The sequence below is a fragment of the Azospirillum largimobile genome, assembly GCF_977007025.2.
Window position 1 is genome coordinate 568186 of sequence record NZ_CDRMUA020000001.1, and the last position, 112384, is coordinate 680569.

At 67.5% G+C, this 112384-nt stretch carries 108 protein-coding genes (2 of these 108 running past the window's edge); 48 read left to right on the plus strand and 60 right to left on the minus strand.

The window, feature by feature from the left end:
- The 5 genes from ACWPKK_RS02690 to ACWPKK_RS02710 all read left to right on the plus strand — a co-directional run.
- Positions 1-305, plus strand: the 3' portion of a protein-coding gene (locus tag ACWPKK_RS02690; protein WP_452000878.1) for a formate dehydrogenase subunit alpha. Its footprint begins 2596 nt before the window's first position; only the last 305 of its 2901 coding nucleotides appear in the window; its start codon lies off the left edge, out of view; it ends in the stop codon at positions 303-305.
- An 18-nt stretch (positions 306-323) separates the two neighbouring features.
- Complete coding sequence (gene fdh3B, locus ACWPKK_RS02695; protein WP_452000879.1) at positions 324-1001, plus strand: formate dehydrogenase FDH3 subunit beta; 678 nt, start codon at positions 324-326, stop codon at positions 999-1001.
- A 2-nt stretch (positions 1002-1003) separates the two neighbouring features.
- On the plus strand, positions 1004-1198 hold the full coding sequence (locus tag ACWPKK_RS02700) for a hypothetical protein (protein ID WP_452000881.1): 195 nt from the start codon (positions 1004-1006) through the stop codon (positions 1196-1198).
- Between the two features lie 25 nt (positions 1199-1223).
- A complete protein-coding gene (locus ACWPKK_RS02705; protein WP_452000883.1) occupies positions 1224-2279 on the plus strand; it encodes a formate dehydrogenase subunit gamma in 1056 nt (351 codons plus the stop codon).
- 219 nt (positions 2280-2498) lie between these two features.
- Complete coding sequence (locus ACWPKK_RS02710) at positions 2499-3188, plus strand: class II aldolase/adducin family protein (RefSeq protein ID WP_452000884.1); 690 nt, start codon at positions 2499-2501, stop codon at positions 3186-3188.
- Positions 3189-3197: 9 nt separating this feature from the next.
- Here ACWPKK_RS02710 and ACWPKK_RS02715 read toward each other — a convergent pair whose 3' ends face one another.
- From ACWPKK_RS02715 to ACWPKK_RS02760, 10 genes are all read right to left on the minus strand, one after another.
- Positions 3198-5201 (minus strand): sensor histidine kinase, encoded by a 2004-nt coding sequence (locus tag ACWPKK_RS02715; RefSeq protein WP_452000886.1) that lies wholly within the window; start codon positions 5199-5201, stop codon positions 3198-3200.
- A 191-nt stretch (positions 5202-5392) separates the two neighbouring features.
- Positions 5393-6202, minus strand: a complete 810-nt coding sequence (locus ACWPKK_RS02720) for a DODA-type extradiol aromatic ring-opening family dioxygenase (protein WP_452000888.1) — start codon at positions 6200-6202, stop codon at positions 5393-5395.
- A gap of 176 nt (positions 6203-6378) precedes the next feature.
- Positions 6379-6858, minus strand: coding sequence for a F0F1 ATP synthase subunit B family protein (locus ACWPKK_RS02725; RefSeq protein WP_149223115.1), 480 nt, complete (start codon positions 6856-6858; stop codon positions 6379-6381).
- Positions 6855-7505, minus strand: coding sequence for a F0F1 ATP synthase subunit B family protein (locus ACWPKK_RS02730; RefSeq protein ID WP_149223116.1), 651 nt, complete (start codon positions 7503-7505; stop codon positions 6855-6857). Before ACWPKK_RS02730 ends, ACWPKK_RS02725 begins: the two co-directional genes overlap by 4 nt.
- Positions 7506-7599: 94 nt before the next feature.
- Positions 7600-7824, minus strand: a complete 225-nt coding sequence (locus ACWPKK_RS02735; protein ID WP_012973363.1) for an ATP synthase subunit C family protein — start codon at positions 7822-7824, stop codon at positions 7600-7602.
- An 80-nt stretch (positions 7825-7904) separates the two neighbouring features.
- Complete coding sequence (locus ACWPKK_RS02740) at positions 7905-8648, minus strand: F0F1 ATP synthase subunit A (RefSeq protein ID WP_149223117.1); 744 nt, start codon at positions 8646-8648, stop codon at positions 7905-7907.
- Between the two features lie 12 nt (positions 8649-8660).
- Positions 8661-9029 carry an AtpZ/AtpI family protein gene (locus ACWPKK_RS02745; RefSeq protein WP_324869563.1) on the minus strand — a complete coding sequence of 123 codons (369 nt, stop codon included), beginning with the start codon at positions 9027-9029 and terminating at the stop codon, positions 8661-8663.
- A 251-nt stretch (positions 9030-9280) separates the two neighbouring features.
- Positions 9281-9895: an SCO family protein gene (locus ACWPKK_RS02750; RefSeq protein WP_452000889.1), complete on the minus strand. Its 615-nt coding sequence runs from the start codon at positions 9893-9895 to the stop codon at positions 9281-9283.
- 75 nt (positions 9896-9970) lie between these two features.
- Positions 9971-12181 carry a bacteriohemerythrin gene (locus tag ACWPKK_RS02755; protein ID WP_452000891.1) on the minus strand — a complete coding sequence of 737 codons (2211 nt, stop codon included), beginning with the start codon at positions 12179-12181 and terminating at the stop codon, positions 9971-9973.
- Between the two features lie 216 nt (positions 12182-12397).
- Complete coding sequence (locus tag ACWPKK_RS02760) at positions 12398-13153, minus strand: PhoH family protein (protein WP_452000893.1); 756 nt, start codon at positions 13151-13153, stop codon at positions 12398-12400.
- 795 nt (positions 13154-13948) lie between these two features.
- Between ACWPKK_RS02760 and minC the strand changes: the two genes are divergently transcribed.
- From minC to dgcA, 8 genes are all read left to right on the plus strand, one after another.
- A complete protein-coding gene (gene minC / locus ACWPKK_RS02765) occupies positions 13949-14716 on the plus strand; it encodes a septum site-determining protein MinC (RefSeq protein ID WP_246024252.1) in 768 nt (255 codons plus the stop codon).
- Between the two features lie 94 nt (positions 14717-14810).
- Positions 14811-15626, plus strand: coding sequence for a septum site-determining protein MinD (gene minD, locus ACWPKK_RS02770; RefSeq protein ID WP_149223123.1), 816 nt, complete (start codon positions 14811-14813; stop codon positions 15624-15626).
- Entirely contained in the window at positions 15623-15982 is a 360-nt protein-coding gene (minE, locus tag ACWPKK_RS02775; RefSeq protein WP_149223124.1) for a cell division topological specificity factor MinE, read from the plus strand. The genes minD and minE overlap by 4 nt, the downstream gene beginning before the upstream one ends.
- Before the next feature lie 281 nt (positions 15983-16263).
- On the plus strand, positions 16264-17685 hold the full coding sequence (locus ACWPKK_RS02780; RefSeq protein ID WP_452000895.1) for a CRTAC1 family protein: 1422 nt from the start codon (positions 16264-16266) through the stop codon (positions 17683-17685).
- Between the two features lie 254 nt (positions 17686-17939).
- Entirely contained in the window at positions 17940-18464 is a 525-nt protein-coding gene (locus tag ACWPKK_RS02785) for a PAS domain-containing protein (protein WP_324869568.1), read from the plus strand.
- Positions 18439-19767 carry a methyl-accepting chemotaxis protein gene (locus ACWPKK_RS02790; protein WP_452000897.1) on the plus strand — a complete coding sequence of 443 codons (1329 nt, stop codon included), beginning with the start codon at positions 18439-18441 and terminating at the stop codon, positions 19765-19767. The genes ACWPKK_RS02785 and ACWPKK_RS02790 overlap by 26 nt, the downstream gene beginning before the upstream one ends.
- Positions 19768-20145: 378 nt before the next feature.
- Positions 20146-21192: a methyl-accepting chemotaxis protein gene (locus ACWPKK_RS02795; RefSeq protein ID WP_324869570.1), complete on the plus strand. Its 1047-nt coding sequence runs from the start codon at positions 20146-20148 to the stop codon at positions 21190-21192.
- A gap of 105 nt (positions 21193-21297) precedes the next feature.
- The gene (gene dgcA, locus ACWPKK_RS02800; RefSeq protein ID WP_452000899.1) at positions 21298-22290 is read left to right on the plus strand and encodes an N-acetyl-D-Glu racemase DgcA; all 993 of its coding nucleotides are present in this window, start codon (positions 21298-21300) and stop codon (positions 22288-22290) included.
- A 221-nt stretch (positions 22291-22511) separates the two neighbouring features.
- Here the strand turns inward: dgcA and ACWPKK_RS02805 are convergent, their stop codons facing one another.
- Positions 22512-22922 carry a 4a-hydroxytetrahydrobiopterin dehydratase gene (locus tag ACWPKK_RS02805; protein WP_452000901.1) on the minus strand — a complete coding sequence of 137 codons (411 nt, stop codon included), beginning with the start codon at positions 22920-22922 and terminating at the stop codon, positions 22512-22514.
- A 154-nt stretch (positions 22923-23076) separates the two neighbouring features.
- Here ACWPKK_RS02805 and ACWPKK_RS02810 point away from each other — a divergent pair, with 154 nt between their 5' ends.
- Positions 23077-23682, plus strand: a complete 606-nt coding sequence (locus tag ACWPKK_RS02810; protein WP_452000903.1) for a uracil-DNA glycosylase — start codon at positions 23077-23079, stop codon at positions 23680-23682.
- Positions 23683-23729: 47 nt separating this feature from the next.
- Here the strand turns inward: ACWPKK_RS02810 and ACWPKK_RS02815 are convergent, their stop codons facing one another.
- Complete coding sequence (locus ACWPKK_RS02815; protein ID WP_452000904.1) at positions 23730-24389, minus strand: class I SAM-dependent methyltransferase; 660 nt, start codon at positions 24387-24389, stop codon at positions 23730-23732.
- A 142-nt stretch (positions 24390-24531) separates the two neighbouring features.
- Here ACWPKK_RS02815 and ACWPKK_RS02820 point away from each other — a divergent pair, with 142 nt between their 5' ends.
- Complete coding sequence (locus ACWPKK_RS02820) at positions 24532-25371, plus strand: CHAP domain-containing protein (protein WP_452000906.1); 840 nt, start codon at positions 24532-24534, stop codon at positions 25369-25371.
- A 230-nt stretch (positions 25372-25601) separates the two neighbouring features.
- Here the strand turns inward: ACWPKK_RS02820 and ubiA are convergent, their stop codons facing one another.
- Positions 25602-26549 (minus strand): 4-hydroxybenzoate octaprenyltransferase, encoded by a 948-nt coding sequence (ubiA, locus tag ACWPKK_RS02825; RefSeq protein ID WP_452000908.1) that lies wholly within the window; start codon positions 26547-26549, stop codon positions 25602-25604.
- Positions 26550-26781: 232 nt separating this feature from the next.
- On the opposite strand from ubiA, the gene ACWPKK_RS02830 reads away from it, so the two are divergent.
- The 3 genes from ACWPKK_RS02830 (at position 26782) to ACWPKK_RS02840 (ending at position 29527) form a co-directional block, all read left to right on the plus strand.
- On the plus strand, positions 26782-27165 hold the full coding sequence (locus ACWPKK_RS02830; protein ID WP_324869577.1) for a response regulator: 384 nt from the start codon (positions 26782-26784) through the stop codon (positions 27163-27165).
- A 169-nt stretch (positions 27166-27334) separates the two neighbouring features.
- Entirely contained in the window at positions 27335-28114 is a 780-nt protein-coding gene (locus tag ACWPKK_RS02835) for a 16S rRNA (uracil(1498)-N(3))-methyltransferase (protein WP_452000910.1), read from the plus strand.
- Between the two features lie 48 nt (positions 28115-28162).
- Entirely contained in the window at positions 28163-29527 is a 1365-nt protein-coding gene (locus ACWPKK_RS02840; protein ID WP_452000912.1) for a glutamate--cysteine ligase, read from the plus strand.
- 193 nt (positions 29528-29720) lie between these two features.
- Here ACWPKK_RS02840 and fdxB read toward each other — a convergent pair whose 3' ends face one another.
- The 10 genes from fdxB to ACWPKK_RS02890 form a co-directional block, all read right to left on the minus strand.
- Positions 29721-30014 carry a ferredoxin III, nif-specific gene (gene fdxB / locus ACWPKK_RS02845; RefSeq protein WP_063634021.1) on the minus strand — a complete coding sequence of 98 codons (294 nt, stop codon included), beginning with the start codon at positions 30012-30014 and terminating at the stop codon, positions 29721-29723.
- Positions 30015-30069: 55 nt separating this feature from the next.
- The gene (locus ACWPKK_RS02850) at positions 30070-30270 is read right to left on the minus strand and encodes a CCE_0567 family metalloprotein (RefSeq protein ID WP_452000914.1); all 201 of its coding nucleotides are present in this window, start codon (positions 30268-30270) and stop codon (positions 30070-30072) included.
- Between the two features lie 31 nt (positions 30271-30301).
- A complete protein-coding gene (locus tag ACWPKK_RS02855) occupies positions 30302-30757 on the minus strand; it encodes a NifX-associated nitrogen fixation protein (RefSeq protein ID WP_324869581.1) in 456 nt (151 codons plus the stop codon).
- Positions 30758-30759: 2 nt separating this feature from the next.
- A complete protein-coding gene (gene nifX, locus ACWPKK_RS02860; RefSeq protein WP_324869582.1) occupies positions 30760-31158 on the minus strand; it encodes a nitrogen fixation protein NifX in 399 nt (132 codons plus the stop codon).
- A gap of 38 nt (positions 31159-31196) precedes the next feature.
- Complete coding sequence (gene nifN, locus ACWPKK_RS02865) at positions 31197-32582, minus strand: nitrogenase iron-molybdenum cofactor biosynthesis protein NifN (RefSeq protein ID WP_452000916.1); 1386 nt, start codon at positions 32580-32582, stop codon at positions 31197-31199.
- Between the two features lie 5 nt (positions 32583-32587).
- Entirely contained in the window at positions 32588-33994 is a 1407-nt protein-coding gene (gene nifE / locus ACWPKK_RS02870) for a nitrogenase iron-molybdenum cofactor biosynthesis protein NifE (RefSeq protein WP_452000918.1), read from the minus strand.
- A gap of 404 nt (positions 33995-34398) precedes the next feature.
- Positions 34399-35958 carry a nitrogenase molybdenum-iron protein subunit beta gene (gene nifK, locus ACWPKK_RS02875; RefSeq protein WP_452000920.1) on the minus strand — a complete coding sequence of 520 codons (1560 nt, stop codon included), beginning with the start codon at positions 35956-35958 and terminating at the stop codon, positions 34399-34401.
- 31 nt (positions 35959-35989) lie between these two features.
- Positions 35990-37429 (minus strand): nitrogenase molybdenum-iron protein alpha chain, encoded by a 1440-nt coding sequence (gene nifD, locus ACWPKK_RS02880; protein WP_111065782.1) that lies wholly within the window; start codon positions 37427-37429, stop codon positions 35990-35992.
- Between the two features lie 201 nt (positions 37430-37630).
- Complete coding sequence (nifH, locus tag ACWPKK_RS02885) at positions 37631-38527, minus strand: nitrogenase iron protein (protein ID WP_098740339.1); 897 nt, start codon at positions 38525-38527, stop codon at positions 37631-37633.
- Positions 38528-38964: 437 nt separating this feature from the next.
- On the minus strand, positions 38965-40278 hold the full coding sequence (locus tag ACWPKK_RS02890; RefSeq protein WP_452000922.1) for a hypothetical protein: 1314 nt from the start codon (positions 40276-40278) through the stop codon (positions 38965-38967).
- A 185-nt stretch (positions 40279-40463) separates the two neighbouring features.
- On the opposite strand from ACWPKK_RS02890, the gene ACWPKK_RS02895 reads away from it, so the two are divergent.
- From ACWPKK_RS02895 to ACWPKK_RS02915, 5 genes are all read left to right on the plus strand, one after another.
- A complete protein-coding gene (locus tag ACWPKK_RS02895) occupies positions 40464-41354 on the plus strand; it encodes an NAD(+)--dinitrogen-reductase ADP-D-ribosyltransferase (RefSeq protein ID WP_452004703.1) in 891 nt (296 codons plus the stop codon).
- Positions 41355-41430: 76 nt separating this feature from the next.
- Positions 41431-42354, plus strand: coding sequence for an ADP-ribosyl-[dinitrogen reductase] hydrolase (gene draG / locus ACWPKK_RS02900; protein ID WP_452000924.1), 924 nt, complete (start codon positions 41431-41433; stop codon positions 42352-42354).
- A 3-nt stretch (positions 42355-42357) separates the two neighbouring features.
- Positions 42358-42777, plus strand: coding sequence for an ArsC/Spx/MgsR family protein (locus ACWPKK_RS02905; protein ID WP_452000925.1), 420 nt, complete (start codon positions 42358-42360; stop codon positions 42775-42777).
- A gap of 115 nt (positions 42778-42892) precedes the next feature.
- Complete coding sequence (locus tag ACWPKK_RS02910) at positions 42893-43663, plus strand: class II glutamine amidotransferase (protein ID WP_452000927.1); 771 nt, start codon at positions 42893-42895, stop codon at positions 43661-43663.
- 146 nt (positions 43664-43809) lie between these two features.
- Positions 43810-44433, plus strand: a complete 624-nt coding sequence (locus tag ACWPKK_RS02915; RefSeq protein ID WP_452000928.1) for an FMN-dependent NADH-azoreductase — start codon at positions 43810-43812, stop codon at positions 44431-44433.
- Between the two features lie 186 nt (positions 44434-44619).
- Here ACWPKK_RS02915 and ACWPKK_RS02920 read toward each other — a convergent pair whose 3' ends face one another.
- The 8 genes from ACWPKK_RS02920 to ACWPKK_RS02955 form a co-directional block, all read right to left on the minus strand.
- Positions 44620-46128 carry an AMP nucleosidase gene (locus ACWPKK_RS02920; RefSeq protein WP_452000930.1) on the minus strand — a complete coding sequence of 503 codons (1509 nt, stop codon included), beginning with the start codon at positions 46126-46128 and terminating at the stop codon, positions 44620-44622.
- A gap of 98 nt (positions 46129-46226) precedes the next feature.
- Entirely contained in the window at positions 46227-47555 is a 1329-nt protein-coding gene (gene ftsY / locus ACWPKK_RS02925) for a signal recognition particle-docking protein FtsY (protein WP_452000931.1), read from the minus strand.
- 22 nt (positions 47556-47577) lie between these two features.
- Complete coding sequence (gene mtaB, locus ACWPKK_RS02930) at positions 47578-48849, minus strand: tRNA (N(6)-L-threonylcarbamoyladenosine(37)-C(2))-methylthiotransferase MtaB (protein ID WP_452000933.1); 1272 nt, start codon at positions 48847-48849, stop codon at positions 47578-47580.
- Complete coding sequence (gene dapF, locus ACWPKK_RS02935) at positions 48846-49682, minus strand: diaminopimelate epimerase (protein WP_452000934.1); 837 nt, start codon at positions 49680-49682, stop codon at positions 48846-48848. The genes mtaB and dapF overlap by 4 nt, the downstream gene beginning before the upstream one ends.
- A gap of 91 nt (positions 49683-49773) precedes the next feature.
- Complete coding sequence (locus ACWPKK_RS02940) at positions 49774-50205, minus strand: GtrA family protein (protein WP_452000936.1); 432 nt, start codon at positions 50203-50205, stop codon at positions 49774-49776.
- Entirely contained in the window at positions 50202-51248 is a 1047-nt protein-coding gene (locus ACWPKK_RS02945) for a glycosyltransferase family 2 protein (protein WP_452000938.1), read from the minus strand. The genes ACWPKK_RS02940 and ACWPKK_RS02945 overlap by 4 nt, the downstream gene beginning before the upstream one ends.
- A gap of 91 nt (positions 51249-51339) precedes the next feature.
- Positions 51340-52947, minus strand: coding sequence for a hypothetical protein (locus ACWPKK_RS02950; RefSeq protein ID WP_452000940.1), 1608 nt, complete (start codon positions 52945-52947; stop codon positions 51340-51342).
- 125 nt (positions 52948-53072) lie between these two features.
- Positions 53073-53993, minus strand: a complete 921-nt coding sequence (locus ACWPKK_RS02955; protein ID WP_452000942.1) for a LysR substrate-binding domain-containing protein — start codon at positions 53991-53993, stop codon at positions 53073-53075.
- A gap of 106 nt (positions 53994-54099) precedes the next feature.
- Between ACWPKK_RS02955 and ACWPKK_RS02960 the strand changes: the two genes are divergently transcribed.
- The 3 genes from ACWPKK_RS02960 (at position 54100) to leuB (ending at position 57286) form a co-directional block, all read left to right on the plus strand.
- Positions 54100-55308 (plus strand): MFS transporter, encoded by a 1209-nt coding sequence (locus ACWPKK_RS02960; RefSeq protein WP_452000943.1) that lies wholly within the window; start codon positions 54100-54102, stop codon positions 55306-55308.
- A gap of 182 nt (positions 55309-55490) precedes the next feature.
- Positions 55491-56102: a 3-isopropylmalate dehydratase small subunit gene (gene leuD, locus ACWPKK_RS02965; RefSeq protein ID WP_109087170.1), complete on the plus strand. Its 612-nt coding sequence runs from the start codon at positions 55491-55493 to the stop codon at positions 56100-56102.
- Between the two features lie 68 nt (positions 56103-56170).
- Complete coding sequence (gene leuB, locus ACWPKK_RS02970; RefSeq protein ID WP_310114545.1) at positions 56171-57286, plus strand: 3-isopropylmalate dehydrogenase; 1116 nt, start codon at positions 56171-56173, stop codon at positions 57284-57286.
- Between the two features lie 80 nt (positions 57287-57366).
- On the opposite strand, the gene ACWPKK_RS02975 is transcribed toward leuB, so the two are convergent.
- Entirely contained in the window at positions 57367-57657 is a 291-nt protein-coding gene (locus tag ACWPKK_RS02975) for a con-10 family general stress protein (protein WP_085088553.1), read from the minus strand.
- A gap of 250 nt (positions 57658-57907) precedes the next feature.
- The gene (locus ACWPKK_RS02980; protein ID WP_452000945.1) at positions 57908-58780 is read right to left on the minus strand and encodes an HpcH/HpaI aldolase/citrate lyase family protein; all 873 of its coding nucleotides are present in this window, start codon (positions 58778-58780) and stop codon (positions 57908-57910) included.
- Positions 58781-58970: 190 nt separating this feature from the next.
- Here ACWPKK_RS02980 and pdxY point away from each other — a divergent pair, with 190 nt between their 5' ends.
- The gene (pdxY, locus tag ACWPKK_RS02985) at positions 58971-59831 is read left to right on the plus strand and encodes a pyridoxal kinase PdxY (protein WP_452000947.1); all 861 of its coding nucleotides are present in this window, start codon (positions 58971-58973) and stop codon (positions 59829-59831) included.
- A gap of 23 nt (positions 59832-59854) precedes the next feature.
- Here pdxY and ACWPKK_RS02990 read toward each other — a convergent pair whose 3' ends face one another.
- On the minus strand, positions 59855-62158 hold the full coding sequence (locus tag ACWPKK_RS02990) for an ATP-binding protein (protein WP_452000949.1): 2304 nt from the start codon (positions 62156-62158) through the stop codon (positions 59855-59857).
- Positions 62159-62434: 276 nt separating this feature from the next.
- On the opposite strand from ACWPKK_RS02990, the gene zapE reads away from it, so the two are divergent.
- Both zapE and ACWPKK_RS03000 read left to right on the plus strand, forming a co-directional pair.
- Complete coding sequence (gene zapE, locus ACWPKK_RS02995; protein ID WP_452000950.1) at positions 62435-63607, plus strand: cell division protein ZapE; 1173 nt, start codon at positions 62435-62437, stop codon at positions 63605-63607.
- Positions 63608-63781: 174 nt separating this feature from the next.
- The gene (locus ACWPKK_RS03000; protein ID WP_452000952.1) at positions 63782-64237 is read left to right on the plus strand and encodes a hypothetical protein; all 456 of its coding nucleotides are present in this window, start codon (positions 63782-63784) and stop codon (positions 64235-64237) included.
- 44 nt (positions 64238-64281) lie between these two features.
- Here ACWPKK_RS03000 and lipA read toward each other — a convergent pair whose 3' ends face one another.
- The 9 genes from lipA to ACWPKK_RS03045 all read right to left on the minus strand — a co-directional run bounded on the left by lipA (position 64282) and on the right by ACWPKK_RS03045 (position 73557).
- Positions 64282-65205 (minus strand): lipoyl synthase, encoded by a 924-nt coding sequence (gene lipA, locus ACWPKK_RS03005; protein ID WP_452000953.1) that lies wholly within the window; start codon positions 65203-65205, stop codon positions 64282-64284.
- Positions 65205-66320, minus strand: coding sequence for a 2,3-butanediol dehydrogenase (locus ACWPKK_RS03010; RefSeq protein WP_452000955.1), 1116 nt, complete (start codon positions 66318-66320; stop codon positions 65205-65207). The genes lipA and ACWPKK_RS03010 overlap by 1 nt, the downstream gene beginning before the upstream one ends.
- A gap of 48 nt (positions 66321-66368) precedes the next feature.
- Complete coding sequence (locus ACWPKK_RS03015; RefSeq protein WP_452000956.1) at positions 66369-67154, minus strand: glucose 1-dehydrogenase; 786 nt, start codon at positions 67152-67154, stop codon at positions 66369-66371.
- Positions 67155-67235: 81 nt separating this feature from the next.
- Positions 67236-68360, minus strand: a complete 1125-nt coding sequence (locus tag ACWPKK_RS03020) for an acetoin dehydrogenase dihydrolipoyllysine-residue acetyltransferase subunit (protein ID WP_452000957.1) — start codon at positions 68358-68360, stop codon at positions 67236-67238.
- 170 nt (positions 68361-68530) lie between these two features.
- The gene (locus tag ACWPKK_RS03025; protein ID WP_452000958.1) at positions 68531-69562 is read right to left on the minus strand and encodes an alpha-ketoacid dehydrogenase subunit beta; all 1032 of its coding nucleotides are present in this window, start codon (positions 69560-69562) and stop codon (positions 68531-68533) included.
- 38 nt (positions 69563-69600) lie between these two features.
- Positions 69601-70584: a thiamine pyrophosphate-dependent dehydrogenase E1 component subunit alpha gene (locus ACWPKK_RS03030; protein WP_452000959.1), complete on the minus strand. Its 984-nt coding sequence runs from the start codon at positions 70582-70584 to the stop codon at positions 69601-69603.
- 45 nt (positions 70585-70629) lie between these two features.
- Complete coding sequence (locus ACWPKK_RS03035) at positions 70630-71697, minus strand: ATP-NAD kinase family protein (RefSeq protein WP_452000960.1); 1068 nt, start codon at positions 71695-71697, stop codon at positions 70630-70632.
- A gap of 192 nt (positions 71698-71889) precedes the next feature.
- A complete protein-coding gene (locus ACWPKK_RS03040) occupies positions 71890-72213 on the minus strand; it encodes a hypothetical protein (RefSeq protein WP_452000962.1) in 324 nt (107 codons plus the stop codon).
- A gap of 315 nt (positions 72214-72528) precedes the next feature.
- Entirely contained in the window at positions 72529-73557 is a 1029-nt protein-coding gene (locus tag ACWPKK_RS03045; protein WP_452000963.1) for an IS110 family RNA-guided transposase, read from the minus strand.
- Between the two features lie 224 nt (positions 73558-73781).
- Here ACWPKK_RS03045 and ACWPKK_RS03050 point away from each other — a divergent pair, with 224 nt between their 5' ends.
- Positions 73782-75185, plus strand: a complete 1404-nt coding sequence (locus ACWPKK_RS03050) for an FAD-linked oxidase C-terminal domain-containing protein (RefSeq protein ID WP_452000965.1) — start codon at positions 73782-73784, stop codon at positions 75183-75185.
- Between the two features lie 131 nt (positions 75186-75316).
- On the opposite strand, the gene ACWPKK_RS03055 is transcribed toward ACWPKK_RS03050, so the two are convergent.
- Positions 75317-75796: a YaiI/YqxD family protein gene (locus ACWPKK_RS03055; RefSeq protein WP_452000966.1), complete on the minus strand. Its 480-nt coding sequence runs from the start codon at positions 75794-75796 to the stop codon at positions 75317-75319.
- Positions 75797-75958: 162 nt separating this feature from the next.
- Here ACWPKK_RS03055 and ettA point away from each other — a divergent pair, with 162 nt between their 5' ends.
- Complete coding sequence (gene ettA / locus ACWPKK_RS03060) at positions 75959-77635, plus strand: energy-dependent translational throttle protein EttA (RefSeq protein ID WP_452000968.1); 1677 nt, start codon at positions 75959-75961, stop codon at positions 77633-77635.
- A gap of 78 nt (positions 77636-77713) precedes the next feature.
- Here the strand turns inward: ettA and ACWPKK_RS03065 are convergent, their stop codons facing one another.
- The 7 genes from ACWPKK_RS03065 to ACWPKK_RS03095 all read right to left on the minus strand — a co-directional run bounded on the left by ACWPKK_RS03065 (position 77714) and on the right by ACWPKK_RS03095 (position 83581).
- On the minus strand, positions 77714-78199 hold the full coding sequence (locus ACWPKK_RS03065; RefSeq protein WP_452000970.1) for a cupin domain-containing protein: 486 nt from the start codon (positions 78197-78199) through the stop codon (positions 77714-77716).
- Positions 78200-78371: 172 nt separating this feature from the next.
- Entirely contained in the window at positions 78372-79529 is a 1158-nt protein-coding gene (locus ACWPKK_RS03070) for a YsnF/AvaK domain-containing protein (RefSeq protein ID WP_452000971.1), read from the minus strand.
- A gap of 5 nt (positions 79530-79534) precedes the next feature.
- Positions 79535-79993, minus strand: coding sequence for a YsnF/AvaK domain-containing protein (locus ACWPKK_RS03075; protein ID WP_452000973.1), 459 nt, complete (start codon positions 79991-79993; stop codon positions 79535-79537).
- Between the two features lie 18 nt (positions 79994-80011).
- Complete coding sequence (locus ACWPKK_RS03080) at positions 80012-80149, minus strand: hypothetical protein (protein ID WP_174757320.1); 138 nt, start codon at positions 80147-80149, stop codon at positions 80012-80014.
- Between the two features lie 157 nt (positions 80150-80306).
- On the minus strand, positions 80307-81803 hold the full coding sequence (locus ACWPKK_RS03085) for a pentapeptide repeat-containing protein (protein WP_452000975.1): 1497 nt from the start codon (positions 81801-81803) through the stop codon (positions 80307-80309).
- A 197-nt stretch (positions 81804-82000) separates the two neighbouring features.
- Positions 82001-82585 carry an MlaC/ttg2D family ABC transporter substrate-binding protein gene (locus ACWPKK_RS03090; RefSeq protein ID WP_452000977.1) on the minus strand — a complete coding sequence of 195 codons (585 nt, stop codon included), beginning with the start codon at positions 82583-82585 and terminating at the stop codon, positions 82001-82003.
- A 210-nt stretch (positions 82586-82795) separates the two neighbouring features.
- The gene (locus tag ACWPKK_RS03095; protein WP_324865495.1) at positions 82796-83581 is read right to left on the minus strand and encodes an MlaA family lipoprotein; all 786 of its coding nucleotides are present in this window, start codon (positions 83579-83581) and stop codon (positions 82796-82798) included.
- A gap of 455 nt (positions 83582-84036) precedes the next feature.
- Between ACWPKK_RS03095 and ACWPKK_RS03100 the strand changes: the two genes are divergently transcribed.
- The 10 genes from ACWPKK_RS03100 to ACWPKK_RS03145 all read left to right on the plus strand — a co-directional run bounded on the left by ACWPKK_RS03100 (position 84037) and on the right by ACWPKK_RS03145 (position 93483).
- Positions 84037-85023, plus strand: coding sequence for an ArsR/SmtB family transcription factor (locus ACWPKK_RS03100; protein WP_452000979.1), 987 nt, complete (start codon positions 84037-84039; stop codon positions 85021-85023).
- Positions 85020-85925 carry a methylenetetrahydrofolate reductase [NAD(P)H] gene (metF, locus tag ACWPKK_RS03105; RefSeq protein WP_452000981.1) on the plus strand — a complete coding sequence of 302 codons (906 nt, stop codon included), beginning with the start codon at positions 85020-85022 and terminating at the stop codon, positions 85923-85925. The genes ACWPKK_RS03100 and metF overlap by 4 nt, the downstream gene beginning before the upstream one ends.
- A 74-nt stretch (positions 85926-85999) precedes the next feature.
- On the plus strand, positions 86000-86473 hold the full coding sequence (locus tag ACWPKK_RS03110; RefSeq protein ID WP_452000982.1) for a DUF29 domain-containing protein: 474 nt from the start codon (positions 86000-86002) through the stop codon (positions 86471-86473).
- 4 nt (positions 86474-86477) lie between these two features.
- Positions 86478-86951 (plus strand): DUF29 domain-containing protein, encoded by a 474-nt coding sequence (locus ACWPKK_RS03115; protein ID WP_452000983.1) that lies wholly within the window; start codon positions 86478-86480, stop codon positions 86949-86951.
- A gap of 50 nt (positions 86952-87001) precedes the next feature.
- A complete protein-coding gene (metH, locus tag ACWPKK_RS03120; protein ID WP_452000984.1) occupies positions 87002-90493 on the plus strand; it encodes a methionine synthase in 3492 nt (1163 codons plus the stop codon).
- 72 nt (positions 90494-90565) lie between these two features.
- Positions 90566-90892: a nucleotidyltransferase domain-containing protein gene (locus ACWPKK_RS03125; RefSeq protein WP_324865506.1), complete on the plus strand. Its 327-nt coding sequence runs from the start codon at positions 90566-90568 to the stop codon at positions 90890-90892.
- A complete protein-coding gene (locus tag ACWPKK_RS03130; protein WP_452000986.1) occupies positions 90882-91298 on the plus strand; it encodes a HEPN domain-containing protein in 417 nt (138 codons plus the stop codon). The genes ACWPKK_RS03125 and ACWPKK_RS03130 overlap by 11 nt, the downstream gene beginning before the upstream one ends.
- On the plus strand, positions 91295-91798 hold the full coding sequence (locus tag ACWPKK_RS03135) for a thioesterase family protein (protein WP_452000987.1): 504 nt from the start codon (positions 91295-91297) through the stop codon (positions 91796-91798). The genes ACWPKK_RS03130 and ACWPKK_RS03135 overlap by 4 nt, the downstream gene beginning before the upstream one ends.
- A gap of 31 nt (positions 91799-91829) precedes the next feature.
- Positions 91830-92354: a pentapeptide repeat-containing protein gene (locus tag ACWPKK_RS03140; protein WP_452000989.1), complete on the plus strand. Its 525-nt coding sequence runs from the start codon at positions 91830-91832 to the stop codon at positions 92352-92354.
- Positions 92355-92454: 100 nt separating this feature from the next.
- On the plus strand, positions 92455-93483 hold the full coding sequence (locus tag ACWPKK_RS03145) for a GGDEF domain-containing protein (protein WP_452000990.1): 1029 nt from the start codon (positions 92455-92457) through the stop codon (positions 93481-93483).
- A gap of 31 nt (positions 93484-93514) precedes the next feature.
- Here the strand turns inward: ACWPKK_RS03145 and ACWPKK_RS03150 are convergent, their stop codons facing one another.
- Together ACWPKK_RS03150 and ACWPKK_RS03155 are read right to left on the minus strand one after the other, a co-directional pair.
- Positions 93515-94606 carry an NAD(P)H-dependent flavin oxidoreductase gene (locus ACWPKK_RS03150; RefSeq protein WP_452000991.1) on the minus strand — a complete coding sequence of 364 codons (1092 nt, stop codon included), beginning with the start codon at positions 94604-94606 and terminating at the stop codon, positions 93515-93517.
- A 121-nt stretch (positions 94607-94727) separates the two neighbouring features.
- A complete protein-coding gene (locus ACWPKK_RS03155) occupies positions 94728-95615 on the minus strand; it encodes a LysR family transcriptional regulator (protein ID WP_452000993.1) in 888 nt (295 codons plus the stop codon).
- 118 nt (positions 95616-95733) lie between these two features.
- On the opposite strand from ACWPKK_RS03155, the gene ACWPKK_RS03160 reads away from it, so the two are divergent.
- Positions 95734-96969, plus strand: coding sequence for an MFS transporter (locus ACWPKK_RS03160; protein ID WP_324865520.1), 1236 nt, complete (start codon positions 95734-95736; stop codon positions 96967-96969).
- A gap of 74 nt (positions 96970-97043) precedes the next feature.
- Here the strand turns inward: ACWPKK_RS03160 and cysC are convergent, their stop codons facing one another.
- From cysC to ACWPKK_RS03175, 3 genes are read right to left on the minus strand one after another with little or no spacing between them, the layout of a single operon-like run.
- Entirely contained in the window at positions 97044-98912 is a 1869-nt protein-coding gene (gene cysC, locus ACWPKK_RS03165; protein WP_452000994.1) for an adenylyl-sulfate kinase, read from the minus strand.
- A gap of 1 nt (position 98913) precedes the next feature.
- Entirely contained in the window at positions 98914-99711 is a 798-nt protein-coding gene (cysD, locus tag ACWPKK_RS03170) for a sulfate adenylyltransferase subunit CysD (RefSeq protein WP_310114473.1), read from the minus strand.
- Positions 99708-100415 (minus strand): phosphoadenylyl-sulfate reductase, encoded by a 708-nt coding sequence (locus tag ACWPKK_RS03175; RefSeq protein ID WP_452000995.1) that lies wholly within the window; start codon positions 100413-100415, stop codon positions 99708-99710. The genes cysD and ACWPKK_RS03175 overlap by 4 nt, the downstream gene beginning before the upstream one ends.
- A 432-nt stretch (positions 100416-100847) precedes the next feature.
- On the opposite strand from ACWPKK_RS03175, the gene ACWPKK_RS03180 reads away from it, so the two are divergent.
- The 5 genes from ACWPKK_RS03180 to ACWPKK_RS03200 all read left to right on the plus strand — a co-directional run bounded on the left by ACWPKK_RS03180 (position 100848) and on the right by ACWPKK_RS03200 (position 106818).
- Positions 100848-101405, plus strand: coding sequence for a precorrin-2 dehydrogenase/sirohydrochlorin ferrochelatase family protein (locus ACWPKK_RS03180; RefSeq protein ID WP_452000997.1), 558 nt, complete (start codon positions 100848-100850; stop codon positions 101403-101405).
- Positions 101406-101547: 142 nt separating this feature from the next.
- Positions 101548-101835 carry a DUF2849 domain-containing protein gene (locus tag ACWPKK_RS03185; protein ID WP_324865531.1) on the plus strand — a complete coding sequence of 96 codons (288 nt, stop codon included), beginning with the start codon at positions 101548-101550 and terminating at the stop codon, positions 101833-101835.
- A gap of 247 nt (positions 101836-102082) precedes the next feature.
- Complete coding sequence (locus ACWPKK_RS03190; RefSeq protein WP_452004706.1) at positions 102083-103585, plus strand: nitrite/sulfite reductase; 1503 nt, start codon at positions 102083-102085, stop codon at positions 103583-103585.
- A complete protein-coding gene (locus ACWPKK_RS03195) occupies positions 103572-104072 on the plus strand; it encodes a DUF934 domain-containing protein (protein WP_452000999.1) in 501 nt (166 codons plus the stop codon). The genes ACWPKK_RS03190 and ACWPKK_RS03195 overlap by 14 nt, the downstream gene beginning before the upstream one ends.
- Before the next feature lie 280 nt (positions 104073-104352).
- Complete coding sequence (locus ACWPKK_RS03200; RefSeq protein ID WP_452001000.1) at positions 104353-106818, plus strand: hypothetical protein; 2466 nt, start codon at positions 104353-104355, stop codon at positions 106816-106818.
- A 70-nt stretch (positions 106819-106888) separates the two neighbouring features.
- On the opposite strand, the gene ACWPKK_RS03205 is transcribed toward ACWPKK_RS03200, so the two are convergent.
- The gene (locus ACWPKK_RS03205) at positions 106889-107524 is read right to left on the minus strand and encodes a DUF882 domain-containing protein (protein WP_452001002.1); all 636 of its coding nucleotides are present in this window, start codon (positions 107522-107524) and stop codon (positions 106889-106891) included.
- A 559-nt stretch (positions 107525-108083) separates the two neighbouring features.
- Between ACWPKK_RS03205 and ACWPKK_RS03210 the strand changes: the two genes are divergently transcribed.
- Entirely contained in the window at positions 108084-109400 is a 1317-nt protein-coding gene (locus ACWPKK_RS03210) for a pentapeptide repeat-containing protein (RefSeq protein WP_452001003.1), read from the plus strand.
- 65 nt (positions 109401-109465) lie between these two features.
- Here the strand turns inward: ACWPKK_RS03210 and ACWPKK_RS03215 are convergent, their stop codons facing one another.
- From ACWPKK_RS03215 to ACWPKK_RS03225, 3 genes are all read right to left on the minus strand, one after another.
- A complete protein-coding gene (locus tag ACWPKK_RS03215; protein ID WP_452001005.1) occupies positions 109466-111172 on the minus strand; it encodes a sensor histidine kinase in 1707 nt (568 codons plus the stop codon).
- A gap of 124 nt (positions 111173-111296) precedes the next feature.
- Positions 111297-111893, minus strand: coding sequence for a response regulator transcription factor (locus ACWPKK_RS03220; RefSeq protein ID WP_324865546.1), 597 nt, complete (start codon positions 111891-111893; stop codon positions 111297-111299).
- Positions 111890-112384, minus strand: partial view of a PAS domain S-box protein gene (locus ACWPKK_RS03225; protein WP_452001007.1) — the end only. It continues 1623 nt past the right edge of the window; only the last 495 of its 2118 coding nucleotides appear in the window; the start codon falls outside the window, past its right edge; its stop codon occupies positions 111890-111892. Before ACWPKK_RS03225 ends, ACWPKK_RS03220 begins: the two co-directional genes overlap by 4 nt.

Genomic DNA, 112384 nt, shown 5'->3' on the forward strand with positions numbered 1-112384 from the left:
TCAACCCGTTCGACGCCAACAACGCCGGCATCAAGGACGGCCAGATGGTGTGGGTTGAAGGCCCGGAGAAGGGCAAGGTGAAGGTCAAGGCCATGGTGACCGAGCGTGTCGGCCGCGGCGTCGCCTTCATGCCCTTCCATTTCGGCGGCGTGTACCAGGGGCAGGATCTGCGCTCCAAGTACCCGGCCGGGGCCGACCCGATCGTCCTGGGCGAGGCCGCCAACACGGCGACCACCTACGGCTACGATTCGGTGACCCAGATGCAGGAAACCAAGACCACCCTTTGCCGCATCCAGGCGGCCTGACGCGCGGGAGTTTGAACCATGGCCCGGATGAAATTCCTGTGCGACGCCGAGCGCTGCATCGAGTGCAACGCCTGCGTCACCGCCTGCAAGAACGAGAACGAGGTCCCCTGGGGCATCAACCGCCGCCGCGTCGTGACCATCAACGACGGCAAGCCGGGGGAGCGGACGATCTCGGTCGCCTGCATGCATTGCTCCGACGCGCCCTGCATGGCGGTCTGCCCGGTCGACTGCTTCTACCAGACCGCCGAAGGCGTGGTCCTGCACAACAAGGACCTGTGCATCGGCTGCGGCTACTGCTTCTACGCCTGCCCGTTCGGCGCGCCGCAGTATCCGCAGGCCGGCAACTTCGGCACCCGCGGCAAGATGGACAAGTGCACCTTCTGCTCGGGCGGTCCGGAGGCCGACAATTCGGAGGCCGAGTTCAAGAAGTACGGCCGCAACCGTCTGGCCGAAGGCAAGCTGCCGCTCTGCGCCGAGATGTGCTCGACCAAGGCGCTGCTGGCCGGTGACGCCGACAAGGTGTCGGACATCTACCGCGAGCGCGTGACTGCCCGCGGCTTCGGGTCCGGCGCCTGGGGCTGGGGCACCGCCTACCAGACCAAGTCCGGTCAGGAACGCGGCCAGCCCGGCGGCTCGCTGTTCCAGGGCACCGGCGGTGCGGCCGGCGGGCTTCCTGTGCAGAAGCAGGGGCTGTGACGGTGACGATGGTGAAGGCGCGCACTGTGCTGATGGCGTTCGGCGCAACGCTCCTCCTGGCCGGGTGCCAGGAGGACGCGACCCCGCGCCCGATCCATCTGGACAAGGGCGTCTACCGGGGCGCGGCCGACACGCCGCGCACCGCGGACGAGGTGCGCGCGCTGCAACAGCGCGCCGCCTATCAGGGTGTGCGATAGGGAGCGTCCGATGGAAGGTCATCGCATGAAGACGGCTATCGCCGCCCTGCTGCTCGGGATCGGCCTTGCCGCCGGCGCGGCACTGCCGGCCGCCGCCCAGTCCAGCGTCCGCGTCGGCGGTCCGGCCGATCTGCAGGCGGATACCCGGCAGATCGACCGCGAAGCGCCGCCGGTGCCCACCCAGGTTCCCGGGAAGAGCGTCGCCGAGGGCTGGCACGGCATCCGCCTGGGCGAGCAGGGCACCGTCTCCATCCCCAACAAGCAGGCCGGCGTCCTGATCCAGTCGGAAGGCGAGGCCTGGCGCGCGGTGCGCAACGGGCCGCTCAGCCAGTACGGCACCTGGGTGCTCGCCGGCATCATGGCCCTGCTGGTGCTGTTCTTCCTGGTCCGCGGGCGCATCCGCATCGACGGCGAGAAGACCGGCCGCACCATCCAGCGCTTCAACGCCTTCGAGCGCGGCGTGCACTGGCTGACCGCCGGCAGCTTCGTCGTGCTCGCGATCTCCGGTTTGAACGTGCTGTACGGCCGCTACACGCTGCTGCCGCTGATCGGGCCGGAGCACTTCGCCGCTTTCACCCATTACGGCAAGCTGGCGCACAACTTCCTTGGCTTCGCCTTCATCCTGGGCGTGGCGCTGATCTTCGTCCTGTGGGCCCGGCACAACATCCCGTCCCGCCATGACCTGACCTGGTTCCTGAAGGCGGGCGGCCTGTTCTCCAAGGGCGTCCACCCGCCGGCGCACAAGTTCAACGGCGGCCAGAAGATCATCTTCTGGTCCACCGTGGTCGGCGGTGCCGCGCTGGGCTTCACCGGCGTGCAGCTGATCTTCCCCTTCAGCTTCGCGACGCTGGAGGAACTGCAGCTCTACCAACTGCTCCACGCCGCCATCGCGATCATCATGATCGCCATCATCCTGGCGCACATCTACATCGGCTCCGTCGGCATGGAAGGCGCCTTCGACGCCATGGGCGACGGTCAGGTCGAACTGCAATGGGCGCGCGAGCACCATTCGCTGTGGGTCGAGGAAGTGACCGGCGAGAAGGTGCGCCACGGCCATCATCACGGGACGCCGGCGGAGTAGGGCCAGCTGGTATGTCTGTCGGCGTTAGACCCCCACCCTAACCCTCCGCCGCTGGGCGGGGGAGGGGACAAGCGCTTGTGGGGGCGGGGGCGGCAGTCCCTCCCCCGCCCAGCGGGGGAGGATAGGTGGGGGTCTAACGCCGACGGCAGCCGACACCCCTTGACCCTCACCACACTCCATGGCCCCCTTGGCGCTCACACCACCCCGGATGCGCCCGCCATGACCACCCATCTCGCCGAACGCCAGGCCGTGATCGACGGCTGCCTCGCCATGAACCGGCTGGGCATCAACCAGGGCATGTCGGGAAACCTGTCGCACCGGGTGGAGGGTGGATTCCTGGTCACGCCGACCAGCATGCCCTATGACGCGATGACCCCGGAAGACATCGTCGAGATGGGTTTCGACGGCACCTATCTGGGCAACCGCCGGCCCTCGTCGGAATGGCGGATCCATCGCGACATCCTGCGAGCCCGGACGGACGTGACGGTCGTGCTGCACGCCCATCCGACCTTCGCCACAGCGTTGGCTGTGCATGGCCGCGGCATTCCGTCCTTCCATTACATGGTGGCGCTGGCCGGCGGCGATTCAATCCGCTGCGCCCCTTACGCCACTTTCGGCACACAGGAGCTGTCCGACCATGCTCTGACCGCACTGGACGGGCGGTTGGCCTGTCTGCTGGCGAACCACGGCATGATCGTGTTGGGGACGAGCATGGCGAGCGCCCTGTCCCTGGCCGTGGAGGTCGAGACGTTGGCCCGGCAGTATCTCCATGCCCAGCAGTTCGGCGAACCGGTGATCCTGCCGCCCGACGAGATCGCGCGGGTGGCGGAGAAGATGCGGCGGATGAAATACGGACAGCCGGTCGACGACAACGATGCGCCGGAAGACACCGCGCGTCCGCGCTCCTGATCCCCCGGCTTACGGCCCGATCTGCGTCATCGACGTGCTGCCGGCGAGATGACCGGCCGGCTTCAGCGTGGCAACCCGCAGCAGCGGCTTGGCATTCCCAACCGCCTCCACCTGCAGCGCACGTTCTTCCGCCGGTGCTTCATAGACGGCGGGAAGGGCGATGGTGATGCGGGTGCCCTGGCCGGGTTCGCTCGCCACCTCGATGTCGCCGCCCAGCATCGCGGTGTAATGTCCGACCAATGTCAGGCCCAGCCCGGCGCCGCGCGGCTTGCCCTGCCCACGCGTCGCCACGGTACCGTTGCCGGCCCCCTGGACGAAGGGCTGGAACAGCCGGCCGGTCTGCGCGCTGGGGAAACCGCGGCCGCTGTCGGTCACGGTGAAGCGGTACCAGCGGGAGCCGTTGCGCTCCACCCGCTCCGCCGACAGGGTGACCGTGCCCTCCTGCGTGAACTTGCAGGCGTTGTCGAGCAGGTTCAGCAGGGTCTGCCGCACCTTGGTGAAGTCGGAATGCATCTGCCCGAGCCCGGTGGGGGCGGTCAGCTCCAGCGCATTGCCGTAGAGGTCGGCGGCGGGCATCGACCGTTCGCGCACCTCGGTCAGCAGCCGGTTGATGTCGAAATCCTGCAGGCAGACGTCCATCGCCCCGGCTTCGATCTTCGCATAGTCCATCAGGGCATCGACCAGGGTGGTCAGCTGCTCGCCGGTCCACTGGATATGCTCGACGTCGGTCGCGAGTTCGTCGACGCCCAGCCGGTGCAGGTCGGTCATCAGCGACTGGCTGGCATTGACGATCTCGGTCAGTGGGCCGTGCAGTTCCTGGCCCATATTGACGAGGAAGTCGCTCTTGGCCCGGCTTGCGGCCTCGGCCATCGCCTTTTCCCGCAGCAGGCGGGTGTGTTCCACCTCCGCCTCGCGGCGTTCGCGTTCGGTGTCTTCAGTGGTGCTGCGCAGGGTTTCCACCGCACGCGCCATGGCGGCGATCTCGTCCTCCCCGGTCAGCGCCGGCAGTATCACGTCGGTGCGGCCGGCGGCCAGAGCCGTCACGGCGGTCGCCATGGTCTTCATCGGCGCCGCCACGCTGCGCTGGACCAGCCAAAGCGCCAGCAGCCCGGCCAGCAGAACGGCACCGCCGATCCACAGGGCCACCGTGGTGTAGCCCGACAGCCCGTTCGCCAGCGTGCCGCGCAAGGCCTGGGTCCCGGCCTCCGCCCGGCGGCGGATCTCGCCGAGATTGGCGGCGATCCCGGCGGCGTTGGCGGCCATCGCCTCCGCGCGCAGGGTGTCCTCTTCCGCGACGGCCGATTCAATGGCGGTCAGCACGCCGCCGGCCTTGGACAGCAGGGCCGATACCTCGTCGATCGACTGCTTGGTGCCGGGGACCCACAGGTAGCGGTTCATTTCCGCCAGCCGGTCGCGGGCGACCTCGAGCTGGGCGCGCATCGCCTCTGCATCTTGGGGATCGCGGCGGTCGATGAAGCGAGTCAGATGGTCTTGCATCAGCAGCACGGCGATGGCCGCGTCACTGGCCAGAGCGGTCGAATCGACGCCGCCGGCACTCTTGAGATGGTCCAGCCTCTGGCGGGTCTGGGCGACCATCGGCTCCAGCACGCCGGTGATCTGGCCGTTGCGGTCGCTGCGCAGGGCGATGACCTTCTGCACCGCGGCCCAATAGTCGTCGAGCGCCGACTTGGCCTTGTCGACGCCCTGGCGATCCGCGATCTCCGCCGCGCCCCTGGACAGGGTGTCGAGCCGTTCGCGCAGCGTGTCATGCCGCCAGGAGGCGTCGAGCAGGCTCTGGTCGTCGCCGTAGGTCAGATGGTCGCGCACGGCGACCTCCAGGTCGCGCAGGCTGACGTCGGCGTCCGCCGCAGCCTGCGACAGGTCGGCGCGGCCGGAGAAGGCGCCGATGTCGCGCGACACCGCGTGGAACCAGCCGAGTCCGACCAGCGCCAGCAGGGCCACCAGCCCGAGCGCGATACCGAAGCCCGTGCTGACCCGGGCCGACACGGTCATGTCGCGGAATCGGGTCCGGCGGCCGCTCCGGGACAGAATGCCGTTCCGCTTCACACCGACTCCCGCTTGCGCTGTGCCTGACGAGTTGCATGGGTGGCCACAACCGTTGGCCGGCTCCCGCGCGGCGCGGATTGTAGCTCGGTGATCCCCTCAGGCAAACAGACAAGTGTGCGACGGAGTACCGCCAAAGGTCAGGAGCCGTCCCCGGAGGTGAAGGCATAGGCATGCATGCCCAGGCTGCCATGCTCGAATCCCGCATGCAGACGCTCGGTTCTCGGCTGCGGCCCGGCGGCGCCGAATGCCACCGGCAGCGGCAGGAAATGCTCGTCGCTGGGATGGGCGAGGCGGGCATCCGGGCTGGCGGTCAGCCACTCGCCAAGGGCTTGGGTGTCGCCGGCCTCCAGCGTCCGGTCCAGCCAGCCGGCGAAGCCAGTCGCCCAGGCCGCGGCGCTGGTCCCGCCGAACCGAAAATCCCGCAGATTGTGAACCGCGCCACCGCTGGCGAGGATCAGCACGCCGTCCCGCCGTAGCGACTCCAACCGCCGCCCCAACGCGATGTGGTCGGCGGCGCTGCGGTGTGGCATCACCGACAGCTGCGCCACCGGGATGTCGGCATCCGGATACATCAGCATCAGCGGCACCCAGGCGCCATGATCCAGGCCCTGCGCCGGGTCGATCGCCGCGCCGGTCAACTCCGCGACCCGGTCAGCCAATGCCGGGGCGCCGGGGGCAGGATAGCGCATGCGGTAAAGCACGTCGGGGAAGCCGTAGAAGTCGTGAATGGTCTCAGGCGCCGTTGCACCGCTGACCGCGGGGACGCGGGTCGTCCAGTGGGCGGATACCGCCAGGATGGCGCTCGGCCGGCCGAGCCTGTGGCCGAGCCCGGCCAGGAAATCGCGGCCGGTGCTGGTCTCCAGGATCAGCGTCGGGGCGCCGTGGGAGACGAAGACCGTCGGGAACGGGGCGGCGGACGCGGCGGACGGCTGGGCGAAGGAGGACATGGACGAACGGAACTCCGGCCGGGCTGTGGGGGGAGGGCGGCGACGGTTCCATTCGAGCAAAGAAAAACCCCGGCGCCTAGGCCGGGGTTTCTCGAAAGTCCGTTGCTCACGCCGCAACAATGGTCAGGGGACCCGTGCCGCTGCGGAACCCGGTCACTCCAACCGGTGGGGACCGATCAGTGCAGGTGCTTCGGCAGCTCGCCGATCGACTGCTCGATCAGCTTGTCGGCCTGCATCGGCGGCAGGCCGCCGGACAGGACGCGCTTGCTGGCGCCGATGGCGACGTCGACGGTCAGGTTGCGGACCTCGGCCAGCGCCGCGGCTTCCGCCTGGGCGATGCGGTCCATGGCCTGGGCCTCGCGGCGCTTCAGCGACGCTTCCAGGTCGGTTCCGGCCTGGGCCCGCAGACGGGCGGCTTCCTCGCGGGCATGGGCCAGGAAAGCCTCCGCATCCTTCTGGGCGTCGGCCAAACGGCGCTGGTAGCCGTTCAGCAGGGCCTGGGCGTCCTTGTGCAGACGCTCGGCCTCGTCCAGTTCGGAACGGATGCGCTCGGCGCGGCCGTCCAGCATGGTGCCGATGGCGGCCGACGCCTTCTTCCAGACCAGGGCCACGAAGATGACGAAGGCGACGAAGACCCAAAATTCAGGTGCGTTCATCCCCGGCGCTCCTCAAGCACGGCCGCGACGGCGGCATCCGCCTGGGCCTGATCGACCTCGACACCGGCCAGGCGGCCGGCGATGTCGCGGACGATCCCGGTCGATTCGGCGCGGATGTTGGCCAGGGCCTGATCCTTCGCCGCGGCGATGGACGCCTCGGCGCTGCGCAGACGCTCGGTGATATCGGCGTTCAGCTGGGCCTGGCGGGCCTGGTTGTTCGCCTCGATATCGGCGCTGGCCTGGGCGATGACGCCCTGGGCCTCGCTGCGGGCGCCGGCGAGGGACTTCTCGACCTGGGCCAGGATGGCCTCGGCCTCTTCCTTCAACTGGGCGGCCTTGGCGAGATCACGCGAGATGCGTTCCTGCCGCGCTTCCAGAACCTCGGCCACGCGCGGAAGCGCCTTCTTGGACATGAGGTAGTAGAGAACGCCGAAGGTCAGAGCCAGCCAGAAGATCTGGGTCGGGAAATTGGCGGGATTGAGCTGCGGCAGGCCGCCGGAAGCGTGCTCGCCGCCGTGCGCCGCGTCCGGAGCGTGCTCCGCCGCGGCCGCCAGGACGGTGCCGGCCATCGTGGTGAGGGTGACGAGCGAGGCGCCCGCCACTCCCGACCAGCGGGCCAGCCGGCCTTTGGCCAACAGGTTCGGCATGATCGGTCCCCCTAGGCAAAGGAGCGGCGCCGAAACTTCGCTTAAGAAGCCCGGCGCCGCGTCAGAGCTGTTTTTTTTAAAAGCCGCTCTGGCCTTAGGCGAACAGGATCAGGAAGGCGATCAGCAGGGCGAACAGCGCGACGGCTTCCGTCAGCGCGAAGCCCAGAATGCCGATCGGGAAGACCTTCGGCTGGACGGCCGGGTTACGGGCGATCGAGCCGATCAGGGTCGAGAAGATGTTGCCGATACCCAGGCCGACACCGGCGAGGGCGATGACAGCCAGACCGGCACCGATGAACTTGGCGGCTTGAGGATCCATTGTACTCTCTTCCTCTAGGTAAGGGTGAACTTGTTGGAACTTGAGGTGGACAGGAGGTCCGGCCTTTCGCCGGGAGCCGCTTAGTGCAGCTCCAGAGCGTCGCGGATGTACAGGCAGGTCAGGATCGAGAAGACGTAGGCTTGCAGGAAAGCCACCAGGAACTCGAAGCCGGTCAGGGCGACGTTGATCGCCAGCGGGACGAGGCCGGTGACGAAGCCCAGCGCGCCGAGACCGCTGATCATCATGACCGTGAAGCCGGCAAAGACCTTCAGCATCGTGTGACCGGCCATCATGTTGGCGAACAGTCGGATCGAGAGGCTGACGGGGCGCATCACGTAGGAGATCACCTCGATCGGGATGAGGATCGGGGCGAGCGCGATCGGAGCGCCATGCGGCATGAAGAAGGAGAAGAAGTGCAGGCCGTGCTTCAGCAGGGCCAGGATGGTCACGAACACGAACACCGTCGCCGCCAGCGCGAAGGTCACGATGATGTGGCTGGTGAAGGTGAAGGTGTAGGGGATCATGCCAATCATGTTGCCGATCAGCACGAACATGAAGATCGAGAACACGAACGGGAAGTAGGGCTTGGCGTCGTGGCCGGCGTTGTCGCGCACCAGGTTCGCGACGAACTCGTAGAACATCTCGGCCAGCGCCTGCAGACGGCCGGGAACCATCGACTTGTTCGCCATGCCCATGACCAGCAGGGCGTAGATCGCCGCCACGGCCACGACCATGAAGAAGGCCGAGTTCGTGAAGGACACGTCGTAGCCGCCGAGCACGATCTGGAACAACGGGTTGATTTGGAACTGGTGCAGCGGATCCAAGGTCGTCCTCGCTCAGTGTGCGTCGCCGTCTTGGCGCTCGTTGTCGTCCCCAGTGGGCCGGCGGTAGCCGGCGGCGATGCCGAAGCCGGTGACGGCCCGGTAGACGTTCAGGACTCCCGCCGCGGCCCCAAGGAAGAACATGACGATCAGTCCCCAGGGCGCGGTGCCGAGCCAGCGATCGAGCAGAAGCCCGCCGCCGACGCCGACGATCATGGCCGCAACAAGCTCCGTCCCGATGCGCCAGGCGGTGGCGAGGGCGCCCTGCGGCGGACGATGGTATTTGCTACCAGGTCCGCCAGACCAGCCGCGTTGTCCCTCACGCGCCTTCCGCAACCGGGCTTCGAGGTCACCCAAAGGATCGGGGGGCGTTTTGTTGTCCATTCCGCCTCTCAATCACCCTTGGCACTCGTTGGCTCGCAGCCATGCGAAAGCGGCGAGACCATACGGGTGGGGCGTTACCCTGTCAAGTCGCAAAACCTGCGGTGTAAACCATTGAAAATATTGAGAAAGACAGGAAATGTCGCGGATTTTGCCGCGGTGCGGCGCGTTGTCCCGCTCCAGCATGCGAAAAAACCCGGTGGTATGACCGCTTTTCCGGGTTTTTTGAGGGCTTTTCACCCCCTCTGCGCAGCTCAGCCGGCGATCCGTCCGGACAGATCCTGCACGATCTTGTCCGCCCCGGTGCCGCCGGGATACACGCCGACGAACTTTCCGTCCGGCCCCATCAAATAGATGAAGCTGGAATGGTCCATCAGGTAATCCTCGGGCTTTCCATCCTTCTGCGGCGCTTTGGCGTAATAGACGCGGTAGGCGCGGGCGGCATCGCGCACCTGCTCCGCCGTGCCGGTCAGCCCGACCAGCCGGGGGTGGAACAACGCCACATAATCGTTCATGTGCGCCACAGTGTCGCGGTCCGGATCGACCGTGATGAAGACGGGCTGCACCTGCTCCGCCTTCGGACCCAGCTTGTCCAGCGCCTGGGTCATCACCCCCAATTCGGTCGGGCAGACGTCCGGGCAGTAGGTATAGCCGAAATAGATCAGCATGTACTTGCCGCGGAAATCGGCGTCGGTGACGGTGCGTCCGCGGTTGTCGGTCAGCGCGAAGGGCCCGCCGATGGGTACGGCGGTCTTCGCGCCGGCTTCCACGGTCGTTGCGGCGTTGCGCACCTGCCACCAGGCGACGCCGGCGGACACGGCGATGGCGAGGACGGAGGCGGCGGCGATGCGGATGAGTCGTGCCTTCATGATGCGTCAGGAATGGGGCCGCCTGCCGCCCAGGTCAAGAGGCAGGGCGCGGTCAGTCCGTAGGCCATATGCCCGTCACGCCGCCCGTTTGGCCGTAGACGGCTCGATTGCACCGCCGGCCGTTTGGCGAATGGCGGCCAGATGCTCGCCGATCCGCTTGTCGGCGCGCTGGATGTGTTCGAACAGCCATTCGCGGGTCAGGGCCAGCAGTTCGTCCGCCACGGAGTCGCCGGCATCCAGCCGGCGGCGCAGGTCGCCGGCCTGGGTGCGCAAAGCCTCGTGCTGGGCCTTGTGGGCCTTGGCGTCGGGATAGCCGCATTGGTCCATCAGCCGCTCCTCCTGCTCGAAATGCAGGACCGTGTAGGCCATCAGCCGGCCGATCGCCTCACCGAGCGCCCGGCGGTCGCCGGTGTTGCCGCCGGAGGAGCCCTTCGCCTGCCGCGCCAACGAGGCAGCCTCGTTCATCAGCGCGATCAGGATCATATGGTCGGTGTCGATTCCCTCCTCCCCGACCGCCAGGCTGTCGGTCCAGGGCATGAAGGTCTCCGACCCGTCCGGCGGGACGTCGTGGAGCGCGGCGAGCGGTGCCGCATTGATCGCCTCGACATTGACCAGGAAGGCGTCGACCATCCCGCGCAGCCACTCCGCCTGCCGCGACAGCCCGCCGGCGGCGTCCAGCAGCGCGCCGGCCGACCGTTCGGTCTCCAGCGCCGCGTCGGACACGGCGTCGATGCTGGTGGAGACCTGCCGGGTTCCCTCCGCCGCCTCTCCGGCGCTGCGGGCGATCTCGCCGGTTGCCGCGCCCTGTTGCCGGACGGCGGCGGCGATGGAGGTGCCGATCTCGTCGCTGCGGGCGACGATGGTGCCGATCTCGCGGATGGCGGCGACGGCGGTCCGTGTGGCTTCCTGCACCTCGGCGATGTGGCGGGCGATCTCCTCCGTGGCCTTGGCGGTCTGGTTGGCGAGCGTCTTCACCTCGCCCGCCACCACGGCGAACCCCTTGCCCATCTCGCCGGCCCGTGCCGCCTCGATGGTGGCGTTCAGCGCCAGCAGGTTGGTCTGGCCGGCGATTCCGGCGATCAGGTCGGCCACTTCGCCGATCTTCTGGGCGGCTTGGCCCAGGCCGTCGATCCGCTCCCCCGCCTTGTGCGATGCCTCCACCGCCTGGGTGGAGATGGCCGACGAGGTCACCACCTGCTGCCCGATCGCCGCGATGGAGCCGGTCAACTGCTCCGCCGCCGAAGCGACGGTCTGCACGCTGCTCGACGCCTGCTGCGAGGCGCCGGCGACGGAGGTCGCCTCGCGCCGGTTGCGGTCGGCGGTGGCGGACAGGGCGCGGGCGGTGGTCTCCAGCGTGCCGACGGCGGTGCCGACGGTGCGGATGGTTTCCGCGATGGTGGCGTCGAAGCGGTCGGTCAGCCGTTTCAGCGCCTGGGCGCGCTGCTCGCCCACGCGATGCTCGATCTTCTGCCGCTCCCAATGGCCGGCAAGATCGATCTGCTGGACGCGGAAGACCTCCACGGTGCGGGCCATGGCGCCGATCTCGTCGCCGCGGCCGAGACCGGGCACGGCGACCGCGCTGTTGCCGCCGGCCAGATCCTGCATGACCCGGCCCAGCCCGCCGAGCGGCCGGACGATGGCCCGGCTGACCAGCAGCGCCAGAAGCCCGGCGGCCAGCGCGATCAGCAGCCCGGTGCCGGCCAGCCGCCACGCGGCGCGGCGGAAGGCGTCGTCGACGTCGTCGATGTAGATGCCCGATCCGACCAGCCAGCCCCACGGGGCGAATCCCTTGACGTAGGACAGCTTCGCCACCGGCTCCGCCGACGCGGGCTTCGGCCAGAGGTAATCGACGAATCCGGCGCCCTCGGCCTTCACCACGCGCACGAAATCCTGGAACAGCAGCTTGCCGTTGGGGTCGGCGTTGCGCGACACGTCGGTGCCATCCAGCTCCGGCTTGATCGGGTGCATGACCATGCGGGGGCTGAGGTCGGTGACGAAGAAATACTCTTCGCCGTCGTGACGCAACGCCTTCAGCGCAGCCTTCGCGCCGGCCTGCGCCTCGGTGCGGGAGAGGGCGCCGGCACGTTCGCGCGCCTCGAAATGGGTGATCAGGCTGTGGGCGATCTCCACCACGTTGCGGGTCTTGTCGCGACGGTCGGCCATCATCTCGGCACGCAGCCCCATCAGGCTGACCACGGCGATCAGGACGAGCCCAACACCCGCCGCCGCCAGGATCAATGCGATCTTGCCCCGGATGCTGATGCGTTCGAACACGGCAACGGTCACGGCTGCGGCCCCCTCGGCGATGTCCTTAAAATTTTGTGGACATTTGCCGGGGTTGGCTCGGCCGTCAAGCCTATTTGCTCGTATATCCTATGTTTCGCTCAACTGAATGTCATAGATGCAACCATAGCAGGGTGTGAGAGGCGAGGCCGCCGATATCGACGGGCGGGAGGCGCCGCATCGACGCCTCCCGTGCAACATTGCGGCGAATGGCCGCGGTCAGAGCACCGTCAGCATGCTGGCGACCAGCGGATGGCGGACGATGTCCTTCTCGGTCAGGCGGGCGACGGCGATGCCCTCCACCGCCTCCAGCCGCCGGGCGATGTCGGCCAACCCGGACAGGTTGTCCAGCAGGTCGGTCTGGTCGGGGTCGCCGGTCAGCACCATGGTGGAATGCCAGCCCAGCCGGGTCAGCAGCATCTTGATCTGCGCGTAGGTGCAGTTCTGCGCCTCGTCGATCACCACGAAGGCGTTGTTCAGGGTTCGGCCGCGCATGAAGCCCACCGGCGCGATCTCGATGGTGCCGTCGGCCATCATCATCCGCAGCCGCTTCGACCCCAGCCGGTCGGTCAGCGCGTCGTAGAGCGGGCGCAGGAAGGGCGCCATCTTCTCGTGCATGTCGCCGGGCAGGTAGCCGATGCTCTCGCCGGCCTCGAGCGCCGGGCGGGAAAGGACGATGCGATCGACGCTGCCCGATTCCAGGGCCTCCACCGCCGAGGAGATGGCGATGTAGGTCTTGCCGGTGCCGGCCGGTCCGAGCGCCACCACCAGATTGTGCGCCTTGATGGCGTCCATCAGAAGCTTCTGGTTGGGGTTCTGCGGCTTGACCTTGCGGACGTAGCTCTGGTCGCGGCGGTCGTCGCTCCCACCAAGCGGATCCCAGCCGGTGGCGGCGGGGCTGCTCATGCCGGGGAAAAGCGGGTGGACGGTGGAGTCGTCCGCCGCGGCGATGCCTTTGCTGGAACGCTTGGCCATGTCGCATCTCCTCGAATGGTGGGGGTGGCGCCGGAGTCAGGCACGCCGGCATCCGGGCACAAAAAAACCTCCCGCAGGGGGAGGCTCGATCGGGCGCATGGATGCTCGTTGATGAGTGCTTCGCCGGGCGTTGCTGCCGGGCGTCGTGCCGGATCCGGACATGCCGGTGCGGGCCGACGGGGGAGGTGCTCTATAAGCGAAACAAGGTGCAAGAGAACCTCGTCGTCGTTGGAAGCCACGCATCCTGACTGTACCGGTCTCAACGCACGGCGTCAGGCAAAATTGCGGCCGACGCGAAATATTCATACTAGATGTGGTGTGGGTGCCGCAGGAAACCCGAAGGGGCGGGGTTGGTAACCCTTTCCGCCGAGCCGCATCGGCCGCCGGATGGCCTTCCGGCTGATGCGGCCGAAAGGCTTTGCCGCTGCCGGACGCTTTGATTACACTGTGCGGCCACGGGGGAAATCGAACGATATGCTGCAACCCTGGCCTGTCCGCGCAGGTGGACGGCCGCGGCCCGAGGCCGTCGCTGTCGGCGATGGCCGGGCGGGGTGGGGATTTGTCCGTCGCCGGGCGATGGCCCGGCGTTCGGGCGCGGCATTCGATTGTCACCCATGGGGGCGGGGAAACTCTTGAATCCAACCGCTGCGGACGGCTAGAAGGCGCGGATTGGCTGGCTCGATGCCGGTGCCGGGCGCGATGGCGATCGGCTCCGGACCGGACGCAGGGCGGAACCAGACGCATGGCGGACCGGACGCACGGCACGGGACGGCAGGAACGAACGGGAAGGCTACGGTGAGCAGCGCCAGTCAGGTCGCCGAACGGGATGTGCCGTTCCAGTTGCGTGGCAACTCCTTCACCATGATGGTGCTGAAGGTCTTTGCTCCGACATCGCCGAATTTCTTCACCCAGCTGAACGTCAAGGTGCGCCAGGCGCCCAACTTCTTCCACAACGCGCCGGTCGTGCTGGATTTCGACGACCTGCCGGAGTCCATCGTCTTCGACCTGGGCGCCTTCGTGGCGCAGGTGCAGGCGTTGAACCTGCTGCCGGTCGGTTTCCAGGGCGGACCGCAGGCGGTGCGCGAGGCGGCGATGAATGTCGGCCTGACGCCGATGCCGTCGGGCCGCGCCGCCAAGCTGGAAGAGGTGGTGAAGGCCCCCGATCCCCGCCAACCGGATCAGCAGGCGCCGGTCGCCGCGCCGCAGGTGCTGATCGAGGTCGTCCACCGCCCGACCGTGGTGGTGACCGAACCGGTGCGCTCCGGCATGCGGGTCTATGCCGAGAAGACCGACCTGATCGTCACCAGCTCCGTTTCCCCGGGGGCGGAGTTGCTGGCCGACGGCAACATCCATGTCTATGGCGCATTGCGCGGCCGGGCGCTGGCCGGTTTCTCCGGCGACACCAACGCCCGCATCTTCTGCCACAGCCTGGAGGCGGAGGTGCTATCGGTCGCAGGCAATTATCGCATCAGCGAAGACATCGGCAGTGACTTTTACAAGAAAGCCGTGCAGGTTTTCCTGCGCGACGGCGTCCTCAGCATGGACCTTCTGAAGACGGGCTGAGACGCGGTAGGATAGGATCTTTTCCGAAGGGTGAAATCTTCGGAACGTCTATGGTATCGGTGACGGCAACTTTGGGATTATGGGAGAGGCTCCGTTGAGCAAGATCATCGTCATGACCTCCGGCAAGGGCGGTGTCGGCAAGACGACCTCGTCCGCGGCCTTCGCGACCGGACTGGCGCTTCGCGGCTTCAAGACGGTCGTCATCGACTTCGACGTCGGCCTGCGCAACCTGGATCTGGTGATGGGTTGCGAACGCCGGGTGGTCTTCGACTTCATCAACGTCATCAATGGCGAGGCGAAGCTCAACCAGGCGCTGATCAAGGACAAGCGGATCGAGAACCTCTACATCCTCCCGACCTCGCAGACGCGCGACAAGGACGCGCTGACCCGCGAGGGGGTGGAGAAGGTCCTGAACGAGCTGTCGAAGGAATTCGACTACATCCTGTGCGACAGCCCGGCCGGTATCGAGCGCGGCGCCCTGATGTCGCTCTATTTCGCCGACCACGCGATCATCGTCACCAACCCCGAAGTCTCGTCGGTGCGCGACAGCGACCGCATCCTGGGCGTACTGAACTCGCGCTCCCGCCGGGCGGAGCAGGGGCTGGAGCCTGTGACCCAGCAGCTTCTGCTGACCCGCTACGATCCGGAGCGGGTCGAGAAGGGCGAGATGCTGAAGGTCGACGACGTGCTGGAGATCCTGGCGATCCCGCTGCTCGGCGTCATCCCGGAAAGCCAGGCCGTGCTGCGCGCCTCCAACGTCGGCATGCCGGTGATCCTCGACGAGGTCTCCAACGCCGGCTTGGCCTATTCGGATGCGGTCGGCCGCTTCCTGGGCGAGGACATCGAGCATCGCTTCGTCACCCCCCAGAAGAAGGGCCTGTTCAGCCGGCTCCTGCGGAGGAGCGCATGAGCATCTTCAACTTCTTCCGCGCGGCACCGCGCGCGTCGGCCGTCCAGGCCAAGGAGCGTCTGCAGATCGTCATGGCGCACGAGCGCGCCGGGCGCAGCGGCCCCGACTATCTGCCGATGCTCCAGCAGGAACTGCTGGCGGTCATCGCCAAATACGTCAACATCGACGAGAACAAGGTCGAGGTGAAGCTCGACCGCGGCGGCGATTGTTCGACGCTGGAGGTCAACATCGAGTTGCCGGCCCGCGAGCAGGCCAAGGCCGCAGCCGCGGCCAAGGCGGCGGAGAAGCCGGCCGGCAACGACGATGCCGCGGCCAAGCGTGCGGCCGGCAACTCGGGCGCGAAGAAGCGGATCTGAGCCGGGGGCGGCACCCGTTGCGGCCTTCGCCTGAACCTCCGGGATCCCTCCGGTGCAGCCGCGCCGGGGGGATTTTGCGTTTGGGGCTTCCGCATCGCACATCTGCATCGGACATAGGCCGCCCCTGATCATCCGTCCGGGTTTACGGGCGGGCGGGGACGGGGTATCAACAGGGATACGCCGCACGAAAGGCCAATGGCTCCAAAGGCCTGCCCGATGACAGGTCCGGGGGCCGGACGGGACTGTTGGCGGCGGACCGACCACGGGACAAGAGGGTGCCGATGTTCCTCGATTGCTCGTCGCTGATCGCCGAGAACCCGCCGCGGCCATCGAACGGAATTGCGGTCACGGACATCGACGGCGACGGGGCCTTCGAACTGGTCGTGGCCGGCTACCGCACCGCCAACCTCGTCTTGAAATGGGTGGATGGCCGGCTGGTCGACGTCGCCGGTCCGCTGCTGGCCGATCCCGCCGGTCCCGCCTTGGGGCTTGCCGCCGCCGACATCGACGGTGACGGGCGGGAAGAGCTTTACGTCGTCAACTGCGACCGCGCTACCGGTTCCAAGGACATGGCCGACCGGCTGTTCGCCTGCTTCGGCAAGCATTGGATCGACCTGTTCGCCCAGGCGGAGAATGCCGGCGCCGCCAACCACACCGCCGCCGGCGCGGTCGCGGCGATGGACCGCTGGGGTCACGGCCGCTACGGCTTCCTGGTGGCGACGGACGGCGGACCCCTGCGCCTATACGAGCTGACCCGCCGCGGCCGGCTGGAGGATGGGGCGGAGGAGGCCGGGCTGGACTCGATCGGCGCGGCACGCGGCGTCACCGCCCTGTCGATCGTCTCGGATCACATGGATGTGGTGACGGTCAACGACGGCGGTCCCAACGAGCTGTTCCGCAACCTCGGCGACGGCAATTTCGAGGAGATCGCGGAAGAGCGCGGCATCGCCGATTCGCGTCCGTCCGGCCGTGCGGTGGTGGCGCTGGACGCCGACGGCGACGGGCTGTTCGACCTGGTGGTCGGCACCTGGGACGGGGCGCAGCGCTATTTCCAGCAGCGCATGGGCGGCGGCTTCGTCGAAGCGGCCGGTGCCGATTTTTCGATGCCCGGCCGCATCTTCACCGTCGTCGCCGCCGATTTCGACAATGACGGCTATGAAGAGCTGTTCTTCCATGCCCATGGCGAGCCTAACCGCCTGTTCGGCTGGCGCAACGACCTGTGGCAGGAATTGGAGCTTGGCGACGCCGCCGAGCCGAAGGGCCTCGGCACCGGTGCCGTCGCGGCCGACATCGATGGGGACGGGCGGCTGGAACTGATCCTGGCGCATGGCAGTTCTGGCAGTTCTCATGGCGGCCACGGCTCCCATGGCGGCGGCCACGGCGCAGAGGGCAGCGCGCAGCCGCTGTCGGTCTTTCGTCCGGAGGCGACCAACAATGGCTGGCTGCGCGTGCAGCCGCTGACTCCCTTCGGGGCGCCGGCCCGCGGTGCGGTGGTCAGCCTGACCGCCGGCGGACGACGCCAGCGCCGGGCGGTGTGCGCCGGCTCCGGCTATCTCTGCCAGGGCGAACCGGTCGCCCATTTCGGGTTGGGTCCGCTCCATGCGGTGGAGCAGGTGGAGGTGCGCTGGCCCGACGGCACCGTGGTGACGGTGGACGACCCGCCGGCCGACCGGCTGTTGATCGTTCCCTATCCGCCGGAGTAAGGCGGCTGATCCGTTCCATCGTCCGTACCCAAATATTTCAGCACCGCAATAGGTAGGGCCTTTCCTGCAAGCTTCCGTCACATTACAGTGCAAATCGTTGCGGCGCCCGCGGTGCGGGGCATCGCGCGGCATGCCGATCCGGACATAATCCGTCCCTGCCGCCGGTTTTCGCCGCGATGAAGGACCATGCCGGGGCCATCATGCTGGGCCGGCATGATCCGGGCGGGTCAGGGATGCGGGAGACCGGAAGGCACATGGCACGACGCGACGTTCCCCTGACGGGGGTGGAACGCTTCTTCGACCCGGATGAAGTCATCGTTTCCAAGACGGACCTGAAGGGGCGGATCACCTATGCGAACCGGGTGTTCCAGCAGGTCGCCGGCTACAGCGAATCGGAGCTGATGGGCGCCCCCCATTCCATCGTGCGCCATCCCGACATGCCGCGCTGCGTCTTCAAGCTGTTGTGGGTCACGCTGGAGGCGGGGCAGGAGATCTTCGCCTATGTCGTCAACCGCGCCCGCAACGGTGACCATTATTGGGTCTTCGCCCATGTCACGCCAAGTTTCGACGTGGACGGGCGGGTGATCGGCTACCACTCCTCCCGCCGGGTGCCGGAGCGGTCGGCGCTGGACAAGGTCATCCCGCTCTACCGTCAGCTCCTCGAAATCGAGGACAGCCACGCCGACCGCAAGCAGGGGATGGAGGCCGGATTCGCCGCCGTCCTCGCCCTGCTGGCCGAAAAGGGAATCGGGTATGACGAATTCGTCTTCTCCCTCTAACGCGTCGTCCCTGACCCGGGCCGGTTGGCTGGTCGCGCTTGGCCTCGTCGCGCTGGCGGTCCTGCTGGTCGTGGAGCTGCTGAATGCCGGTGGCGTCGCTTTGCGCACCGGTCTGGCGCTGGCCGGGCTCGCCACGCTGGGCGGGGCCGGTCTGTACCTGCGCCGCGCCGGCGCGGTGGTGCGGCAGCTGACCGCGGTCAACCGTGCCGTCGCCGCCGGCGATTTCGAGGCGCGGGTGATCGGCATCCGCGAGGGCGGGGCGCTGGGCGAACTGATGCACGCCACCAACGATGCCATCGACCGCACCGACGCCTTCGTGCGCGAGGCGACGGCCTCCATGCATGCGGTGTCGGAGCACAAGTATTTCCGCCGGATCGTGCTGCGCGGCATGCAGGGCGGCTTCCTGCACGCCAGCCGCACCATCAATGCGGCGACCGAGAGCATTTCGCAGAAGGTCGCTGGTTTCGCCGGCGTCACCCAGCGCTTCGAGGGCCAGATCCAGAGCGTCTGCAGCGAGGTGGCCGACACCGCCCATCAGCTGGAGGTCTCCGCCCGCACCATGGAGACGGACGCGACCCAGGCGACCGGCAAGGCCTCTTCGGTCGCGGCCTCCGCGGCGCAGACCGGCAGCAATGTCGGCAGCGTCGCCGCCGCGACGGAAGAGCTGTCCGCCTCCATCGCCGAGATCGCCCGCCAGATCGGCGATGTCGCCCGCGTCGCCGAAACCGCGGCCGGCGAGGCCGAGCGGTCGAACGCGTTGGTCGCCACGCTGTCGGGGGCGGCGCGCACGGTCGGCGACGTCATCACCCTGATCAACGACATCGCCAGCCAGACCAACCTTCTGGCCCTGAACGCCACGATCGAGGCGGCACGGGCAGGGGAGGCCGGCAAGGGCTTCGCCGTCGTGGCGCAGGAGGTGAAGCGGCTGGCCGACCAGACCGCCAAGGCCACCGGCGACATCGCGGCCCAGATTGCCGGCATCCAGTCCTCCACCGACGAGGCGGTCGGCGCCATCGTCGGCATCGGCCGCACCATCACCTCGATCAACCAGATCGCGGCCGGCATCAGCGCCGGTATCGAGCAGCAGGGCTCCGCCGTGCGCGAGATCGTCGTCAACATGGAGCAGGCCGCCGCCGGCACCCGTGCCGTGTCCGACGACATCCGCGAGGTCACCGATGCCGCCGGCCGCACCAGCGGCACCGCGCACGAGGTGTTCGCCGCGTCCGAACGCATGGCGGCCGAAGCCGACCGGCTGACCCGCGAGGTCCAGCGTTTCCTTGACGAGATGCATCGCGTCGCCTGACGGCGCTTTCCCGGCGTGGTGACGCGCATCGCATCAACTGCCCGGCGAATGTGCACAGCATGTGCATGAGATCCCGCAATGCGGAATTGATCTGGCGTATTTCCACGCGGCGTGGACTTTTTATTACGAATTTAGCGAGAAATCGTGTTACCAGTCGGCAATATGGCTGGCGTATGACTGCCGACGCCACGACCCGTTGAGCAACCTCACGCCAGCCTGCCTTTAGTTTCAGCATCTTAACCGTACGACACTTCCGAAACATCCGGACCAAGGGTGTCGTCCGCGGCCAAGTGCCGCGGAAATCGGGAAGGGTGGGCGGCCCGCGGAGAACCGGCGACCGTTGGCACGGCTTTTGATGAAGGGGAAACAGGGACGGTCATGACGGGGGACAAGACGATGAGCATGGCGGGCACCGATCTGTTCGAGCTGTCGCGGGGCGTGCTGGATGTTGCCTCGAAGAAGGTGTCCTTGATCGAGGACATTACCCGGCGCACCAAGATGCTGGCGATGAACGCCCTGATCGAGGCGGCGCGGGCCGGCGACGCCGGGCGCGGCTTCGCCGTCGTCGCCAACGAGGTGTCGGAGATCTCGACGCAGGTCAACAGCATCACCAAGGAACTGCGGTCGGAGATCGTCGCCCGTGTCGATCACCTGACCACCACCGGCAGCGCCATGGTGCAGGAGATGCACGGCAAGCGGCTGGCCGACCTGTCGCTGAACATGATCGAGATCATCGATCGCAACCTGTACGAACGCTCCTGCGACGTGCGCTGGTGGGCGACCGACAGCGCGGTGGTCGATTGCGCCGCCGACCCGGGCGAAGAGGCGCGCCGCCATGCCTCGCGCCGGCTGGGCGTAATCCTGGAATCCTACACCGTCTATCTCGACCTCTGGATCGCCGACCGCAACGGCACCGTCATCGCCAACGGCCGGCCCGACCGCTATCCGGGCGCGCGCGGCGCCAACGTGTCGGACGAGCCCTGGTTCCGCCAGGCGCTGGCCACCCGCAACGGCAGCGAGTTCACGGTCGGCGACGTCGCCCGCAACCGCAGCCTGGACGACCGTGTCGTCGCCACCTATGCCACCGCCATCCGGCGCGACGGCGAGTCGGACGGCGACGCCATCGGCGTGCTCGGCATCTTCTTCGACTGGGAGCCGCAGGCTGCCGCCGTGGTCGAGGGCGTGCGGCTGGAGGCCGGGGAGCGCGAGAAGTCGCGTTGCCTGCTGCTCGACGCCCGTCATCGGGTGATCGCCTCGTCCGACGGGCGCGGCCTGCTGACGGAGACGGTGCCGCTGCGTCGCAATGCCGGCTCCATGGGCCACTACATCGACGACAGGAACCGCATCGTCGGCTATGCCCTGACCCCCGGCTACGAGACCTACAAGGGGCTGGGCTGGTACGGCGTGATCATTCAGGAACGCTGATACAGGAACGCTGATACGGCGGCCTCGACTGTCGCCTTCACTGTCGCGGAAAAGGGCAGGGCCGGGATACACTCCCGGCCCTGTTCCGTTTCGGGGTTCGCGATCATGTCCGCCCAGCAGTTGACCGTCCGCCGGGAGAGCTTCCCGATCCGCGGCTCCTTCCGCATCTCGCGCGGGGCCAAGACCGAAGCTGCCGTGGTGGTGGCGGAGGTGACCGACGGTCCGCACCGCGGCCGTGGCGAATGCGTGCCCTACGCCCGCTATGGCGAGAACGTGGACGGAGTCGTCGCTGCACTGGAGGCGATGGCAGGCGCGGTCGCCGGTGGGCTGGGCCGCGATGCGCTGTCCCGGCTGATGCCACCAGGGGCGGCCCGCAACGCGTTGGATTGCGCCCTGTGGGACCTGGAGGCCAAGCGCAGCGGCGTGCCCGCCTGGAAGCTCGCCGGGCTGGCCGAGCCGCCGGGGCCGCTGGTCACCTGCTATACGCTGAGCGTCGACGAGCCCGAGGCGATGGCCGCCGCGGCGCGGGAACGGGCGCCGCGCCATCCGCTGCTGAAGATGAAGCTGACGGGGGAGGGCGACCTCGACCGGGTCCGCGCCGTCCGCGCCGCCGCGCCCGCCGCCCGGCTGGTGGTGGACGCCAACGAGGGCTGGACGCTGGACCAGTTGCACCGCTTCGCTCCGGTGCTCGCCGGCCTGGGCGTCGAGATGATCGAGCAGCCGCTGCCCGCCGGCCAGGACGATGCCCTGCGCGGAGTCGCCTGCCCGGTGCCGCTGGGCGCCGACGAATCCTGCCACGGGCTGGAATCGCTTGATAAGCTGCGCGGGCTCTATCAGGTGGTGAACGTCAAGCTGGACAAGACCGGCGGCCTGACGGAGGCGCTGGCGATGACCCGCGCCGCCCATGCCATGGGGTTCGAGGTGATGGTCGGCTGCATGGTGGCGACCTCGCTGGCGATGGCGCCGGCGATCCTGGTCGGGCAGGGCGCGCGCTACGTCGACCTCGACGGTCCGCTGCTGCTCTCCCGCGACCGCGAGCCGGGGCTGCACTATGACGGCGCGGTGGTCCAGCCGCCGCTGGCGGAGTTGTGGGGGTAGGGAAGGTTAGGTGTTGGCTCCGATTGCCCCCACCCTGACCCTCCCCCGCTGGGCGGAGGAGGGAAATGGACCTTTGTCGGCGTTCAGCGGCAGTCCCTCCCCCGCCCAGCTCTCGCACAAAGCTCTGCTTTGTGCTGACGCGGCAGGCGGACCGTAGGTCCGCTGAGAGCGGGGGAGGTTAGGTGGGGGTCTAACTTCTTCAACTGGAGAAGGTCTAACCCTCACGCCCCCTGCACATAAGGCGGCGGCGGGGTGCCCACGGACGCCGGCACATAGGGCGCGTCGGCCATCCCGTTGACCTTCGCGGCCATGATGAAGTCGTTCTCGTGCAGGCCCTTGATCTTGTGGGTCCAGAACGCGACCCGGCAGTGGCCCCAGCCGAAATGGATGTCGGCGTGGTGGCCTTCGGCCTCGCACAGGTTGCCCACCTGATTGGCGAAGGCCTGGGCCTGGACGAAGTCGGGGAACTTGAAGTCGCGCTCGATGCGGTCGGGGTCTTCCTTCATGACCCAGCCCGGCACCTGCACCAGATAGGAGGCGGCCATCGCGCGGTCCATCGGCGGTATTCCGCCGCGGCAGGGCTCGCAGGTCTTGCCGGCCAGTTCCTGTGTCGCCGGTGTTTGCGGTGTCATCCCGGTCTCTCCCTTGTTTGCAGGTTGGGCTTGTTTGTAGGTTGGGCGGTCTGGGCTGGAACCTTACCGCCTACAAGCTTGGGTTCGGGCAGGCGCTTCGGCAAGCCCGGCGCCCCGACTGCGCCCATTTGGCAAGATTTCTGGAAGCGATCCGATGACCGACCTGCGCACCGACATGCCCTTCGCCGATTACCAATACCCGACCAAGCCGGTCGACGGGCCGCGGCTCGCCATCGTCGGCGAGGCGCCGGGGGCGGAGGAGGCCCGGCAGGGCACGCCTTTCGTCGGTCGCAGCGGCAAGCTGCTGGACGAATCGCTGGCCGCCGTGGGGATCGAGCGGGCGGAATGCCTGGTCGCCAACGTCTTCCGCTACCAGCCGCCCGGCAACAAGGTTGGGCATTTCTTCGCCTCGCGCGCCCGCGCCCGCAAGGAGGGGCGGGAGATCGACGAGAGCTGGGGCGCCTTCGGCACGTCCGATCGGCTGCTCGCCGAGTTCGCCGACGAGATCGAGCATCTGCGCGCCACGCTCGCCGACTACCGTCCGTCGGTGATCGTGGCGCTCGGCCGCACGCCGACCTGGGCGCTGACCGGCGAGAACGGCATCCTGCAGCTGCGCGGCAAGGTGCTGCCCTGCCGGCTGCTGGAGGGGGTGGAGGTGGTTCCGACCTTCCACCCCAGCTACCTGCTGCGCGGCCAGCTGGTGGAACAGCCGACATTCCTGGCCGACCTGCGGCTGGCCGTCTCGCGCCTCAGCCGTTAGATCGGATCACGTAAGATCGGAATCGATCTGAAGTGTGAATCCGATCGCTAAATCTGAGCCAGCAGGCGCCAGATCGTCGTTTCGCGCGCCTCCCTGTCCTCCAGCTCCAGCGAGGTCGGGACGGTGTAGCTCGCCACCTTCTCGACACCGCCGGCGGGGAAGTAGGCGCGGCCGGGATCGCCCAGCAGGACCAGCGTTCCGGTCGCCGCGATCTCGCGCAGCCACGCCGTCACCCGTTCGGCCATCGGCTTCTCGTAGCAGACGTCGCCGGCCAGCACGACATCGATGCCCGGCAGGGGCCGGCCGACCAGATCGGCGCTGACCGCCTTGAGCTCCACCCCGTTGGCCTCGGCATTCAGCGCAATGGCGGCGAGCGAGAAGCGGTCGATGTCGCAGCACTGGACCCGCGCCGCCCCCGCCATCATCGCGGCGATGCCGACCAGCCCGGTGCCTGCGGCAAAATCGAGCACCGACCTGCCGGCCACCAGCTCCGGCCGGTCGAGCAACAGCCGCGCCACGGCCTGTCCGCCCGGCCAAGCGAAAGCCCAGTATGGCGGTGGCAAATTCGTAGCGGCCAAGGTCTCCTCGGTGGCTTGCCAGAGGGGTGTGACCTCGGTGGCAAGATGAAGCTGGATTTCCGGCAACAGCGGCGTGGTCGTCAGCGCCGTGTTGTCGCGGACGAAATCTTGCGGAGATGCGTTGTTCATACGAGGCTTCCCGAGGGACTCCGCTGTTGGGGGTATGCTGGTCGATGGCTTTTGAATGTTACACATTTCAAACGGTGTAGACACAGCTGCGAACCCGTGTTACCCGTTCTCGCCAGGGGAAAACAGAGGGATTGGGGGAATCATGCGGCAGAGGGGAACCGCCATCGGCCTTTCGTTTGCGGCTTTGATCGCGCTCAGCCCCCTTACCGTGTCGACGGCTGCCGCACAAGACGGCGATTGCGTCCGCACCGTCCGCTCCATCTCCGATTTCACGATCCGCGGCGACGCCTGGACCTGGTGGGACCATGCCGCCGGCCAGTATGACCGCGACCAGCGCCCCGCCGTCGGTTCCGTCCTCGTCTTCAAGCGCACCGGCCATATGCGCCGTGGCCACGTCTCGCTGGTCAGCGCGGTGATCGACCGCCGCACCATCGAGGTGGACCACAGCTGGATCGATGGCGACGGGCTGCGCCGCGGCATGCGGGTGGTCGACGTTTCCCGCAACAACGACTGGTCCGCCGTCCGCGTCTGGCACGAGCCGACCGACCAGATGGGCCTGCGCGTCTACGCCGCCTACGGATTCATCATGCCGGAGGGGGAGGAGGCTTCCCCGCGCGGCGGCCGGATGCTGGATGCCGGCGACCGCGGCATGGACCAGGGCTTCAGCAGCAGCCCGCGCGGCCGTGCCAAGGCCAATGGCCCGCGGATGATGGAAGCGTCGCTGCACCCGCAGAAGGGCCACAGCGTCTCGGTTCCCGGCCGCAAGCCGCAGAGCCTGCCGGCCACCGCCGTCGCCTCCCACGCCAAGCCGCAGCGCACGGACGTCGCGGTGCTTCCGGTCCGCAAGCCGGGTGCCTCGCATGCCGCTCCGGTCACCGTCGCCGAAGCCGCCGCGCCCGGCAGCCGCCGCACCGTCGCCCCCGGACGCAAGCCCGGCTCGACCAGCTCCGTCGCCCAGCTGGCCGATACCAGCGAGCGCTGAGCGGGGCAGGCTTTGGGCGATCAGGATTTCAGGAAGGGCGGGGCTTTGCTCCGCCCTTTTTGTTTGTGCGGGTGTATGAGCGTCAGTAGACGATGCCCCCACCCCAACCCTCCCCCGCTTACGCGGGAGAGGGGGCCTTATGCGAGGCGGCGGCAGTCCCCTCTCCCTCAAAGAGGGGGAGGGTTAGGGAGGGGGCAATCGAAGCCAACCCCCTCCCCACCAACGCCTCCCTAAATCTTCCCGGCCAAAATGGCCGCCAGAACCAGCCAGCCGAACCAGCGGTTGGACTTGAACTTGTCCAGGCAGTCGCCCTGATCGTCCGGCCGCCATGTCGCGACCTGCCAGGCCAGTTGCAGCGCCGCCAACGACAGCACCGGCAGGAACAGGCCGCCCAGACCGGCGAGGCGGCCGGCAATGCCGATTCCGACATAGGTCAGGGTGTAGAAGCCGTAGATCCAGATCTTGCTCTGGTCGCCCAGGCGCAGCGCGGTGGACTTCACGCCGATCCGGGCGTCGTCTTCCTTGTCCTGGTGGGCGTAGATGGTGTCGTACCCCAGCGTCCAGGCGATGCCGGTGACATAGAGCGCCAGCGCCGGCCAACCGACATCGTTCTGCACCGCGGCCCAGCCCATCAGGGCGCCCCAGTTGAAGGTCAGGCCCAGGAAGGCCTGCGGCCACCAGGTGATGCGCTTCATCAGTGGGTAGGTGAAGACCAGCGCCAGCGACAGCACGCCCAGCCCGATGGCCGTCATCCCCAGCTGCAGCAGGACCAGCAGCGACACCAGCAGCTGAAGCACCAGGAACGCCAGCGCCTGACGCACCGACACCTGTCCCGACGGGATCGGGCGGGAGCGGGTGCGCTCCACCATCGCGTCGAACTTGCGGTCCAGGATGTCGTTGACGGTGCAGCCGGCGCCGCGCATCAGAACGGCGCCGATACCGAACAGCGCCATCAGCCAAAGCAGCGACGGCCAGTCGCGGAAGGGCTGCGGCATCGCCAGGGCCACGCTCCACCAGCAGGGGAACAGCAGCAGCCATGTCCCGATCGGACGGTCCAGCCGTGCCAGTGTGACATAGGGGCGCAAAGCTGCCGGCACGCGGCGGGCGAGCCACCCGTCCTGGCGGATGTCTGTAAAGCCTGAGTCGGGAAGAGTGGGACCGGTGGAGGCGGTGGGCATGACGGCGGCGTTCCCGCTGTGCTATTGAGATGTCTGAACAGGCAATCAGCGCGAAGGTATCGGGCTGCCGTCCAGGCGGCAAGCACGCTGCCATGGCCGGGTGCGAGGTGGGTGCGGCGTTAGGCCCGGGCTGTCGCTATGGAAAATAGCAGGTCGGGGGCTTGCACGCGCTAAAATCGCACCAATACTGTTTCTTCGTTGTAACCTCAGCGGTCTGCTATCTTAAATGGACATGAACGCAACACCGGACCGTTTCGCCATCGTCATCGACGACGAGTCGATCATATTGGCCGGGATGGAGATCATGCTGGACACCTGGGGCTACCGGGTACTGGCCGCCGAGGATGTGGAAACCGTCCTGGCGAAGCTGCCGGGCCATCCGGTTCCGGACGTGATCTTGTCCGATTACCGGCTGCGCGACGGCTGGTCGGGCATCACCGCCGTGCGTGCGGTGCGCGAGGCCTGCGGCGTTGCCGTTCCCGCCATCATCCTGACCGGCGACACCGGTGCCGAACTGATGGCCGCCGCCAAGGCCGAACAGGTGCGTATCCTGCACAAGCCCGTCCAGCCCAACGACTTGCGCCGTCAGATCGAGGCCGTGATCGCCCCGGTCTGATCGCCCCAGTTTGATCGCAGCGGTCCGGTCGTGAAAGCCTGATCCCCCGCGCTCCGGCCCGCCATCCATTTTCCGCGCACCGCCCCTGCGCGTCACCGTTGTCTCTGATGTGCTGACTTGCACGCCCGCAGCCGGCTATAGTCGGCGCCGCCCCGCGGAGACGACAGCCATGGCCGACCCGATCAAGACCCGCCTGTATGTGGACAGCCCGCTGGCCGAAGGCCAGTCGGTCGGGCTGGACCATGAGCGCGCCCATTTCCTGCGCCATGTCCTGCGGCTCGACCGCGGCGATCCGGTCGCCGTGTTCAACGGCCGCGACGGCGAATGGCGCGCGGTGATCGATGGCTTCGGCAAGGGCTGGTGCTCGCTGACCGTGGCGAACCAGCGGCGGGAACAGGACACGACTCCGGACCTCTGGCTTCTGTTCGCCCCGCTGAAGAAGGGCCGCATCGACTTCGTCGCCGAAAAGGCGACGGAGATGGGGATCTCCCGCCTCTGGCCGGTCTTCACCCGCCGCACCGATCCCAACCGCGTCAACATCGACCGCCTGCGCGCCAATGCGGTGGAGGCGGCCGAGCAGTGCGAGCGCCTGAGCGTGCCGGAGATGGGCGAGGCTCTGCCGCTGGACCGCGCGCTGGCCAACTGGCCGGCCGATCGCCGGCTCTATCTGTGCGCGGAGGCCGGCTCCGCCCGCCCCATCGCCGATGTGCTGCGCGACGCGCCCCCCGGTCCCGCGGCCTTGCTGGTCGGGCCGGAGGGCGGCTTCGACCAGTCGGAACTTGACGAACTTGCCAAACTCCCCTTTGTTGTTCCGGTGGGATTGGGTCCGCGCATCCTGCGGGCCGATACGGCGGTGGTGGCGGCGCTGGCTTGCTGGCAGTCCTTGGCCGGGGATTGGACTGCCGGGGGAAGCGACCGGCGTCCGCCTTTCCGCGCGCCGACCCCTTAACCGGCCGCCATCCGGCCGTTCCTCCGTCCACTTCCCGCGAGAGACTTCATGTCCGCACCCCCGACCACGCGCGGCGAACCCATCACCGACCGCCGCCAACTGGTGGCCTATCTCGAATCTGGCAGCAAGCCGGCGCCGGACTGGCGCATCGGGACCGAGCACGAGAAGTTCGCCTACCGCACCTCCGACCTGCGGCCGCTGCCCTATGACGGGCCGGACGGCATCCGCGAACTGCTGACCCGCATGACCCGCTTCGGCTGGCAGCCGGTGGAGGAGAAGGGCAACATCATCGCGTTGGTCCAGGACATGGCCAACATCACGCTGGAGCCGGGCGGGCAGGTCGAACTGTCGGGCGCGCCGCTGGAGACCCTGCACCAGACCTGTGCCGAGGTGCACCGCCACCTGCGCCAGGTGAAGGAGGTCGGGGCGGAGCTCGGCATCGCCATGATGGGGCTGGGCTTCCAGCCGAAATGGACGCGCGACGACATCCCGTGGATGCCCAAGGGCCGCTACAAGATCATGCGCGACTACATGCCGAAGGTCGGCTCGCTCGGCCTCGACATGATGACGCGCACCTGTACCGTGCAGGTCAACCTGGACTTCGCGTCCGAAGCGGACATGGTGAAGAAGTTCCGCGTGTCGCTGGCCCTGCAGCCGATCGCGACCGCGCTGTTCGCCATGTCGCCCTTCACCGAGGGCAAGCCGAACGGCTTCCAGAGCTTCCGCAGCCACATCTGGACCGACACCGATCCGGACCGCACCGGCGACATCCCCTTCGTGTTCGAGGACGGCTTCGGTTTCGAGCGCTACGTCGACTACCTGCTCGATACGCCGATGTACTTCGTCTACCGCGACGGCACCTACATCGACGCGGCCGGCCAGTCCTTCCGCGCCTATATGGACGGCAAGCTGCCCGCCCTGCCGGGCGAGCTGCCGCTGATCACCGACTGGGCCGACCACACCACCACCGCCTTCCCGGAAGTGCGGCTGAAGAAGTATCTGGAGATGCGCGGCGCCGACGGCGGCCCATGGCGCAGCCTGTGCGCCCTGCCGGCGCTGTGGGTCGGGCTGCTCTACGATCAGGTGGCGCTGGATGCGGCCTGGGATCTGGTGAAGGACTGGACCACGGAGGAGCGCGCGCATCTGCGCGCCGAGGTGCCGCGGTCGGGCCTGCGCACGACGTTCCGTAATGGGACGGTTCGCGAGGTGGCCCGGGAGGTGGTGGCGATCGCCCGCGACGGGCTGGCGCGGCGTGCCCGCAACGACAATTGGGGCGACGACGAGACCCACTTCCTCGACACCCTGCAGGTCATCGCCGAGACCGGCCGCAGCCCGGCCGACGAGCTTCTGGAGAAGTTCAACGGCCCCTGGGGCGGCAGCGTCGATCCGGTGTTCAAGGAGTATGCGTACTGAGGGGAGCGGGGGCTTTGCCGAGGTGAGGCCCCCTCCCTAACCCTCCCCCTCTTCGAGGGAGAGGGAACTGCCGCTGCTCTGCGACCAACTCCCTCTACCGCGATCGGACCGGCCTTTGGCCGGCCGAGGGCGGGGGAGGGAAGGGGCCCAAGCTGCAAAGCTTGGGAAGGGAGGGGGCACCCGGGCGAGGCCCCTACGCCGCCACCGCCACATGCGTGATGCAGCTCTTCGAACACACCTTGGAGCAGCTTTCGCAGCCGATGCAGTTGGCCGCGGTCTCGACCGTCATCACCTTCTTCTCGGCCTCGTCGTCGAAGGCGTCGACGATGTCGCCGTCCTCGGTCAGGCCGATCATGTTCAGCACGCCGCGGCCGCAGACCTTGAAGCAGCGGCCGCAGCCGATGCATTGCTTCTGATCGATGGTTTCGACGAATTTCGGGGTCCAGCTCTGACCACCCCGGGTGGTGCCGGTCAGGAACTCAGCCATGGGAATGCTCCTCTCGGGAAAGGGTGCGCCTAAGCTTTTTTGAAAATGGAGGGGATCACGCCTTCTCCAGCGCCTTCAGCGCCGCCCGTTTCTCGGTCAGGGTCTTGAAGGCGTCATAGGTTTCCTGCGCCACCGCCAAGATGGTCTGCCAATTCTGCGGAAGCTCTTCCGACAAATCGTGCAAATCCATTTTCTTCTGCGTGGCACGGGCGTTCAGCTTCTTGATCTCGTCCTTCAGGGCGTCGATGTCGCTCATGGTCGTGCTCCCAAGGGCTTGAAGATCCGGCTCAGAGGTTTGCGACCTCGGGGTATTCCCGGATCAGCGCCACCGCATCCTCGACCAGCTTGGCGCCGTCGGCGGCCAGCTTCTCGATGCTGGGGAAGCCGAAGCGGTGGACGTCGCGCAGGGTTTTCGACACCACCACCAGCCGGCCGGTGGTCAGGATCATGCGGCCGAAGCCCTCGTGGCTCATCTTCATCATCGGCGAGGCCATCATGCCGGTCTGCTTTTCGACCGTGACGCCGACCGCCTTGTAGAACAGCTCCAGCCGCCACAGCGTGTCCGGGTCGGGATCGCCGATGATCGGGATGGCGGCGCGCGCCTCCTTGTCCAGGATGAAGGGGGCGAGCAGAGCCTCGTCCGGCTTGCCTTCCCAGGCGCCATAGCTGTCCTCGGCACGGAACAGCAGGACCAGCGTCTTCACGAACTGGTCGGCGACGGACACTTCAGCCAATTCGGCCATGCTCAGACCTCCTCCTCGTCGAAATGGAATTGCGGCGTCTCGCCCATCGCCTTGCGCAGCCAGGGCGGCGGGTTGCCGTTCAGCGTCTGGACCAGCTTGTCGAGCAGGGCCGGGATGGTTTCCGTGGCCTCGACCTTCACCGGATGGATCTTCTTCGCCACCACGCGGGCGGCGGCCGAGGCGCCGATGGCCGACAGGTAGATGATGGCGACGTCGGCCAGCGCCTCCAGCTTGGGCACCAGCTTGTCCTCGTTGCCGTCCTCGAACATCGAGCCGCCGAACTGGAAGGTCTCCAGAAAGGCATGGCCCTGGCGGTCGACCCGATAGACGGCGATGTTCTTGGCCCAGCCGAAATGCGCATCGACGTGCTGCATGTCCTGGGTGCAGAAAGCGACCTTCATCGATCCTCCTTGTGTCGGGCGGGGGGCCTGCACCACGCTCAGACGGCGTTGCATCCGCATGATCCGCCTCCGCAGCCGTGCGATTCGCCTGCCCCATGGTGTCCGGCGTCGTGATTTTCGTGGTCCATCTCGCGGGCGAGGAACAGGTTGCCGATCTCGCACAGCAGCTCGCGCGTGCCGCGGTAGCCGACCTGGACGCGCAGTCCCGCACCCAGCCGGTCGAACATCGGCAGGCCCATGCGGTGCAGCGGCACGCCGATCCGCGCCGCCCCCTGCCGCCCGTGCGAGTTGGAAACGATCAGGTCGGCGTCGCGGGCCAGCGTCTCCAGGTCGGAATGATCGCCGACCATGATGGTGGCGGCTTTCAGCCGTTCCAGAACCGGGCTTTGAGTCGGCGACACCGCGGCGACCACCTCAGCCCCCATATCGGCGAGGAAGCCGGTGACGGCGTAGAGCAGGTCGGGTTCCAGCGCCACGGCGATGCGCTTGCGGCTGAAGAAGAAATGCCCGTCCAGCATGGCGTCGACCAGGGCCTCGCGCTGGCGCCGCAGCCGGGCCGGCGCCGGCTTGCCCGACAGCTCCATAGCCAAGCGGACCAGCTTGTCCGATGCCTCCAGCCCGGTCAGCCGGCTGAAGAAATGGCTGGGCACGTCGGTCTTCAATTCCAGCGCGTTGCCGGCGACCCGCATATGCTCGCCGATCACGATGGTCGCGGCAGAGGCGCCCATGGCGCGGATCTGCTCCACCGTCACGCCGCCCAGCGATGTGGCGGTGAAGTCGGTCGGCTGGCGGCCGGACATCGACAGCGACAGGTCGGGCAGCATGATCGGCGACAGGCCGAAGCCCTCGATGATGTCGCGCAACTCCTCGACATCGCCAGGCGACAGATGGCTACCGGCCAGCACATTGACCTGGGTCGGGATGCGCACCGGCGACGGTTCGACCAGACGTTCCACCATTGCGGTCACTGCGGCGGCGAAGCCGTCCTCGAACCCGCCGGCGAAGTCGGGGGTGTTGGCGAAGACCAGGGCGGTGTCGGCCATGTCGGGGTTGCGCTGGCGGAACAGCGTGTACTGTCCGCCCATGTCCTCGCCCTTGGTCTCGGTGACGCCGGTGGTGGCGACGCCGATCATGGCGGGTTTGTTGCGCTCGACGATGGTGCGGATCGCCTGCTCCAGATTGTCGTAGCCGCCGAGGATGGTGGAGACCTGATCCATCGCCGTGGTCTGCAGCGGGATCGCCTCGCGGAAATGGCGGACCAGCAAGACCAGCCCGAAGGCGGTGCAGCCCTGAGACCCGTGGAACAGCGGCAGGCAGCGGTCGACGCCGAGATAGGCGAGCGCCGCGCCCAGCGGCTGGCTCATCTTCAGCGGGTTGGTCGAGGCGGCCTTGGCGGCGGAGGGGAAGCGCTGGACGTGCGACATCGGCCTTACTCCGCCGCCAGAAGGGTGGAGGACGGACCGGATTCCCACGGCGCCGGCTGGCGGACCTGACGCCAGATCGGGTTGGACAGCGTCTTGTCGATCTCTTCGCAGAGATTGACGATGCCGTCATAGCCGGCATAGGCGTGGTGGCGCTCCTGGTTGATGTCGAGCCAGGGAACCTTGGCCTTCAGCGAGATGAACTGCGACCGGCCGCCGGACATCATGATGTCGGCCTGATCGTCGGCCAGCATCTTGTGGATGTCGCGCGGCTTCAGATCATCCCACTGGTGGAACTCCTCGCCCTTCATCTTCTTGATGCGCTCCTTGTCCTCCTTGGTCGACTTCTTGGTGGAGGTGCCGAGGATGGTCAGCCCGGCGCCTTCCAGCGCGCTGACCATCGACCAGCTCTTGACCCCGCCGGTGAAGAGGAGGACGCGCTTGCCCTCGAAGCGCGGCTTGTAGGGTTCCAGACGGCGCCAGACGCGGCTTTCCTCCCGTGCGATCACGCCTTCCGCCCGGTCGATCAGCCCCTTGTCGGCGCCGCGCTCCACCAGCATGCGGGTCATGGTGCGCAGCGTGTCCGACATGTCGGACACGCCATAGAAGGACCCCTCGAAATAGGGGATGCCGTAGCGCTCCTGCATCTTGCGGCCGACATTCACCAGCGCCTGGCTGCACACCATCATGGTGACGCGGGCGCGGTGGGCCTGGGCGACCTCGTTGTAGCGGCCGTCGCCGGAAATGCAGGACAAGAGGCGGATGCCGATCTCGTCCAGCAGCGGCTTGACCAGCCACAGCTCTCCCGCGAGGTTGTATTCGCCGATGATGCAGATGTCGGTGGGGGTGGTGTATTCCGGCTCCACCGTGCCGATGACATGCTCAAGCAGGGCCTCGCCGGCCAGCTTGTTGCCCAGATTCTTCGATCCGACGAAGCCCGGCGCATCCACCGGGATCACCGGCTTGCCCAGCTTCTGCGTCGCGAACTTGCAGACCGCGGCGATGTCGTCGCCGGTCATCGCCGGCACACAGGTCTGATAGACGAAGACGGCCGGCGGGTCGTATTGCTGAACGATCTCCTTGATGGCGCGGTAGAGCTTCCTCTCGCCGCCGCCGATGACGTCCAGTTCCGACAGGTCGGTGGTGAAGCCGGTGCGGTAGAGCTGCGGGCCGGAGGATTGCGAGCCGCGATTGTCCCAGCTGTTGCCCAGGCAGGCGATCGGTCCATGGACCAGATGGGCGGCGTCGGCGATCGGCTGCAACACGATCATCGCCCCGTCATAGGCGCAGCCGCCGGCCGCCGCCCCAGGCTTCAGCGACTTGGTGCAGCCCTTCTTCTTCTCCTTGGCCGACTTTGCCTGATTGGTCGCGCAGCCCGGTTCGTTGAAGACGTCCTGGATCTTGTCCTGGAGCATGCCCGCTCTCCCATCCTGGCGCCGGAAATGGCTCTGCGACGGTGTGATGCAGGGGGCGTGCCAGAGGGTAAGTTTTTGATAAGCAATGATTGTCGGGTTCCACGGCCCTGTCCGATAGATGACAATCGGGGGTTCGTCTGAGGGGCTTGTCGGGTGTCGCACATGCCGGGCAGGGGGGCGTCGGGTTCCCTCCCCCGAGACGGGAGAGGGCGTTCTTCGGGCTTCACCTCGCCGAAGCGGATGCGCCGAAGCGGATGCGCCGAATCCATTGATAAAGAAGCCCGGAGCGCGCCGTCACCGACGCACTCCGGGCTGGGGAGGTTGCCGCCGGGCAGGGGGGATGGAAACCCCGGCCCGACGGGTAGACCGGAACCGATCGTGATCCGATGCCTGGAGGCCGCCGGTCAGCGGATCAGGTCGAACGAGTAGTCGGTCTGGCCGACGATGTTGGTGTTGGCGTCGATGTCCTCGAAGATCCGGTCCAGGATCCGCACCAGCACGTTCAGCGCGCCCTGGTAACCCCAGGTCGGGTAGCGGTGGTGGTGGTGGCGGTCGAAGATCGGATAGGTCAGGCGGATCAGCGGAACCTTGGTGTCGCGCTCCAGATACTTGCCGTAGCTGTTGCCGATGATGTAGTCCACCTTGTCGGTGAAGATCAGCGAGCGCAGGTGCCACAGGTCCTTGCCGCCGTAGGCCGCACCGGACTTGCCGAAGGGCGAGCCGTCCAGCACCTTCTGGACCTGCTTCTCCCACTTCTTGGAGCCCGAGGTGGACAGGATGTGCACCGGCTCCGCACCCAGTTCCAGCAGGAACTTGGTCATGCCCAGGCAGAAGTCCGGGTCGCCATAGACGGCGAAGCGCTTGCCGTGCATGTGGGTGTGGCTGTCGGCGATGGCGTCGACCAGACGGCCGCGCTCCAGCTTCAGGCTGGCCGGCACCGGCTTGCCCGACAGTTCCGCCAGCTTCAGCAGCAGCTCGTCGGTGGCGGTGACGCCCATCGGGTAGTTGAACTTGGCGACTTCCTGGCCCTTCTCCTTGCAGAACTGCAGGGTCTGGGTGGTGTTGTACTCCTGCATGGAGATGGTGGCCTTGGCATGCAGGGCCTCCTTGGTCTCCTCGATGGTGGTGCCGCCGTCATACATGCGGTACTCGCCATCCATCGGCGTGTCGAAATTGTCGGACACGTCGGACAGGATCTGCAGCTTCACGCCGAACTCGCCGGCGATGCGCTTCAGTTCGCGGTTGTTGCCGACGGCGAAGCCGTCGAAGCCCGGGATCAGGTTGATCTGCTCGGTCTTGGGCGTGTCGAAATTCTCCGAATTGCCCCAGAAGTTGCTCAGGATCCCCTTGATCATGTTGTCGTAGCCGACGATGTGGCTGCCGACGAAGGCCGGGGTGTGGGCGAACGGCACCGGGAAGTCGGCCGGCACGCTTTCCTTGTTCTTCGCGTTGGCGATGAAGCCCTGCAGGTCGTCGCCGATCACCTCGGCCATGCAGGTGGTCATCACTGCGATCATCTTCGGCTTGTAGAGCGCATAGGCGTTCGCCAGGCCGTCGATCATGTTGTTCAGGCCGCCGAACACCGCCGCGTCCTCCGTCATCGACGAGGAGACCGCGCTGTTGGGCTCCTTGAAGTGGCGGGTCAGGTGGGTACGGTAATAGGCGACGCAGCCCTGGGAGCCATGGACGAAGGGCAGGGTGCCCTCGAAGCCCTGGGCGGCGAACATCGCGCCGATCGGCTGGCAGGCCTTGGTCGGGTTGATGACGACCGCTTCACGGGCGAAGTTCTTCGCCTTGTATTCCTCGGACTTGGTCCATTCGGACACGCGGGCGACTTCCTCGTCCGAATGGCCGTACTCGAACTCGGTCTTCTTCTTCTCGAACATCGCCGCGTATTCGGGCTGCCGGAAGAGCGTGTAGTGGTCGAGGACCTTGTCGGCGCTCTGCGAAAGCTTGTCGGTCATTCTCAAATTCTCCTGTTCCAGAGGCCGATGGTCAGAACGGGGCCTTCATCACGCCCCAGACGGGGTTGTTGATGGCCAGGTCCATGTCGCGGGCGAAGATCGCGAAGCCGTCATAGCCGTGGTACGGGCCGGAATAATCCCAGCTGTGCATCTGGCGGAACGGCAGGCCCATCTTCTGGAACACGTACTTTTCCTTGATGCCCGACGCGACGAGGTCGGGACGCATCGCCTCGACGAACTTCTCCAGTTCGAACGCGGTGACGTCGTCGTAGATCAGCGTGCCTTCCTTCACATAGTGGGGCGTGCGCTGATAGTCGTCGTTGTGGGCGAACTCGTAACCGGTGCCGATGATCTCCATGCCGAGGTCATGGTAGGCATCGACGACGTGGCGGGGACGCAGGCCGCCGACGTAGATCATGACCTTCTTGCCGTCCAGCCGCGGCTTGTACTTGGCGATGACGGCATCGACCATCGGCTGGTAGCGGGCGATGACCTTCTCGGCGTTCTCCTTGATCTTGTCGTCGAAGAGAGCGGCGATCTTGCGCAGGGATTCGGCGATCTGGCTGGGGCCGAAGAAGTTGTATTCCATCCAAGGAATATTGTACTTCTCTTCCATGTGGCGCGCGATGTAGTTCATCGAGCGGTAGCAGTGGATCAGGTTGACCTTGGCCTTCGGCGTGTTCTCCAGCTCGGCCATGGTGCCGTCGCCCGACCACTGGGCGATCACGCGCAGGCCGATCTCCTCCAGCAGGATACGGGACGACCAGGCGTCGCCGCCGATGTTGTAGTCGCCGATGATGGTGACGTCATAGGGGGTGGAAACGAAGTCGGCCTTGGGTTCCGTCTTCTCGAACACCCAGTCGCGGATGGCGTCGTTGGCGATGTGGTGGCCCAGCGACTGGGACACGCCGCGGAAGCCTTCGCAGCGCACGGGGATGACCGGCTTGCCGATTTCCGCCGACTTGGCGCGGGCGACCGCCTCGATGTCGTCGCCGATCAGGCCGATCGGGCATTCCGACTGGATCGAGATGCCGTTCACCAGCGGGAACAGCTCGTTGATTTCCTCGATGACCTTGTGCAGCTTCTTGTCGCCGCCGAAGACGATGTCCTTCTCCTGGAAGTCGGAGGTGAAGTGCATCGTGCCCCAGCTGTCCACGCCGGTGTCGCCGATGTAGTAGTTGCGGCGGCCGGACCAGGAGTAGTAGCCGCAGCCCACGGGCCCGTGGGAGATGTGGATCATGTCCTTGATCGGACCCCACACCACGCCCTTGGAACCGGCATAGGCGCAGCCGCGGATCGTCATGACGCCGGGGATGGACTTGACGTTCGACTTGACGCCGCAGTCCTTGGCCTCGGCCTCCAGCACGTTCAGGTGCTTGGCGCGGCGCTTGCGGGACTTTTCGGGATAGGCTTCGAGGACTTCGTTGACGAGGTTCTTGACGTCGACCGTGGTGTTCTCGGACAGGCTCATAGCCGGCCTCCTGCTTGAATATTCCGCGCCGCTTCAGCGCGTGACCGAGCCCCTCCCTCCCACGCCGACGTCGCCCGGCCGGAACCGGTGGGCAGTCGTTGGGTCGACGTCGTGCGGGGCTGGGGAAAAGGGCCAGTGTTCAGGCGGTCCCCCCTGCGCGGGGGCAGGGGGGCCGGTAGGCAACCGTCGCTACGCCCGGGATCAGGCGCCGGCCTTCGCCGCTTCCTTGGCAGCCAGCTCGGCGAGCTGCTGCTCCTCGGTCTTCATGATGCCGAAGTCCATCAGCATCTCTTCCAGCTCTTCCATGGTGATCGGGGTCGGGATGCAACCCTGGCCCGAGTTCGCGTGGATCTTGTTGGCGAGCGCGCGGTATTCGCCGGCCTGCTTGCTGTCCGGGGCGTATTCGATGACCGTCATGCGGCGCAGCTCGGCGTGCTGCACGATGTTGTCGCGCGGCACGAAGTGGATCAGCTTGGAACCGAGGCGCTTGGCCAGCGCGTCGGCCAGATCCCATTCCTTGTCCGTCTGGCGCTCGTTGCAGATCAGGCCGCCGAGACGGACGCCGCCGCTGTGCGCGTACTTCAGGATGCCCTTGGCGATGTTGTTGGCGGCGTACAGCGCCATCATCTCGCCGGACATGACGATGTAGATTTCCTGGGCCTTGTTCTCGCGGATCGGCATGGCGAAGCCGCCGCAGACCACGTCGCCCAGCACGTCGTAGGACACATAGTCCACGTCGTCGTAGGCGCCGTTTTCTTCCAGGAAGTTGATCGAGGTGATGACGCCGCGGCCGGCGCAGCCGACGCCCGGCTCCGGACCGCCGGACTCGACGCACTTGATGTTCTTGTAGCCGATCTTGAGAACGTCCTCGAGTTCCAGATCCTCGACCGAACCGGCCTCGGCGGCCAGATGCAGGACGGTGTCCTGGGCCTTTGCGTGCAGGATCAGGCGGGTCGAGTCGGCCTTCGGATCGCAGCCGACGATCAGGATCTTCTGATCCAGCTCGACCAGCGCGGCCAGCGTGTTCTGAGAGGTGGTGGACTTGCCGATACCGCCCTTGCCGTAAAAGGCGATCTGACGCAGAGGCGCTTTGGCCATGTGGGTCGCTCCTGTGCTTGGGTCGTGGGACTGTGCTTCGATCCGGTGCGGCCGGTTCGTGGCCGCTTCGGATTTCATGGATTGCACGACCCGTGCCAGAGCGGTGATGCCTGATAAGATGCTGAAATCATTATGTTATTCAGTGTGGCGACGCGTGCCTTCCCATTGTCGGGGTCCCGACACACACGACAAAGCCCGACATTTTGTCGGGTCTTTTCGTGGGGGCTATGGGGAGGTGTCGGCTTTCGAATGCCCCCACCTAACCTCCCCCGCTCTCAGCGGACCTACGGTCCGCCTGCCGCGTCAGCACAAAGCATAGCTTTGTGCGAGAGCTGGGCGGGGGAGGGACTGTCGTCGCATGGCGGCAAAGCTCCTGTCCCCCTCCCCCGCCCAGCGGGGGAGGGTCGGGGTGGGGGCAATACATCGCAGAGGCTATCCTACCGCCCCTCGCCCAAAGCCTCGCTCGCCACGACGATGCGCAGCGCCAACTCCTCCACCGCCTCGTCGCGGTCCATGTCGTAGAGAAGCTGTGCCAGCAGCCGGCCGCGCGCCACCAGACGGCGGGCCAATGCCGGATCGGCGGGCTTCGCCAGCAGCGCCTCGACCAGCCTTTCGCCGGTCAGGCGGGCCAGGGCGTCGCAGCGGTCGACCAGCCGCTGCTTCAGCGTGTCCACGGCGGCGGGGCGGCCGGCGTGGGTCAGGTCGGCACAGAAATGGTGCAGGCTGCGCAGCTGGCGCAGCAGCGCCGCGAACAGGAGGTCGTCCAGCTCGCCGCCGGCCGCCGCCTTGCCGACAAGATCGAACAATGTGTCGGAAAGCCGCCATGCCGCCGAAAGCCAGTCGTTCATCGCCTTGCGGTCGGCCGGCTCGACGAAGGGGCCGGACTCCTCCTTCGTCTCCTCCTGGTCGTCCAGGTTGCGAAGCGCGATGACGATCAGCCCATCGGCCTGGGCGAGCGTGGCGAGGCTGGCATGAAGCGCCTTCAGCCCACGGTCGGCGACGAATCCCTCAATCGCCTCGGTGGCGCGGTGCAGGGAATAGCGGGCAAGCCGGCGCGACTGATAGACGACGTCCTGCAACGCACTGCCGCCGCCCAGCGCCTCCAGCACCATCCGCCGCACCTCGAAGCGCAGCAGGGCGCGGGCCAGCCGGTCGATGCCGCCGACGTCGATGGGGCGGCGGTCCCTGGTCAGCGCGTCGGCGGTGGCGCGGGCGTCGGTCTCGATGGCGCCGATCACCGCCTGGAGATGGCCCTTGCCGCCGCCGCGCATCCGCCCGACCAGCGCCCGCATCGCCTCGGCAAGGTCGATGGCGCTGGGCAGGCTTTCCTCATGGGCGGTGCGGCCGGTCACCAGCCGGTCGATCAGATGGTCGCGCACCCCCGGCAGCAGCACGTCGGTGACGATCTGCCCGATCGGCCGCAATAGCGCCTCCAGCATCCGGCCCGGCGGCTGACCGGCCAGCCCCGGCAGCGGGTTGACCGGCTTGGGAACCAGCCTTGGGCGATGCGGCTCCAGCAGCTCCAGCACCGCGTCGCCGCGCAGGGGCGTGATGGTGCCGCGCAGAAGCTGGGCGAGGCGCAGGGCCGTTCGCGCCTCGTCGATGCCGCGCGGCGGAAGACCGTCGGGCGCTGCCGGTGCGGCGAGTGCGGGCTGGGGAGACGGTGGTGGCGTCCGGACAAGCGTCTGCGTGGGCACCGGCGGGGTGCGCCGGCGCCGGCTGTCGTCGTACTTGGTCGGCCAGAAGGCCATGCGGGTGCCGCCGGATCGTAAGCGTCGCTGTACTGAGTATGGGGACGGACCGTTCGGCTTCAAACGGACAATGTTGCGACATGCGGCACTGGAACCCTTCCGGTTGCGGTGGTCCGGGCTTGGCACGCGCCCGCTTATACAATATCCATATAAGGAGTAATGATATTTGGGTGGAGCGGACCGGCGTGGTGGATGGAGTGGCGACACAGGATGCGAGTGGTCGGACGACGACGTCCGGTTCGCCCCCTGACTCGCCATTGGCCCTTCGCGCCCACCGCGCCAACCTCGTCAACATCCCGGCCGCCGCGCTGTGCAGCGAAGCCTACAATGACGAGCCGCGGCGCCTGCGCATCGGCGCCACCCGCAGCGAGCACGCCGCCTTGTTCGAGGCGCTGGACGAAAGCCCAGACGCGCTGACCGCATCTGACGTCTTCCAGCGCCACATGGCCGAGGTGTTCGGGGTGAACCCCGACTTTTCCGGGGCAGAGGGGCCGGACGGCAAGCGCCGTTTCCGTGCCAGCTACCTGCGCCTGCTGAAGGGCTGGATGTTCGACAGCAACCGGGCGGAAGGCGCGGTGATGAAGGGGTGGGTGGAAAGCCGGTTCGGACTGCTGCCGACCTTCCATGGCGAACCGATCCGCCGCTTCGCCTCCGACGCCTGGGAGGCCTATGGCGAGCAGAGGCAGTCGACCCGCTTCCACAACAACAACATCCACCTGCAGCTCGACCTTCTGTACGAGTTCTGCCAATGGACCATCCGCCGCGGCTGGCCCGATGCGCCGATGCCCAACTGGGCCTCGCACATCCGGCTGTACCGGGGCGTAAACGATTTCGAGGAACACCACATCGTCGCCCGGCCGGACAAACGCACGGCGGTGCTTCGGCTGAACAACCTGTGTTCCTTTTCCATCAACCGCGACATCGCCGGCCAGTTCGGCGACTACATCCTCGATGCCTGGGTGCCGCTGCCCAAGGTGGTCTTCTTCCGCGACATCCTGCCGCGCTACCCGTTCCAGGGCGAAGGGGAATACCTGGTGATCGGCGGGGATTACCGGGTGGGTGTGTCGCTTCTCTGACAACCTCACGCCGGGCGTCGGCTTGTGGGCCGTTTGCCGGGCGCACCAGGAAAGGGCGGGCATTTCGCCCCATGGCATGACCGATCCGACGATTCCCACGCCCGAACTCCGTTCCCCTGAAATTCGATCCAGGGCGCTCGGCGCCTATCTCGGCCTCGCCTGCGGCGACGCGCTGGGGGCGACGGTCGAGTTCCTGACCAAGGGCGAGATCGCCCACCAGTATGGCGTCCACAAGCACATCAAGGGCGGCGGCTGGCTGAAGCTGCCGGCCGGGCAGGTGACCGACGACACCGAGATGTCGCTGCATCTCGGCCGCGCCATCCTGTCCGGGCCGGAGTGGGAGGCCCGCCGCGCCGCGGAGGAGTTCGCCATCTGGCTGAAATCGGTGCCGGTCGATGTCGGCGACACGACGCGCCGCGGCATCCGCCGCTTCATCATGCACGGCACGCTGGAGGAGCCGGAGTCGGAATACCACGCCGGCAACGGCGCGGCGATGCGCAACCTTCCGGTGGCGCTGGCGACGCTGGGCGACGACGCGGCCTTCGAGCGCTGGTCGGTGGAGCAGTCGCACATCACCCATTGCAACCAGCTGTCCGATTCCGCGGTGGTCGCGCTGGGCCGAATGGTGCGGCGACTGGTGCTCGGCGGCGGTGTCCTCGCAGCACGGGAGGAGGCGAACGCCCTGATCGCCAAGCACCGCCAGTTCAAGTTCGAACCCTACCGCGGCCTATCCACCGCCTTCATCGTGGATACGGTGCAGACCGTCTTCCACTATTACTTCCAGACCGATTCGGTCGAATCATGCGTGGTGGAGACGGTGAACCAGGGCGGCGACGCCGACACCACCGGCGCCATTGCCGGCATGCTGGCCGGCGCCACCTATGGCGTCGAGTCGATCCCGCCGCGCTGGCTGCGCAAGCTGGACCGCAAGGTCTACGACGAGATTTGTCAGCAAACCGACGCGCTGCTTGCCCGCGCACCGATGTTCCAGGGGAGATGAGCGATGGCCGATGTGGTTTTCTTCGAAAAGCCCGGCTGCGGAGGCAACGCCCGCCAGAAGGCCCTGCTGGAGCGGGCCGGTCACCGCGTGCTCGCCCGTGACCTGCTGAGCGAGCCCTGGACGCCCGAAGCGCTCCGCCCCTTCTTCGGCGACAGACCGGTGGCGGACTGGTTCAACCGCGCCGCCCCGGCGGTGAAGAGCGGCGAGGTGGTGCCGGAGGCGATGGACGAGGCCGCGGCGTTGGCCGCGATGGTCGAACGGCCGCTGCTGATCCGCCGCCCGCTGATGCAGGTCGGCGACCGCCGCGACTGCGGATTCGAGACCGACCGGGTGGATGCCTGGATCGGACTGGGCGGTGCTCCGGCGGAGGGGAAGATGGAAGGCTGCTTGCGACCAGACATGCCGCCCTGTCCGAAGCCATAAGGACCGAAACCCTCACGTGCATAAGGGCGCGAGCCATGTCAACGCGTGACCTTGCCCGCCACCTGTCGTAGCTTGTCGCCCCCAAGGGCGACGACCAGCGGCAGACGAGGACACCATGTGCGAACTCCTGGGCATGAGCGCCAACGTGCCCACGGACATCTGTTTCAGCTTCGCCGGCCTGATGCGTCGCGGCGGACAGACCGGGCCGCACCGAGACGGCTGGGGCATCGCCTTTTACGAGGGGAAGGGCTGCCGCACCTTCCACGACCCGGCTCCCAGCAGCGAATCGGAAATCGCCCGGCTGGTCAGCCAGTATTCGATCAAGTCCTGCACGGTGATCTCGCACATCCGCCGGGCCAACCGCGGCCGGGTGTCGCTGGAGAACACCCACCCTTTCACCCGCGAGCTGTGGGGCCGGGTTTGGACCTTCGCCCACAATGGTCAGTTGAAGGGCATCAAGGACCGCATCCTGACCTTCTACGAGCCGGTCGGCAGCACCGACAGCGAGCATGCCTTCTGCTGGCTGCTCGACCAGATCCGCATGCAATATCCGGAGCCGCCGAAGACCACCGCCGGGCTGATGAAGCTGATCCGCCATCTGGCTGCCGACCTCGGGACGCTGGGCGTGTTCAACATGCTGCTCAGCGACGGGCGCTACCTGTGGTGCCACTGCGCCACCAACCTCGCCTGGCTGACCCGCAAGGCGCCGTTCGGTGCCGCCACCCTGCTTGATGCCGACATGAGCGTCGACTTCTCCAAGGAGACGACGCCCAACGACGTCGTCACCGTGATCGCCACCCGCCCGCTGACCAGGGACGAGGCCTGGACTGTGATGCAGCCGGGGCAGATGGCGGTCTTCCGCGGCGGGGCGCTGGTGACGCGCTGACCCGGTCCACCTGCGCCGATTGTTGCTTGTCCAGAGACGATCTTTCGCACACAGACAGGCTTAACCGCCGGAAAACAAAGGAGCATCTTGGTCGTCAGAACCCGGCCGGGACATACGGCCGCAACAACCAAGAGGCTCCTTCCGCCATGACCACGATCCTGCATGTCGACTCCAGCCCGCTCGGCACCGTGTCCGTCACCCGCCAGCTGACCGCCTCCATCGTCGAGGCACTGGTGAAGGCCGAGCCGTCGGCCACCGTCGTCACCCGTGATGTCGCCGCCAACCCGCCGGCCCATCTGGACGGCGAACTGCTGCAGGTCGTCAAGCTCGGCGTCGTCGAGGGCCTGAGCCCGCGCCAGAGCGAAGAGCTGGCGCTGACCAATGCGCTGCTCGACGAGTTCCTGGCCGCCGACGTCGTCGTGGTCGGCGCGCCGATGTACAACTTCTCCATTCCGACCCAGCTGAAGGCCTGGATCGACCGCCTCGCCCAGGCCGGCCGCACCTTCCGCTACACCGAGAAGGGTCCCGAGGGTCTGGCCGGCGGCAAGCGCGTGATCGTGGCGTCGGGGCGCGGCGGCGTCTATTCGACCAACCCGGCGCTGGCCGGCCTGGACCACCAGGAAGCGTATCTGCGCACGGTGTTCGGTTTCTTCGGCATCACCGACGTGACCTTCATCCGCGCCGAGGGCATCGGCATGGGGCCGGAAGCCAAGGACAAGGCGCTGGCCGGCGCGGCGAAGGAGATCGAGGAGTTGTTGGTCGCGGCTTGAGGCTGACGGGGGCGGCTGGTCGCGGCTTGATTGGTTGCGGGGGGCTGCACTTGCCCCCACCCTAACCCTCCCCCGCTGGGCGGGGGAGGGGACTAAGTACTTGTTCGTAAAAGCAGCGGCAGTCCCTCCCCCGCCCAGCGGGGGAGGATAGGTGGGGGTCTAACTCCGCACCCCAAGCCGACCCCCCTACTGGAACGCCACCTCCGCCAGGCTGCGCAGCTTGCGGGAGTGCAGCGTCTCCATCCCGTGCTCGCGCAGCAGCTCCATCGCCAGCACGCCGATCTTCAGATGCTGGTCGACCCGCTCGCGGTAGAAGCGGTCGGCCATGCCCGGCAGTTTCAGCTGCCCGTGCATCGGCTTGTCCGACACGCACAGCAACGTCCCGTACGGCACGCGGAAGCGGAAGCCGTTGGCGGCGATCGTCGCGCTTTCCATGTCCAGCGCGATGGCGCGGCTCTGGCTGAAGCGCATCAGCGGTTCGCGGTGGTCGCGCAGTTCCCAGTTGCGGTTGTCGATGGTCGCCACCGTGCCGGTGCGCATGATCCCCTTCAGGTCGAAGCCCGACAGTCCGGTCACCCGCTCCACCGCCGTCTCCAGCGCGCGCTGAACCTCGGCCAATGCCGGGACCGGTACCCACAGCGGCAGGTCGGCGTCCAGCACATGGTCCTCGCGGACATAGCCGTGGGCCAGCACATAATCGCCCAGCCGCTGCGTATGCCGCAGGCCGGCGCAGTGGCCCAGCATCAGCCAGGCATGCGGGCGCAGCACCGCGATGTGGTCGGTGATGGTCTTGGCGTTCGACGGCCCGACGCCGATGTTGACCAGGGTGATGCCGTTGCCGTCCGGCCGTTTCAGGTGATAGGCCGGCATCTGCGGCATGCGCGTCAGCTTGGCCGCTGGAACATCCCCCGCGCCGCCCAGGTTCCGGTTGGTGGTGACGATGTCGCCCGGCTCGACGAAGCTGTCATACTGGCTGCGGTAGGCCGCCAGATCGGCATCGCCGGTCGGCTCCATGATCTCGCGCGACAGCCGGATGAACTCGTCCACATAGAACTGGTAGTTGGTGAACAGGACGAAGTTCTGGAAATGCTCCGGCGCGGTCGCGGTGTAGTGGCGCAGCCGGTGCAGGGAGAAATCCACCCGCGGGGCCGTGAACAGCGCCAGCGGCTTCACCGCGTCCATCCCGGCATCGCAGGTGCCGTTGACGATGGTGTCGTCCATCCGCGCCAGATCGGGCAGGTCGAACAGGTCCGGCAGCTTGGTCAGCCGGTCCGGCGGCAAATCGCCTTCCACATACATGCCGTTGGGGAAGGCGAAATGGATCGGGATCGCCTCCTCGCTGACACCGACCTCCAGCGGGACATCGTGGTTGCGCAGCAGAAGCGTGAACTGTTCCAGCAGATAGCGTTCGAACAGGTCGGGGCGCGTCACCGTGGTGGAATGGACGCCGACCCCCTCGACGAAGCCGTAGGACAGCCGGGTGTCGACCGCGGCTCCCGACACGGCGGTCATCCGGACATAGGGGTAATAGGCCCGGTTCCGCCCGCCTTCCTCCTCACCCTGGGTGTAGGCGGCGAAACGGTCGCGCAGATAGGCGGTGTTGCGATCGTAGATGTCGCGCACGCAGGCCAGCGCGGCTTTGGCATCGGTGAAGCGCCCGGCCGACCCGGGCTGGAGCGGGGCTTTATCAGTCATGTCGTCAAAGATGGGGTACGAACGACCGGCTGGGAAGGCCGAATTTCGGCCAATCCCCAGCACTTATCCCTTCGGAGATGACGAAACGCCCCCACCGGTCAGTCGGCGTTCAGCCCCATCAGCGACTTGGCGAAGGCATCCGCATCGAAGGGGCGCAGGTCGTAGACGCCCTCGCCGACGCCGATGGCGTGGACCGGGATCTTGAACTTCTCCGCCAGCGAGACCAGCACGCCGCCGCGGGCGGAGCCGTCCAGCTTGGTCAGGATCAGGCCGTTGACGTTGACCATGTCGCGGAAGATCTCCACCTGGCTGTGCGCGTTCTGGCCGGTGGTGGCGTCCAGCGTCAGCAGGGTGGTGTGCGGTGCCGTCTCGTCCAGCTTCTTGATGACGCGGACGATCTTGCGCAGCTCCTCCATCAGGCCGGTCTTGTTCTGCAGCCGGCCGGCGGTGTCGATCAGCAGCACGTCGACCCCCTCGGCCTTTGCCCGCTCCAGTGCGTCATAGGCGAGGCCGGCGGCGTCCGCCCCGGTGTCGCGTGCGACGACCGGGCAGCCGGTGCGCTCGCCCCAGATCTTCAGCTGGCTGACCGCGGCGGCGCGGAAGGTGTCGCCGGCAGCCAGCATCACGCTCTTGCCCTCGGCCTTGAACTGGCGGGCGAGCTTGCCGATGGTCGTGGTCTTGCCGGTGCCGTTGACGCCGACGACCAGGATGACATGCGGCTTCAGCGCCGGGTCCAGCACCAGCGGCCTGGCGACGGGGGTGACGATCTTCGACACCTCTGCCGCCAGAGTCGACTTGACCTCCTCCGGCGAGACTTCCTTGCCGAACCGGGTGCGCGCCAGCTCCGCCGTTACCTTCGCCGCGGTGGCGGGGCCGAGGTCGGCGGTGATCAACAGTTCCTCCAGCTCTTCCAGCGCCTCGTCGTCCAGCTTGCGCTTGGTGAAGATGCTGGTGATGCCGTCGGTCAGCTTGGACGAGGACTTCGACAGTCCTTCCTTCAGCTTGGCGAACCAGCCCTTCCTGGTCGGCGGCGCCTCTTCGGCTGCGGCGGCAACAGGTGCGGGGGCGGGAGCCGGCGGCAGTTCCGGAACCGCTTCAGGCTCCGGCACCGGGGCAGGGGCCACCGGTGCAGGGGCGGAGGGCGGCTCGACGGGTGCGGCAGCGGCAGACGGCGTGACCGGCGTCGGCGCGACGGGAGCCGGCGGCGCGGGCGGCGGTTCGGCGCTCGGCGGGGCAGGCGCCAGTTCCGGCACCGGCTCGACCTCCGGCTTCGGCGCAGGCGGCGCGGGCGGCGGTTCGGGCGCTTTTTCCGGCTCGGGTTCCGGCGCGGGGGTGGCGGACTCCAGAGTGACCGACTCGTCTTTCGCCGCCTCGTCCTTGGGCGCGGTCTCTTCGGGCTTCTTGCGGCCGAACCAGCGGAAAATCATGGAGTGTCCACTATGAGAGGGGTCAGAGCGGGGTGCCGGTCAGCACGCCGTCCTTGATGCCGGTGATGGCGGCAGGCACCAGCGAACCGGGCGGGAAGGGCCGGCCCAGGCGGACCGCGGCGAAATGTTCCGTGCGGCCCAAATCGTCCTTCTCCACCAGCACCGTGGCAGTGCGGCCGACGAGGCTCGCCAGGGTGCGGGCCTCCGCCGCCTCGCCGACGGCGCGCAGGCGGGCGGCGCGCTCCTTGCGGACGGCGCCGTCGACCTGCGGCATGCGGGCGGCCGGCGTGCCGGGGCGCGGGCTGTAGGGGAAGACATGCAGCCAAGTCAGGCCGCAGTCCTCCACCAGCCGCATGGTGTTCTGGAACATCTCCTCGGTCTCCGTCGGGAAACCGGCGATGAAGTCGGCGCCGAACACCACGTCGGGGCGGATCGAGCGCACCCGCTCGCAAAACGCGATGGAATCGGCGCGGCCGTGGCGGCGCTTCATCCGCTTCAGCACCATGTCGTCACCGGCCTGCAGCGACAGGTGCAGGTGCGGCATCAGGCGCGGCTCGTTTTCGATCAGGCGCCAGAGGTCGTCGTCCATCTCGATGCAGTCGATGGAGGACAGGCGCAGCCGCGGCAACTCCGGCACCAGGGCCAGCAGCCGGCGCACCATCTGCCCCAGCGACGGCGAACCGGGCAGGTCGGGGCCATAGCTGGTGATGTCGACGCCCGACAGCACCACCTCGTTGTAGCCGGCCTTCACCAGCGCCTGCACCTGCTCGACGATGCCGCCGATGGGGACGGAACGCGAGGGCCCTCGGCCATAGGGGATGATGCAGAAGGTGCAGCGATGGTCGCAGCCCTGCTGGACCTGGACGAAGGCGCGGGCACGGTCCTCGAACCCGCCGATCAGGTGACCGGCGGTCTCCTTCACCGACATGATGTCGTTGACCAGAACCTTCTCGGCCGGCGGCAGGCCCCAGCTTTCCGGCTGCAGTTTTTCCTGGTTGCCCAGCACCTGATCGACCTCCGGCATCGCCGCGAAGCGCTGCGGGTCGATCTGGGCGGCACAGCCGGTGACGACGATGCGGGCGTCCGGCCGCTCGCGCCGCAGCTTGCGGATGGTCTGCCGCGCCTGCCGCTCGGCTTCCGAGGTGACGGCGCAGGTGTTGACGATCACCACGTCGTCCAGCCCGGCGCTGCGCACATGGTTGCGCATCACCTCGGACTCGTAGGTGTTCAGGCGGCAGCCGAAGGTGACGATCTCGGGGCCGGGCTGCGTCGTGCTGTCGGTGCTGTCGCTCATACGGAAACCAGTTCAGCCGACAGCCGGCCGCTGAAGGCGAGCGCCACCGGGCCGGTCATCAGGACGCGGTCGTCCCCGGTCCATTCGATGGTCAGGGTGCCGCCGTCCAGCAGGATGTCGGCCTTGCGCCCGGTCAGGCCGCGGCGGGCCGCCGCCACCAGCGTGGCGCAGGCGCCGGTGCCGCAGGCCTGGGTGATGCCGGCGCCGCGCTCCCACACCCGCATGCGGATGGCGGTGGGCGACAGGACCTGCGCGAACTCGATGTTGGACCGCTCCGGGAAGGTCGGGTGGTTCTCGAACACCGGACCGACCTCGGCCAGCGGCACCGCCTCGGCATCGTCGACGAAGAAGACGGCGTGCGGGTTGCCCATGTTGACCGCGACCGGCGCTGCGAAGCCGCCATGCTCCACCGATTCGACCCGCAGCGTATCGGTGGGGGCGGCCAGCGGAATGGCGCTCCAGTCCAGTCGGGGCGGACCCATGTCCACCGTGATGCGGCCGTTGTCGGCGCGGGAGGCGTGCAGCAGACCCGCGGCGGTCTGGAAGCTGGCGCGGTCGCGCCCGCTCTCCTCCATCAGCAGCCAGCCGACGCAGCGCGACGCATTGCCGCAGGCCGCGGCCTCGCTGCCGTCGGCGTTGTGGATGCGCATGAAGGCGTCGGCGCCGGGCGCCTCGGTCCGTTCCAGGATGATGAACTGGTCGCAGCCCACGCCGGTCTTGCGGTCGGCGATGGCGCGCACCTCCGCCGCAGAGGGGCGGTAGGGTTCGGAACGGGCGTCGATCACGACGAAGTCGTTGCCGAGGCCGTGCATCTTCAGGAATTCGCGGGTCATGGCCGCCGTTATATGGCGAGCCGTGGGGATAAGTCCATAAGGCGCCGCGCAAGGCAGATTCGCGGGCGTGTCCAGGGGAGTATGCCCCCCGTCACGCTCCTTTGAACACCAGATGCTTCGACGCCGCGAAGTTGAAGAACATGCCGGCGATCGAGCCCGCGGCCACGGCCAGGAACGGGTGGTCCGCGACGGCCTGCACGCTCGATTCCAGACCGACCGACACGCCATAATTCACCACGCCGCCGATGGCGTTGGCGGCGATGAACTTGGCCCATTGGCGGTGCAGCGGTTCGTCCGCGGCGCCGCGGAAGGTGAAGGCGCGGTTCAGCGCCCAGGTCGCGGTCGCCGCGGCGAAGAAGGACGGAATGCGGGCGGCGAAGAACTCCAGCCCCAGCGCCAGCCCACCATAGAGCACGGCGGTGTCCACCAGCAGCCCGATGACGCCGACCACGCCGAATTTGGCGAACTGCACCCCCAGCCGGCCGAGCCGGCTGTTCAGTAGTGTGTCGACCGGCCCGCTCACCGGCGGCCGTCCCCGCGGTCGCCGGCCAGCGGCGGGTGGTTGCCTGGCGCGCGCTGCGACAGGTAATGCATGCGCTTGGCCTCGCGGCGGCCATGGGTGACGGTGTCCAGGATCAGGCCGCAGGTCAGGCTGAGGAAGGCCATCAGCATCAGCCCGGTCGCCAGCACCGCGGTGGGGAAGCGCGGAACCAGCCCGGTCTCGAAATAGGTCACGATCACCGGAATGCCGAGGATCACCGACAGCAGGGCCAGCACGCCGAACAGCCCGGAGAAGAAGGGCAGCGGCCGCTCCTCCTTCACCAGCATGATGATCGCGCGCAGGATGCGGATGCCGTCGCGGATGGTGTTCAGCTTGCTGTGCGACCCGGGCGGCCGGTCCTTGTAGGGGGTCTTCACCTCGGCGATCGGCATGCGCAGCTCCAGCGCATGGACGGTCAGCTCCGTTTCGGTCTCGAAACCGCTGGCCAGCGCCGGGAAGGACTTCACGAAGCGGCGGGAGAACACCCGGTAGCCCGACAGCATGTCGCCGATGCGGCTGCCGAAGATCTTGGCGACCATGCCGGTCAGCACGAGGTTGCCGAAGCGGTGGCCGGGGCGGTAGGCGGCGACGATGTCGGTCACCCGCGCGCCGTTGACCATGTCCAGCTGCTCTTCCCAAAGGCGCTTGACCAGCTGCGGCGCGCTGGCGGCGTGATAGGTGTCGTCGCCGTCGACCAGCACATACACGTCCGCCTCGATGTCGGCGAACATGCGGCGCATGACGTTGCCCTTGCCCTGCAGCGGCTCGGCCCGGACCACCGCCCCCGCCGCACGCGCGACCTCGACCGTCCGGTCCTTGGAGTTGTTGTCGTAGACGTACACCGTCGCCTCCGGCAGGGCAGCGCTGAAGTCCTGCACCACCTTGCCGATCGCCGCCTCTTCGTTATAGCACGGGATCAGCACCGCGATGGTCGGAGCCGGGGCGGCGTCCGCGTTCGTCCGCGGCGTTCCCGAAGCGTCGGTGCCGGTGATGGAGTCGGCGCGGTCGATGGTCGATACGGTCATGGCGCTGGCTTTATGGCTCGAAAAGGGCGGACGGGGCGGTTACCGGCGATAAACAGCACAAACCCGGCAATTATTCCACTGTCTCCCGATTTCAGGTCGTCCTGTCCACCGCGCAGAGGTTCAGGGTCTCGCCCAGATTGTTGGGAATCGTCCGGCAGCGCTGCGGATCCAACCGCAGGCCGAGTAGGGCGGCGGCCTTCGCCGCTCCGGCCGTGTCGGGGATCGTGCTCAGCATCAGGAAGGGGCCGCGATGCGACGCCACCTTGTCCTTCAGGATGGCGAGATGGCCGTTGCCGACCGAATCAGGCTGCAGGAAGTTGGACTGGATGCGCACGAAGGTGGCGCGGGGCGGGAAGGACGGGATGACGTGCGAGATGGCCCAATATCCCGCCATCAGCACCATCGTGTCGTCCGGGGCCTCGATGGGCGGCACCTCCGCCGTCACCCACTTATCGGCCCAGGCAACGCGGCCCCAATCGGCCGGCTGCACCGTCAGCTGCACCAGCGCCAGCAGGGTCACCGCCAGCCCGATTCGCAGGCGCCGGGACAGCGGCAGCAGGCCGACTGCCATCACCAGCCCCAGCGGCGCCAGCATCTCCAGCGGCACCAGATAGCGGTAGATGCAGAACATCACCACCCACAGCGCGTAGGTGACGCTCAGCGCCGTCAGCAGGAACCGTGTCGCCGGCCTGTCGGTCAGCCAATCGTTCCGCCGATGCAACGACCATCCGATCAGCGCGCCGACGGCTCCCACCGGCACCAGGACGAACAGCGCCAGCACCCGCAGGTCGAAGAACGGCACCTCGCCCACCGTCAGGGGGGAGAACGTGAAGACGAAGGGGAAGAACAGCCGCTGCCACAGGCCGGGCGGAAAGAAGCTGACATTGACGTAATCGGATATCGCGGCGAAGGGCGACTTGAAGATGTGGTTCATGTGCGGGAAGACCGGGTTCCCGTAATCGTGCCACAGATGGGCCATCCACACCCCGCCGCCCAGCGCCAGACCGCCCAGCACGCCGATGCCGAAGAAGAAGGCCAGCCACAGCCGCCGCCATGGCCGGGCGGGCAGGGCCAGGAAGCCAAGGCACAGCCCGACCGCATAGATCACCGTCGGGTTCTTCAGCCCCATCGCAACCCCGGCCAGCAGCCCGGCCGCCGCCACCCGTGCGAAGCTCGGCAACGGCCGGCCGTCCAGGATGCCGGGCAGGCTGCCGGCGATGACGGCGAGCGCACCCAGCACGCCCAGGCTGACCACATTGTCCTGGAAAGTGGTGCCGATCAGTCCCAACGCCCCGCCGCCCAGCCCGCCCATCACTGCAAGGGCCAAGGCGATCAGGCTTCGTTGCACAGCCGGACCGTTCCGGAAACAGGACGATGCCAGCAGATACAGCAGCGACAGGTTGATCCCCTGCAGTGCTCCCCACAAGAATCCCGCCGCCCGCGCCGGCAGGTGGGTCGCCAGCCAATAGAAGGGCACGTCCAGGAAGGGGCTGTAGAAGGTCGGCATCTGCGCCGGCAGCAGGTCGCGCCCGATCCGCCCGGTCAGCAGCGCATAGGCGTTGTACCAATGGTAGTTCCGCAGGTCCCAGTTGGCGTCCATGCCGAAGGACAGCGTCAGCAGCCCGTAGGCGACCGGGGCCAGCAGCAGGAAGGCACGGCCGATCAGGCGGGCGCGGCGGTCGTCGTCAATGGTCGGCATCGGGTCGTGCGGCCTTCGTTGGTCTCGGTCATTCGGTGGGACATGACGGCTTGGCAGGGGGTGGCAGGGGGGTAGTAGGGGATTTGGTAGGCGGTCGCCACGCCCGCCGCAAGGGGCGCGGCGGATCAGACCGCCATCATGGAGGAGTCCTGCGCCGCGGATTCCTGCCCTCGCAGCCAGTCGGCCAGACCGGGCAGGGCGGTGTGGTCGGGATGGCGGTGCTCCAGCAGGAAATAGCGTCCGGTCTCCGCCGCGGGACAGCCGGGGACCGGAACCAGCCGCCCGTCGGCCAACTGCCGCTCGATGAACAGCAGCGGCACCAGGGCTATTCCCAGCCCGTCTTCCGCCGCCTGGATGGCGACATAGGTGTGATCGACGTCCAGCCGGTTGCGCAGCCGGTCGGCGCCGATGCGGTTGGCGGCGCACCAGTTCGGCCACAAATCCGGCCGCGCCCGGATGGCGATGACCGTGCGCCCGGCCAGCCCGTCCGGCATCGCTTCGCCGTTCACCTCCTTCAGCAATTGCGGACTGCAGACCGGCGCCGAGCGCTCGGCCATCAGCGGGTGGGGAGCCAGGCCGGCGAAATGGCCGGGATCGCGACGGATGGCGTAGTCGAGCGGGCGCGACAGGTCGATGCGGTCGGGCGCCGTGAACAGCGACAACTCGACATCGGGGAAGGCCGTCTTGAAGGCCGGCAGCCGCGGCAGCAGCCAATGCATGGCGAAGGTCGGGATGCAGTCGAGATGGATGACCTTTCCGCTTTTTTCCTCGCGCAAGGTGCCGGTGGCGGTCGCCAACTGGTCGAACAGATCGGCCACCCGCACGAAATAGCGTGCGCCGACCGGGGTAAGCCGGACCTGCCGGCGCGACCGGTCGAACAATGTCAGTCCCAGCCAATCCTCCAGCAGCCGGATCTGCCGGCTGACCGCGCCGGTCGTGACGCACAGCTCCTCGGCGGCGGCACGGAAGCTGCCATGGCGGGCGGCGGCGACGAAGGCGCGCAGTGCGTTGAGCGGAGGAAGCGAGCTGTTCGGTCGGCTGGGCATCCGTTGATTTTTTCTCAACGGTCATCGCAGAACAAGTCGTTTTTCCCCAAGGCCCCCTGGTCGTTACTGTGATGCCAATCAACGAAATAGAACAGGGTGGCGGGGCGTGGACGGAAAGAGCGGACCGGCGGTGCCGGCGCGGGTGGTGTGGGCGCTGGGTATGTCGCAGCTGGTCTGCTGGGGCGTGTCCTACTACCTCGTCGGCCTGTTCGGAGAGGCGATGGCCGCCGACCTGGGGCAGGGATTGCCGGCGATCCATGGCGGCTTCACCCTGGCGCTGGTGGTGATGGGGCTGGTGTCGTCCGCCGTCGGCCGCGCCATCGACCGGCGGGGCGGTCGGTCGGTCATGGTCGCCGGTTCCCTCCTGATGGCGGCGGGCTGCATCGGGCTGGCGCTGGCGCAGGAGTTGGTCGTCTATTACGCCTCCTGGGTACTGCTCGGCCTCGCGATGCGGATGGCCTTGTACGATGCGGCCTTCGCCGCTTTGGCGCGCATCGGCGGCCGGGCGGCGCGCCGGCCGATCTCGCAGATCACGCTGCTCGGCGGGCTCGCCTCCAGCGTCATGTGGCTGGTCGGGCAGTCGGTGGCGGAGGGGCTGGGCTGGCGCGGCGCTCTCCTCGTCTATGCGCTGCTGGCGCTCGCCACCGTGCCGCTGCATCTGCTGATCCCGCCCGACCGCTTCGTGGAACCGGTGCCGGACGTGCCGCCGACGGTCCATGCGCCCATGGCATCGGCCGCCCCGCCGCCGTCGACGCTGGCGGCGGTTCTCTATGCGGTGATCGTTGCGCTGTCGGGGATGCTGAACTCCGGCCTGTCGGCCCATATGATCGGCATGCTGGCCGGGCTGGGGATGGCGCCGGCGCTGGCGGTCTGGGTGTCCACCCTGCGCGGCGTCGGACAATCGGCGGCGAGGCTGGCGGAGATCCAGTTCGGCAGGCGGCTGTCCGCCTTCGGCCTCGCCATCCTGGCGACCGGGCTGATCGTGCCCTGCTTCCTGTTCCCGGTGGCCTTCGGGGCGGCGCCGGCAGCCGGCATCGCCTTCGCCCTGCTGTTCGGGGCCGGAAACGGACTGGTCACCATCGTGCGCGGCGCCCTGCCGCTGGTCCTGTTCGATCCCGCCCGCTACGGCCAGACCGTCGGGCGTCTGATCACCCCCGGATTCTTCATCTCGGCCCTCGCCCCGCTGGTCTATGCGCTGGTGATCGAGCGGTTCGGCGATGCGGCGGCGCTGTGGCTGTCCTTCCTGCTGGCAGCAGGCGCGCTTGCGGCGGCGCTGGTTCTGGCGCTGCGTTTCGGCGCCCGCAATCGGGCCTGACCGGGACGATCCGCGCAGGTTCGCGCAACAAAGATGCGTGTTGGTGCATTCGCGCATGCCTGTTCGCTCATTGCGTGCCGGGAAAAGGGCAAGCTTCCTCTGGCAATGGCTTGTTCGGTCTGCTATTCACCACGCTCTGCATGCGCACGCTTGCGCCTTCTTGCGCGACAGGATTTCTGGCGATGGAAAAGTTCACGGTTCTCACCGGCGTTGCGGCGCCGCTGCCGATGATCAACGTCGATACCGACATGATCATCCCGAAGCAGTTCCTGAAGACCATCAAGCGGACGGGGCTGGGCAAGCATCTGTTCGACGAGATGCGTTACACCCCGGACGGGCAGGAGATCCCGGACTTCGTCCTGAACAAGCCGGCCTACCGCAAGGCCAGCATCATGGTGGCGGGCGACAATTTCGGCTGCGGCTCCTCGCGCGAGCATGCGCCGTGGGCGCTGGCCGATTTCGGCATCCGCTGCATCATCGCCCCCAGCTTCGCCGACATCTTCTACAACAACTGTTTCAAGAACGGCATCCTGCCGATCAAGTTGCCGAAGGAGCAGGTGGACCTGCTGCTCGACGACGCGTCGCGCGGGTCGAACGCCGTCATCACGGTCGACCTTGAGAAGCAGACCATCACCGGCCCGGACGGCGGCACCATCTCCTTCGAACTGGATCCGTTCCGCAAGCACTGCCTGCTGAACGGCCTGGACGACATCGGCCTGACGCTGCAGCAGTCGGCCCATATCGACGGGTACGAGGGCAAGCAGCGCGCCGGCCAGCCGTGGATGTGGGGTTGATTCCCCCGTCCTCCCCCGATCTCCACCATCTGTCTTCTTGACGTCTGATATTTGGGAGTGCGCCCGCCATGGCCGCCAATAAGAAGCTTCTGTTCCTCCCCGGTGACGGCATCGGCCCCGAGGTGATGCGCCAGGTTCGCCGGGTCATCGACTGGATGGACCGCAAGCGCAAGATCACCTTCGACGTGTCCGAAGGTCTGGTCGGCGGCGCGGCCATCGAAGCCCACGGCGTTCCGCTGTCCGACGCCACGCTGGCCGAGGCGCTGGCGGTGGACGCGGTGATGCTGGGCGCCGTCGGCGGCCCGAAGTGGGACAACCCCAGCGACTACACCAAGCGTCCGGAAGCCGGCCTGCTGACCCTGCGCAAGGAACTGGGCCTGTTCGCCAACCTGCGCCCGGCCGTGGTGTTCGACGCGCTGGTCGACGCCTCGACCCTGAAGCCGGACGTCATCCGCGGGCTGGACATCCTGATCGTCCGCGAGCTGACCGGCGGCGTCTATTTCGGTGAGCCGCGCGGCATCACCGACATCGGCAACGGCGAGCGCCGCGGCGTCAACACCCAGGTCTACACCACGTCGGAGATCCGCCGTGTCGCCCGTGTCGCGTTCGAGCTGGCCCGCAAGCGCGGCAACAAGCTCTGCTCGATGGAAAAGGCGAACGTCATGGAATCCGGCCTGCTGTGGCGCCAGGAAGTGACCAAGCTGCACCAGGAAGAGTTCCAGGACGTCGAGCTGAGCCACATGTACGCCGACAACGGCGCCATGCAGTTGCTGAAGAACCCGAAGCAGTTCGACGTGATCGTCACCGACAACCTGTTCGGCGACATCCTGTCGGACGAGGCGGCGATGATGACCGGCTCGCTCGGCATGCTGCCGTCGGCCTCGCTGGGCGCGCCGGATGCCAACGGCAACCGCAAGGCCCTGTACGAGCCGGTGCACGGTTCCGCCCCGGACATCGCCGGCCGCGACCTCGCCAACCCCTGTGCGACGCTGCTGTCCTTCGCGATGTGCCTGCGCTACTCGTTCAACCTGGACGAGGACGCTAAGCTGATCGAGCGGGCTATCCAGAACGTGCTGGGCGGCGGCATGCGCACGGCCGACATCATGGCCCCGGGCATGGCGCGCTGCTCCACCACCGTCATGGGCGACTCGATCCTGCGCGAGCTGGACAAAGTGGCGTCCTGATCGGATTTCCGGACTGCGTTCAAGAAAAAGCCCCCGTCCGCAAGGACGGGGGCTTTTTCGTCTGCACGGATCGCAGCGTTTCAATCGCCCCCGGCAGGGCGGTCGGCCGACCGTCCGCCATGGCTCGCCTGTCCGCCCTTGCGGCCGGCTTCCGCCGCCAGCGAGGGGTTCTTGGAGAAGCTGCGCGAGGAAGCGGGCACACTGCGCCCACCCTTGCGCCCGGCTTCCGCGGCGAGTTCCGGGTTCTTCGAAAAGCTGCGTTTGTCGGCCGGCACGCTTTCGCCACCCTTGCTGGCAATTTGGCGTTGCCGATCAGGGTCCATCGACGCGAATCCGCGGCCCGACGTACGATTGCTCTCTTTCGAGGCCATAACCAACCTCCGACTGTGCCTTGCTGATTCGACAACCGGACAGCCGTGGGTTGGTTCCAAATAACGAACAATTTCTGCAACTGGAATTGTCGGTGAGGCCAGCAATGCGGGGGCGCGGGATGCCCCCACCCCGACCCTCCCCCGCCGGGCGGGGGAGGGGGACAGGAGCTTTGTCGGCGTTCAGCGGCAGTCCCTCCCCCGCCCAGCGGGGGAGGTTAGGTGGGGGGCAAAAGTCAGTGGGGGCGAGTACTCACCCCATCCTCCCGATCGCCTCGGCCAGCGCCACCAGCCGCCGGGCGTTCTCGACGTGCAGGTTTTCCACCAGCTTGCCGTCGACCAGCACCACGCCCTTGCCGGATGCCGCGGCCTCCGCATGGGCGGCGATGATGCGGTGGGCGTGGGCGATCTCGTCGGCGTCGGGGGCGAAGGCGGCGTTGCAGGCGGAGATCGTCTTGGGGTGGATCAGCGTCTTGCCGTCGAACCCCAACTCGCGCCCCTGCCGGCAGGAGGCGGCGAAGCCCTCGTCGTCGTTCAGGTCCAGATGCACGCCGTCCAGCACCGCCAGCCCATAGGCGCGCGCCGCCAGCAGGCAGAGGCCCAGGCTGGTGATCATCGGCAGCCGCTGCGCCGTATGGGCGGCGTGCAGGTCCTTGGCGAGGTCCGATGTGCCGAGCACCAGAGCACCGACGGCGGGGGAGGCTCCGGCGATCTCCTTGACGTTCAGGATGCCGAGCGGCGTCTCCATCATGCACCAGATCGTCTGGCCGGCCGGCGCCCCGGTGGCGCGCAGCACCGCTTCGGCCTGCCGCACTGCGTCGGCGCTCTCCACCTTCGGCAGAAGCACCGCGTCGGCGCCGCTGTTTGCCGCCATGCGCAGGTCGTCATAACCCCAGGGGGTGTTCAGCCCGTTGACGCGGACGATCAGTTCCCGCCCGCCATAGCCGCCGGCGGCCAGCGCCTGGGCGATGGTGTCGCGCGCCGCGGCCTTGGCATCCGGAGCGACCGCGTCCTCAAGGTCGAGGATCAGCCCGTCTGCGGGCAGGCTACGGCCCTTCTCCAGGGCGCGGGCGTTCGAGCCCGGCATGTAGAGCACGCTGCGGCGGGGGCGGACGGTCGTGGCCATGGCGATTCCCGGAACTGCGGATGGTTCGAGAGGGCAGCTTTAGCCGGGTGTCACCGCCCTGTCCATGGGCCAAGCCGCCACAGCAGACGGCCGAAGGGGCGGGTGCATGGCTGCCATGCCGTGTTCCCCCGGCATCGCGGTGGAGTCGGCGGCTTTACGCCCGGCGGACCGTCGCATAGGCTTTCCTCCCATGAAGACCGTCCTCACCATCCAATCGCACGTCGCCTATGGCTATGTCGGCAACCGGGCCGCGGTGTTCCCGCTGCAGCGGCTGGGGATCGACGCCACGGCGGTGAACACCGTCCAGTTCTCCAACCACACCGGCTACGGCGCCTGGACCGGGCAGGTCTTCACGGCGGAGCACATCGCCGACATCGTCGACGGCATCGCCGCCCGCGGCGTGCTGCCGGCGCAGGATGCGGTGCTGTCCGGCTATATGGGCGCCGTCGAATTGGGGCAGGTGATCGTTGAGACCGCCGCGCGGGTGAAGGCGGCCAACCCCAAGGCGGTATATTGCTGCGATCCGGTGATGGGCGACGTCGGCCGCGGCTTCTTCGTGCGGCCCGGCCTGCCGGAGTTCATCCGCGACCATGCGGTCCCCGCCGCCGATCTGATGACGCCCAACCAGTTCGAGCTGGAGTATCTGACCGACCGCAAGGTGGCGACTCTGGACGATGCGCTGGCGGCGACCGCAGCGTTGCGCGCCCGCGGGCCGCGGCTGGTGCTGGTCACCAGCCTGACCCGCAGCGACGCCGATCCCGACAGCATCGAGATGTTGGTTGACGGCGCTGACGGCGCCTGGCTGGTGGCGACGCCGCGCCTGACCTTCGATCCGCCGCCCAACGGCTCGGGCGACGCGGTGGCGGCGCTGTTCCTTGCCCATTACCTGACGGCCTTCGATCCCGCCGATGCGCTGGAGAAAGCCGCGGCGGCGATCTTCGCCATCTTCGAGACGACCAAGCGGCTGGGCACGCGTGAGCTTCAACTGATCGCCGCCCAGGACGAGTTCGTCGACCCGCCACGCCGCTTCGCCGCCACCCGCCTGCGCTGAAACCCGTCAGCCTTTCCCAGCCGTCACGCGGCACCGGCGGTCCGGCCGCCCACCTCGAACGGATGATCCGCAACCCGGGAGGGCGGCAGCCAGATCGTCATGGTGGTACCGGTGCCGGGCGTGCTTTTGCAGGTCAGCGTGCCGCCATGCAGGTCGATGAAGTTCTTCGAGATCGACAGGCCCAGCCCCGTCCCCTCATACCGGCGGTTGGCCGCGTTGTCGGCCTGCCGGAAGGGCTGGAACAGGTCGGCCATGAATTCCGGCGAGATGCCGATGCCGGTGTCGGCCACCGACAGCCGGAACCCGCCATCGCCGTTCCCTTCCTGATCCAGGTCGGCGGTGATGGTGACGCTGCCGCCGTCGGGCGTGAACTTCACCGCGTTTGACAACAGGTTCAGGATCACCTGCTTGAAGGCACGCTGATCGACCCACAGGGTGGCGACGGATCCCGTCACGAGGTTGTTCAACGCCACGCCGCCGGCGGCCGCGCGGTCGCGCACCATCATCAGGCAATGGCCCACCGCCTCGTGGACCTCGACCGGTTCCTCACACAGTTCGAACTGGCCCGATTCGAGCTTCGACATGTCCAGAACGGCATTGACGATGTCCAGCAGGTGCCGGCCGCTGTCGTGGATATCGGCGATGCAGGATTTCTGCCTCTCGTTGACGGTGCCGAAGAACTCGCTGTCCAGCACCTCGGCGAAGCCGATGATGGCGTTCAGGGGCGTGCGCAGCTCGTGGCTCATGTTGGCCAGGAACTCGCTCTTGGCCCGGTTCGCCAGTTCCGCCTGGGTCTTGGAGGCGATCACCTCCGCTTCCTGCTGTTTGCGGCGGGTCATGTCGCGGATGACGCCGACATAGATGCGCGGCTCCTCCGGACTTAGGGCCGGACTCGGGGCCGGACTCATGGCCGGATTTGAGGCCGGGCGCCGGGCGCCGGCTGCGGCGGGGTAGGGCGCGGCGGCACAGGGACCGGCGCCCAGCCGCAGGTCGCTGACCGTGAAGCCCACCGGAAAGGCGCGGCCGTCGCGGCGCAGGGCGGTCAGGTCGCGGTCGTTGGCGCCGCCGCGGGCATCGGGGATCAGCGCCTCGATCGGCTGGCCGATCATCTCCCGCTCCGGCACGCCGAACATGACCTCGGCGGACCGGTTGAAGGTGACGATGCGGCCCGCCGTGTCGAAGGTCACCACCGCGTCCAGCATGGAATCGAGGATGCCGCGGATGCGGCGGGAGGCACGGGCGAGCCGTGCCTGATCCTCCTCCCGGCGGGCGTGCTGGCGGACGACGAAGGCGGTCAGCAAGGCGATGGCGATGGTCATCACCGTGCCGATGGCGGTCCAGGCCGCGGTGTCGCGCTGCCAGTCGGCCAAAACCGCCCGCACCGGCAGGGTCGCCACGATGACGAACGGATAGCCCTGCACCCGCCGCACGCTGATCAGGCTGTCGCCCGCACCGCTGCCGGGCATGGCCGTCGCCGAGGTCGCCGCCCCCGAGGATGCAGCCGCGGGCGCGGTCATCGGGGTGCTGTCGCGGATGGTGGCCTCGTCCTGGGTCGCCAGGGCGCGCTGCACCGCCGGCCAGTCCGCCAGCCGGGTCAGGCCGATGCGGTCCTGCGGCCGTTCCAGCAGAACCGTCCCGTCCTCCAGCGCCAGGATCACGCTGCCCTTGCGGTCGATGCGCTGCGATTCCAGCGTCGCCGCCAGCCGCGTCGGATCGACCAGTGCCACCAGCACCCCGCGGAAGCGGCCGTTCGCGTCGGTCCAGCGCTGGCTCAGTGGAATGACGCGGGTGCCGGGCATCACCAGACTGCCGATGGGCGCGCCCACCAGCAGGCCAGGGCTGGCGCGGTCGCGTGCATTGGTGAAATAGGTGCGGTCGGACAGCGGGAAGGACGGCAGCGGGGCGTCGGCGGAATGGTGCAGGGCAATGCCGTCGCTGCCGACCACCACCAGGTCCGCCAGTTCGCCGAAGGAATCGCGGTTCCGGCGGAGATGGTCGTGAATGGCGGCACTGCCGCGCCGTCCGCCGTCGGCATGGGTGTCGAGCGCGAAGGCCAGATCGCTCAACAGCCGGTCCACCGAGAAGGCAGTGCGCAGGGTCTGTGCTTCCAGCATGCGGGCGAGGTCGCGGGTCGCGCGCTCGCCCGCATCCAGGGCTTCCCTCCGGCCCTGGAGGATGCCGTAGCCGATCAGCGCGTTCACCACCAGGATGAAGGCGAGGCCGGAGGCGGTCATCAGGAAGCGCACCGACCCCAGACGGCCACGCAACGCCCGCGCCAGACCGGCGTTGGAACGATTGATCGGGAGGGTGGACCCGGAGGCGGGCATCGGTGCGGCGGTTTCCTGTCTGGCGGGTGGCTGGACTGCGCCGGAACATTGATCGGACGAACACCCTAAAGAAAGTGTAACCGCACGAAAACAAGGGCCTCCCCACTGCGCTTAGATGCCGCGCCGTCGGCGTCCACCGAACCGCTACGCGCAACCGCTGCACACGCCACCCTGCCATTCCCGCCGCTGCTCCCGCCCGTGCGGGTCGGCGGTTGCCGGGAGCGGTTCCATCCGTTAGGTAAGGGGCATCTTGGCAGCCGGATCGCGCATATCCCCATGACCGACGGACCGCTTTCGCTCTACCGCGCCCGCCGCGGCAGCGGCACGCTTCGCCCCGATCCCGACCAGGAACTGGCGGCGGAGAAGTTCCAAAGCCTGTACCAGGCGTTGAAGGGCTATCAGCCGCAGCCCGCCGGCGACGACAAGCCTGCCGGGGGAGGGTGGTTGGAACGGTTCGGGCTTGGTCGCCGCCGCGCCGCGCCGCCGCCGCCCGACATCGCCTCCACCGCGCCGCAGGGGCTGTACATCTACGGCAGCGTCGGGCGCGGCAAGTCGATGCTGATGGACCTGTTCTTCGAGACGGCTCCGGTCGACAAGAAGCGGCGCGTTCATTTTCACGAATTCATGCTGGAAATCCACCAGCGCATCCATGACCACCGCCAGTCCGGCAAGGGAAAAGGCGACGGCCCGGACGAGGCGCTGCCGGAACTGGCCCGCGCATTGGCGGACGAGGCGTGGCTGCTCTGCTTCGACGAATTCCACGTCACCAACATCGTCGACGCGATGATCCTGGGCCGGCTGTTCACCAACCTGTTCGACCTGGGCGTGGTGGTGGTCGCGACCTCCAACTGGCCGCCCGACATGCTGTACAAGGACGGGCTCCAGCGCGAGTTGTTCCTGCCCTTCATCGCGCTGCTGAAGGAGAAGCTGGACATCCTGTCGCTGGACGGCCCGACCGACTACCGGCTGGACCGCCTGAAGGGCGTGCCGATCTATCACCACCCGCTGGGGCCGACATCGGACGCCGCCCTTGCCAAGGCCTTCTCGGACCTCACCGGTGGTGCAACGGGCGAGCCCTGCAGCCTGACGGTGCAGGGCCGCCGGGTCGAGATCGACCGCGCCGCCAAATGCGTGGCCTGGGTCGATTTCTGGAACCTGTGCGGCAAGCCGTTGGGAGCGGCCGACTATCTGGCCATCGCCACCCATTTCCACACGGTCCTGATCGACCATGTGCCCACCATGAAGGACGAACTGCGCAACGAGGCCAAGCGCTTCATGACGCTGATCGACGCGCTGTACGAGCACAAGGTCAACGTCGTCATCGCCGCCGAAGGCCCGCCCGAACGCCTCTATCCGGAGGGCACCCACGCCTTCGAGTTCGAACGGACGGTGAGCCGGTTGATGGAGATGCAGAGCGAGGATTACCTGCAGAGGCAGCATTTGACGTAAGGGCGGGTTACACACAGCCTGAAAGCTGTAAACCGCTTCTGTCTGTCGCATTTCGGGCGGCTTGTTTCCGGGCAGAGTGCCGCCCTCGCGAAATCGGCCTATGACGTGGATTATTTTGTATCGGCACCCTGTTTGTGTCGATTGAAAGTAATCCACGGCGGGGCATTCACTATGATGACGCGTTTCATTGTGCTCGGCTGCCTGCTGGCGGTCGGGATGACCGGTTGCGGCCCACGTTTCGAGACGACGACGACCTATTTCTCGCCGGTCAGCGAGGCCGGAAAGCTCTGTGTCGCCCAATGCAAGCAGGCGCAATCCATCTGCGATTCGGCGAGGGAACTGGCTCTTCAGACCTGCCGGGCCGAGGGGCTGACCCGCGCCCATGCCGATTATCGAGCCTACCTCAAGTCACTGCCCAAGGATTTCAACAAGAAGAAGATGAAGACGCTCAGTGATTTCGAGCGGGAAATCAGCTGTTCCAGCGGTCTTTCCTGTGAAAGGGATTACGATGGCTGCTTCAAGTCCTGCGGTGGCCGGATCGAGCAGCAGACCTATTGCGTCAGCGACTGCAAGCTGATGAAGCCGCCGCAGCCGGACGGGGTCGCGGTCGGGCCGAAGCGCGCGCTCTGATACCGGCGGTCATCGGCGAAGACCGCCGGTATCGGGAGCGATGCTCACTCCTTGGCAGCTGCCGCCCGCCGCCGCAACTCCTCGAAGTCGCGGCCGGCGTGGTGGGAGGAGCGGGTCAGCGGCGTTGCCGACACCATCAGGAAGCCTTTCGCCCTCGCCACCATGGCATAGCGCTCGAACTCCTCCGGCGTGACGTGGCGGGCGACCGGGTGGTGGTTGGGGGTGGGGCGGAGATACTGGCCGATGGTCAGGAAATCGACGCCCGCCGCCCGCAGATCGTCCATCACCTGCAACACCTCCGCCGGCTCCTCGCCCAGCCCGACCATGATGCCGGACTTGGTGAAAATGGACGGGTCGCGCTCCTTCACCCGCTCAAGCAGGCGCAACGAGCCGTAATAGCGCGCGCCCGGCCGCACGTCGGCATAGAGCCGCGGCACGGTTTCCAGATTGTGGTTGTAGACGTCGGGCCGGGCGTGCGCCACGGTCTCCACCGCGCCGGCCTTGTTGCGGAAATCCGGCGTCAGCACCTCCACCGTCGTGGCGGGGGAGGTGTCGCGGATGCGGGCGATGCAGCGGGCGAAATGCGCCGCTCCGCCGTCCGGCAGATCGTCGCGGTCGACCGAGGTGATGACGACATGGGCGAGGCCCAGTTCGCCCACCGCCTCGGCCAGCCGGTCCGGCTCGTGGGGGTCGAGCGCGTCCGGCCGGCCGGTGGCGACGTTGCAGAAGGCGCAGGCCCGCGTGCACACGCTGCCCAGGATCATCACCGTCGCATGCCGCTTGCTCCAGCACTCGCCGATGTTGGGGCAGGCGGCCTCCTCGCAGACCGTGTTCAGGCCGTGGCGGCGAACCAGGGACTGCGTGTCCTCGAACGCCGCACCGCCAGGCGCGCGGGCGCGGAGCCAGGCCGGCTTTTCGGCCCGGTGCTCCGGGCGGGCGGGCTTCATGTGCATCGCGGGCAGGGCCATCAGTGGACGAACTCCGGCTGTTCGGCCGCAGCAAGCGACGCCTGGGGCTGCACGATGATCTTCACGTTGCGATCCTTGTGGGCGACCAGTTCCTCGAAGCCGCCGCTGACGATGTCGTTCAGGGTGATGCGGCCGGTGATCAGCGGCTGCACGTCGATGCGGCCGTCGGCGATGAAGCGGATGACGTCGGCGAACTCGCCATTGTAGGCCAGCGAGCCGATGACCTGCTTTTCGGTGGCGACGATCTCGAAGAAGTTGAAGGAGCTCGGTTCCTCGAAGATGCCGACCAGCACCGCCTTGCCCGCCTTGCGGATCACATCGATGGCGAGCTTCGCCGTGTCGCGGTGGCCGATGCACTCGAACGACACGTCGGCGCCGTAGCCGCCGGTCAGCGCCTTGATCTCCGCCACCGCGTCGCACTCCTTGGGATCGAGCACGACGGTGGCGCCGACCTCCAGCGCCTTGGCCTTGCGGGCGGCGGACATCTCAAGGACGATGATCCGGCCGGCGCCGGCCGCCTTCGCGCACATGATGGTGCAGAGCCCGATGGTGCCGGCGCCGACCACCACCACCGTCTCGCCGACGATGCTGCCGGCCTTCTTCACCGCATGCATGCCGACGGCCAGCGGTTCGATCAGGGCGCCGGCCTCGGTCGGGAAGCCGTCAGGCAGCTTGTAGAGCAGTTCGGCCGGAACGTTGACCAGGCTGGCGAAGGCGCCGTTGTTCATCAAGCCGGTGAAGGCCAGCTTCTCGCAGATGTTGTACATGCCATGCTTGCAGTAATAGCACTCACCGCAATGCTGGCAGGCGTCGGCCGCGACCCGGTCGCCGACACTGAAACCGGTGACACCCTCGCCCAGCGTCGCGATCTCGCCGCTGAACTCGTGGCCCAGGATGCACTGGCCCTTCAGCCCGGTCAGCGGGTGCGGGGTGTCGACGGGGATGAAGACCGGGCCGGCGACATATTCATGCAGGTCGGACCCGCAGATGCCGCACCAATGCACCTTGATCTGCACCCATCCCGCGGGCGGGGCGCCCGGCAGCGGCACGTCTTCGACCCGGATGTCCTTGCGGCCATGCCAGACGGCGGCCTTCATGGTGGTCGTCGCATTCATGGGATGTGTCCTCCGGTTTTTATAATTGTGGGCGAGCGGTCGGGACGGTCAGGCGAACACCATCCCGCCATCGACCAGCAGGGACTGGCCGGTCATGAAGTCGCTGTCGGACGAGGCGAGGAAGCGGGCGACGCCGACCAGATCCTCCGCCCGCGACGGCCGGCCCAGCACGGCGCCGGCGGCGAACATGTCGAAGGCCTCGTTCTCGGATTTCGTGATGCCGGTGTCGCGGAAGCCCTGGTCGATGATTTTCCACATCTCGGTCGCCACCACGCCGGGGCAGATGGCGTTGGCGGTGATGCCCTCCTTGCCGAAGCCGCGGGCGGCGGCCTGGGTCAGCGCGACGACGGCGAATTTGCTGGCGGAGTAATGGGCCAGCGGCTCGTAGCCCTGCTTGCCGGCGATGGAGGCGGTGTTGACGATCTTGCCGCCGCCACCCTGCTTCTTGAACGTCTTGATCGCTTCCTGCATGCCGATCAGCACGCCCAGGGCGTTGACGTCGTTCACCGTGTGCCAGTCGTCCTCGGTGATGTCGAGGAAGGGCTTGGTCTGGGCGATGCCGGCATTGTTGAAGATCACGTCGAGCCGGCCATGGGCCTTCACCGTCTCGTCGATCATGCGGCGGACGGCGCTGCGGTCGCGGACATCGACGGTGACGGCGATGGTGGTGCCGCCGGCGGCGCGGATGGCCTCTGCCACCTGTTGCGCATCGGCCTCGGTGCGGTCGGCGATGGTCAGCTTGGCGCCGTCGGCGGCCAGCGCCTTGGCGATGGTGGCGCCGATGCCGCGACCGGCGCCGGTGACGATGATGCTCTTGTCCTTGAGGTCAGGCATGAGCGGTCTCCTGCCGGCGCGCTGGCGGATAGTCTGCGCGCCGGTGGCGAGGGGTTTGGAAATGAAGAGCGAGGAGGTGCCTCAGTCCGCTTTCGCGATGTGGTCCTTCAGCAGCGCGTTCACTTTGCCGGCCGCCTCCATCTGCACCATGTGGCCAGCGCCGGGGATCACGGCGACCTGTGCCGTGTTGGCCAGCGCCTGGGCGTGGTCGGCCGGGATGACGCGGTCCTCTTCGCCCCATACGACGAGGGTGGGCGTCCGGGCATCGGCGATCCCGGCGGCGAGCACGCTGGCTTGCCGGCCCTCGGCGAACAGCGACGCCGACAGGGCGCGCAGGGCCTCGTCGACGCCGTCCAGCCGCTTGTACTTCAAGAGGTCGTCGACCATCTGGCGGCTGACGAGGCCCCGGTCGGCGAACAGCGTTTCCAGGACCGGTTTCAGGTCGCGGCGGGATGTCGCACCGACGAAGCCCTGGATGTAGCCGCCGTCGATCTGCTCGCCCAGGCCCGCCGACGCGATCAGCGACAGCGACGCCACCCGGCTCGGCGCGTCCAGCGCGGTGCGCATCGACACCGCGCCGCCCATCGAGTGGCCGACGAAATGGGCGCGCTCCACCCCGACCGTGTCGAGGAAGCCCAGCACCGCCTGAGACAGGCCGGACAGGCTGGCGTCGGCGATCTGCTTGGTCGATTGTCCATGGCCGGGCAGGTCGAGCGCGTAGACGGTGGCGGTCTCCGCCAGCGCATCGATGGTGAACAACCAGTTGTCGAGATCGCCGCCGAAGCCATGGACGAGCAGGACAGTGGGACCGCTCTCGCCACGCTTGGCGTAGCGGATGGTGCCGGCCGGGGTCTCGGCGGTGTGGTATTGCGGGCCGGCATCCGCCTCGCCGTCGCCTTCGCTGACCGGGACGGCATAGGCGCTGATGAAGGCGTCGATGTCGTCGTCGGGCACGTCGGGTTCGGCCAGCACGGCGATCAGCGCCTTGACCGGATAGACGGTGCCGGGTTCGCCCAGCACGCGGCGCAGGACGCCGGTCTCTCCCGCCTCGACCACGTTGGTGATCTTGTCGGTCTCGACCTCCAGCAGCTCATCGCCGATGGAGATGGTGGACCCCGGCCGCTTCAGCCAGCCGGTGACCTTGCCCTCCGACATGGACAGGCCCCATTTCGGCATGACGATGGGCTTGATGCGCTCGTTCAGCATGTTGTTCAGGCTCCTGGGGGATTTTTTGTTTTGCAACGTGACTTGCCCCCACCCCGACCCTCCCCCACTGGGCGGGGGAGGGGGATTGGCGCATGTTCGGGGAGGCTGCGGCAGTCCCTCCCCCGCCCAGCGGGGGAGGATAGGTGGGGGTCTAACTCAGCGGGAGAAGATCACGCCGCGATGCTGCGCGCCCCCTTGGGCGACAGCGTGCGGCGCACGGCGCCGGCGATGCTGTCGGCGCTGGGGACGTACAAATCCTCCAGCGACGGCGCGAAGGGCACCGGCGTGTGCGGCGCGGTCACCATCTGCACGCCGGCCTTCAGCGCACCGAAAGCGTTCTGGCCGATGAAGGCCGCGATGTCGGTGGCGAGGTTGCAGCGCGGATGCGCCTCGTCCACCACCACCAGCCGGCCGGTGCGCTCGACGCTCTCGACGATGGTGTCCCAGTCGATCGGCGACAGGGTGCGAAGGTCGATCACCTCCGCCTCGGTACCGTCCTTGGCGAGCGTCGCCGCCGCCTCCATCGCGCGGTGGACGGTCAGGCCGTAGCTGACGATGGTCACGTCGTCGCCGTCGCGCAGCACGTTGGCCTCGCCGAAGGGGATGGCGTAGCTCTCGGCCGGAACCTCGCATTCCAGGCCGTAGAGGTTCTTGTGCTCGCAGAAGATGACGGGATCGTTGTCGCGGATCGACTGGATCAGCAGGCCCTTGGCGTCATAGGCGTTGCTGGGGCAGACCACCTTCAGCCCCGGAATGTGGGTGAACAGGGGGGTGAGCATCTGCGAATGCTGGGCCGCGGCGCGGAAGCCGGCGCCGACCATGCCGCGGATCACCACCGGCGTCTCCGCCTTGCCGCCGAACATGTAGCGGAACTTGGCGGCCTGGTTGAAGATCTGGTCGAAGCAGACGCCCATGAAGTCCAGGAACATCAGCTCCGCCACTGGCCGCAGCCCGCAGGCGGCGGCGCCGACAGCTGCACCGATATAGGCGGATTCCGACAGCGGCGTGTCCATCAGCCGGTCGCCATGCTTGGCGTACAGCCCCTTGGTGACGCCCAGCACGCCGCCCCAGGCGTCGTCCTCGCCCTGGGCGCCGGTGCCGCCGACGATGTCCTCGCCCATGACGATGACGGTGGGGTCGCGGCGCATCTCCAGGTCCAGGGCCTCGTTGATCGCCTGCTTCATGCTGATCTTGCGGGACATGTGTTTCCTCCGCGCGTTTTGCGTTTCTTGAAGGGGGCTCAGTAGGTGACGTAGACGTCGCGCAGCAGGTCTTCCGGCGCGGGCAGCGGGGCGGCCTTGGCGGCGCGCGTGGCGTCCTCGATCAGCGCGTTCACCTCGCGGTCGATGGCCTGCAACTCGTCGCGGCCGATCACGCCGGCCTCGATCACCCGTTCCGACAGGATGGTCAGGCAGTCGCGGGACGCGCGGATCGCCTCCAGCTCGCCCTTGGCGCGGTAGGTCTGGGCATCGCCTTCGAAATGGCCGTAGAAGCGGACCATGTTGCATTCCAGCAGCGCCGGGCCGCCGCCGTCGCGGGCGCGGCGGATGATCTCGCCGGCCGCCTCGTACACGGCGAAGAAGTCGGTGCCGTCCACCGTGACGCCGGGCATGCCGAAGCCGGTGGCGCGGTCGACGTAGCTGTCGCAGGACACTGCCCATTCCATCGCGGTGGATTCGGCATAGCCGTTGTTCTCCACCACGAAGACCACCGGCAGGTTCCACACCGCGGCGAGGTTCAGGCTCTCCAGGAAGGTGCCCTGGTTCGACGCGCCGTCGCCGACGAAGGTGATGCCGACGCCGCGGTCGCCGCGCACCTTGGCCGCCAGCGCCGCGCCGCAGATCAGCGGCGCCCCGGCGCCGAGGATGCCGTTGGCGCCCATCATGCCCTTGGACAGGTCGGCGATGTGCATCGACCCGCCCTTGCCCCGGCAGGCGCCGGTGCTGCGGCCGTAGATCTCCGCCATCATCGCGTGGACGTCGACGCCCTTGGCGATGCAGTGGCCGTGGCCGCGGTGGGTGGAGGCGATGCGGTCGTTGTCGTTCAGGTGCATCATGATGCCGGTGGCGCAGGCCTCCTCGCCGGCATAGAGGTGGACGAAGCCGGGGATGTCGCCCTTGGCGAAATCGACGTGCAGCCGCTCCTCGAACTCGCGGATCGTCCGCATGGTGCGGTAGGCCTTCAGCAGCTCGTCCTTGCCGAGGGGAAAGGGATTCTGGGCCATGAGGTGTTTTCTCCCTGATTGATGTTTGGCGGGTTGATTTGAGGTTTAGAATGCGGCGGTGACGGGCGCGGGCGTGCCGGTCAGCAGCCGGTTCTGGCCGGCGTGCCGCATCACCGCGGCGACGTTGACCGTGCGGAAGGCGTCGTCCCTGAGCGTCAGGGACAGACGGTCGCGTTCGCTGAAGGACAGTTCTCGTTCGCCATCCAGCGCGATGGAGCCGGCGGCGACCTCCGGCACGAAGGCCACGTCAGCCGGCATGCGGCGCCAGTCGGTGATCCCGACCCGGGCCATCATCCCCGGCGCGATGGGGGCGTGGAGCGTGGTCGCCCCCTTGCGGCAGCCGCCATCAGGGGACAGCCGCACCATCAGGCCGCCGCTTTCGTCGCGGCCGACGGGTTCCAGCAGGCCGGCGATGGCCGACATGCCGATCACCTCCGGGTCGGCGAAGGTGACGTAGAGTTCGCGGAAATTCTCGGTCCGCCACAGCGCGCGGGCGCCGATGTAGCGCTCCGTCACCAGCGCCACGTCGACCAGGGCCATGTCGGTGACGGCGCCGCCGTTCGCCCCGCGGTCGAGGGAGACGTCGATGCGCTTGTTGGCGGAGAAGGCGATGTGCGGCGGCACGCGGCCGGTCACCGCCAGCCCGGTGGCGAGCCCGGTGATCGTCGGCTCGCGATGTTCGGGAAAGGCGTTGTTGGTGCCGGTGGAGATGCCGGCGATGGGCACCGTCCCGCATTCCGCCGCCACCGCCCGATGGGTGCCGTCGCCGCCCAGCACCACCAGGGCCGAAACGCCGGCCCGCCGCATCTCCGCCGTGGCGCGGTGGGTGTCGGCGACGGTGCCGGTGACCGGCATGGCGATGGGGTGGAGGGCAGGGTAGATGTCCTCGCCGCGCGCCTTTGCCCGCATCATGCCGCGTTCGACATGGGCGCGGATGCCGCCATTCTCCGGCATCATCAGAACGTCGCGGACGCCGCACGCATGCAGCGCCGCCAGCACCCGCAGCAGGATGTTCGCCCGGTCGGCGATCTGCAGGCTGGTGGCGTTGGCGACGACCCGGCGGATATCGCGGGCGGAAACCGGATTGGCGACGATGCCGACGACCGGAGCCAAGATTGCGCCTCCCCCTCGTTGCGGCGCGCCGTCGATCGACGCGCGTTTCAAAGGGGTAAGAGCAACCGCCGTGCCAGATGGTCAGTTCAGCGGATTTTCTTGTTTTTCAACGGTTGACGGTGATGCGACGGGGTGGGGCGTTGCAACAGGTGTTGCACGGACTGTTGCGCCGCCGGTGCAACAGGTGTGGCGTCACTCGGCAGCCGGCGGGACCGCGGCGATGCGGGTGGGGATCATGGCGTTGATGGTCTGGCGCTGTTCGTCCAGCCGGGCGGCGACGACCTTCAGTTCGGTGCGCAACTCGACATGCTTCTCGCGCACCTCTTCGCGGAAGGACTGCATCTCGCCCCGAAACTCCGTCATTTCGGTCTGGAAGCTGGACACTTCCGCTTTGAAGCCGTGAAGGTCACGCTCCAAACGGTCGAGCCGTTCGGTGTTGGCATCCAACTTGACGCTGAAATGCCGGCCCATATCGGCAATTGCGTTCAACACATCGGCGAGCGACGGTTCGGCCATCTGCCACTCTCCATTCGATTGAGTGATGATGGATCCCACTCGCGCATGAGTCATGTGTGGACGACCGCTGCGGTGCAAGGGAAATCGGTGCGGTTGGCAATGCGGGCGGGTGCGGTCATGTGTCCGGCCTCCAGAGTGCGGCGCTTATGACCGCGGGCCATGATGAAATCCGCGGATAGGGTCCCAATCAACCGAACGCGCCTTGGGCGCATTGACTCATGCGGGTCTTCCCCATCCTCGGCTCGAACCGTATCGCCATCACCTCACTCGTCACCCTCGCACGTGCTTTTCCCGGTCTCTGGCGCGCCCTCTGCTTCAAGCGGCGGCTGGAACGGGAAAATCTTTCCGATAGACCTCGCCTCTGGTCAGCACAGCCCAGGCGATGCGGGCCATCTTGTTGGCCAAGGCCACGGTGACGAGCCGGGCCGGCTTGCGATCAAGCAGGCCCTTCAGCCAATCGGCGTCTCCCGGCGCCCGAGTGCGTGCGTGGCGAATGACGCAGGTGGCGCCGATCACAAGCAGCCTGCGGATTGAGCGGTCCCCGGTCTTGGTGATCGGGCCCAACTTGTCCTTGCCGCCACTGGAGTTCTGACGCGGAACCAGGCCTAGCCAAGCGGCCAAGTGGCGTCCGGTCCGGAAGGCCGCCGGCTCCGTAATCGTCGCGGCCAGCACCGAGGCAGTGATCGGGCCAATCCCGGGAATGGTCGCAAGATTGCGGCTCGCCTCGTTCGTCCGATGCCAGGCGATGATCTCCCGCTCAACGGTCTCGATCCGGGCATCGCAGCTCGCGATCTGTCCCGTCAATTCCTGCAAGGCAATGCGGGCCATCTCCGGAATGCCCAGTTCATCCAGCCCTGCGATCAGCTCGGCGGCCTTCTTGCGGCCTTGGGCGGCAACGATGCCGAACTCCGCCAGATGGGCGCGAAAGGCGTTGATCAGCATGGTCCGCTGACGCACCAACTGGTCGCGAACGCGATGCAGCATCAGAACGGCCTGTTGATCTTCGCTCTTCACCGGAACAAAAGCCATGTGCGGGCGCGCCACCGCCTCGGCGATGGCCGCTGCGTCGGTGGCATCGTTCTTCTTACCGCGCTGCACGTACGCTTTGACGCGTGCCGGCGGGATCAGCCGGACCTGATGACCGAATGCCATGATCCGCCGAGCCCAGTGATGAGCTGTGGCGCATGCCTCCATCCCGACCAAGCAGGGCGGCAACCCCTTGAAGAACCCATCCACGGCGTCACGTCGGAGCTGACGGCGAACCACAGCTTTCCCGGCCTCGTCAACGCCGTGGACCTGGAAGACGTGCTTGGCAAGATCAAGACCGACGGTGACAATGCTCATGTGGACGGCCCTCTCGTAGGTGGGATTCAGCAACCACCAGTCTATGGCACCTCGATGCCGGGAGCAGCGGTCGTCCACACCATCAATGGCCGCCCACCCTTGTATGTGCCCTTCGCAACCCGGCATTCCACCCTTGCGCATCGCCCGTCTTGCCAAGCGTTCGCCTGCCGCTTTAGCCTCGCTTGGTCATACCAATGAACCATCGACCGGGGAGGACAACACCCATGACCGTCATCGCCACCACCCAGCCGCGCGCGGCCCTGACCGAGGAGGCTCGGGCCGAGCTGACGGCTCTGCTGGGCGACCGGTTCACCACCTCCCTGCCGGTGCGCGAGCATCACGGCAAGGACGAGTCCTATCACACACCCTTCCCGCCGGATGGCGTCGCCTTCGCCAACTCGACGGAGGAAGTCAGCGCGATCGTGAAGATCTGCGCGAAGCACAAGCTGCCGATCATCCCCTTCGGCACCGGCACCTCGCTGGAGGGCGGCATCGCCGCGCTGGCCGGCGGCATCACCATTGACCTGTCGGGCATGCAGCAGATCCTGCGCGTCAGCCCGGAGGATCTGGACGTCACCGTGCAGGCCGGCGTGACCCGCAAGCAGTTGAACGAACATCTGCGCGACACCGGCCTGTTCTTCCCCATCGATCCCGGCGCCAACGCCTCTCTCGGCGGCATGTCGGCGACCAGGGCCAGCGGCACCAACGCCGTGCGCTACGGCACGATGCGCGAGAATGTCCTGGGCCTGACCGTGGTGCTGGCCGACGGCCGCGTCATCAAGACCGGCGGCCGGGCGCGCAAGTCGGCGGCCGGCTATGACCTGACCCGGTTGTTCGTGGGGTCCGAGGGCACGCTCGGCATCATCACCGAGGTGACGCTGAAGCTCTACGGCATTCCGGAAGCCATCTCCTCCGCCGTCTGCGCCTTCCCGACCATCAAGGGCGCGGTCGACACGGTGATCCAGACCATCCAGGTCGGCGTGCCCGTCGCCCGCATCGAACTGCTGGACGAGGTGCAGATCGACGCCGTCAACAAATACTCCAAGCTCGACTACGCGGTCGCCCCGACCCTGTTCTTCGAGTTCCACGGCACCGAGGCCGGCGTGAAGGAGCAGGCGGAGATGGTGGCCGCCATCGCCGCCGAGCATGGCGGGCTGGAATTCGCCTGGGCCACCCGGCCGGAGGACCGGTCGAAGCTGTGGCAGGCCCGGCACGACGCCTATTACGCCGCGCTGGCCCTGCGCCCGGGGTCGAAGGGCTGGCCGACCGACGTCTGCGTGCCGATCTCGCGGCTTGCCGACTGCATCCTGGAGACCAAGAAGGATTTGGCGGAGTCCAACATGCTGGCCCCGATGGTCGGCCATGTCGGCGACGGCAACTTCCACCTCGTCTACGTCCTCGATCCGGAGAACCCGGCGGAGTTGGCGGAGGCCCAGCGCCTTGCCGACAAGATGGTGACCCGCGCGCTGGAGATGGGCGGCACCTGCACCGGCGAGCACGGCATCGGCTATGGCAAGATGGCGTTCCTGGAACAGGAGACCGGCGAAGCGTTCAACGTCATGGGCGATTTGAAGCGGGCGTTCGATCCGGACAATCTGCTGAATCCGGGCAAGGTGGTGCGGGTGTAAGGGGCGATTACCCCCACCCCAGCCCTCCCCCGCTGGGCGGGGGAGGGGGCAAGTACTTATTCGGAACGGCAGCGGCAGTCCCTCCCCGCCCAGCGGGGGAGGCTAGGTGGGGGCAACCGTTGCGTCCGCTCTCACCGGAACTTCGGCCGCCGTCCCGCCTTCAGCGCCTGCACCGCCTGGTCCAGCGTCTGCAGGAACTGCGACTTGTCGCGCTGGCTCATCGGGGCGTTGCCGCCGCTGACCACGCCCATGTCGCGCAAGTCCTGCATCAGCGCGCGGGTGGCGAGCGCCGAGCCGACGCTGTCCGGCGTGAACGGCCGCCCGGTCGGGCCGATCACCACGGCGTCGCGCTTCACGCAGCGGTCGGCCAACTGGATGTCCGCCGTCACCACGACGTCGGTCGGTCCGGCATGTTCGGCGATCCAGTTGTCGGCGGCATCGAAGCCGTCGCTGACCACCACCAGTTCCGCCATGCATTCGGTCGGCAGGCGCAAGGGCGCGTTGGCGACGATCCACACCTTGCAGCCGGTGCGGCCGGCGACCTTGTAGACCTCGGCCTTGACCGGGCAGGCGTCGGCATCGACGTAGATTTCGACTTTGGAACTGACCAATCCTCTTCCTCCTGTTGCCCCCCGATCCTGGCGGGTCGGCTCAACAAGGTTTCATGCAAGCTCCTTATGCGCTAAAACCAGACCCTAGCGACAGGGTGCCGTAGAACCGCAGGGATGGGGCGGCGCCATTTCTCACATCTTTTCGGAAGGTCGGAGCGGCGCATGGCGTCCTACCAGTATGTCTATGTCATGAAGGGCCTGACCAAGGTCTATCCTGGCGGAAAGAAGGTTCTCGACAACGTCTGGCTCTCGTTCCTGCCGGGTGTGAAGATCGGCGTGCTCGGCGTCAACGGCTCCGGCAAGTCGACCCTGATGAAGATCATGGCCGGCCTGGACAAGGACTATTCCGGCGAGGCCTGGTCCGCCGAGGGCGCGCGCGTCGGCTACCTGCCGCAGGAACCGCAGCTCGACCCGACCAAGAATGTCCATGAGAACGTCATGGAGGCGCTGAAGGAAACGAAGGCGCTGCTCGACCGCTTCAATGAAGTGTCGAACCTGATGGCCGACCCGGACGCCGATTTCGACGCGCTGCTGGCCGAACAGGGCGAGTTGCAGGAGAAGATCGACGCGGCCGACGCCTGGGACATCGACCGCACGGTCGAGATCACCATGGACGCCCTGCGCTGCCCGCCGGGCGACGCCGACGTGACCAAGCTGTCCGGCGGTGAGAAGCGCCGCATCGCGCTGTGCAAGCTGCTGCTCGAGAAGCCCGACCTGCTGCTGCTCGACGAGCCGACCAACCATCTCGACGCCGAATCGGTCGCCTGGTTGCAGAAGCACTTGGAGGACTACAAGGGCACCGTCGTCCTGGTCACCCACGACCGCTACTTCCTGGACAGCGTCACCGGCTGGATCCTCGAACTCGACCGTGGGTCGGGCATTCCGTGGGAAGGCAACTACTCGTCCTGGCTGGAGCAGAAGCAGAAGCGTCTGGAACAGGAAGGCCGCCAGGAAGAGTCGCGCCAGAAGCAGTTGGCCACCGAACTGGAGTGGATCCGGCAGTCCCCGCGCGCCCGTCAGGCCAAGAGCAAGGCGCGCATCACCGCCTACGAGACCTTGCTGGCCGAAAGCGGCAAGGAGCAGTCCGGCGAGACGCGGATCGTCATCCCGGTGCCGCCGCGGCTCGGCAACGTCGTCATCGAGGCGGAGAACATCGCCAAGGGCTTCGGCGACCGCCTGCTGATCGATGGCCTGACCTTCCGCCTGCCGCCGGGCGGCATCGTCGGCGTCATCGGTCCGAACGGCGCCGGCAAGACCACCCTGTTCCGCATGATCACCGGGCAGGATGGGCCGGACGCCGGCACCTTCCGCGTCGGCGACACGGTGAAGCTCGGCTATGTCGACCAGAGCCGCGACAGCCTGGACGCCAAGAAGACGGTGTGGGAGGAAATCTCCGACGGGCTGGACCTGGTCGAGCTCGGCAAGAAGACCATGCCCAGCCGCGCCTATGTCTCCAGCTTCAACTTCCGCGGTCCCGACCAGCAGAAGAAGGTCGGTCAGCTGTCGGGCGGTGAGCGCAACCGCGTCCACCTCGCCAAGATGCTGAAGTCCGGCGCCAACGTCCTGCTGCTCGACGAACCAACCAACGACCTGGACGTCGATACGCTGCGGGCGCTGGAAGACGCGCTGCAGAGCTTCGCCGGCTGCGCCGTGGTCATCAGCCACGATCGCTGGTTCCTCGACCGCATTGCCACCCACATCCTGGCCTTCGAGGGCGAAAGCCACGTCGAATGGTTCGAAGGCAACTTCCAGGATTACGAGGCCGACAAGAAGCGCCGCCTGGGCGCCGACGCCGACCAGCCGCACCGCATCAAGTACAAGCCGCTGGTGCGCAGCTAAAGGCGGGAGGGACCCCCCTCCCGAGCGGAAAAGGGGCCGCCGGTCTGTCCGACCGGCGGCCCCTTTTCATTGGCGCGGTCAGTTGCCGCGCTTGACCGACAGCGGCGTACCGACTTCGCCGGGGTAGACGGCCAGCAGCCGAACCGGCTCGCTGCCTTCATTGATGCCTTCATGCCAGTCGGTGCGCTCCATATAGGCGTCACCTTCCTTGTAGACGGTGCTTTCGCCGGTTTCGCCCCGGATCGTCAGCTTGCCGCCCAGGATATAGACGAACAGCGGGATCTGATGGGTATGCACGCCGGTGCGCGCACCCGGCGGGATCTCGGTGATGCGTGCGGTGACCTGCGGCGTTCCCTTCGGATACACGATGGGCGTGCCGTTGGAATTGGTCTCCGTCTGCAGCAGCGGGGTGGATCGCGGGGCCGGTGCGGCGGCGGGTTGGCTGGAAGCGGTCTGCGCCTGTGCGGAAGACAGCAGGCACGAACCCGCCAGAACACCCGCCGCCAAGCTGGCGAGCAAGCCGGCCATCGGACGGCGGCGGGGGTGGGTGAAGGGCCGAGACATGATGGGCAAACTCTCCGGTACGGGAAACGGAATCGCGGAATGCGATTCGCCGCCGATACACGATAGAGATGCACACCCGATCCCTAAGCGCGCAATTGGTCGCATACCTTGGATGAATAGCAACCAATAGACGCTTCCGCCTTGCTCCGTCCCGCCGCCGATTTCCGGCTGGTCAGCGCGTCACATCGTCCGACCGGTCGGTGCGGCGGTCACGCAGGTTTTCGTCCCGCGTATCCTCGATCTCCACCTCGGTGCGGCGGACGGTGTCGCGGACGCTTTGGGCGCGTTCCTCGACGTCCTTGCGGACCACGACCGTCTCGCGGACATGGGCGGTCTTGCTGACCACCGCTTCCTCGTCGGTCTCCGTCACCTCGATGGTGCGCTCGCGGAAGGCGTCGGCCGGAACGTCCGTGCTGCCCTCGACCAGACCGCCGGGACGGCGTTCGACCGTGACGGTCTCGTCGCGCAGGCGCACCTGCTCTTCGACGGGCGTCTCGACGACATAGCTGCGGACGCGGACGCCGCCGCGCTCGACGGTGCGCTTGCCGATGTTGACCTGCTCCTCGACGATCGGGATCTGCTCTTCCCGTTCAGAGGTGCCGGTGCGGGTGGTGCGGGTGCTGTCCGCGTTGACGTCGCGCATGGCGGCGGCGGCGCCGGTCAGGCCAGCGGTGCCCATCCCCGTGCCCGTGGTGTCGATGGCGGTGCGGCCGGGCGAATAGCGCATGCGCTCCTCATCCGCCGAGCTGTCGTCGTAATAGTCGGCGCTTTCATCGAAGCCGGTCCAGCCGGAGTTGCGATAGGCGGCGCTGCGTTCCTCGACATCCACGACGTTGCCGCGCTCCAGCACCTCCATGGCGCGGTCGACGTCTTCCTCGTCCAGGCGGAGCTTCAGCAGCGTGCCGCCGCGGCGCACGCCCTCGGCATAGACCTGCGCATCCTGGTTGGGAATGCCCCAGCCCGACAGGCGGGTCAGGATGCCGCTGCCGGTCGTGCCGGTGGTGCTGCCGGTGGTCGAACCCATTCCGGCGCCCATTCCGGTGCCGGTTCCCAAACCGGTATCCATGCTGCTGCCGGGGACGGTGTTGGGCGACGCGACATAGCCGGTGGACAGGTCGGTGCGGGCCATGCCGCTGGCGGCGCCCATCGACGAATCGCCGGTGGTGGTGCCGAGTCCGGTGGTGTCGCTGCCGCTCCATCCGCCGCTGGTCAGATCGGCATGGGACAGGATTTCGACGGCGCTGGTTTCGAATCCGGCGGCCTGCAGGTCGCGGGATGCGGTTTCGGCCTCGGATCGGTGGTCGTAGAGAGCGACGATGGTTTTGGTCATCGGCTTTACTCCTCGGGCGAATTCGAATTGTAGGACGGGGGCTGATTGGGCGAATGAACCGGGGAGGGCGGGGTTGTCACACGCTCCACCACCGCTTCCTCCGAACGCAGGGTGACAGGCTGCTCGACCTCGACGGTCCGCCGGCTCTTGCGGATGTGCAGCTCTTCGCGGAGCATCAGGCGGCGTTCCACCACCAGCACTTCTTCGACCAGCGGGATCACCGTCACGTCCCCCTCCTGGCGGATGCCGGGATGGGCGTCGATCTCGCGGTCGATCGGGACGCGGGTGACGGTGGCCTCTTCATGCTCCAACGATTCGCGGACCATCGCCTCGCGTTCGGACACGCGCGTGGACACGCGGACGCGGCTTCGTTCCACCCGCTGCTTGCCGACGGTCACCGACTCGTCGTGCAGGGGAATGACCGCGTCGCCCTCTTCGCGAGGGAGTTCATTGTCGGCCGTCATGGCGGCGGGTGCCGCGGGTCAGCGGAACAGGAGATAGAGGACGATCGCGACCACGATCAGGCCGATGATGATCCACATCCAGTTCATCCCGGAGCTTCCGGCTCCGGTCACGGAGTCATACACACCAACTTTCCTGGGCTTCTGTTCGTCTGCCATGGGAGCCTCCGTTCGGGGATGGACCGGCGGGTTGTGCCCCCATCCGGCGTGCTCCATTCAAACAGGGCCTCTTGTGGATCGTTCCCCCTGATCGTTCCGAGGAATCAACGATCCTTTCAAATCGAACGATCAAGGGCAGATGCATCGAACCGTCAGCTCAGCCGGCCATCCGCTGATGTTCCAGAAAGGCGGTCTTCAGCAGCGCCTTCAGGTCGTCGCCATACTGGTGGAAGCGGACGGACAGCTGGCCGCGTTCCTCGTCGCGATGCAGCACCACGAGGTTGGCGACGGCCGCCACCTCCTGCCGGTCGGCCAGCACCACGCGGGCCTGGAAGGTCTGGCCGCGCCGATAGGGCTGATCGACCGCCAGCAGGCACAGGCCGCCGACCGACCAGTTTCGGGCGGGGAAGCTGCCATGTTCGGTGTGGACGACCATGCCCGGACGCACGAAGCGCTTCTGGCGCCGCCGCTCTTCCGGCGGCGGCGGGGGGAAGGGGCTGGAGGCGCTGGGCACGTCGATGCCGGACCCGTCCGTCAGCGCATTCTGGAAATTCGCCCCGCGGACCACCGCCGGCCCCATGGTGGACTGGCGCAGGTCGGCGTCGGAGAAGTCGGCGCCCTCGAAATTGGCCGGCCAGTCGCGGCCGCCGGCCAGCGGCACCGGCCGGGCATCCACCCCGTTCATCAGCGTGTGCGCCAGATAGGCGCGGCGCAGGGTGGCCCCGCGCAGCACGGCGTCGCGCAGGTCGGCCTCGTCCAGGTCGATGTAGGACAGCTCCGCCATTTCCAGGCTGGCCTTGGTCAGGCGGGCGCCGGGCAGGCGGCAGCGGCGCAGCCGGGCGGCCGCCAGCGTGCGGCCATGCAAATTAGCCCCCGCCACCGACACGAGGTCGAGGTCGAGCCGCGCGCCCTCCGCGCCGCCGCTATCGACCCAGCGTTCGTGCCGCTCCACCAGTTCCAGGAACTCGGCCACCGGCATCGCCGTGTAGTTGGGCTGGACGATGGCGTCGGGCGGCAGGGCGAAGGGGATGAAGGTGCGGGTCAGGGTGGCATGATCCATCACCGTGTTGCCGAACACGGCCCCGTCCAGGTTGGCCCCGCAGAAATCGGTGCCCATCAGCACGGCCGAGGTCAGTTCCGCCCCTGTCAGGTCGGCGTCGTTCAGGTCGGCACCGGTCAGGTCGCAGCCGCTGAAGTTGGCGCCTGCCAGGATCGAGCGTTCCATCTTGGCTTCGGTCAGCCGGGTGGTGCCGGTGCCGCGGGTCGTCTGGCTGCCGTCCGGGCCGCCGCTGTCGACCAGTTCACCGGCCCGGAAATCGGCGCCGCGCAGGTTGGCGTCGGTCAGCAGGGCGCGGTGCAGGTTGGCCCCGCGCAGGTCGGCACCGGTCAGGATGGCACCCGACAGGTTCACCGCCTCCATGTCGGCGCCGAACAGGTCGGCCTGCGACAGGTCGGCCTTCACCATGCGGGTGCTGCTGAGATTGGCCCCGGCCAGCTTGGCCCCAACCAGCGACACGCGCTCCAGATTCAGCCGCGAGAGGTCGCGGAAGCTGAGGTCGGCGCGACGGCCGCTGGACGGCCGCCTCAGCCACGCCTGATGCGCCCGGATGATCGTCCGGAGTTCGTCGATCTCTTTGGGATCGCGTTCGGCCATGGCGTGGGTTCCCGGATCCACCGTATGACGAAAGACAGGAGCGTCGGCGCAACGATAGCCCGTTCGGGCAGTCGCGTCACGGATTCTGAACGGCAGGCCGGCGTCGCCGGGGGCGGAAGCAGCGGCCGGGCATGGAAAAGGCCGCCTCCCCTGGGGAAGGCGGCCTTGACCGGTTGTCTGCTTCGCCGCTGGGCGGATCAGCCCGCGCGGCCGACCTTCTGGCGCAGGGCCTGGATCAGCCCGTCGATGCGGCCGCCGTTCTGCTCGACGACGGAGGCGAATTCCTGCCGCTGGGTCACGCCCATGCTGACATTCTCCACCACCACGTCGATGATCTTGAAGTCGGCACCTGCCTTGCGGACGCGCCAGCTGACATTCACCGGCGGACCGTTGGGGCGGACGATCTGGGTCGTCACCATGGTATCCGCCTCGCCGGCCGGAGAGGTCCCGACAATCTTGAAGGTCTCGCCGGAATATTCGACGAACCGTTCGGCATAGGTGTTGACGATCAGTTGCTCGAACAGCTTCTGGTACTCGGTCCGCTGAGCCTCGTTGGCGCTGTTCCAATAGCGGCCCAGCACCCAGCGGCCGATGTACGGCACGTCGAAGCCGGCGTACAGGAGCGTGCGGAAGCGCTGGATCGCCTGATCGCGCGACAGGCTCTTGTCCGAGAAGGTTGCGATGGCGTCGTTCCCCAGCTTCTGGATGAACGCGCTGGCTCCCTGGTCCGCGCCTTGCGCGGCGGCGGGGGAGATGAGGGTGTGCCCGGCCCAACCGCTCACCGCGAGCAGGGCAGCGCACGCGACAAAATTACGGCGTGTCAGCATGGTAGGGCGAAAGGTGGCGGTTGCCGCGGCATTGTCAACGGTCATGTGGCCTTTGGGGGTCCTGTGACCTCGGGGATCCGAAATCCATAGGCGTCCGGCGGTCCCGCCGGCGCGCTTCCTGTTCGGGGAAAGGCGCCGGCAGGCGGAGAAGCCATGCGGTCGGGATCAGGGCTTCGGCGGGGTGGAGTAGTCCGGGAACTCCGGCGCGGCCGACGCCTTGTTGTTGGAGATCGCCGCACGGCGCTGCTGCTGGTACAGGCTGCGCGCGGTGGCGTAGAAGTCCAGCGAGTTGCGGCGCAGGTCGTCGACCTCCTTCAGGATCTCGGACCGGCGGTCGACGGCGCTGACGACGGAACGGGTCACCAGCATGCCCTTGTGGTCGGTGCCGTAGGCCCAGATGCGGACCGGGTCGCCGACGGTGTCGACGGCATAGCCGGCGGTGTCGCGCAGGTTCGACGGACCCAGCAGCGGCAGCACGATGTACGGGCCGTCACCCACGCCCCACACCGCCAGAGTCTGGCCGAAATCCTCCGGCGCGTTCGGGATGCCGGCCTGGGTGGCGACGTCGGCGAGGCCGCCCACGCCCAGGATGGTGTTGGTCAGGAAGCGGCCGGTGGCGTGCGACGCCCCGTCAACATTGCCCTGCAGCAGGTTGTTGGCGATGTAGAGCGGCGACATCAGGTTGTCGATGAAGTTGTGGATCGCGTCGCGCACCGGATCGGGCACGACGCCGACGTAAACCTCAGCCGCCGGACGGATCACCAGGATGTCCGCCGCCTCGTTGGCGGCAAAGACGAAGCGGTTGGGGATCTCCAGCGGATCGTTGACCTGATAGGCGGCGTCCGTCGCGCCCGAGTCGCCCGGGTTGGTCGCGCAGGCCGTTGCCGTCAGGGCGAATGCCACGACGGTGGCCGTACGGAGGAGGGAGCGGGAAAGGCTGGCCAGCTTCATGTGCGACGGCTCTTTATCAGTGGGCTCGACTCGGTGCGGGTCGCCGCATGTCCTGTCCACAACCGAAGACTCCGATGGCGGATGTCCTCAACCCTGGCAAGGTGGCTACGCGGTCGGGGGGAAGATTGGGCGAGATATCGCAGAATTTCCACCGTTTCATGACCTAACACAGGCTTTGCGGTTTGACCAGCATGGGCACTCGCAGCCTGCGCGGCAGCGCGGCGATCGTGACGGCTTGGCCGCAGTGGTGCCGGAGAGCTTGCGCGCCACCGCATTCGATATCGGACCGGGCGGGCGGGCAGGGGCCGGGCCACCGCCGTGACCAATGCGATGGCGACCGTCCGCGAAAAGCGGTTTACGACGCATAAAGATATCTTTATATCTGTATCCGGGTCGTCGGTGCATGGTGCGCCGGCCGGCCGCACCCCTCCCTGGCCCGAATCGGACGTAAGGCGATGGACGATCTGCTGGCGACGCTGAAGGCGGCGGCCGAGACCACGCGGTTGAGGCTGCTGGCGCTCTGCGCGCACGGCGAGCTGACGGTGACCGAACTGACCCAGATCCTGGGCCAGAGCCAGCCACGCGTCTCGCGCCATCTGAAGCTTCTGTGCGACGCCGGGCTGCTCGACCGTTTCCGCGAGGGCACCTTCGCCTTCTACCGCCTTGCCGAGAAGGGGCAATCGGCCGAGCTGGCGCGCGTGCTGGTCGACGCCATCCCCGACGAGGATCCGACGCTCACGCTCGATCTGGAGCGGCTGGAGGCGATCAAGCGCTCCCGGTCGGAGATCGCCGCCGCCTATTTCCGTGAGAATGCCGCGCGCTGGCACGAAATCCGCTCCCTTCACGTTGCGGAAGGCGAGGTCGAGGCCGCTCTGCTGCGCCTGTTCCCGAAAGAGGGGGTGGAGGAGCTGCTGGATATCGGCACCGGCACCGGACGGATGCTGGAGGTGCTCGCCCGGCGCGTCCACCGTGCGATCGGGGTAGACCAGTCGCGCGAGATGCTGACCGTCGCCCGCAACCGGCTGGAGGAGGCGGGGCTTCGCCACTGCCATGTCCGGCAGGCGGACATGTACCAGCTGCCCTTTCCCTCCGGTTCCTTCGACGCCGCGGTGATCCATCAGGTGCTGCACTACACCGAATCGCCGGCCGGCGTCCTGGCCGAGGCGGCGCGGGTCCTGCGCCCCGGCGGGCTGCTGCTGGTCGTCGATTTCGCCCCTCATCATCTGGAAGCCCTGCGCGAGGAGCATGCGCACCGCCGCCTGGGCTTCGCGGACGCCGAGGTCGCCGGCTGGTGCCGCCAGTCCGGCCTGGATTGCGGCCCGGTGGTGCATCTGCCCGGCGATCCGCTCACCGTCTCCATCTGGCCGGCCACCCGCCTTGCCGCCGGCACTCAACTTTCTTCCCCGAAGCCCGCCCACTCGCTCAGCGGAGTCCCGTCATGACCGCGCCCACCTCTGCGCTGCCCTCCATCAGCTTCGAGTTCTTCCCGCCCAAGTCGGAGAAGATGGAGCAGAGCCTGTGGCAGTCGATCCGGCGGCTGGCTCCGCTGTCGCCCGGCTTCGTGTCGGTGACCTACGGCGCCGGCGGCTCGACCCGCGAGCGCACCCACGCCACCGTCTGCCGCATCCAGGCGGAGACCGGCATCCCGGCCGCCGCCCACTTCACCTGCGTCGGCGCCACCCGCGACGAGATCGACGCCATCGCCCGAACCTACTGGGATGCCGGCATCCGCCATCTGGTGGCCCTGCGTGGCGACCCGCCGGAGACCGCGGGCGGCGTCGGCGGGCGGTACGAGCCGCATCCCGGTGGCTATGCCTATGCCGCCGATCTGGTGGCGGGGATGAAGCGCATCGCCGACTTCGAGATCTCGGTCGCCGCCTATCCCGAATCCCATCCGGAGGCGCCGAGCGCCCAGTTCGATCTCGACAACCTGAAGCGCAAGGTCGATGCCGGCGCCACCCGCGCCATCACGCAGTTCTTCTTCGACAACGACGTCTATTTCCGCTTCCTCGACCGCTGTGCCGCGGCCGGAATCCATGTGCCGATCGTGCCCGGCATCCTGCCGATCACCAACTTCGCCCGCGCGGTGGAGTTCGCCGGCAAGTGCGGCGCGTCGATGCCGGCGAAGCTGGCCGAGACCTTCGAGGGCCTGGACGACGACCCGGAGACCCGCCATCTCGTCGCCGCGACCGTGGCGGCCGAGCAATGCCAGGAGCTGCAGGCGCAGGGGGTGCACGATTTCCACTTCTACACCCTGAACCGCTCCGACCTGACCATCGCCATCTGCCGCATGCTGGGCGTGAAGGCGAAAGCCGCGCCCGCTGCCGCAGCGGTGGCGGGGTAGGGCGCCGGTTCCGCCCTATGCTATGCTGGGGCGGCGGAGCTGGGCAGCTGAGCGGGGCGCGGGAGGGCGATGCAATGGACAGCCGGATCGGATACGACGCGGACTTCTACGCCTGGACCCAGGAACAGGCACGGTTGCTGCGCGAAGCGGCAACCGAGCGCTCCAACTCGCCCATCGACTGGGAGCACATCGCCGAGGAGCTCGACTTCATGGGCGGGCAGGTCAAGGACGCGATCCGCAGTCATCTCGCCACGGTGATCGAGCATCTTCTGAAGCTGGAGTACTCGCCCGATCCCTATCCGCGCCGGAAGTGGCGGATATCGGTGACCAAGGCCCGCCGCCATCTGCAAGACAAGATGGAGGAGCATCCGAGCCTGCAGCGCTGGCCGGCCGAAATCCTGGGAAAGGCGTGGCTGGATGGCCGCGACGATGCCTGCCAGGACGCCAGCATCGCCATCGATGCGCTGCCGAAGGAGTGCCCTTATGCTCTGGAGGACCTGCGCGATCCGAACTGGTGGCCGGTGAACCGGCATGGGCTGGAGGGCTGACGCCATGGACAGCCGGATCGGATACGACACGGACTTCCTCGCCTGGACCGAGGAGCAGGCGCGCCTGCTCCGCGAGGCATCGCGGGAGCGCATCAACACGCCCGTCGACTGGGAGAATGTCGCGGAGGAGATCGAGAGCATGGGCCGGTCCGAATTGCGTGCGGTCGAAAGCGCGCTGGTCCGTGTGATCGAGCATCTGCTGAAACTGGAATATTCCCCTGCAGGCGATCCGCGTGGTGACTGGAAAGTCTCCGTCCTCGAACATCGCGACCGCATTGCTCGTGATCTGTCGGCCAGCCCCAGCATGCGCGGACGGATCGAGACGGCTGACATCTACAAGACCGGCCGGAAGATCGCCGCTCTTAGATTGGAGCGCGACGGCCTCCGCCTGGACGATCTTCCAGCCGACTGCCCCTATTCACTTGAGCAGCTTCTCGGCGAGGATTGGTGGCCCACCAACCGCCACGGCCTCACCTGACCCCGCCATTCCGCCCCGAACCCGCCAAATAACGGACAAGACGCATTCCCATGCCCCACATCCTCGACACCCTGCGTGACCGTGTTCTGCTTTGCGACGGCGGGTTCGGCAGCCGCATCCAGGCGCTCGACCTCGACGTCGAGAAGGATTACTGGGGGCACGAGAACTGCACCGACATCCTGCCCCTCTCGCGCCCGGACATCGTCCGCGACATCCACCGCGGCTATTTCGAAGCCGGCGCCGACATGGTGGAGACCGACACCTTCGGCGCCTCGCCGGTGACGCTGGGCGAGTTCGGCATCTCCGACAAGGCCTTCGAGATCAACCAGCGCGCCGTCGAGCTGGCGCGCGAGGCGGCGGAAAGCTTCAAGGACGGGCTGCCGCGCTTCGTCATCGGCTCCATCGGGCCGGGCACCAAGCTGCCCAGCCTTGGCCACATCGCCTATCAGCCGGCGGAAGACAGCTTCTATGTCCAGGCCGCCGGCCTGATCGCCGGCGGGGCGGACGCCATCCTCGTGGAGACCTGCCAGGACCCCCTGCAGATCAAGGCCGCCGTCAACGGCATCAAGCGCGCCCGGCTTGAGGCCAAGTCCGACACTCCGGTCTTCGTCCAGGTCACTGTCGAGACCACCGGCACGCTGCTGGTCGGCACCGACATCGCTGCCGCCGCCACCGTCATCCAGGCGCTGGACGTGCCGCTGATGGGCCTGAATTGCGCCACCGGCCCGCTGGAGATGAGCGAGCATGTGCGCTGGCTGTCGCAGAACTGGCCGGGCCTGATCTCGGTCCAGCCCAATGCCGGCCTGCCGGAACTGGTGGACGGCAAGACGCACTACCCGCTCCGCGCCGACGATTTCGCCCATTGGCTGGAGCGCTTCGTGTCCGAGGACGGGGTGAACCTCGTCGGCGGCTGCTGCGGCACCAACGTGCCCCACATCGCGGCGGCGAACCAGATGCTGCGCAAGCTGGCTCCTGCTGGCTCGCACCGCCCGGCGCCGAAGGGCCGCACCGTCCATTGGGTGCCTGCGGTTGCCTCGCTCTACTCCCAGGTCACGCTGCGCCAGGAGAACGCCTTCTTCGCCATCGGCGAGCGCTGCAACGCCAACGGCTCCAAGAAGTGGCGCGAGCTGCAGGAGAAGAACGACTGGGACGGCTGCGTCGAGATGGCGCGCGAGCAGGTCAAGGAGGGCTCCCACGCGCTGGACGTCTGCACCGCCTTCGTCGGCCGTGACGAAGTGGCGGAGATGAACGCGGTGATGTCGCGCTTCGTCGGCTCGGTCACGGCGCCGCTGGTGGTTGATTCCACCGAGTACGGCGTGCTGGAGCAGGCGCTGGCGCTGTATGGCGGCAAGGCGATCCTGAACTCGATCAACTTCGAGGACGGCGAGGAGCCGGCGCGCAAGCGTCTGGCGCTGGCCAAGAAGTTCGGCGCCGCCGTCATCGCCCTGACCATCGACGAAGAGGGCATGGCGAAGACGCCCGACCGCAAGCTCGCCATCGCCAAGCGGCTCTACGATCTGGCGGTGAACGAGTACGGCCTCGCCCCGTCCGACCTGCTGTTCGACCCGCTCACCTTCACCATCGCCACCGGCAACGAGGACGACCGCAAGCTCGCCATCTGGACGCTGGAGGGCATCGAGGCGATCGCCCGCGAGATGCCCGGCTGCCAGATCATCCTGGGCCTGTCCAACGTCTCCTTCGGCCTGAACGCCGCGGCGCGCCATGTGCTGAACTCGGTCTTCCTCGACCATGCGGTGAAGAAGGGGATGACGGGCGCCATCGTCCATGTCTCCAAGATCCTGCCGCTGCACCAGATCCCGGAAAACGAGGTCAAGACCGCCGAGGATCTGATCTTCGACCGCCGTGCGGAAGGGTACGATCCGCTGCACGCCTTCATCGCCCTGTTCGAAGGCCGCAAGGCGGCGGACGCCAAGAAGAAGGCGCGGGCGGAGAATGTGGAGGACCGGCTGAAGGAGCGCATCGTCGACGGCGACCGCACCGGGCTGGAGGATGACCTCGCCGAGGCGATGAAGACCCACCCGCCGCTGGAAATCATCAACACCTACCTGCTCGACGGCATGAAGGTGGTCGGCGAACTGTTCGGCGCCGGCAAGATGCAGCTTCCCTTCGTCCTGCAGTCGGCCGAGACGATGAAGGCCGCCGTCGCCTGGCTGGAACCGCACATGGAGAAGGTGGAGGGCCAGCAGAAGGGCACGCTGGTTCTCGCCACCGTGAAGGGCGACGTCCACGACATCGGCAAGAACCTCGTCGACATCATCCTGACCAACAACGGCTACAAGGTCGTCAACCTCGGCATCAAGCAGCCGGTGACCGCCATCATCCAGGCCGCCAAGGAGCACAAGGCGACCGCCATCGGCATGTCCGGCCTGCTGGTGAAATCCACCGTGGTGATGCGCGAGAACCTGGAGGAGATGACCCGCGAGGGGCTGGAGGTGCCGGTCCTGCTCGGCGGCGCCGCCCTGACCCGCGCCTATGTCGAGGGCGACTGCGTGGCCTCCTACGGCTCCGGCCGCGTGGCTTACGCCGGTGACGCCTTCGACGGGCTGACCCTGATGGACAAGGTGGTGGAGGGCAGCTTCGACCAGCAGCTCGCCATCCAGCAGGCCAAGCGCGCCGGCAAGGCGACCAACCGCCGCCGCGTGCTGGGGCAGGCCACCAGCGCCGCCACCGGCCCGGTGGACAAGGACGCCGTCCGCGCCCGCCGCCATCGTCTGGCCGAAGGCGTGCCGGTGCCGACCCCGCCCTTCTGGGGGCCCAAGCTGATCGACCATGTGCCGCTGAAGACGCTGGTCACCTACCTGAACGAGCGCATGCTCTATCAGCTGCAATGGGGCTACCGGAAGGACGGCAAGTCCTTCGAGGAGTTCAAGGAGTGGTCGAAGAAGGAGCTGCGGCCGGTGCTCGACCGCATCCTCCAGATCGCGGCGAAGGAGGAAATCCTGCGCCCGACCGCCGTCTACGGCTATTGGAAGGCGGCGGCCGACGGCAACGACGTCATCCTGTTCGAGGAGGACGGCACCACCGAGGCCGCCCGCTTCACCATGCCCCGCCAGGGCAAGGAGGATGGCGAGTGCATCGCCGACTTCCTGCGCGACGTGACCGATCCCGAGCGTGACGTTCTGGGTCTTCAGGTCGTCACCATGGGCCAGCATTGCGCCGAGGTGGCGCGCGAGTGGTTCGCCGAGAACCGTTACCAGGACTATCTCTACCTGCACGGCCTGTCGGTGGAGATGACCGAGGCGATGGCGGAGTACGTCCACGCCCGCATCCGTGCGGAGCTGGGCTATGGCGCCGAGGACAGCCGCGACAAGGAGAAGCTGCTGCAGCAGTCCTATCGCGGCAGCCGCTACAGCTTCGGCTATCCGGCCTGCCCGAACCTGAAGGACCAGGAACAGCTTCTGAAGCTGCTGGACGCCGGCCGCATCGGCATCGAGATGTCGGACGAGGACCAGCTGCATCCGGAGCAGAGCACGTCCGCCATCGTCCTGCACCACCCGCGGGCCAAGTACTTCTCGGTCTGAGGACCTGACTTCGACGTTGATCCTCCGCCGCCCGTTCCGTGTTAGAATGGGCAGCGGAGGATTTCCATGGGCATGGTCGACGCACGGAACGACGAGAAGCTGCAACTCCTGCTGGACCGGATCGTGCCGGCCCTGGAGCCGGAAGCCGTCTACCTGTTCGGCAGCCGGGCGCGCGGCGACTTCCATGAGGACAGCGACTACGACCTGCTGGTGATCGTACCCGACGACGCGCCGAAGGAGCGGCGGTCGGCTGTGTTCGCCCATGCGGCAAAGGCCGGGACCGGCATCCCGGCGGACATCGTGCCATGCCGGCGCTCCTTTTTCGAAGCGAACAAGGATCAGGTCGGCACATTGAGCTACAAGGCCACGCATGAGGGGGTTCAGGTCTATGGACCTTAGGGTCGGACCCGAAGCATGGCTGGCGACAGCATCCCTGGATCTGCGTGCCGGGCGAGCCTGTCTGTCAGTTCCGGCGCCCATCGTCACCGCCGCCGCTTACCATTGCCAGCAAGCCGCTGAAAAGCTGGTCAAAGCGGTGTTGGTCTGGCTGGGACAGGATGTGCCCCGCTCCCACGATATCGATTCCCTTGTTATGCGCGTCCCCCGCGATCTGCCAGTAAGGGACTGCTTGCTGCCCCTTGGCCGCTTCACCGCTTATGCCACCTTGTACCGGTATCCGGGTGAGGCGGGCGATGTCACGGACGAACCGACCGTAGAAGAGGTTTGCGGCTGGCTGGACGAGATCGAGGCTGTGCGGGACAGCATCGCAGCAGCCATCTATCCCGCGAATGGACCTCTTTCATGACCGCCACCCCCCTCGACCTCCACCGCGAGACCGTCCGTCCGGAGTGGATCGACTACAACGGGCACATGAACGTCGCTTATTACCTGCTGGCCTTCGACCATGCCACGGATGCCGTGCTGGACCGGTTCGGGATCGGCAAGGCCTATGTGGCGGCGGAGAACCGGTCGGTCTTCGTCGTCGATGCCCACCTGACCTATGCCCGCGAGGTGACGGAAGGGGCGCCGCTCCGCTTCGACTCGCTGGTTCTGGGCGCGGACGCCAAGCGGCTGCATCTGTTCCACGAGATGCGGCATGCGGAAGACGGGTGGCTGGCGGCGACGGCGGAGTTCATGCTGCTGCACGTCGATCTGGGCAGCCGCAAGACCTGCCCGTTCCCGTCGGCGGTTGCGGCGGCTCTCGCCGAACAGGCGGCGGCCCATGCGGCCGGTCCCTGGCCGCCGCAGGCGGGACGGGCGGTGGCAGGGCTGAATCCGGCCCAATCCGACAGGGGCCGAGCTTGAGTTCACGGGCAATGCCCCCATCTATCGAGGAATGAAGAACGCCCTCGCCAATCGGCTCCGTTCCGCCTCTCTTCTGGCCGTCGCCGCGGTTGTCACCATCCTTTCCGCCGGGCCGGCGCTGGCCGCCTGTACCGAGGCGGCGCAGCCGAAGGTCAACTGGCGGCGCTGTTCCATGGAGGGGCAGACGCTGACCGGGGTCGACCTCAGCGGCGCGATGCTGCGCGATGCGACATTTCAGCGGGCCAATCTGGGGCAGGCCAAGCTGACCGATGCCGACGGCTATCGCGCGAGGTTCGTCAGCAGCACGGCGCCGGGGGCGATCTTCGACGGAGCGCGGCTGATCGAGGCCGATTTCACCCGGGCCAACCTCGCCGGCGCCAGTTTCCGCGACTCCGACCTGCGCAATGCCAAGATGGTGGGGGCGTCGCTGGTGCGGTCCGACTTGACCGGGGCCAAGCTGTCCGGCACCGATCTTCGCAACGCCGACCTGTCGGGCGCCCGCTGGACCGACGGCACGCACATCTGTGCGGAAAGCTCGATTGGGCAGTGCAACTAGAGCGGTTGCAACAACTCGCCGCATCGCCAAAAACCTTCTTGCCGTAAGGGCTTGGGCCGCGTACCGTTCGAAACCGAATGATTTTTGACGGACGACGGTCGTGGCGATCACGGAGGATTTCGAGCGTTCCAGCGGCCTTGCCGCGAAGGCCATGGAGCGGATGCTGTCCGACCGGCTGCCGCCCACCCCGGAAAACTTCACTCTCTGGTACGTCTACTTCAGCGGCCGCAACCCGGACCTGACCCGCGCCGTCGACCTGGCGCGCCGCGACGGGCAGAGCACCTCGCAGACCCTGTGCGACGAGCTGTACAAGCGCTTCTTCACCACGGATGCGGAGGCGCAGGCGATCCGCGAGACCTCCGACAAGGCGCGCTACGCGCTGGGCCGCATCCTGGAGCAGCTGGGCAATGTCGGGTCGGAGACGGAGCGATACGGCAACGCCCTGACCGGCTTCCGGGACGAGCTGGACCAGCCGCTCAGCCTGCCGGAACTGCGTGCGATGGTCGCCGCCATCGCGGCGGAGACCAAGGAGATCGTCGACCGCCAGACGGCCCTGCAAAACCAGCTTCAGGAATCGAGCCAGCAATTGGCGGAGATGCGGGTCAGCCTGGACCATGCCCGGCGCGAGGCGCTGACCGATGGGCTGACCGGCATCGGCAACCGCAAGGCCTTCGACCTGATGCTTCAGGAGGCGATGGACGCATCGGTGCGGGATGAGCAGCCGCTGTCTCTGCTGATGGTCGACATCGACCATTTCAAGGCTTTCAACGACACCCACGGGCATCTGGTCGGCGACCATGTGCTGAAGCTGGTCGCCCGCATGCTGACCGAATGCATCAAGGGCCGCGACACCGCCGTTCGCTATGGCGGGGAGGAGTTCGCGATCATCCTGCCGCGCACAAGCCTGGAGAACGCCACCAAGCTGGCGGAGCAGGTGCGCAGCTTCGTCGGCGCCCGGCAGATCGTGAACAAGGCGCGCAACGCCAATTACGGCACCGTCGCCCTGTCGGTCGGCGTCGCCGAGTTCCGCGCCGGCGAGCAGGCGATGGCGCTGGTCCGACGCGCCGACCAAGCGCTTTATGCAGCCAAGCGCGGTGGCCGCAACCGGGTGATGGCCGAGACCGCCTGAACCGACCGCCTGAGTCCAGCGCCCCCCTTGATCAGCCGCCCAGCCGACGCCGCACCTCCTCGGTCCCGTGCAGAAGCTCCGTGACCAGTTCCCCCGCCGGTCGGCGTTGCGCAAGCCGCAGCCCCTGGCCGGCCCACAGCGACAGGAACTCCGCCCGGCCGGCCTTGCCGGCGGCGGTGCGCAGCGGCCGGGTCAGCGCGTTCTGCAGGGGGAAGGGCAGCACCGCGTCGGGGGCCGCCGGGTCCTCCGCCGCTTCCATGAATCGGTTGACGATGCCGCGGGCCGGCCGGCCGGAAAAGGCGCGGGTCAGCCGGGTCTGATCCTCGCGTGCCGTGAGGATGGCGGCCTTGTGCGCCTCCGGGATGCCGGCCTCGTCGCTGGTCAGGAAGACGGTGCCCATCTGCACCGCGGTGGCGCCCAATGCCAACGCCGCGGCGATGCCGCGCCCGTCCATGATGCCGCCCGATGCGATCACCGGAATACCGACCGCATCGGCTACCTGCGGAACCAGCGCCATCGTCCCGATCAGAGTGGCACCCGGATCCATCCAGGGATCACCGAGGAAGCTGCCGCGATGCCCACCGGCCTCGCTGCCCTGGGCGATCACCGCATCGACGCCGGCCTGCTCCAGCGCCACCGCCTCCGCCACCGTGGTCGCGGTGCCCAGCACCCGCATGCCGCGCGCCTTGGCCGCCGCCACGCTGTCGGCCGGCGGCAGTCCGAAGGTGACGCTGTAGTAGGCCGCCCCGCTGTCCAGCAGCGACGCGAACTGCCGGTCGAACCCGTCGCCGGCATAAGATGGCGCCTCTGGTGCGGGCAGCCCAAGCTCGGCGTAGAAAGGTGCAACACGGGCCAACGAGTCGGCCATCATCGGCGCGGGACCGGGTGCCGGCGTCGGTGCGAACAGGTTGATGCCGAAGGGCAAGGCGGTACGGCTGCGGATATCGAGCGCTCGCTCGGCGATCTGCGCGTCGGTCAGGTAGGCCGCCCCGACGAAGCCCAGGCCGCCGGCCTCGTTGACCGCCGCGACCAGCGCCGCCGTATCGCCACCGCCCGCCATCGGCGCCTGGATCACCGGCGAGCGCAGCCCGAGCCGGTCAAGGGAGTCCATGAAAGAGGGCATGTCCGTCTCCGTCGCTTCGACAACGCAAGCGATGCTACGCCCCGCCGGCTTTCACGGCCAATGACTAGTTCTGAAGGCGGCGTTCACTTCGGGTGAAGGGAGGGTGCGGTCGCCGCGGCCGTTATCGGTCCATCTCCCGTGCCAGCGCCAGGAAGCCCGCAATGTACTCGACCGCCTCTTCGCCGCGGCGGGTACCGAGATGGATGCTCTTGCCGATGCCGTCGGGGCCGAGGCGCAAGCAGCGGATGGGCAGGTGGGCGCCCTCCTCGCGAACCAGCCAATCCGGCAGGACGGTGACCCCGCGTCCGGCGGCGACCAGCTGCAGCATCAGGTCGGTCGTCTCCGCCGTCCGGTGGCGGCGCGGACGGCAATGGGCAGGCACGAGGAAGCGCGTGAAGACATCCAGCCGTTCAAGGCCGACCGGAACGGTGATCAGCTCCTCGTCCTGCAGATCCTGCGGCTGGACCAGCCCGCGCGCGGCCAGTGGATGGGCTTCATGCACCACCAGGACCAGTTCGTAGTCGAAGACGGGCGTGAAGAGGATATCGGGTGAAGTGATCGGATCAGGCGTGATCAGGAGGTCGATTTCGTTGTCCTGCAGCGCGGCGATTCCGTCGAAACGAAAGGCCGTGCGAACCTCCAGATCCACGTCCGGCCATTGCGTCAGATAGGCCGCGGTCATCCGCATCAGCCATTTCTGGCACGGGTGGCATTCCATCCCCACCCGCAGCGCCCCGCGCTGGCCCGAGGCGAAATCGGCCAGAACCCGCTCGGCATGCTCGATCTGCGGCAGCACGCGCTGTGCAAGCGCCAGAAGATGCTTGCCGGCCTGGGTGAAGCGGAGGCTGCGTCCTTTCTTCGTCCAGATCTCGATGCCGTAGCGTTCCTCGACCTTGCGGATCGTGTGGCTCAGCGCCGACTGGCTGACGTTCAACCGTCCGGCGGCGGCGGTGACGCTGCCCAGGCGGTCAACCTCCCGCAGGATCGCCAGAAGCTGGCGGTCGATCATTCATGACTCCCGCTCATCCATCCATGAGAACAAACCATTTCCGTTCATAATGGGCGACGGTTACTCATGGATCAACCGTTCCCGCCGGCACTGGCCGACGCACCGCCCGAGGATCGCCATGCCGCAAGCCGAAGCCACGCACGCCGCCGATACCGAACTCGCCTCCACCTCCGTCAGCCGGCACGAGTTCGGAAACGTCACGCGGCTGGTCGTCGCGCAGGCGCTTGCCGGGGCCAATGCGGTGGTCGTCTATGCCACCGGCGCCATCGTCGGCAACACGCTGGCGCCCAGCGCGGCTTTGGCGACGCTGCCGATCTCCATCTTCGTGGTGGGAATGGCGGTGTGCACCTTGCCGGCCGGGACCATCGCCCGCCTGTATGGCCGGCGCGCCGCATTCCTTGCCGGTACAGGATGCGGCGTCCTCGTCGGCCTGCTGTCCTGGCTTGCGATCCTGCTGGGGTCGTTCTGGCTGTTCTGCGCGGCGATGATCCCCGGCGGCGCCTATGCCGCGGTGGTGCTCTCCTTCCGCTTCGCCGCCGCCGACTGCACCTCGCCCGAGCGCCGCCCGCGGGCGATGTCCGCCGTCATGGCGGGGGGCGTGGTCGCCGGAATCGTCGGGCCGCAACTGGTCACCCACACGATGAACCTGTGGCCGCCCTACCTGTTCGCGGCGACCTATGTGGCCCAGGCCGCGGTCGCCGCCCTGTCGGCGCTCGTCCTGCTCGGCGTCCGTCTGCCGAAGCCGACGGCGGCGGAGGTGGCCGGAGGGCGGTCGGCCGGCCAGATCCTGCGCCAGCCCCGCTTCATCACCGCCGTGATCTGCGGGGTGGTGTCCTACCTGCTGATGAACTTCATCATGACGGCGGCCCCGCTGGCGATGCGGCTGTGCGGCCTGTCGCAGGAATCGGCCAATCTCGGCCTGCAATGGCATGTCATCGCGATGTACGCCCCCAGCTTCTTCACCGGCCGTCTCATCACCCGCTTCGGCGCTCCCCGCCTGGTCGCCGCCGGATTGGCGCTGATCGCCGCGTCCGCCGCCGTGGGACTGATGGGGCTGGATGTGGCCCATTTCTGGGTGAGCCTGATCCTGCTGGGTGTGGGCTGGAACTTCGGCTTCCTCGGCGCCTCGGCCCTGGTGTTGGAGTGCCACCGGCCGGAGGAGAAGACGCGGGTGCAATCGCTGAACGACTTCATCGTCTTCGGCACGATGGCCTTCGGCTCCTTTGCCTCCGGCGGATTGCTGACCAGCTACGGGTGGGAGTCCGTCCTGTGGATCTCGTTCCTGCCGCTGGCGGTGGCGTGCGCGGCGCTGGTCGTCACCGCATTTTACCGCAGTGACAGCAAGGCCGCGTGAAAACACGTCGGGCGCGGTCTTTCCCCCGCGCCCGAAGCTCCACCACAGTGACGCCGACCCTCAGATCACGCCCATCAAATGACGTAGGTCAGCTCTTTCTCCGACTTCAGGCTGTTCTTGCCCAAAGTCTCGTCGACATAGTCGAGCAGCTGGGCCAACGCCTCGCTGCGGCCGAGCGCGTCGGTGTCGATCACCAGTTCGGGCTGGTCCGGCGCCTCGTAGGGGGCGGAGATGCCGGTGAACTCGGCGATCTCGCCGGCGCGCGCCTTCTTGTACAGGCCCTTGGGATCGCGCTCCTCGCAGGTGGCGAGGTCGGCGGCGACATACACCTCGTGGAAGCGCTCGCCACCGATCACCCGCGCCTTGGCCCGGTCGGACTTCAGCGGCGAGATCAGCGAGGCGATCACCACCATGCCGGCGTCGGCGAACAGCTTCGCCGTCTCGGCCACCCGGCGGATGTTCTCCGCCCGGTCATCGGCGGAGAAGCCCAAGCCCGCATTCAGCCCGTTTCGCACATTGTCGCCGTCCAGCACGAAGGTCTGCCAGCCGCGGTCGAACAGCGCGCGTTCCAGCGCCATCGCCAGCGTCGACTTGCCGGCACCGGACAGGCCGGTGAGCCAGACGATGCCGCCCTTGTGGCCGTTCGACTGGGCGCGCTCCTCCAGCGAGACGGTGTGCGACACCTCGGTGATGTTGGCCGCCGCGGCGTCCTCGATCTCCACCACAAGGCAGCCGCCGACCACGTCGTTGCCGTCGATCAGGGCACCGCGGCCGGTGCGCGGCAGGGCCGATGCCAGATCGAGCGCGATCGGCGAGCGGGAGCGCAGGACGACCTCGGCCACCTCGTTGCGGCGGACCGCCTTGCCGGGGGTGCTGGACAGATCCTCCACGTCGATGACCGCCGTCACCTGCTCCACCGTCACGCGGTGTTCTGCGGTGGCGATCTTCAGCGTGTAGGTCTTCCCCACCACCAGCGGGTCCGACACCAGCCAGAACAGCCGCACGCTCAGCCGGTGGGCCAGCGTCGGGGCGTCGGCCTGATGGTGGGCGATGTGGCCGCGCTCGGCGAAGATGCGCTTGTCCAGGGTGATGCCGATGCTCTGCCCGGCCTGCGCCGACAGCACGGTCTCCGGATGGTTCCACGCCTCGATGCTGACCACCTTGGCGCTGGCGCCGGTGGGCGAGAAGTGCAGGGTGTCGCCGACGCGCAGCCGTCCGCTTTCGATGCGGCCGGCCAGGATGCGGCGGTCGTCCGGCTTGTAGACGTCCTGCAGCGGCAGGCGCAGCGGCTGGTCGGGCGAGGTCTGCTGCGGACGGAAGGCGTCCAACTGCTCGATCACCGTGGGGCCGAGATACCAGTCCGACTGCTCGCTGCGGCTGACGATGTTGTCGCCGTTGCGGGCGGACACCGGGATCACCGCCTTCGGCTGCAACCCAAGCTCGGCCAGATAGTCCTTGATCTCCTGCGCCACGACTTCGTAGCGGCGGCTGGAGAACTCGACCTTGTCCATCTTGTTGACGACGACCGCGACCTGACGCACGCCCAGCAGATGCAGCAGGAAGGCGTGGCGGCGCGACTGTTCCAGCGCGCCCTCGTCGGCGTCGATCACCAGCAGCGCGGCGTCCGCCTGGGAGGCGCCGGTCACCATGTTCTTCAAGAACTCGGTGTGGCCCGGCGCGTCGATGATGACGTAGGGGCGCTGCGCCGTCTTGAAGTGGATCTGCGTGGTGTCGATGGTGATGCCCTGGTCACGCTCGGCCTGGAGCGCGTCCATCACGAAGGCCCATTCGAACGGCATGCCGCGCTTGCGGCTCATCTCGCGGACCTGCTCCACCTTGCCGTCGGGCAGGCTGCCGGTGTCGTTCAGCAGGCGGCCGATCAGCGTGGACTTGCCATGGTCGACATGGCCGACGATGACGATGCGAAGTTGAGAATGCGGCATCTTACATGTACCCCACGCTGCGCAGGCGCTCGAAGCTGTCTTCGGATTCGTTGTCCATCGCGCGGCCGGCGCGCTCCGGAATGCGGGTCACCTGAAGCTCGGCGATGATCTCGTCGATGGTGGATGCGGTGCTGTCGACCGGGAAGGTGATGTTCTTCTCGCCCAGCGAGCGGTAGCGCTTGCCGTCGCGTGCGAAGTACAGCGGAACGATGGGAATGCCCTCGCGCTGCGAATAGCGCCAGATGTCCAGCTCGGTCCAGGCCAGCAGCGGGTGGATGCGGACATGCACGCCTTCGGGGAAGCGGGTCTTGTAATGGTCCCAGAACTCCGCCGGCTGGTCCTTGACGTCCCAGTCGCCTTCAAGCGAGCGGGGCGAGAACACGCGCTCCTTGGCGCGGGTCGCCTGCTCGTCGCGGCGGATGCCGACCATCACGCCCTGATAGGCGTGGTCGCGCAGCAGGTTCTTCAGGCCTTCCGTCTTGCGCGCGGCGGCACGCGTCAGGGGGGGAAGGGTCTGGTCCATCTCCTCTTCCGGCGGGCATTGCTCCACCTTCAGGTCGAGGCCCCATTCCTTGGTGATGCGGTCGCGGAACTCGTAGACTTCCGGCAGCTCCATGGCGGTGTCGAGCTGCACGACGGGGAAGGGAATGCGGCCGAAGAACGCCTTGCGGCAGAGCCAGAGCAGCGCGTTGCTGTCCTTGCCGATCGACCAGAGCATCGCCAGCTTGTCGATGCGGTTGTAGGCTTCGCGCAGAATATAGATGCTCTGGTTTTCGAGCTGGTCGAGATCGGCGCTCATCGGGCGATTCCAATCATGGTGGTGTGTATGCCGCATTCGGTCTTGGCGCTGCCGGCCCAACGGCCGGAGCGCGGGTCGGCGCCGGGCGCCACTCGCTCGGTGCAGGTGTAACAGCCGATCGACAGGAACCCGTCGGCCTCCAGCGGGTGGCGCGGAAGGTCGCGCCGGGTGAACTCCTCCTCCAGCCGGTCCTTGTCCCAGTTGGCCAGCGGGTTGACCTTCACGCGGCCCCCCTCCGTCTCGAACAGGGGCAGGGCGGCGCGGGTCGCGGACTGGAACCGCTTGCGCCCCGTCACCCAGGCTTCCAGCCCGGCGGCGGCCAGCGCGCGGTCCAGCGGCACCGTCTTGCGCAGGTGGCAGCAGGCGTCGTGATCGCGGTTGAACAGCATTCCGTCCTTGTCGCCGGCGGCGAGGTCGTCGGCGGTCGGGCCGATCTCCCGCACATCCCGGAGGCCGAGCCGCTTCACCAACTGGTCGCGGTAGCGCAGGGTCTCGCCGAACAGCTTGCCGGTATTCACAAACAGAACCGGGAAATCCGGCGTCGCCTCGGCGGCCAGCGCCAGCAGCACCGCGGATTCGGCGCCGAAAGAGGACAGCAGTGCGATGCGCCCGCCGAACACGTCGTGCATGGCGGCCAGCAAGGGCGCGCCTTCCAGCGTGCCATAGCTGTCGGTCAGATGTTTCACCCGTGTCGCGGCGTCCATCGTCAGCTGCCTTTCGCGGTGGCCATATTATCTACTTTACTAGTAGATTTACCGTTCGTGTTTGCACATTAACACCGGCGGAAAACCCGTGCAACGTAAATACATTCTCTACTTGTTTAATAGGTGCCATAGCTGTCGGTCAGATGTTTCACCCGTGTCGCGGCGTCCATCGTCAGCTGCCTTTCGCGGTGGCCATATTATCTACTTTACTAGTAGATTTACCGTTCGTGTTTGCACATTAACACCGGCGGAAAACCCGTGCAACGTAAATACATTCTCTACTTGTTTAATAGGCTTGTGCTGCGCTGCAGAACTTTGTGTGAAATATGTTGATTGTGTCGGCGGGCCTGGGCTAAATACCGCCATGCACATGATCTCCATCATAGGGACTGGCGTCCGCCGCTCCGCGTCGCCCGCTCCGGCGGTACGGCCATGATTCCGCTGGCGCTCGACCCGTCGCGTGTGGCGATCGCGTTGGCCGGCAACGGTCCGCTCGCGGTTCGGCGCCTGACGCAATTGCGCGAGGGCGGGGCTGACCCGGCGGTGTTTTCACCGGTTCCGGATGGGGAATTGGCCGAACTCGCCGGTGACCGTCTGGTGCGAGCTTTGCCGGATGCCAAGGATTTGGACACGGTCGGCGTGTTGTATGTCATGGGGCTGGGGCCGGAGACCGAGACGGCACTGGCGGAGCTGGCGCGGTCGCGCCGCGTGCTGGTGAATGTCGAGGATGTCATCCCCTTGTGTGATTTCCACTCGCCCTCCGTGGTGCGGCGTGGCGATCTGGTGATGACGGTCTCCACCGGCGGCCGCAGCCCGACGCTCGCCAGCCTGCTGCGCCAGCGGCTGGAGGCGCTGTTCCCGGAAGAGTGGGCGGAGCGGCTGCGCACCATCGCCGACTTCCGCAACCGCCGCCGGGCGGAGGGGGCGTCGATGGCCGAGGTCGCCAAGGAGACCCGCGCGATGATCGATAGGGAAAAATGGCTGCCGTGAGGACCTCCCGCGCCGCCTCCCACGCCGCCGCGCCGAATTCACTGCCGGACCCTCACCGGTTCGGGTAAGACACCAAACGCGTTCGAGAACGACCAGCCAGGAGAGCCAGATGTCGGCCAAGGATCGATCGAAGGAAGGATCGATGAAAGCCATCACCGCCAACCGCCTGCGCGACGGGGAAGTCGTGTTCCTGGGCGAAGGCGGCGTGTGGGTCGAGTCCTTCGCCGAGGCCGCGCTGTTCCCGCGCGCCGAGGCCGACGGGGTGCTGGCCGCCGCCAAGGAAAAGGCGGAGCGCGAGCAGTTCGGCGTCGACATCTACGCCTTCGAGGTGGTGGAGCAGGACGGCATCCCGGTCCCGGCGACGATGCGCGAGCGCATCCGCACCGCCGGCCCGACCGTGCGCCTGGATCTGGGCAAGCAGGCCGCCTGACTTCCTGCCTCAATTAATGAACGCTGGCCGTTCCGGCGGCCCTTTAGGGTTTATCGACATGAACCACATCGCGCCCGGCGCCCGTGCCGGCATCTATCATTACGACGAGATCGACCGGCAGTTCGTCGCCGAGCGCGTCGAGCAGTTCCGCAAACAGGTCGACCGCCGCCTGTCCGGCGAGCTGACGGAGGAGGAGTTCAAGCCGATCCGGCTGATGAACGGCCTCTATCTGCAGCTTCACGCCTACATGCTGCGCATCGCCGTGCCCTACGGCGTGATGTCCGCCACCCAGCTGCGCAAGCTGTCGGCCATCGGGCGCCGGTACGACCGCGGCTACGGCCATTTCACCACCCGCCAGAACCTGCAGTACAACTGGATCAAGCTGGAGGACACCCCGGCGATCCTGCATGAGCTGGCCGAGGTGGACATGCACGCGCTGCAGACCAGCGGCAACTGCGTGCGCAACGTCACCACCGACCCCTTCGTCGGCGCCGCCAAGGACGAGGTGGTGGACGGCCGCGTCTATGCCGAGATCCTGCGGCAGTGGACGACGATGCATCCCGAGTTCACCTATCTGCCGCGCAAGTTCAAGATCGCCATCTCCGGTGCGGAGAGCGACCGTGCCGCGGTGCGCATCCACGACGTCGGCCTGCTGGCGCGCCGCAACGACAAGGGCGAGCCCGGCTTCTCCTTCTATGTCGGCGGCGGTCTCGGCCGTTCGCCCTTCGTCGGCAAGCCGGTGCGCGAGTGGGTGGCCCAGGAGGATTTCGTCGCCTACCTGGAAGCCATCCTGCGCGTCTACAACCAGTATGGCCGCCGCGACAACATCTATAAGGCGCGCATCAAGATCCTGGTGCACGAGTTGGGGCTGGAGAAGTTCACCCAGGAGGTGGAGGAGGAGTTCGCGCGGCTGCGCGGGCCCAAGTACCGCCTGGACCCGGAGGTCGTCGACGCCATCCGCCAGCATTTCGCCCCGCCGCCCTTCGAGGAGCTGCCCGACCATTCCGATGCGCTGGAGCGCGCAAAGGCATCCGACCCGGCCTTCGCCAACTGGCTGGCGGTGAATGTCGCGGAGCACAAGGCGCCGGGCTATGCCATCGCCACCATCTCGCTGAAGCCGGCCGGCGGCATCCCCGGCGACGCCACCTGCGAGCAGATGGACCTCGTCGCCGATCTGGCCGAGCGCTACAGCTTCGGCGAACTGCGCGTCACCCATGTCCAGAACCTCGTCCTCGCCCATGTTAAGAAGGACGACCTCTACGACCTGTGGAAGCAGCTGGATGCCGCGGAGCTGGGCAGCGCCAATGCCGGGCTGATCGGCGACATCATCGCCTGCCCGGGGCTGGACTACTGCGCGCTGGCCAATGCCCGCTCGATCCCGCTGGCCCAGGCGATCTCGGCCCGCTTCGCCGATCCGGTCCGCCAGCGCACCATCGGTGAACTCGGCATCAAGATCAGCGGCTGCATCAACGCCTGTGGCCATCACCATGTCGGCGCCATCGGCATCCTCGGCGTCGACAAGAAGGGCACCGAGTACTACCAGATCACGGTGGGCGGCGACCCGACGCTGACCACGGCCATCGGCGACATCCTGGGCCCGGCGGTGACCGAGACCGAGGCGGTGGACGCCATCGAGGCCATCGTCGACGTCTATCTCGCCAACCGCTCGGGCGAGGGCGAGCGTTTCATCGACACCCTCAAGCGCGTCGGCCATGCCCCGTTCAAGGAGAGAATCTATGCCGCTGATTGAGAATGGGCGCATCGGCGAGGACGCCTGGAGCTTCATCCCCGACAGCGAGCCGGTGCCCAACGACCGCCCGGTCATCATCAACTTCGAGCGCTGGCAGGGGGAGCGCGACAGCTTCGACGGCCGCAACGCCAAGCTGGGCGTGCGGCTGAAGAGCGGCACGCTGGCAGGGGCCATCGCCGCCGATCTCGACCGCTTCGCCCTGGTGGCGGTGGAATTCGCCAAGTTCCGCGACGGCCGCGGCTTCTCCACCGCGCGCGAGCTGCGCGAGCGCTACGGCTACACCGGCGAGATCCGCGCGGTCGGCCATGTCATCCCCGACCAGTATCTCTATCTCGTCCGCACCGGCTTCACCTCCGTCGAAGCGCCGGAGGGCACCAACCCGGACAGCTGGGCCAACGCGTTGACCGAGGTCACCATTGCCTTCCAGCCGAGCCTGGACGACACGGCACCGCTGTCGCTGCTGCGCCGCAAGCTGAAGGTGGGGTAGGGCGTTTTCCACCGGTCCTTCCGGCGGTTCGTCACAGGGAAGCGAAGGGCGCCCGATCCGACCGGATCCGGCGCCCTTTTTCCGTTTTCCGAATGACGGGGCAGGGGAAGGCCGCGCCGGTCGTGTCGGAGAGGGTGCAATTTCAGAGATTAAACATGATGATTCATCTCGTCATATAACCTCCGTTGCGTTCTACCTCTATCGGAAGGAGAGTTTCCTCCTAATGTGACGCGCGCGAAGGCGTGCCGTCCGTCGCATTCGATGACGGGGAACGAAGCTGATGGCTGCCGAAACACAGACTCCAGACAAGACCATCTATCTCGGCCTCGCGATGTCCGGGGCGATCTCCGCCGGCGCCTATTCCGCCGGCGTGCTCGATTTCCTGGTGGAAGCGCTGGAGGAATGGGAGGCAGCGAAACAGCGGGACATCGCCAACGGCACCCGGACGGTGCCCCATCACAAGGTCGTCATCGCCACCATGACCGGCGCGTCGGCCGGCGCCATCACCAGTTCCATCGGCTCGCTCTGCGCCGGCATGGGCGCGCGGCCTTCGAAGGCCCGCCGGCCGAACGACCCGATTTACGCCGCGCGTGACGAGGCGGGAACGGCCGGCAAGGTCCCCTGGCACGTCCTGCCGGAACTCTATCAGGCATGGGTGGACGGCCCGGCCTTCGTGAAGAGCGATGCCGACAAGGCCGCGGCAAAGCAGGCGGAGGACGGGACGCCGACGATCCCCGGGCTGCTGGACAATGCGGATTTGCCTGCCGGCACCAAGCTGGGCGACGTGTACTCGCTTCTCAACGCCCAGCCGCTGATGAACATCGGCCGCAAGGCGCTGGCCGACCTGGAGGTGGCGGCGAGCGCCCCCGATCGTCTGCCGCCGCGCCCCTACATCGCCGAAAACCTGCATGTGCTCCTGACCCAGACCAACACCCGCGGCATCCCCTACAAGATCGAGGTGCGCGGCGGCATGGGCGGGTCGGCCTACGGCATGATGAACCATCTCGACCACGCCCATTTCGTCCTGAAGGGACTGGGATGCGCAGCCTTCGTCAGCCCATGGGCGCAGTCGGACGCGGCCTACAGCTACACCGTCGATTCGAACGCCGGCGGCGCCGCGGCGCGGAACGAGGGCTCGCTGTGGTTCGAGAGCGAGGACGGGGAGAAGCCGAAGGAATATACGCAGCCCAACAGCAAGCGGCTGGTGAAGAACACGCTCGCGTCCGGGGCATTTCCGATCGGGCTCTCGGCCCTGGACCTGGTGACTCCGCTGTCACACTACAACCAGCGCGCCTGGCCGATGAGCATCCCTCCCGATCGGTTCAAGGAGATCAAGCCCCAGTGGCCGTGGGGGAACGGCTCCTCCGGGAAGGGAACGGTCCTGCAGCCGCCGGAGAATTACCGGTTCGCGGCGGTGGACGGCGGCGCCATCAACAACGATCCCTTCGACCTCGCCCGTTACGCGCTGATGGAAAATCCCCCCGAACGGGCGCCGAGCGATGTGGCGGAAGTCAACCGCATCGTCGTGATGATCAGTCCCTTCCCCGAGACCCCGACCATCGACGGCCTCAATCCGGATGGGAGCGCGAACACCCGGCTGACCAAGATCGTCTCGAAGATGATCGGCATGTTCGTCGAACAGAGCCGCTTCCGCCCCGACGTGCTGATGCGCGCTCTGGACAACACCGGGGCCGACCTGTGGCGCATCTCCCCGTCGCGCTTCGTCGGCACCAAGTCGCAATCCGCGGCCATCGCCTGCGGTCTGTGGGGCGGCTTCGGCGGCTTCCTCGACATCGAGTTCCGGCGCCATGATTACGAGCTGGGCCGCCGCAACTGTCAGCGATTCCTGCAGTCCTGGTTCGGCCTGCCCGACAACAATCCGCACATCGATGCGGTGGGCGAGCCGATCAGCCGCGTGATGAAGACCGACGAAGCCGGCGAGGAGGTTCGTTACCCGATCATCCCGCTCTGCGGCAGCGCGCGCATGGAGGTGACGCCGCGCGACTGGCCGACGGTCACGCCGCAGATATATCAGGGCTTCGTGGACGCGGCCATGGCGCGCTACGACCGGCTGGTCGATCTCGGATGGAAGCAGCTTCTGGAGTCCCTCAGCACGGGCGAAGCCGTCGTCACGCGGTTCAATGTCCTCACCTGGGCCGTGTTCAAAAAGGCGAGATCGAGCACACTGAAGGCTATCCGCAAGTTCACCTTTCCCGATTTGGTCCACCGCGACCAGATCCTGCAGGAAGATCTGCGCCGGGTGCTGGAGTGCTGCATGGACGACAAGCCGTCGCCCTATATCCTGACCATGCGCCTGCTGAAGAGCTTCCCCGACTTGAAAAGCAGCAAGAAGATCATCTTCGACGTCATGCGCGGTACGGCCTCGCTGCCTACCGATGTCATCGCCGAGAACATCTGCCTTCTGCTGGCCCGGTCGATCGACAAATGCCCGGTCGAGGTGGATCACATTACCCTGCTGTTCGCCAAGGACGCTCCGGTCTACCGTTCGGCGGACAGCGTTCTGGACGAGCTGAGGCTGGCCTATGCCGATGTCTCGCCGGACGCCAGGGCCGACGACGTGGCGAAACTCATGGAGAAGTTGCAGGGGTACGGCTACATCGCCATCGAACAGTGGACCGGCGTCGGCACCGGCAATCCCAAGAAGGCGGGTTGGATCGGGTGGAGCAAGACCACTCCCGCCTACCGCTACGCCTACCGCGACGACGGCGACACGATCGACATCTGATATCGGTGTCGGAAAGTTCCGGCTCTCCGACCCCGGCATCGCCCGCGACCGCAGTCCGACGGAGGCCCGCTCACCAATGGCGGACCGGGCCGACGTCGACGTGGACGAAGTTGCTGTCGGGGTAATAGCCGACGCCGCCGCCACGCAGGCTCAGCGCCGCGCGCTGAAGCTGACGGGTGGACATCTTGGGCACCCGCAGGTCGATGGCCATGCCGCGCATGTGGAAGCTGTTCTGGGCGACGCCGCTGTGATCGGCTTCGCGCAGCATCGCGTTGGATTCCGGCGAACGGTAGCCGGAAACGATTTCGATCGGACCCTTGCGGCCGATCTTGCGGCTCAGGTTGTGGACCAGATCCAGCAGCTTCGGGTCGATGGGATGGACCGAGTTGTTGCGGTGGTCGCGCAGCAGGTGGTTGATCGCCCGCACGGCATCGCGCACATAGCGGCCCTTCGCCCAGTACTCGGCACTGACCTTCTCGCCGGTGTGCAGGTTCACCAGGGACAGCATCCGCGGTGGGGCGCGGAGCGCCGCGGCCTCGGCCTCCTCGCTCGCGAACAGGGTTCCCCCGGCGGAGGCGACCGCCGCCAGGCCCAGCCCGGCGCGCAGAAGAGAGCGGCGATCGAGATGACGGCGTTCGGTGGCGTGGCTCTCGCCAGCGCTCGGGCGTGCGGTCGTGGTCGACCGGGCGTCCGCATCCTTCATCATTCTTCCTTCATATCCCGTTTTTCCGCTCCGGGGCGCCGTCTCCGTCCTTCGGAGCCCGTCATCCCGGTTACGGCCAAAGCCACACCCCGGCCAAGGTCAGGGCGTGCTGCGGTGCGTTAGTCCGAAAGGTGGGACACTTTTAGGATGTCTGTGGCCTTTGCTGTCAAGAAACCATTGCTTAACCGTTGCCGGTTTTCGGCCGAGTCCAGGGTTTCCGCCGAACGGCGGGCAGGCCGACCCGGATGCTGAATCGAAGCTGTTCGCGACTCGTTCGCAGCTGGTTCGATTACAGAACCGTAACGTGCGCGACTCGGGAGCGTCACCGTAGAATGACCCTGCCGGACCGGAAGGAAGGGCTCGGACATCCGTATGGCAGAGCTTCTGTTTTTCATGACGGACCTCGGCCTGCGCCGCTCCGCCCGGCCGGACGCCATAGCGGCGCACTCCCGAACCGCATCCTCCGAAAGAGTGAGCGCAAAAGGAGATTCATTCAGCCTTCGGTAAGGAATGAATCGCATGATTGTCGCGATGTAACCAATTTCACGGCGTCAACCTGCCCGTGCCCACCGCCTCCGCCCCTACCGCTTCCACCGTGTCCTTCTTTCGGCCCGATCAACTGGCCGAGGTGCTGGACCGGCACGCCCGCTGGATCAAGGGCCAGCCGGGCGGTGCCCGTGCCAACCTCGCCATGGCCGACCTGGAGGGTGTGGACCTGTCGCAGCGCGACCTGCGCGGCGCCCGTCTGGTCGGCGCGCGGCTGGCCCGCGGCCGGCTGAACGGCACCAATCTGGCCGGCGCCGACCTGTTCGGCGTCGATCTGCGCGATGCCGACATCAGCCGCGCCAACCTGATGCAGACCGATCTGCGCGGCGCCCGCCTGCGCGCGGCCGATTTCTCCAACGCCAACCTGAAGGGGGCGGACCTGCGCGCCGGCACGCTGGAGCCGGGCGGCAGCGCAAGGCGCGGCACCGGCCCCGATGCCCCCAGCGGACAGGACGCCGAAAGCGCCCGCCAACTCCACAAGGCGGCGCTCGCCCGCCTGCAGAACGGCACGACGGCCGAGGGTGGGATCCCCACCGACCTGACCGGTGCGGTGCTGCGCGGCGCCAACCTGTCCGATGCCGAGCTGACCGGAGCCGTGCTGCAGAACGCCGACCTGTCGGGGGCGGTCCTGAACGGCGCGGATTTGACCGGTGCGCGGCTGAACGGCGCCAACCTGTCGGGGGCGTCGCTCGACGGCACCCGCTTCGACAAGGCCGACATGGTCGGCACCCGCATGGCCGACTGCGACCTGTCCTCCACCCGGATCGCCACTGCGCAGATGACCCGTCCGATCGACAGCATCGGATCGGAGATTCAGCGCGCCATCTTCGACCATGAACGCTGGATCGACAGCGTCGGCCAGCGCGGCCAGCGTGCCGACCTGGACGGCGCCGACCTCAGCCGCGCCGACCTGCGCAACGTCAATCTCAGCGCCGCCTCCCTGCGCGGGGCGAACCTGTCGGCGGCGGCGTTGACCGGCGCCCGGCTGATGATGACGGACCTGTCCGGCGCCAATCTGGAGGGCGCCAACCTGATGGGCGCCGACCTGTCCGGCGCCAATCTCAGCTTTGCCGTGCTCACCAACGCCGACCTGACGCGGGTGCGGCTGGGGCCGGCGGCGATCAAGGACCCGTCGGGGCGCCCGACCGGCCGCTCCTGGGCCGCCAACCTGATGGGGGCCGACATGCGCGGCGCCCTGCTGGTCGGGACCTGCCTGGTCCAGGCCAACCTGTCCGACGCCAATCTCGACAGCGCCGACCTGGACGGCGCCGACCTTGCCGGCGCCAAGCTGCAGCGCGCCATGCTTCCGGGCCGTCCGCCCCGGCGGGGGTAGGAACCTCCGGGGTCGAACGCCAGTCCTCCCTCACGGCAGCCAGCCCCATCACGGCAGCCGGCTTCTCATGGGAGCCGTATCGTCACCGTGGTTCCGACGCCGGGGGTGCTGTCCAGGGTCAGCGTGCCGCCATGGGCCTCGATGAAGCGGCGGGCCAACGGCAGCCCCAGTCCGGTGCCCGCCTCGGCCTTGGTCAGATAATTGTGGACCTGCCGGAACGGCTCCATCGCGATCTGCAGCTCGTCGGCCGTCATGCCGACTCCGGTGTCGGCGATGACGATGACCGCGCCCCTGCCGTCCGGCCCGGCGGCTGCCTCCACCCGCACGGCACCGCCGGCGGGGGTGAACTTGATGGCGTTCGACAGCACGTTCAGCACCGCCTGCCGCATGCGGACCCCGTCCGCCGTGACCTGCAGGGTCCGGTCGATGCCGTCGCCGGTCAGCGTCACGCCCTTGCGCAGGGCCAGCGCCTCCACCAGCCCCATGCAGTCGTCCAGCAGCTCGCCCACCGGCACGCAGGCCGGGAACAGCTCCAGCCTCCCAGCCTCGATCTTCGCCATGTCCAGCAGTTCGTTGACGAGGTCCAGCAGGTGCCGGCCGGACTGGTGGATCGCCGTCATGTACTCGACATGCTTCGGCGGGGCCGGGCCGAAGATGCCGGACATCAGCGCCTCGGCGAAGCCGATGATGGCGTTCAGCGGCGTGCGCAGCTCGTGGCTCATGTTGGCCAGGAACTCGCTCTTGGCCCGGTTGGCGGCCTCGGCATGCTCCTTCTCGGATTCCAGCCGGCGGCGCTGTTCGATCAGAACGGCTTCGCGGGCGCGGCGCACCTCCTCCTCGGCGCTGCGGCGGCGGCGGTAGGCGCGGGCCACAAGCAGGGCCAATCCCAGCGTCGCGGCACAGGCCGCGGCAGCGCCGCCGACCACCGTCATGCGCAGGGCGTTCAGCCTCTGCTGCACGATCGCCGACGGCACGCCCAGCACCACCGACCATCCGGTCTCGGCGGAACGGTGGATGACGGCATGGACCTCCTGGCCGTCCTTCGTTTTGCCGGAGAACATGCTGTTGCTGCCGATCCGGATGCGTGCCTCCAGGGCCGTATAGACGCGCTGGCCCAGATGGGTTGCGGCATCGCGCGACCGGGCGGCGATCAGCATGGTCGGATCGATGACCGTGACCGTCCATTCCGGCGGGGTGTTGCGGGTCTGCAGCGCGCCGCCGAGCCCTTCCAGCCCCAGGGCGAGCGACAGGACATAGCGCACCCGGTCGCCCTCGGCGGCCGGATCGTATTGCAGGACCGGCGCGCGCAGGATCAGCGACGGTCGCCCCGGCGGCCCGCCCGGCGGCAGCACGCCGCCGATCGCTGCGCGGCGGCTTTCGATCACGTGGCGGGTGATCTCGTCCTGCCGCGGCGGCGGCAGCGGCTGGACGCCCAGCGGGTAATGGGTGTGGAAGGCGAAACGTCCGGTGTCGGTGTCGATCAGCCCCATCGCCAGCCAACCGTTCTGGCTGTGGGCGGCAGCGGTGGTTTCGTCATACAGCGCGCGCAGATCGCCGACGCTGGGCTGGACCAGGGCCGACAGCAGTTCCAGTGGTCGCAGCTGGCTCGCCAGTTCACGGTCGACCGCCAGCGACAGCGACTGCGCCACCGACTGCAGTTCGCCCTCCATCTTCCCGCGCTCGCGGGCGTCGAGCTGCCAGACCAGTATGGCGCCGAACAGCAGCAGGGGCGTGGTCACAGCCACGCCGATGGCGAGCAGGGAACCGGGCAACCGCAGGCGCAACCGTCGACGCTCCACTGCTAAGGCACCACCGGAGTGGCAAGGAATGGTCGGGGACGTGGCAGGCGGGGCAGGCCGGGGGCGCCCCCGGTCAAATCCCGGGTCACCCACCAGATCACGCGGCACCGGTCAGCAGCCGGGTCAGTTCCACCGCCGTCTTGACGCGCATCTTCTCGAACACATGGCTGCGATGGACCTCCACCGTGCGCATGCTGATGCCCAACTCGTCGGCGATGACCTTGTTCAGGCGGCCGGCGACGACCAGCTCCATCACCTGCCGTTCGCGCTGGGTCAGGGTCGCCAGCCGCGCCGCCAGCCCGGCCTGTCCCGCCTCGCGCTCGCGCTGTTCGGCGTCGAAGGCCAGGGCGTCGATCACCCGGTCGACCAGTTCGTTGTCGTTGAAGGGTTTTTCCACGAAGTCGCGGGCTCCCTTCTTCAGGGCGCTGACGGCGATCGGGACGTCGCCATGGCCGGTCAGGAAGATCACCGGCATCCGGCATCCCTTGGACAGCAGCCGGTCGAACAGCTCCAGCCCGCTCATCCCCTCCATGCGGATGTCCAGCAGAAGGCAGCCGGCCATATCCGGCCTCCACCCCTCCAGGAAGGCTTCCGCGGAGGGCCAGCCGGCCACCGGCACGTTGCGCGACTGGAACAGCCAGCCGAGCGCGTCGCGGATCGCCTCGTCATCGTCGACGATGTGGAGCGTGGTCATTCTGCGGCCTCTGCGCTTTGGTCTGAAACTCGGCCCGAGGGTTGGGCATGCACCGGCAGGGTGAACAGGAAACGTGTCCCGGCGGAGTTGCCGTCCGGGGCATCCTCCTCCTCCGCCACCGGTTCGAACCACAGCCGTCCGCGGTGGTGCTCGACGATGGAGCGGCAGATGTTCAGGCCCATCCCCATACCTTCGCGCTTAGTTGTGAAGAAAGGGGAAAACAGGCGCTCAGCCACATCGGGCGCCACACCGCATCCGCGGTCGCGGATCTCCGTCAGCAGCACGCCGTCCCCGGCTTCGTCCCCCCCTCCCTCCCGGCGGACGGTGACGGTCAGGCGGCGGTCGTCGCGCGGGGTGCGGGCCATCGCCTCGATTCCGTTGCGCATCAGGTTCAGCACCACCTGCTGCAGCAGGATGCGGTCGCCGGTGACCGGCGGCAGGTCGGCCGGGGCGTCCAGTTCCACCCGCACGCCCAGCCGTGCGGCGTCGGC

What these genes read in the sequence shown, in the direction of transcription:
- fdh3B (WP_452000879.1), top strand. Translation starts at nt 324, where the DNA reads ATGGCCCGGATGAAATTCCTGTGCGACGCCGAGCGCTGCATCGAGTGC.
- ACWPKK_RS02705 (WP_452000883.1), top strand. Translation starts at nt 1,224, where the DNA reads ATGAAGACGGCTATCGCCGCCCTGCTGCTCGGGATCGGCCTTGCCGCC.
- ACWPKK_RS02710 (WP_452000884.1), top strand. Translation starts at nt 2,499, where the DNA reads ATGACCACCCATCTCGCCGAACGCCAGGCCGTGATCGACGGCTGCCTC.
- ACWPKK_RS02715 (WP_452000886.1), bottom strand. Translation starts at nt 5,201, where the DNA reads ATGACCGTGTCGGCCCGGGTCAGCACGGGCTTCGGTATCGCGCTCGGG.
- ACWPKK_RS02720 (WP_452000888.1), bottom strand. Translation starts at nt 6,202, where the DNA reads ATGTCCTCCTTCGCCCAGCCGTCCGCCGCGTCCGCCGCCCCGTTCCCG.
- ACWPKK_RS02725 (WP_149223115.1), bottom strand. Translation starts at nt 6,858, where the DNA reads ATGAACGCACCTGAATTTTGGGTCTTCGTCGCCTTCGTCATCTTCGTG.
- ACWPKK_RS02730 (WP_149223116.1), bottom strand. Translation starts at nt 7,505, where the DNA reads ATGCCGAACCTGTTGGCCAAAGGCCGGCTGGCCCGCTGGTCGGGAGTG.
- ACWPKK_RS02735 (WP_012973363.1), bottom strand. Translation starts at nt 7,824, where the DNA reads ATGGATCCTCAAGCCGCCAAGTTCATCGGTGCCGGTCTGGCTGTCATC.
- ACWPKK_RS02745 (WP_324869563.1), bottom strand. Translation starts at nt 9,029, where the DNA reads ATGGACAACAAAACGCCCCCCGATCCTTTGGGTGACCTCGAAGCCCGG.
- ACWPKK_RS02750 (WP_452000889.1), bottom strand. Translation starts at nt 9,895, where the DNA reads ATGAAGGCACGACTCATCCGCATCGCCGCCGCCTCCGTCCTCGCCATC.
- ACWPKK_RS02760 (WP_452000893.1), bottom strand. Translation starts at nt 13,153, where the DNA reads ATGGCCAAGCGTTCCAGCAAAGGCATCGCCGCGGCGGACGACTCCACC.
- minE (WP_149223124.1), top strand. Translation starts at nt 15,623, where the DNA reads ATGAGCATCTTCAACTTCTTCCGCGCGGCACCGCGCGCGTCGGCCGTC.
- ACWPKK_RS02780 (WP_452000895.1), top strand. Translation starts at nt 16,264, where the DNA reads ATGTTCCTCGATTGCTCGTCGCTGATCGCCGAGAACCCGCCGCGGCCA.
- ACWPKK_RS02785 (WP_324869568.1), top strand. Translation starts at nt 17,940, where the DNA reads ATGGCACGACGCGACGTTCCCCTGACGGGGGTGGAACGCTTCTTCGAC.
- ACWPKK_RS02790 (WP_452000897.1), top strand. Translation starts at nt 18,439, where the DNA reads ATGACGAATTCGTCTTCTCCCTCTAACGCGTCGTCCCTGACCCGGGCC.
- ACWPKK_RS02795 (WP_324869570.1), top strand. Translation starts at nt 20,146, where the DNA reads ATGACGGGGGACAAGACGATGAGCATGGCGGGCACCGATCTGTTCGAG.
- dgcA (WP_452000899.1), top strand. Translation starts at nt 21,298, where the DNA reads ATGTCCGCCCAGCAGTTGACCGTCCGCCGGGAGAGCTTCCCGATCCGC.
- ACWPKK_RS02805 (WP_452000901.1), bottom strand. Translation starts at nt 22,922, where the DNA reads ATGACACCGCAAACACCGGCGACACAGGAACTGGCCGGCAAGACCTGC.
- ACWPKK_RS02810 (WP_452000903.1), top strand. Translation starts at nt 23,077, where the DNA reads ATGACCGACCTGCGCACCGACATGCCCTTCGCCGATTACCAATACCCG.
- ACWPKK_RS02815 (WP_452000904.1), bottom strand. Translation starts at nt 24,389, where the DNA reads ATGAACAACGCATCTCCGCAAGATTTCGTCCGCGACAACACGGCGCTG.
- ACWPKK_RS02820 (WP_452000906.1), top strand. Translation starts at nt 24,532, where the DNA reads ATGCGGCAGAGGGGAACCGCCATCGGCCTTTCGTTTGCGGCTTTGATC.
- ubiA (WP_452000908.1), bottom strand. Translation starts at nt 26,549, where the DNA reads ATGCCCACCGCCTCCACCGGTCCCACTCTTCCCGACTCAGGCTTTACA.
- ACWPKK_RS02830 (WP_324869577.1), top strand. Translation starts at nt 26,782, where the DNA reads ATGAACGCAACACCGGACCGTTTCGCCATCGTCATCGACGACGAGTCG.
- ACWPKK_RS02835 (WP_452000910.1), top strand. Translation starts at nt 27,335, where the DNA reads ATGGCCGACCCGATCAAGACCCGCCTGTATGTGGACAGCCCGCTGGCC.
- ACWPKK_RS02840 (WP_452000912.1), top strand. Translation starts at nt 28,163, where the DNA reads ATGTCCGCACCCCCGACCACGCGCGGCGAACCCATCACCGACCGCCGC.
- fdxB (WP_063634021.1), bottom strand. Translation starts at nt 30,014, where the DNA reads ATGGCTGAGTTCCTGACCGGCACCACCCGGGGTGGTCAGAGCTGGACC.
- ACWPKK_RS02850 (WP_452000914.1), bottom strand. Translation starts at nt 30,270, where the DNA reads ATGAGCGACATCGACGCCCTGAAGGACGAGATCAAGAAGCTGAACGCC.
- ACWPKK_RS02855 (WP_324869581.1), bottom strand. Translation starts at nt 30,757, where the DNA reads ATGGCCGAATTGGCTGAAGTGTCCGTCGCCGACCAGTTCGTGAAGACG.
- nifX (WP_324869582.1), bottom strand. Translation starts at nt 31,158, where the DNA reads ATGAAGGTCGCTTTCTGCACCCAGGACATGCAGCACGTCGATGCGCAT.
- nifN (WP_452000916.1), bottom strand. Translation starts at nt 32,582, where the DNA reads ATGTCGCACGTCCAGCGCTTCCCCTCCGCCGCCAAGGCCGCCTCGACC.
- nifE (WP_452000918.1), bottom strand. Translation starts at nt 33,994, where the DNA reads ATGCTCCAGGACAAGATCCAGGACGTCTTCAACGAACCGGGCTGCGCG.
- nifK (WP_452000920.1), bottom strand. Translation starts at nt 35,958, where the DNA reads ATGACCGACAAGCTTTCGCAGAGCGCCGACAAGGTCCTCGACCACTAC.
- nifD (WP_111065782.1), bottom strand. Translation starts at nt 37,429, where the DNA reads ATGAGCCTGTCCGAGAACACCACGGTCGACGTCAAGAACCTCGTCAAC.
- nifH (WP_098740339.1), bottom strand. Translation starts at nt 38,527, where the DNA reads ATGGCCAAAGCGCCTCTGCGTCAGATCGCCTTTTACGGCAAGGGCGGT.
- ACWPKK_RS02890 (WP_452000922.1), bottom strand. Translation starts at nt 40,278, where the DNA reads ATGGCCTTCTGGCCGACCAAGTACGACGACAGCCGGCGCCGGCGCACC.
- draG (WP_452000924.1), top strand. Translation starts at nt 41,431, where the DNA reads ATGACCGATCCGACGATTCCCACGCCCGAACTCCGTTCCCCTGAAATT.
- ACWPKK_RS02905 (WP_452000925.1), top strand. Translation starts at nt 42,358, where the DNA reads ATGGCCGATGTGGTTTTCTTCGAAAAGCCCGGCTGCGGAGGCAACGCC.
- ACWPKK_RS02910 (WP_452000927.1), top strand. Translation starts at nt 42,893, where the DNA reads ATGTGCGAACTCCTGGGCATGAGCGCCAACGTGCCCACGGACATCTGT.
- ACWPKK_RS02915 (WP_452000928.1), top strand. Translation starts at nt 43,810, where the DNA reads ATGACCACGATCCTGCATGTCGACTCCAGCCCGCTCGGCACCGTGTCC.
- ACWPKK_RS02920 (WP_452000930.1), bottom strand. Translation starts at nt 46,128, where the DNA reads ATGACTGATAAAGCCCCGCTCCAGCCCGGGTCGGCCGGGCGCTTCACC.
- ftsY (WP_452000931.1), bottom strand. Translation starts at nt 47,555, where the DNA reads ATGATTTTCCGCTGGTTCGGCCGCAAGAAGCCCGAAGAGACCGCGCCC.
- mtaB (WP_452000933.1), bottom strand. Translation starts at nt 48,849, where the DNA reads ATGAGCGACAGCACCGACAGCACGACGCAGCCCGGCCCCGAGATCGTC.
- dapF (WP_452000934.1), bottom strand. Translation starts at nt 49,682, where the DNA reads ATGACCCGCGAATTCCTGAAGATGCACGGCCTCGGCAACGACTTCGTC.
- ACWPKK_RS02945 (WP_452000938.1), bottom strand. Translation starts at nt 51,248, where the DNA reads ATGACCGTATCGACCATCGACCGCGCCGACTCCATCACCGGCACCGAC.
- ACWPKK_RS02950 (WP_452000940.1), bottom strand. Translation starts at nt 52,947, where the DNA reads ATGCCGACCATTGACGACGACCGCCGCGCCCGCCTGATCGGCCGTGCC.
- ACWPKK_RS02955 (WP_452000942.1), bottom strand. Translation starts at nt 53,993, where the DNA reads ATGCCCAGCCGACCGAACAGCTCGCTTCCTCCGCTCAACGCACTGCGC.
- leuD (WP_109087170.1), top strand. Translation starts at nt 55,491, where the DNA reads ATGGAAAAGTTCACGGTTCTCACCGGCGTTGCGGCGCCGCTGCCGATG.
- leuB (WP_310114545.1), top strand. Translation starts at nt 56,171, where the DNA reads ATGGCCGCCAATAAGAAGCTTCTGTTCCTCCCCGGTGACGGCATCGGC.
- ACWPKK_RS02975 (WP_085088553.1), bottom strand. Translation starts at nt 57,657, where the DNA reads ATGGCCTCGAAAGAGAGCAATCGTACGTCGGGCCGCGGATTCGCGTCG.
- ACWPKK_RS02980 (WP_452000945.1), bottom strand. Translation starts at nt 58,780, where the DNA reads ATGGCCACGACCGTCCGCCCCCGCCGCAGCGTGCTCTACATGCCGGGC.
- pdxY (WP_452000947.1), top strand. Translation starts at nt 58,971, where the DNA reads ATGAAGACCGTCCTCACCATCCAATCGCACGTCGCCTATGGCTATGTC.
- ACWPKK_RS02990 (WP_452000949.1), bottom strand. Translation starts at nt 62,158, where the DNA reads ATGCCCGCCTCCGGGTCCACCCTCCCGATCAATCGTTCCAACGCCGGT.
- zapE (WP_452000950.1), top strand. Translation starts at nt 62,435, where the DNA reads ATGACCGACGGACCGCTTTCGCTCTACCGCGCCCGCCGCGGCAGCGGC.
- ACWPKK_RS03000 (WP_452000952.1), top strand. Translation starts at nt 63,782, where the DNA reads ATGACGCGTTTCATTGTGCTCGGCTGCCTGCTGGCGGTCGGGATGACC.
- lipA (WP_452000953.1), bottom strand. Translation starts at nt 65,205, where the DNA reads ATGGCCCTGCCCGCGATGCACATGAAGCCCGCCCGCCCGGAGCACCGG.
- ACWPKK_RS03010 (WP_452000955.1), bottom strand. Translation starts at nt 66,320, where the DNA reads ATGAATGCGACGACCACCATGAAGGCCGCCGTCTGGCATGGCCGCAAG.
- ACWPKK_RS03015 (WP_452000956.1), bottom strand. Translation starts at nt 67,154, where the DNA reads ATGCCTGACCTCAAGGACAAGAGCATCATCGTCACCGGCGCCGGTCGC.
- ACWPKK_RS03020 (WP_452000957.1), bottom strand. Translation starts at nt 68,360, where the DNA reads ATGCTGAACGAGCGCATCAAGCCCATCGTCATGCCGAAATGGGGCCTG.
- ACWPKK_RS03025 (WP_452000958.1), bottom strand. Translation starts at nt 69,562, where the DNA reads ATGTCCCGCAAGATCAGCATGAAGCAGGCGATCAACGAGGCCCTGGAC.
- ACWPKK_RS03030 (WP_452000959.1), bottom strand. Translation starts at nt 70,584, where the DNA reads ATGGCCCAGAATCCCTTTCCCCTCGGCAAGGACGAGCTGCTGAAGGCC.
- ACWPKK_RS03040 (WP_452000962.1), bottom strand. Translation starts at nt 72,213, where the DNA reads ATGGCCGAACCGTCGCTCGCCGATGTGTTGAACGCAATTGCCGATATG.
- ACWPKK_RS03045 (WP_452000963.1), bottom strand. Translation starts at nt 73,557, where the DNA reads ATGAGCATTGTCACCGTCGGTCTTGATCTTGCCAAGCACGTCTTCCAG.
- ACWPKK_RS03050 (WP_452000965.1), top strand. Translation starts at nt 73,782, where the DNA reads ATGACCGTCATCGCCACCACCCAGCCGCGCGCGGCCCTGACCGAGGAG.
- ettA (WP_452000968.1), top strand. Translation starts at nt 75,959, where the DNA reads ATGGCGTCCTACCAGTATGTCTATGTCATGAAGGGCCTGACCAAGGTC.
- ACWPKK_RS03065 (WP_452000970.1), bottom strand. Translation starts at nt 78,199, where the DNA reads ATGTCTCGGCCCTTCACCCACCCCCGCCGCCGTCCGATGGCCGGCTTG.
- ACWPKK_RS03070 (WP_452000971.1), bottom strand. Translation starts at nt 79,529, where the DNA reads ATGACCAAAACCATCGTCGCTCTCTACGACCACCGATCCGAGGCCGAA.
- ACWPKK_RS03075 (WP_452000973.1), bottom strand. Translation starts at nt 79,993, where the DNA reads ATGACGGCCGACAATGAACTCCCTCGCGAAGAGGGCGACGCGGTCATT.
- ACWPKK_RS03080 (WP_174757320.1), bottom strand. Translation starts at nt 80,149, where the DNA reads ATGGCAGACGAACAGAAGCCCAGGAAAGTTGGTGTGTATGACTCCGTG.
- ACWPKK_RS03085 (WP_452000975.1), bottom strand. Translation starts at nt 81,803, where the DNA reads ATGGCCGAACGCGATCCCAAAGAGATCGACGAACTCCGGACGATCATC.
- ACWPKK_RS03095 (WP_324865495.1), bottom strand. Translation starts at nt 83,581, where the DNA reads ATGAAGCTGGCCAGCCTTTCCCGCTCCCTCCTCCGTACGGCCACCGTC.
- ACWPKK_RS03100 (WP_452000979.1), top strand. Translation starts at nt 84,037, where the DNA reads ATGGACGATCTGCTGGCGACGCTGAAGGCGGCGGCCGAGACCACGCGG.
- metF (WP_452000981.1), top strand. Translation starts at nt 85,020, where the DNA reads ATGACCGCGCCCACCTCTGCGCTGCCCTCCATCAGCTTCGAGTTCTTC.
- ACWPKK_RS03110 (WP_452000982.1), top strand. Translation starts at nt 86,000, where the DNA reads ATGGACAGCCGGATCGGATACGACGCGGACTTCTACGCCTGGACCCAG.
- ACWPKK_RS03115 (WP_452000983.1), top strand. Translation starts at nt 86,478, where the DNA reads ATGGACAGCCGGATCGGATACGACACGGACTTCCTCGCCTGGACCGAG.
- metH (WP_452000984.1), top strand. Translation starts at nt 87,002, where the DNA reads ATGCCCCACATCCTCGACACCCTGCGTGACCGTGTTCTGCTTTGCGAC.
- ACWPKK_RS03125 (WP_324865506.1), top strand. Translation starts at nt 90,566, where the DNA reads ATGGTCGACGCACGGAACGACGAGAAGCTGCAACTCCTGCTGGACCGG.
- ACWPKK_RS03130 (WP_452000986.1), top strand. Translation starts at nt 90,882, where the DNA reads ATGGACCTTAGGGTCGGACCCGAAGCATGGCTGGCGACAGCATCCCTG.
- ACWPKK_RS03135 (WP_452000987.1), top strand. Translation starts at nt 91,295, where the DNA reads ATGACCGCCACCCCCCTCGACCTCCACCGCGAGACCGTCCGTCCGGAG.
- ACWPKK_RS03140 (WP_452000989.1), top strand. Translation starts at nt 91,830, where the DNA reads ATGAAGAACGCCCTCGCCAATCGGCTCCGTTCCGCCTCTCTTCTGGCC.
- ACWPKK_RS03150 (WP_452000991.1), bottom strand. Translation starts at nt 94,606, where the DNA reads ATGCCCTCTTTCATGGACTCCCTTGACCGGCTCGGGCTGCGCTCGCCG.
- ACWPKK_RS03155 (WP_452000993.1), bottom strand. Translation starts at nt 95,615, where the DNA reads ATGATCGACCGCCAGCTTCTGGCGATCCTGCGGGAGGTTGACCGCCTG.
- ACWPKK_RS03160 (WP_324865520.1), top strand. Translation starts at nt 95,734, where the DNA reads ATGCCGCAAGCCGAAGCCACGCACGCCGCCGATACCGAACTCGCCTCC.
- cysC (WP_452000994.1), bottom strand. Translation starts at nt 98,912, where the DNA reads ATGCCGCATTCTCAACTTCGCATCGTCATCGTCGGCCATGTCGACCAT.
- cysD (WP_310114473.1), bottom strand. Translation starts at nt 99,711, where the DNA reads ATGAGCGCCGATCTCGACCAGCTCGAAAACCAGAGCATCTATATTCTG.
- ACWPKK_RS03175 (WP_452000995.1), bottom strand. Translation starts at nt 100,415, where the DNA reads ATGGACGCCGCGACACGGGTGAAACATCTGACCGACAGCTATGGCACG.
- ACWPKK_RS03180 (WP_452000997.1), top strand. Translation starts at nt 100,848, where the DNA reads ATGATTCCGCTGGCGCTCGACCCGTCGCGTGTGGCGATCGCGTTGGCC.
- ACWPKK_RS03185 (WP_324865531.1), top strand. Translation starts at nt 101,548, where the DNA reads ATGAAAGCCATCACCGCCAACCGCCTGCGCGACGGGGAAGTCGTGTTC.
- ACWPKK_RS03190 (WP_452004706.1), top strand. Translation starts at nt 102,083, where the DNA reads ATGCTGCGCATCGCCGTGCCCTACGGCGTGATGTCCGCCACCCAGCTG.
- ACWPKK_RS03195 (WP_452000999.1), top strand. Translation starts at nt 103,572, where the DNA reads ATGCCGCTGATTGAGAATGGGCGCATCGGCGAGGACGCCTGGAGCTTC.
- ACWPKK_RS03200 (WP_452001000.1), top strand. Translation starts at nt 104,353, where the DNA reads ATGGCTGCCGAAACACAGACTCCAGACAAGACCATCTATCTCGGCCTC.
- ACWPKK_RS03205 (WP_452001002.1), bottom strand. Translation starts at nt 107,524, where the DNA reads ATGATGAAGGATGCGGACGCCCGGTCGACCACGACCGCACGCCCGAGC.
- ACWPKK_RS03220 (WP_324865546.1), bottom strand. Translation starts at nt 111,893, where the DNA reads ATGACCACGCTCCACATCGTCGACGATGACGAGGCGATCCGCGACGCG.